Source organism: Nocardia sp. NPDC050793 (genome assembly GCF_040654065.1).
Taxonomy (GTDB): Bacteria; Actinomycetota; Actinomycetes; order Mycobacteriales; family Mycobacteriaceae; genus Nocardia.
Map to the genome: position 1 here is coordinate 115,343 of NZ_JBFAHG010000001.1, position 115,343 is coordinate 230,685.

A 115,343-nucleotide genomic window follows, 5' to 3' on the forward strand; every position below is an offset into this window, starting at 1 on the left:
TGAGCGAAAAGCCCGACGTGACAACGGACATGGAGGTGTCCGACACGAAACCCGGCACCGATGTGTCCGCCGCAGCGACCGGCACCGCGGTGTCCACCGTCAAGTCCGGCACGGCGGTGTCCACCGTCGAGTCCGGCACCGGAGCGTGAGCGCCGCACCTCGGCGCCGCGAGGCGCGTACCGCGCACCGCTGAGGCATCCGCCGATCGAGAACACGATCGGCGGATGCTTCGCGTTCACCGTGAATTCCCCCGCGACCGCGCGGATCTCGCGTCACCACGCCGTCGCGCCGCCGCTCGATTGGCCTCGTACCCGCAGGTCGCACGACATCCCCTGCCGAACAGGCACTTTCGTACCAGATGAAGGCATCCATGAACCTGACATCCCATCTCCCCGCAGGCCGCCGCGCGTACGTCGAAGGCAGACTGCGCGGCAATCTCATCGCGTGGCTGACGACGGTCCGCCCGGATGGCAGGCCCGACAGCGTGCCGGTCTGGTTCCTGCTGCGCGAGGACGAGACGATCCTGGTCTACAGCCAGCGGGGCAAGCGGAAGCTGCGCAATGTGGCGGCCAACCCGCACGTGAGCCTCGGCCTCGACGTCACCGACATCGGCCGCGACATCGTGCGCCTGGAAGGCACCGCCGAGCTCGCCCCCGACCTGCCGCCCGCGGACCAAGAGCCGCGCTACGCGGCGAAGTACGCCGAACGCATCGGCGCAATGTTCGGCACCCCGGCGGAGTTCGCAGCGCTGTTCTCCGCGGCCATGGTCATCACGCCGCGGCGCTTGCACAGCAGCGGGTCGGTGACCGCTCTGGACTAGCCCGAATCCCGTTCCGGCACAGAAAAGTCGGCGGACCTGACACCTACTGTCGCAAGCCTCCGTGCGGCCACAGCGATCCCTCCGGCCTGGGTTCGATCGGCCCGGACCGTCGCTGTCGGTTAGCTCACAGGCTGCGGTATTCATGGGGGCGAAACCCCCGATCCATGGGAGGGTGGACGAGTGAGATCAGGCTTATCGGTGTGATTCGCTTGGCTCATCTACAGAAAAGATGAAGTAAACAAATGGCTCAAGGCAGTGTGAAGTGGTTTAACAGCGAAAAGGGCTTCGGCTTCATCGCGCAAGACGGTGGCGGCCCCGACGTCTTCGTTCATTTCTCCGCCGTGTCCGGCTCGGGATTCAAATCCCTGGAAGAAGGACAGCGCGTGGAGTTCGAGATCGGTCAGGGCCAGAAGGGCCCGCAAGCGCAGGACGTCCGCACGATCTGAGCTACGCAGTAGATGAGCCCCGCATCCTTCGGATGCGGGGCTTCTGCCTTTCCAGCGGCAAGAGCGGCGTTTGCTTGGGTTCGACAGTTGCGCAGTGTTCAATGGCGCCATGGCAATCGAGATCGACAAGGCGGCGGATCCCACCCTCGAGTGGCTGACCGCGCAGCTCGGCGTCGGCGCCCTGTGGCGTCCCGCCGAGCTGCCCGAGCGGCTGGAGCACGCCGAGTCGCGAGCCTTCCTCAGCGAGGTGGGTTTCCCGGCGGTGACAGTCGGCGGGGAGTGGTTCGATTCGGCGGACCTGCCGGCGAAGGGCATGTGGGAGGCCGACCCGGACGAGCTGTTCGGCCGCCGCCGCCCCGACGACGACTCCCCGCCCGCGAAGTACGCCTACGGCCTAGGCGAGTTCAACGGGGATATGACTCTGATGCTGGACGGTCAGACCGGCGTGGTCCAGATCTACGCGCCAGGTGGCTGGGACCACGGCGAAGGCGACCAGGGGGTCGCGTTCGCCTCGGTGCGGGAGGCTGCCGGAGCGATGGCGTTGATGGCGGGTCTCGCCGCGCGGCTGGAAGGTCCCGGCTCGGGCGATGCCGCGCGACAGCTGATTGCCGCGATCGGCGCCCACGAGTGGGCGGCGTCGTCGTATTGGGCTTGGGCGCTCGAGCGACTGCGAGAAGACTACCTGGACTGAGGACTTCACGCTCCGGCTTCGGGTCAGGTCACCAGTGTGCATCCTGGCGACCGTGCCCGCGGCACCACCGATGCTGGTGGTGACCACTTTCGGCTCTGCGTCTTCGACGCGTTGCGCGCAGGTGCCAGCGAATTCCTGTTGAAACGTTGCCGCGCGTATGAATTGATACTTTCCTCACATCTCGGATCCTCACAGATCCGGCTCGTTACCGATCTCTGCCACCGCCTCCGACGGCGCTCCATCCAACAGATCCATCGAAATCGACGCGATATCGAATTCCTTCCCCGGCTGCGGAAGTTCGAAGTAGAACCACACAGCGTTGTCCGGCATTCGAGATCCGTGGGCTCGGATGCGGATGTCCTCTCGATGCCCTTGCATCTCGGCAATGCGTATCGAATACAGCCGCACACCGGGTCGCGGAGCAACAGTCGGAGGTGAAGGAGACGTTATCCCCGCCACGGTCGACGGCTCCGAACCGAATACCGGCCAACCGCCCGGCGACAGCTCGACCACCGCGAGGGGAACTGAACGCGATCAATCCACCTCGACCGCGAACAGGTCCAGTTGCAGCAGCTGCGAGACGGCCACCTCCCTGGTCCGGTTCGACCAGCCGGACTGCACCTTCTGGAACCACAGCGGGATCGCGGGCATGTCCTGCAGGATCCGTCGCTCGGCTTGCTGGTACAGCACCCACCCCTCGCGCTCGGTCGGCGCGGCGTCCGCGCTCGCCAGCAGCGCGTCGACCTCCGGGTTGGAGTACGTGGTGCCGTTCACCGCGGCGCCGGTGCGGAAGATCGGGTTGAGGAAGTTCTCGATGGACGGGTAGTCGGCGACCCAGCCGGAGCGGAAGATCGTCGACATGCGGCGGTCGTTGATCAGCGTCCGGAATTTGTACCGGCCGCCCGCGAGCGCGTCGGCGGGCACGAAATCGAGGTAGTCCAGATCGTTGGCGACCACGTCGGCGTAAGCGTCCTCGAGCGCCTTGTAGAACCGGAATTCGACACCCTCGATGTGCGGCTTGCGCGCGCCGCCGTAGGCGTCGTACCGGCGCACGACGATGTTCTCGCCCGGCGTGTGCGAGACGAACCGGAAGGGCCCGTTGCCGATCGGATGCGCCTCGAAGCCGGCCCGGTCGGCGAAGAAGCTGCGCGGCAGCGGGAAGAACGCGGCGTAGCCGAGCTGGGTCGCGAAGGCGGAAAAAGGAGCCGTCAGGGTGACCTCGAACCGGCGGTCATCGATGACCCGCAAACCCGACAACTGTTGCGCCGAGCCATTTTTCAGCGCCTCCCATCTGGCCAGCTCAGCAGAGCCGGGAATTGATCGGCAGCGGTGTGCCACAGAAACATTCAATCGACTTTCAGGCGGCGTCAATCGGCGAAACGGCCACCGTGTCGACAGGTTGTCGTGCGGATCGGCGCGCGGGTTTCGGTCAACTCGCGCAGCGCATTCACTGGATCGGAGCAAGTGGTAACCATCGAGACTCAGGTGGAAATGTGAGCGATCACGAAGTCGACGTCCTGGCCATCGGCGCCGGTCCCGCCAACCTCGCGCTGGCTGTCGCGCTCGAGGAATCCGACGCGCCGCGGCTGGCCCAGCGGACCCTGCTGCTCGAGCAGCATCCCGACGTGAAATGGCAGCGCAACCTGTTGCTCCCCTGGGCCCGCAGTCAGGTGTCGTTCCTCAAAGACCTGGTGACCCTGCGCAATCCGCGCAGCCGGTACTCCTTCCTGAACTTCCTGTACGAGCGCAGGCGCCTGGACGAGTTCGTCAACCTGTCCACCTTCAACCCCTACCGGTGGGAGCTGTCGGAGTATCAGCAGTGGGTGGCGCACTCGCTGGAGCAGGTCTCGGTGCGCTACGGCGCCCAGGTCACCTCGATCGAGCCCCGCCGCACCGGCGACGGCAGGCTCGTCGGCTGGACCGTCGCACTCGCGGGCGGCGACACCGTCGACTGCCGCGATCTGGTCATCGGCACCGGTCGTGACGCGCACGTTCCCGAGGTCTTCCGGAACCTGCCCGCCGACAAGGTGATTCACAGCACTCAGTACTGCACCCGGGTCGCCGAGCTGCCCGCCGACCGCCCGATCCGTCCGGTCGTGATCGGCGGCGCGCAGAGCGCCGCGGAGATGTTCATGGCGCTGCACACCGATCTGCCGCAGAGCGCGCCGACCATCGTCATGCGCTCCATCGGCCTGCAGAACTACCAGACCAGCAAGTTCGTCAACGAGCTGTTCTTCCCGTCCTTCGTCGACGAGTTCTACCACTCCGAGGCCGACGTGCGCGGCCGCATCCTCGACGAGGTGCACCTCACCAACTACGCCGGCCTGGCCCCGCCGTTCCTGGACGAGATCTACGCCATGATGTACCAGCAGCGCATGCTGGGCCAGGAGCGCTCCACCGTCCGCTCGATGACCGAGGTGGCCGGCGCGCGCATGGACGGCGACGAGGTGGTGCTCGAGCTGCGCGACCGCAAGACCGGCAAGATCGAGCCCCTGCGCTGCGACGTGGTGCTGCTCGGCACCGGCTACGAGCAGCAGATGCCCGCGCTGGTCCGCGATCTCGCCGACCGCCTCGGCCTCGACGAGATCTCGGTGAGCCGTCGCTACCGCCTCGATCTCGGCGAATCCGCCTGGGGCGCGGTGTATCTGCAGGGCGTCAACGAACAGACGCACGGCATCTCCGACACCCTGATCAGCGTGCTCGCGCACCGTTCGCAGGACATCGTCGACGACATCCTCGACCGCCGCCACGTCACCGCGGGCGCCTTCCTGGAAAGCCGGACGGCATGATCGAGATTCGCAGCCTCGACCGGGACGGCCTGACCGAGGCGTACGGCGTCGCCTCCGAGCGTCTGCTGCCGTGGCCCGCGCTCAACGCGCCGTTCGAGGGCGCGTGGTGCGTGCTGCGCCCCGGCGACGTCTCCACCGCGCACGCCCACCACGAGTACGAGCTGTTCATCGCCATGACGGGCCGCGCGGTCCTCGACGTTGACGGCGAGCAGCGCGACTTCGTGGCGGGCGATCTGGTCCACCTCGTCCCCGGCACGACCCATCACGTGCGCAACGCGGGGGCCACCGATTTCGAGTGGTACGCCATCTGGTGGGACACCGACATGTCGGCCGAATTCGTGCGCAGGCACCGGGCCGGCTCGTTGCACGGGGCGAAAGATACCGCTCGACAGGAAGATTCGGTGACGTCGTGAACGGTCCCACCCTCGTCATCTCGGCTGCGCCGACCGCCAACGGAGATTTGCATCTCGGGCACATCGCGGGTCCCTTCCTCGCCGCCGACGTCTACACCCGCTACGCCCGCGCGACCGGGCGGGAGGTGCTGTTCGGCACCGGCGTGCAGGACACCTCCACCTACGTCACCACCACCGCGCACCGGCTCGGCATCGAGCCGCAGGCGCTGGTCGAGCGCTCCGCCAAAGAGGTCGAGGCGACGCTGGCGGCGCTGGGTATCGCCGTCGACGCCTTCACCGGATGGGAGCGGCGGTTCACCTCGTACGTCGCGCGGGTCGTCGCGGAACTGCGCGCCAAAGGCGCACTGCGCCTGCGGCCGATGCCGTTCCCGTACGCGCCGAACACCGGCGAATACCTGGTGGACGGGCACGTCGCGGGCGCCTGCCCGGTCTGCCTGGCCGACAGCTGCGCGGGGCTGTGCGAGAGCTGCGGGCACGCGGTGACCGCGGGTGAGCTGCTCGATCCGCGTTCGACGCGGAACCCGGACGAGCGACTGGAGATTCGCGAGGTCGAGGTGCTCGTCCTCCCACTGGAGGAGTACCGGGAGCGGCTGCGCGCCCACTTCGCCGAGGCCGCCGGACTGCTGCGTCCGCACGCAGCTCAGGTGGTGGCCGAGCTGCTGGACCGGCCGCTGCCGGACTTCCCGGTCACCTACCCGATCTCGTGGGGCATTCCCGCGCCGGATCTGCCAGGACAGGTGGTGAATCCGAACGCCGAGCCGGTCGCGTGGACGATGTATTGCACCATGCTGGCCGCCGAGAACCGCGGCATGGAACCGGATTCGGAGGACGCGCTGTGGCGTCCCGAGGCGGCGGCGCGCATCGTCTACTTCCTCGGCATCGACAACATCCACCCGTTCGGGATCTCCGGGCTGGCGATGCTGCTTGCGCTCGGCGACTACCCGCTGCCGAAACTGTTCCTGACCAACGAGTTCTACGAGTTGCGTCACGAGAAGTTCTCCACCAGCCGGGGACACCTGGTGTGGGGCCGCGATCTGGCGGCACGGGTGCCGCGCGACCTGATCCGCTTCCATCTCGCGGGCAACAGCCCCGAGTTCCAGCGCACCAGTTTCAGTCACGACGAACTGGCGGCGCTCACCGAGACCAGGCTGGTCGCGCCGTGGAACCGGGTGGCCGCCAAGGCCGACGACTGGGTGTGGCGCGGCGGCCTGCCGATCTCGGAGCGGGGCCGGTCCGATGCGCTGCGGATGGTCGAACGCTTCCGCGCGGCCTACGAGCTGCCTGGGTTCAGCCTGAACCGGGTCGCCGAAACGCTGACCCAGCAGCTGGCCCGGCTGGACCGCACGCCGGTCGCCGACGGCGGCGACTTCTGCCACCAAGTGGACGTGCTGGTGCGCTGCGCCGCGCCGCTGCTCGTCGACCTGGCCGAGGCGGCGCTCGCCGGTTCCGACATGCTGCCGGGAACCGATCTGCGAGAAGTGTCCCAACGCGCCGTGATCGAACCGGTCCGGCTGCCTCGGCTGCCCGCGGTAGGGGCGTGACATGACCGACGTCGTCATCGCGGGCGCCGGTGTCACCGGCCTGATCGCGGCCGTGCGCTGCGCGCGGGCCGGCCACCGGGTGACCGTGGTGGACCGGGGCCCGATCCCGAACCCGGCGTCGAGTTCGTTCGATCATCACCGGGCCGTGCGGGCGCTGAGTCCCGGCGACCCGGCCGCCACCGCCGCGGCGGCGGCGCTGCACCGGCGTTGGCTGCGGCTGCAAGCGCTGCTCGGCGGCCACTTCTACCGCCGCATCGGCGTGGTCACCGGCTGGCCTGCCGCGTCGATCGACGCTGCGGTCGACGTGGCCGACCGCAGCGGCTTGCCCGTGACCGTTCTGGAGCCGAAGGTGTTGCCGCACTTCGTGTTTCCCGAAGCACACTGGGGCCTGCTGGAGGCCGATGCGGGCGTGCTGCTCGCCGAACGGGTGCTGCACGCCGCCGCTCGCTGGCTGCGGGCGCAGCCGACGGTCATGCTGCTGCCCTGGCGGCAGGTGGTCGAGGTGGACACCGACGCCGCCCGGCTTCGGTTGCGCGGCGGCGCCCGGCTGTCCGGCGATCTGGTGCTGCTGGCGACCGGGGCGTGGACGGGCGAACTCGTCGACGCGCCGACCGTGCTGCACCGGCAGACCACCGTCTACCTGCGACCGCCCGCCGACCTGGCGGCGTGGTGGGAGCAGGCGCCGAGCGCCGGGCGGATCGGCGCGGACGGCACCGGCTGGCTCATGCCGCCAGGGGCGGGCACCTTGCTCAAGGTCAGCTCGTCGCGGCTGTGCCGGACGGTCGACGATCTCGGCGCGGACGCCGAGAGTGCCTATGCGGCAATGCGATACGTGAACACGGTGCTCACCGATGCGGACCGGTACCGAATCGCCGCGGTCAAGCAGTGCCACTACACCGTCGACGCCGCGACCGGCGGCGCCACCCTCACCAGGCCGGGACCCGCGGTCGTGGCCCGCGCCGCCACCGGCGGCGACGGGTTCCGCACCGCCCCGCTGGTCGCCGACCACCTCGTCGAGCTCGCGGCCGCCCGACCGGCCGCCTGATGCGGAAGGAACAACAATGAACCCCACCAACGACATACTGCTGGTGATCGGCAGCGGACTGCGCCTGTACCGGGAATACCTGGTGCGCTCGGTCACGGCGCGGGCCCGCTCCCGCGGCCTGGACCTGGTGCTGCTCAACAACATCGAACCTACGTGGCAGCACGACTATTTCGACGAGATCGTGGTCGCCAACGTCTTCGATCACGCCGTCCTGGCCGCCGAGGCGCGCGAGATAGCCGCCCGCAGGAGGGTGGTGGGCGTGCTCTGCTGGGACGAGCCGCTGGTCCAGCCCGCCGCCGACATGGCCGACGAGTTCGGCGTGCCCGGGCTGACCGCCACAGGCGTGCGCGGCTGCCGAGACAAGAACCGGACGCGCTCGGTGCTCACCAACGCCGGCCTCGTCCAGCCCCGGTTCGAGCTCACCGGCACGCTCGAGCAGGCGCGGGCGGCCGCGGACCGTATCGGCTACCCGGTGGTGGTGAAGCCGCAGGCGCTCGGCGCGAGCATGGGCGTGGTGCTGGCCGCCGACCGGGTCGAACTCGACGCCGCCTTCGCCACCGCCACCGGCGCGAGCGCCATCGGCGACGAGCCGTTCCGCGGTACCGCGATCGTGGAGGAGTTCGCGGTCGGACCGGAGATCAGCATCGACGCCGCCGTCTACAAAGGCGAGTACCTGCCGATGTTCCTGGCGCGCAAGCGAACCGGGCTGGAACCGTACTTCGAGGAGCTCGGTCACCTGGTCGACGCGGCCGACCCGCTGTTGGAGGACGAGACCCTGATCGGCACGCTGGCCGCCGCGCATCGCGAGCTCGGGGTGGAGAACGGCATCACCCACACGGAGGTGCGGCTGACCGCGCGCGGACCGCTCATCATCGAGGTCAACGGCCGCCTCGGCGGCGACCTCATCCCGTTCCTCGGCAAGATCGCCACCGGCATCGACCCCGGCGAGGTGCTGGTCGACGTCGCCACCGGCCACCGGCCCGCGACCAGGCCCACCCGCAAGGCCGCGGCGGGCATCCGCTTCGGCTACCCCGAACGCGACACGCTCGTGCGCTCCGTGACGGTGCCCGAGCACGCGCCCGGCCTCGTCACCGCGGCCGCGATGGTGGAGCCCGGCGCGGAGCTGCGGCTGCCGCCCGGCGGCTACATCGCCCGGCACTCGTTCGTCGTGTGCGAGGCGGCCGACGCGCCGCGCTGCTCCGAATTGCTCAAGGCGGCAAGCGCTTCGGTCGAGCTGGTCGGCGATCCGCTGGAACCGCCCGCGCCGGGTTCCGCGTTCACCCTGCCCGCCGGACTCCTGGACGCCGACAAATGATCAACTACGACGGCCGCCGGTTCCGCAACCCGGACAGCGACGACGGTGTGGTCGCGCGGTACCACCAGCGCGGCGATCTGGTGTGGGCGTTCTTCGCGGGCGGCAAGGTCCGCCGCGGTGCGCTCAACGGCCTGTGCGACGCCGACGGGGTGCTGCACCTGGCCTACACGATGGTGCTGCACGGCGGCGACATCGTCTCGGGCTTCACACGGTCGGAGCCGGAGGTGACCGACGGCGAACCCCTGCGGCTTCGCGAGGAGTGGGAACGCTACGGGCCCAACGGAACCAGCGGGATCTCCTACCTGGTGGAGATCCGATGAACCGGCTGTTGCGCCGCTTCGGCGCGCGATCGTGGGACGCCGCCCTGCCCACCCGCGCCGACACGGATCAGGCATCGGCATCATCCGGCGCCGAGACCGGCCGGGGTCCGGCTCCGATCGTGCGAGGCACGCCCGATTCGGCAGAGCGCGCACCGTCAGTTGCGCTGTCCGGCAGCGAAATCGACAGCGTACGAGGTAAGCCCTCGGGCGACGCGGCCGATCGTCGCTGGTCTGCGATCGGACGCGGAACACCGGAACTCTCTGTCACGGACCGGTACCGCCGCACAACACCGTCGGAGGCGGGCCGATGACCGATATCGCGAGTCTCGACCGCTTGAACGCGGGAACGGTGCGCTATCCCGGCGACGACGGTTTCGCGGCGGCGAGCGTCCCGTTCAACAAGCGGTACGCCGACATTCGGCCGAGCGCGGTGCTGTCGGTGCGCGACGCCGCCGACGTCGCGCGGGCGGTCCTGTGGGCACGCGAGGCCGAGGTGCCGCTGGTGGCGCGGGGCGGCGGGCACAGCTACGCCGGGCATTCGGTCGGCACCGGGCTGGTGCTCGACCTGCGCGGCCTCGGTGGCATGCGGGTCGACGCGGCGAACGGGCTGGTGACCGTCGGCGGCGGCGCCACCAACGGCGCGGTGTATGCCGCGTTGCAGGAGCACGATCTGGCCGTGCCGCTCGGCAATTCGAATCAGGTCGGGATCGGCGGGCTGGTGCTCGGCGGCGGCGTGGCCGCGGTGTCGCGCGCGTTCGGGCTCACCGCGGACGCGCTGGTGGAGACCGAGATCGTGCTGGCCGACGGCAGCACACTGCGCTGCGACGCGCGCGAGAACGCGGACCTGTTCTGGGCCTGCCGCGGTGGCGGCGGCGGAAACCTCGGGGTGAACACGTCGTTCACGTTCCAGGCTCGCCCCACCGTGTCCAGCTCGACCTGCCTGCTGCTCTGGGAGTGGCGCGACGCGCGGCGCGTGCTCGCGGTCATGCAGGAGATCATGGCCGCGGCGCCCGACGAGTTCGCGGCGCGCATCGGCGCGAGCCGTTCGGGCGACGGCCCCGGCGTGGTCTCGGTGATCGGCCAGCACCTCGGTCCCGCATCGGAATTGCGTGAACTGCTCGAACCGGCGCTCGCGGCCGCCACGCCGCACCGAGTGGACATCGCCGATCGGGACTACTGGCAGGCCAAGGATTTCCTGCATCACGAGACCTCGGGCGACCCCTTCGCGGTGCGCACCCGGTGCACGCCGAAACCACTGACCGAGGCGGGGATCGACGTCGTGATCGACGCCATCGATCGCTGGCCTGGCAGCGCCAATCCGGACGGCGCAGGTGTCGCACTGTTCACCTGGGGCGGCGCGATCAACCGAATCCCCGTCGGCGACACCGCCTTCCCGCACCGCGACACGCTGTTCCTCGTCTCGATGGACACCTCGTGGAGCGAGACCGACTCGGCGCAGACGGTGTGGTGCAACCTCGAATGGCTCGACGGTCTGTACGAGGAGATGGGCAACTACGCCACCGACGCCGCCTACGTGAACTTCACCGACCCCGCTCTCACCGACCTGTCCGCCTACTACGGACCCAATCACGCACGCCTGGCGCGGCTCAAGCACCGGTACGACCCGGATAACTTCTTCCGCTTCCCCCAGGCGATCACCCCGCTCAGCAAGGAGAACCGCGGATGACCCTCGTCGATGAACCCCGCACCAACCCGCTCGGCTCCGGCGCCGAGATCCTGGCCCGCGCGCAGGCGCTGGCGCCGCAGCTGCGCGAGCGCGCCGAGGAGATCGAGGCCGCGCGCAGGCTGCCCGCCGACATCGTCGAACTGCTGCGCGACGCGGGCGTCTTCCGTATGGCGTTCGCGCGCGACTGGGGCGGGCCCGAACTGACCTCCATCGAGCAGACCGAGGTGGTCGAGGCGCTCGCCTACGGCGACGCCTCGGTCGGCTGGTGCGCCATGATCGGCTCCGACACCGGCCTGTACGCCCGGTTCCTGGACGAGGCGGTCGCCAAGGAGATGTTCCCGAGCCTGGACATGGTGACCGCGGGACTGCTGTTCCCGACCGGCCGCGCCGAGCGCGTGCCCGGCGGCTTCCGGCTCAGCGGCCGCTGGCAGTTCGGCAGCGGCATCACCCACGCCGACTGGGTGGTGTCCGGCGCGTTCGTCGTTCGGGACGGCGAGCCCGAACGCGACGCGTCCGGCGCGCCGGATTCGCGGCTGTTCATGGTGCCGCGCGCGCAGGTCGAGGTCATCGACACCTGGCACACCACGGGGCTGGCGGGCAGCGGCAGCTGTGACTACCGCATCGCCGAGGTGTTCGTTCCGGAGGAGCACACGCTCGAGTTCGCTTCCGTGCGACACGGTTTCGGCCCGCTCGGCCAGCCCGAGGTGCACATGCGCAACATGCCGGCGGTCCCGTTGGGCGTCGCGCGCGCCGCGCTGGACCACGCGCGCGCCGAATCCGCAGCCAAGGCCGACGATTACCGCGTCCAGGTGACCATCGCCGAATGCGAGGCCGCACTGCACGCCGCGCGCTCCGGCGTCTACGCGGCGCTGCACCGCCAGTGGGAAATCCTCGGCGCGGGAGGCACACTCGACGAGCTCGCCCCGACCGAGCGGGCAGCGTTGCCGCTCTCCCGCCTGCACGCCTTCCGCACCGCCCGCACCATCGTCGGCCGCCTCTACGACCTGCGCCAGACGGCCGCCATCTACCGGCCCTCGCCGCTGGACCGCTGGCTGCGCGACACCAACACCATGTGCCAGCACATCGTCGCCCAGGACCGCATCCTCCAGTCCGCTGGCGCGTACCTGATGGGCGGCACGCCGTCGTTCAAGCTCTGCCTCGGGCTGGTCGGCTGAGCGCCATCCGGGCGCAGGAGCTCGTCGGTGGCCCCGACGAGCTCCTTACCAGCCGGTGGGCGTCGGCCGAATCGGCTCGCCAGGTGCGGAGCGGAGACTAACGCTTCGGTTCGCAGGCGATGCCGTCGCCGTCGCGATCCAGGTGCTCGGCGTAGCCCGGCTCGCCCTCGTGCAGGGGGGCCTTGCCCGCCGCGCGGACCTCGGCGCAGTTCTTGTAGTACGGCTCCGATTGGGCCGTTCCCGCGGCGGCGGAGCCCAGCGCAACCAGGGCGGCGGCGGCGAAGATCGTGGTGGCGAGGCGTCGGGCGAACTGCACCGGGTCGACCCCCTTCATCCCAGGGCGGACCGCGGAAGCGTCTGCCCGACAGTACTTTTCGTCTCGAATCGGACGACCCGAACATTTTGCCAGGCGGAAGCCGGCGCGCGCAAGGCGCCCACGTCAGACCGCCGGATCGGTGTCCGGCGCGCCCTGGTCGACGATCCGGTCGGCGTCGACCAGCCCGTTCTCGGTGAGCTCGAGCCGCCGGGTCACCCCGATGTCGTCCAGGAAGCGCGGGTCGTGGCTGACCACGATCAGCGCGCCCTCGAAGCCGGCCAGCGCCTGGGTCAGATGGTGCAGGCTGGGCAGATCGAGGTTGTTGGTCGGCTCGTCGAGCAGCAGCAGTCTCGGCGCGGGATCGGCCAGCAGCAGCATGGCCAGCGCGGCGCGCAGCCGCTCACCGCCCGACAGCGCGCCCGCCGCGACGTCGGCGTCGCCGCCGCGAAACAGGAAGCGCGCCAACCGGGAACGCACCTGCAACGGCGTCGCGTGCGGCGCGGCGGCGGACACGTTCTCGAACACCGAGCGACTCTCGTCGAACAGGTCGAGCCGTTGCGGCAGCATCCGCCAGGCCACCGAGGGCGGTGCGTCCGCGATCCGGCGCAGCAGCGTCGATTTGCCGATCCCGTTGCGTCCGGTCAGCGCGATACGCTCCGGCCCGGAGACCCGTAGCGTCACCGTAGGTCCGCAGGCCAGCGTCACCTCGTCCAGCGCGAGCACCTCCTGCCCCGGGTAGACCCGGGTGCCGGGCAGTTCGATGCGGATCTCCTTGTCGTCGCGGACGAGTTCCTCCGCCTGCTGGAGCTGATCCTTGGCGGTGTCCAGCCGTTCGATGTGGGTGTTGCGCAGCTTGCCCGCCGACACCTGCGCCGCGCGCTTGCGCGCTCCGGCGAGGATCTTCGGCATGTTGTCGGCCTGCTTCTTGCCGTAGCGCTGCCTGCGGTCCAGTTTGACGCGGGTATCGGCCAATTCCTGTGCCTGCCTGCGCACGTCGTTGCGCGCCTCGCGCACCGCCGAGCGCGCCGCCTGCTGTTCGGCCTCGACGATGCGCTCGTACTCGCCGAAGTTTCCGCCGAACAACCGCAGTTCGCCCGTGCGCAGCTCCGCGATGGCGGTCATCCGTTCCAGCAGTTCGCGATCGTGGCTGACCGTGAGCACCGTTCCGGAGAACTGCCTGATCACCTCGTAGAGGCGTTCGCGCGCAACGTGATCCAGGTTGTTGGTCGGTTCGTCGAGCAGCAGCACGTCGGGTTCGGCGAGCAATTCGGCCACCAGCCCGAGCAGCACGGTCTCGCCGCCGGACAGGGTGTCCAGGCGGCGGTCGAGCCCCTGCGCGGAGTCCGCCACGTAGTGCAGGCCGAGCCGGTCGAGCAGTGCGACGGCGCGCTCCTCGACATCCCATGCGGCGCCGACGGTCTCGAAGTCGCGCTCGTCGCCGTCACCGGATTCGATGCGGTGCAGAGCCTTTCGCACCCCATCGATGCCGAGCACGGCGTCGACCCGCTGGCCGTCCGCCAGCCCGAGATCCTGGCGGAGATAGCCGAGATGCCCGGACACCGCGACCGACCCGCGGGCGGGCGTCAACTCCCCCGCGACCAGGCGCAGCAAGGTGGATTTCCCGGCGCCGTTGACACCGACCAGGCCGATGTGTCCGGCCGGGAACACCGCGCCGAGTCCTTCGAACACCGGAGTGCCGTCCGGCCAGGAGAACGTGAGATCGGAAAGAGAAAGAAAGGTCATGCGGAACCCCTGAGGTTGCGACGGGAACGCGGCGCGCGTACGCGGGCCGCCCGAAAGCGCTACCTCGAGAAGATCAACGCATACTCCGATCGACGGGGACAAGACCGTTCCAGGTTAAACACACACTGGGCGATCGTGCCAGTGCAATTTCGCTCACAATGTCTGCGTCGGGCGTGGGCCGGGCCGCCCTGGTCGGCGAATCATTCGGCGGCCTCGATGAAATCACCCACCAGCATCGTCCCCTGCCCCCGCCGCGCGCCGGGACCCGGCTGCCAGTACACGGTCTCGGCGGTCAGCGGTTCGCCGCATTCCTCGCACACCACCACACCCGAGGTGCGCTGCCCGCACCCGCGGTGCACGGAGACGACGGGCGGCCCCTCCGGCCCCGCGCTCCACTTGTCGCCCCAGGCGATCAGCGTGGCCAGCACGGGATACAGATCGCGCCCCTTCTCGGTGAGCAGATACTCCCGCCGCACCGGATTCGTCTGGTAGACGCGCGATTCGACGATGCCGTGCGCCCGCAGCGTCTCCAGCCGGGCGGCGAGCACGTTCGAGGCGACGCCGAGATCGCGGCGGATGTCCTCGAAGCGCGTCATCCCGACGAACAGGTCGCGCAGGATCAGCGGCGTCCACCGCTCCCCCACCGCGTCCAGCGTGCGGGCGATCGAGCAGACGATCTCGGACAGGTCAGCCTTGGCCACCGTGCCATTCTAGTCCGTTGCAAAAAACAAGTGACTCGATTACGTTGGCGGCCAGACGACCGAAGGGAAGGGTGCGTGGACATGCCGGATGTGGTGGACCAGTTCTGTACGGCGACCGAGACCGCCGACATCGACGCGCTGATGGAGACGCTCGCCCCGGACGCCGAGCTGCACTCGCCGATCTCGGGCGCCCTCGTCTTCCGCGGGCACGACGACCTGCGCGTCCTGCTCACGGTGGTCTACCGCGGCGTCTCCGGACTGCGCTGGACCGCGCGGCTGGGCGACGGCGCGCGCCGGGTGCTGCTGGCCGAGGCGAAGGTCGGACCGTTCCGGATGACCGAGGCCATGGTCCTCGAACTCGCCGAGGACGGCCGCATACGCAAGCTCGACCCGCACCTGCGCCCCTGGCTCGCACTGAGTTTCCTGGCGGTCAAACTCGGCCCGGGCCTGCTGCGCCACCCCCGGTTGATGCGCCGGGCACGGGCCACCCAGCCGCCCTCCCCGGTCCGCGCGACCGTCTGAGAGAGCAGCCCCCGCGCATGGCCGGAGCGTATGTGAGGAGGTACGCACGACAAGCGCTGCCGGACGTAGTCCGTCCTCAGACCCGCGCATGGCCGGAGCGTATGTGAGGAGGTACGCACGACAAGCGCTGCCGGACGTAGTCCGTCCTCAGATCCGCGCATGGCCGGAGCGTATGCAAGGAGGTACGCACGACAAGCGCTGCCGGACGTAGTCCGTCCTCAGATCCGCGCATGGCCGGAGCGTATGCGGAGGTACGCCTACAGCGGCCGGTTGGTGGGCAGGTTGACGAAGCTGGGCGCGTTCGGATCGATGTTCAGGGACTGCGGTTTGAACTCGGTGTTGTTGAGCATCGGCCGGAACGCGAGTCCTTTCGGCGAGTTGCCCGCGAAGACGTCGACCCGCAGCCGGTGGCCCGGCTGGAGAACCGCCTGGGTGGGAATGACGGCGATGTCGAGCGCGATCGGTTCGCCGGGCACCACTTGGAGCATGCTGTCCAAGGTGATCGGGTTGAACGGCGCGGTGTAGTCACCGGAGGGTGAGCGGGTGCTCTTGGCTTCGTCGACGGCCCGCATCGAGGCGGTCAGCTGGCCGGTGGACAGGACCACCGAGGTGCCGTCGGGCGCGACGTCGTTGATGGTGACGCTCCAGTAGCCGTCGGTGGCGTGGTGCACGGTGTTGAGGTGCACGTTGATCGGGCCGGAGATCACGGTCGGCTCGGCGACCGCCGCGCTGGTGAAGGTGAGCGCGTTGCGTTCGGCGATCCGGGAGTCCTTGGCGCACACGTCCAGGAATGACGTGATGCCGGCCGATGCCTGGGCGGCGTCGCGGGAGCAGATCGTGGTGAGCCCCGGAGCGACGGTGAGCACGGCCGCGTCGGCGGGACGAGTCGACGTCAGCGAGCCGTCGTGCACCACACCCTCGGCGGTGCCGCTGGCCTGCCCCGACAGGTAGACACGGCGATGCACGATGCCCGGCTGCGGGAACCTTCCGAGGGTGATCCAGCTGCCGCCCTGCTCCCACAGCACGATCGGGCCGTATCCGTCGATGCCGTTGTCGATGTCCTTGAGCCACTTGTCGAACCACGCGCGCTGCAGCACGTCCAGCCGGGGCGGGGCGCCGGGCACACCGGTCCCCGCGCCGGGATTGGCGTGGTAGGTGTTGCCGACGACGAGTTTCTTCTGGTCGTCGGGCAGCGGTATCGCGTTGAACAAATTGGTGGCGCTGTTGGCGAAGATGTCGTGCCAGCCGCCGTAGACGAAGGCCGGGACGTTCACCCGATCGGGATGGCCGAGGATGCCCTGCCGGAACGGGCTGTCGGCGTCGAGCGCGTCCGCCAGCGCCGACGGGACACGATCCAGCGACGGCGTCAGCAGCGCCTGAGCTAGCAGGTCGAAGTTGGTATTCGGATCCGACATCCGCTCGTGGAACCACGCCCAGTCGAACGTGCCGCCGAGCATCGAGGACACGTCGGGGATCAGCTTGAGCTGGTTGACGTTGCTGAGCCACAGCGGCAGGAAGGTGATGCCGATGCCGCCGCCGGGAGCCACCACGTCGCGCATGAGGTCGCTGCCCGGCTCCACCGGGAAGATCGCCTTCAACGGCGCGGGCGCGTCCTCGGCGGCCCGCAACTGGTTGATGCCCGCATACGACCCGCCGCTCATCGCGACCTTGCCGTCGGACCAGGGTTGCGTGGCGGCCCAGTCGATCACCTCGCGGGTGTCGAGCTGTTCGCGCGCGCCCAGGGTGTCCCAGGCGCCCTGCGAGAAACCGGTGCCGCGGACGTCGACCACGACGAGGTTGTAGCCGCTGCGGATGAGATTGCGATCGATGCCGAGCACGGTCTGCACGGTCCCGCCGTCCAACGCGTGCAGCAGATCGCCGAATCCGGTGATCTTCGTGCCCGAGACGTTGACCCGGCGCACCAGGTCCACCGCGAGCGGCTGCAGGCCGGGTGCCGCCAGCGCCGAATCGATGAGATTCGTCATGAGCTTGGTGTAGGGCGTCATGTTCACGATCGTCGGCAGCGGCCGCGTCTCCACCGGGCCGCCGGTCTGCGCGGGACGGTAGACGTTGGCCTTCAGGATGACGCCGTCGCTCATCTGGATGGGAACGTCCCACTGGATGTTCACATCGGAGTACGGCTGCGGTCCGTCGTGCAGTTCGGTCCACTGCTCGGTGCGCGAGGCCAGATCCGGCGGCCGTTCCGGGGACGGGTGGTACATCCCGATGGCGACCACCGCCAGCACGATCGCGACCGTACCCACCGAAGTCCTGATCATCGAGCCCGACAGCCCACTCGGCTGCAGTTTCCTGGCCACCCTGCCCTCTCCATCGTCATCAATCACTCGACAGCGACTGGGACGATAGCAATTCGCTACCGGAGGATGCGGGATCTACGGGCCACTCGGCACGTCGAAACATGCCACGTCAACGGCCGGAAGCGGCCGCGGCACAATCAGATCCGGACGATGGAGGTCAGCGGGTAGTCCCCCTGACGACTCCGGCCTTCCAGGAAGCTCAGCTCGAGCACGACCGCGGCCGAGATGATCTCCGCGCCTGCCGACAGGAAGAGGTCCGCGGCGGCGGCCAGCGTGCCGCCGGTGGCGAGCACGTCGTCGAGCAGCAGCACCCGGCGACCCCTCAGGTCCACGCCGTCACCGGGGATCTCCAGGGCGGCGGTGCCGTACTCGAGGCTGTACTCGCGGGTCAGTACGGGTGGCGGCAGCTTGCCCGCCTTGCGGACGGCCAGCACACCGGTGCCGAGGGTGGCGGCGACGCCCGCGCCGAGCAGGAAGCCCCTGGCGTCCACCCCCGCGACCAGGTCCGCGTCCGGCGCGCAGGCGGCGAGGCAATCGATGACCGCGCGGAAGCCCTCGGCATCGGCGAAGACGGGCGTGAGGTCGGCGAAGCGGACACCGGGGGTCGGAAAATCGTCGCGCCAGCGGGTCAGGCGTTCGACCAGCTCGGCCGCCATAGCGGTCCGCTCGGCGACAATCTCGTCGGACTCGATCGCCGCGTGCTTACTCATCGACACCTCTCCATGATCACTCACCCACAAACACCTGTCACCGCCGCAACACCCAGCGGTCCATGTTCCAGCCGGTACCACCCTGGGTGGGTCCGGCCACACCGTTGTGCAGACCGTTGCCGAAGGCGATCGTGCGCGGAGTGGCGAACAACGGAATGCTCGGCACCTCCGACCACAACAGGTTCTCGGCCTCGGTCAGCAGACCCAGCTGCGCGGCCGAGTTGTCGTCGGCCGCAAGCTGATCGGTGATCGCATCGTAGCGGCCGTTTCCGAATCGCCCGAAATTGAGGCCGTTTCCGGTGCGCAATGCGCTGGTCGCCGCCACTCCGGTCAGCGAACCGGCCGGGCCGGGCGCCGTCGCGGTGCTCGCCAGCACGGCGTCGACGCGCCCCTCGCCGAGCTGGCCGGGGCGGAAGTCGGGCGCGCCCGCGTCCACCACGGTGATGCCCGCGGACCGGCATGCCTCGGCGATCATCTGCACGGTCTCGGCGCGCCGCTCGTCGGGGGCGAGATACCCGATGCGGACCGTCGGATTGGCCGCACGCGCGCGGGCGAGCGTGGCGGTGGCCGCGGGAACGTCGGTGCCGCGATACCGTTCGGCGGCGCCGGTCGTCGCCCGGTAGTACAGCGAATCCTGCTGTGTTATAAGGGAATTGAGCGGTCCAGCGCCGAGACCGGTGTTCGGCACGTCGGCGGCCTTGCCCAGCGTGTCGAACAGCGCCTGGCGCGGCACGCACAGCGCGAAGGCGCGGCGCGCGTCCACCGAACCGAACACGCCCGCGGTGGCGAGCACGAGCTGCTCGGCGCCGCGGCCGGGCACGGTCTTCGACGAGAAGCCGCCCAGATCGAGGTCTTTCACCGAGTTCGCGCCGACGTCGATGATGCTCACCGCGTTGTCGGAGACCTTGGCCTTCAGATCGGCGGTCTTGTCGAACACCACGATGCGTCCGGTCTCGGCTTTGTTGCCCCACCAGCGTTCGTTGGCGATCAACACCAAACCGTCCTGCCGGCTGAAGGATTCGATCCGGTACGGGCCCGAGGAGGGGAACCGCGAGAGGTCGAGGTTCTCGGAACCGATGGTCCAGCCGGTGTTCCAGAAATCGGCCAGCCGCTGCACGGCGCCAGGATCACCGGATTGCAAGGCCGACACCACATTCGGCACGTTGGCCACCCGCGCGGCGATGTGCGCGGGCATCACCTCGCCCGCGGAGAACAGGTCACGCCACGGGAGGAACCGCCGGTCCGGCCGGAAGACCACGGTGGCGTCCTTGGATCCCGGCTGGCAGTCGACCCGCTCGATGTCCTCGTAGCCCGCGGTGTCGGCAGCGTCGAAGAGCGGAACGGGGCCGCCCGCACCGGGCACGGTGAATCGCCCGCTGTGCGCGGTCCAGGTCAGCACCAGATCGTCACAGGAAGTGGGCACCCCGTCGGAGTACACGCCGTCGGGGTTGAGCCGGTACTGGATCGTCTGGGACTCGCCCGGCACCTCCTTGGCGGTGCCGAAATCGGTGTCGGCGACCTGCTGCCCATCGGGTCCGGTGTAGAAGAACCCGGTCAGCACTCGTTGGAACACCGCCGCCGAGCCGCTGCTCGCGCCGAGCGTGCTGCCGCCGTTGTAGCTGGCGATCACGGCATCGACGGCGTAACCGATGGAGGGCACCTGGTTCTGCCCGGAGCACCCGGCCACCGATCCGGCGGCGAGGGCGCCCACGGCGACCGCTCCCATCAGACGCACCGCAACGCTGCGTGGCTGTCGCATGGAACGAAACCCCCTACCGTCGGTTGTCAGTGCCTCTTCTTGTTCCGCTTTCCGGACGGCCGGGCGCCCGGCCGCGGGGACTGGTCCGTGTCGCGATGCCGCCGCATCGGCGCGTCGGCCATGTCACGTCGAGCGCTGGCGGCCACCGCACGCTGCTCGGCGGCCACGCCCGCCCGCGCCGCGGCGATGCCGGAGCGCTTGGACTGTACCTTCTTGGTGTGCGCCGCCACGGGACCCCAGCGCTCCTTGATCGAGACCAGGAGCGGGGTGGCGAAGAAGATCGACGAATAAGTGCCGACCAGCAGGCCGACCAGCTGCACCAGCGCCAAGTCCTTCAGGGTGCCGACGCCGAGCATCCACACCGCGATCACCATCAAGCCGACGATGGGCAGAATGCCGATCAGCGCGGTGTTGATCGACCGCATCAGCGTCTGGTTGATCGCCAGATTGGCCTGTTCGCCGTAGGTGCGGCGGCTCAGGTGCAGGATGCCCCTGGTGTTCTCCTCGACCTTGTCGAACACGACGACCGAGTCGTAGAGCGAGAAGCCGAGAATCGTCAGGATGCCGATGACCGTCGCGGGGGTGACCTCGAAACCGACCAGCGAGTACACGCCCGCGGTGACCAGCACGTCGAAGACCAGCGCGGCCAGCGCCGCGATCGCCATGTCGCGTTCGAAGCGGACGGCGATGTAGATCGAGACGATCACCAGGAACACCGCGAGCGCCCGGAGAGCCTTCTCGGTGATCTGGCTGCCCCAGGTCTCGCTGACGTCCGAGGTGCTGATCGCGGCCCGGCTCGGATTGCCGTTCTTGTCCAGGGGCTTGAACTCCGCGAACAACGCGCCGTTGAGCTTGTCGACCTGCTGCACGTCGAGCGCCTCGGAGCGGATCAGCATCGTCGCGGTCGACCCGGTGCCGACGGTCTGCACCGAGACCGGGTCGGTGCCGATCGCCTCGTGATACACGGCCTCCACTTGGGAAGTGGTGGCGTCGCCCGCGGGGAATTGAATGCGGGAGCCGCCCTCGAAGTCGATGCCGAAGTTGAACCCGCGAAACAGGATGCTGGCCAACGCGATCAGCATGATGACGGCGGTGACGCCGTACCACATCCGCCTGCGGCCGATGACATCGATCGCGCCGGTTCCGGTGTAGAGCCGGTTGAAGAAGCCGTGCTGCGGCGCGTTCGGGCCGGGGACGAAATCGTCGAACGGCCGGTCGGCGTCCTTGCGCAGCGAGGCGCTGGTCTGGCTGTTGGTCATCGCGTCCTCACGCCTTCTGCGACTGCGGCTTCTGCGGCCCGGCGCTCACGCGCGACCTCTTGGATCGCGCCGAGCCCGTTGACCGACGGTTTCGACCAGAACGCGCTCCGTGAGGCCAGCAGCACCAGCGGTGCGGTGACCAGGAACACGACCACCACGTCGAGCACGGTGGTCAGGCCGAGCGTGAACGCGAAGCCCTTGACCTGCCCGGCCGCCAGCCCGTACAGCACCGCGGCGGCGATGAAGCTCACCGCGTTACCGGACAGGATGGTGCGGCGGGCCCGCTGCCAGCCGCGCGGCACGGCCGAACGGAAGCTGCGGCCCTCACGGATCTCGTCCTTGATGCGTTCGAAGAACACGACGAACGAGTCGGCGGTCATACCGATACCGATGATCAGACCTGCGATGCCCGCCAGGTCGAGCGTGAAGCCGATCCATCGCCCGAGCAGCACCATGATCCCGTACACGGCCAAGCCGGAGGCGATCAGCGACAGGCCTGTCAGGAAGCCGAGCATGCGGTAGTAGACGAGGCAGTAGAGCAACACCACGGCCAGGCCCACCGCGCCCGCGATCAGGCCCGCGCGCAGCGAGGAGAGGCCGAGGGTCGCCGAGACGGTCTCCGCCTCGGAGGTCTGGAACGACAGCGGCAGCGAACCGTACTTCAGCGTGTTCGCCAGTTCCTTGGCGGACTTGGCGGTGAAGGAGCCGGAGATCTGTGTGCTGCCGCCGAGCTGCGGACCCGCCTGCACCTGCGGCGCGCTGAACACCTTGGAGTCCAGGGTGAACGCGACGCGCTTGTAGAGGTACTCGCGGGTCAGGTCGGCCCACGCGTCGCTGCCTGTCGACTTGAACTGCAGGTCGACCACCCAGCGCGACTGCTGCTGATCGAGATTGGCGACCGCGTTGTCGATCTCCTGGCCGTCGATGCGGCTCTTGTCCAGCAGGAAGACCTCGGTGCCGTCCTGCGAGCAGGTGACCAGCGGCAGGTTCGGGTCGTCGTTGCCGGCGAGCGGGTCGGGCTTGGTGCAGTCCAGCGCGAGCATCGCGGCCTGCTGGGTGGCCTGGTCGGTGCTCTGCCTGGTCGCCTTGGCCGTCGCGATCTCGCGCTGCGTCTCTTCCTGCGGGGTCTCGTTCGGGTCCGCGGGCTGGGTCGGCGCCTGTGCGGGGAAGACCCGCTGCTGCGGCGCGGGCGCCTCCTCGACGGGCGCCTCGTCGACGGGCGCCTCCGGTGCGAGAGCCTCAGGTGCGGGAGCCTCGGCCGGAGCAGGCGCGGGGGCGGGCTGCCCGGTGTCCGGCACGGGCAGCTGCGCGGGCGGCACCTGCGGCACGGTCGCGCCCTTGGGCACGGCCTGCAGCACCGGACGGATGTACAGCTTGGCGGTGGTGGCGAGCGCGCGTGCCTGCTGGCCGTCGTCGCCCGGCACCGTGATCACGATGTTGTCGCCCTCGATGGCCACCTCGGAGCCGGAGACGCCGAGACCGTTGACGCGGTTTTCGATGATCTCCTGCGCCTTCTGCAGGCTGTCCTGGCTCGGCTTGCTGCCGTCCGGCGTGCGGGCGGTCAGCGTGACCCGCGTGCCGCCCTGCAGATCGATGCCGAGCTTGGGGGTCGGGGACTTGTCACCGGTGAAGAACACCAGCGCATAGATCACGGCCAGCAGCGCGGCGTAGACGCCGAGCAACCTGAGCGGATGCGCCGATCCCTGAGAAGGTGGCACAGTTCGTATCTCCTAGGCGGGAAGTCGAGAGTGGATCAGGCGCGCACACGCGTGTGCCGCCGGACGCGAGCGCGTCCGGCGCGCGGTCGTGGCGCAGCCGACGTCAGTCCTTGGTCAGCCGGGTCTCGGTCTGCTCGGGCGATTCCTCGGCGGGCGCCGCCGGGGTCTCGTCGGTACCGGTCTCGTCGGCGGTCGTCTCGTCGACGGTACGGACCTCACGGATCGCCTGCCGCAACCAGGTGGTCACGACGTCTTCCGCGATCTCCAGGTCGACCGTGTCGTCGTCGAGGTCGACAACGGTGCCCCACAGACCCGACGTGGTGATGACCGCGTCGCCGATCTTCAGGTTGTCCTGCATGGCCGTGACCTTCTCGGCCTCCCGCTTCTGGCGGCGGATACCGAGGAACATCGGCACGAGCAGGGCTACCAGTAGCAGCGGAAACAGAAGTTCCATCGTCGAAGTCAGTCCCTGTCTTGTGGGTGGGATGGACAAGTACCACCACAGTCTGCCAGCTGTTGTCGGCACTGCCACACCCGCACACCCTTGACGTGCGCCACTGGAGCCGGCTCGTGCGACGCACGGCACCTCCGATGGCATCCCGAAGCGCGGTCGGCGAGGCGGACAGGCCGCGGCATCCGGCCTAAAAAAAGGCCCCGCGACCAGGTAATTTACGGTCGCGGGGCGGTTGGTTCGGATCAGGCGGGCACGCCGTACAGGTAGTCGTCGAGCGGGAAGCTCACCGCCTGACGGTGCGTGCTGACGGTGCTGTTCGGCCGCAGCAGCGCGGCCTCGCCGTGCTGGTTGAAGTAGTAGCTGCGTGCCGTCGCGCAGTCGCCGCCGTAGAACACCGAGGCGCCGAGCCTGTCGGTGACGGTGTCCAGGAAGCGGGCGTTGGCGGCCTCGGTCACCTCGAAGGTGGTCTCGCCGCGCCGGAACAGCTCGCCGAACAGCCTGCCCATGTGCTTCATCTGGGCCTCGATGGTGGTGAAGTAGGACAGACCGCTGTAGGAGTACGGGCTGTTCAGGCTCAGCAAGTTCGGGAACTTCGGCACCGTGATGCCCTCGTAGGCCTGGAAACGGTTGTCCCGCCAGAACTTTCCGAGGTTCACCCCGTCGCGGCCGATGATCTCCACGGCCGGGAAGTTCACGTCCCACAGGTTGAAGCCGGTGGCGAGGATCAGTGTGTCGATCTCGGTCTTGTGCCCGTCGGCGGTGACGATGCCGTCGGCCTCGACATGGTCGATCGAGTTCGTCTCCAGCCGCACGTGCGGCTGGTTGAAGGTCTTGAAGTAGTGGTTGGAGAAGGTGGGGCGCTTGCAGCCGAAGTCGTAGTGCGGGGTGAGCTGCTCGCGGGTCCGCTTGTCGCGCACCTGTGCGCGCAGGTGCGCCTTGGCGAACAGGCCCGCACCCTTGTTCAACGCCCTGGCCTGCTTGAAGTGCAGCACGCCGACCACCATCAGCGCCTCGAGCATCGAGGTGTTGACCAGGCGCGCGGCCTTCTGGGCGGCGGGCACCCTGGCGAACAGCTTCTGCACCGGCGCCGGGATCGGCGCGTCGATCTTGGGCACGACCCAGATCGGGGTGCGCTGGAAGACGGTGAGCGCGGCGGCCTTCTTCGCCACCTCGGGCACCAGCTGCACCGCGGTGGCGCCCGTTCCGATGATCGCGGCGCGGCGACCGGTCAGGTCGAAGTCGTCCTCCCACGCGGTGGTGTGGATGATCTTGCCCGCGAAGGACTCGATGCCGGGGAACGGCGGCGTGTACGGCTGGGAGAGGAATCCCGTCGCGGTGAGCAGGTAGCGACCCGTGACGGTTTCACCGCCCGCGAGGGAGACCACCCAGTGCTGGCGCTCCTCGTCCCAGCGGGCGCCGTCCACCACGGCGCCGAAGCGCATCCTGCGGCGCAGGCCGTACTTGTCGGCGACGTGCTCGGCGTACTTCTTGAGCTCCTTGCCGGGGGCGAACAACCGCGACCAGTAGGGGTTGGGCTCGAAGGAATACGAGTAGGTCACCGAGGCGATGTCGACCGCGAGGCCGGGATAGCGGTTGACATGCCAGGTGCCGCCGAGATCGTTCTCGCGCTCCAGGATCACGAAGTTGCTCAGACCGAGCCGGTCGAGCTCGATGCCCGCCCCCATGCCACCGAATCCCGCACCGACCACCACGGCGTCGTATTGAGGCGCCACGTCGAACCTCCAGAAATGTGAATCAGTTGTCACGGAATGACACATCATTCCGTTTGTGACGACAGTATCATTGCCAGGGTGACGAAGCCATCCACCCGTGCGCCCCGGTCGGCGGCCGGAAACGCGCTGCAGCGACGCAAGGCCGAATTGCGGCAGGAGATCATCGACACGGCGTTCGTCTGCTTCGCCGAGAAGGGCTATCACGCCACCGGCATCGCCGACATCGCCAGCGAGCTCGGCATCGGCCACGGCACCTTCTACCGATACTTCGCCAACAAGCGCGACATCATCGATCACGTCATCGACGACCTGTCCGCCCGCATCGTCGACGCGCTCGGCACCCAGAACGCCCCGGACGCGGCGGGCTCGCTGGACGAGTACCGGGCCCAGCTCGAGCGGATCGGCACGGCGCTCTCGCGCATCCTCCTCGAGGAGCGGCGCATCCCGCAGCTGCTGCTGTTCCACGCCACCGGCATCGATGACGAACTCACCGCCCGGCTCTACGGCCTGCTCGATACAGCGGACGCGCTCACCGCGGGCTACCTGGAACACGGCGTCGAGCGGGGTTACCTGCGCGCCGACCTGGACACCGCCAACACCGCGCGCGCGGTGACGGGAATGCTGCTCGCCGGCGTCATCCACGGCATGCGCGAGCCGGACGAAGCAGCCATCAGCGGCTTGAACCAGGCGGTCCGGCGGCTGCTCATCGACGGCGTGCGCAAGGACTGACGACCGCCCGCGCGAAAACGCCCACGGCGACTACAGTGTGGGTGCACAAGCCAGTGGTTCGCATGGGGGCGTTCGTGTTTGCAAGAGACGGGTTCGGACGAGACCGCGCAGTACGAGATACCGGTATTCGGCCGGATCCGGTCGGTGACCCTGACACAATGTCGCGGATGATGACCCCCGAGGACGTGTGCCGAATCCATTTCGCCATGCCGTCGGTCGGCCATCGCGGCTATCACGCCGGCGAGGTCGACGCCTTCATGGAATTGGTCGCCGCCACCCTCGACGGTCACGGCTCGCTCACCGCCGACGACATCCGCCACGTCGTCTTCGGCACGCCACGTTTCGGCGGGCGTGGCTACCAGGCCGATCAGGTGGACGAGTTCCTGGACCGGGTGCGCGCGGAGCTCGAACACCGGCAGAACGGCACGCGCCCGCTGCCCGCGGGCAGTAGCACCGGCCCCGGCCCCGCTCCCTTGCTCACTCCCGACGACGTGCACCGGATGCGGTTCACCCAGTCACCAGTCGGCCGCCGTGGCTACCACGAGGAAGAAGTGGACGCCTTCCTGGATCTGGTGGCGGCCACCCTGGCGCACGGCGGGCCCGGCTGCCTCACGGTCGGCGACGTGCGCGCGGTCCGCTTCACCGAGGCGCGCCTCGGCACCCGCGGATACCACCGCGACGAGGTCGACGCCTTCCTCGACCTCGTGGTCACCGCGCTCGAGAAAACGCAGCACTGACGCGCGGGCCGAATCAGCCCTGGATGCTGTGCAATTCGGCCTCGCGCAGGTCGTCCGGGAAGACGAAGCGGCGCAGCGCCCAGAAGCGGAAGGCCATGGCGAGCAGCACGCCGAGGATCTGACCGGTGACGAAGTTGGCCACCGCCTGGGTCACCGGTCCCACGTGCGGCACCCGCAGATCCAGCACATACAGCGAGATCGCCTGCGGAATCATCGTGACGCCGATGCCGAGCGCGCTCACCGCGAAGAACAGCGCGGCCTCGTGGTGGCGCTGCCGCCCGCCCCTGGTGCGAAACGACCACTCGCGGTTGAGGATGTAGGACGCGATGGTGGCGATCAGCACGCCGAGCAGGCGGGCGGTGAGCGGCTTCTCGCCGAGCACCGTCAGTTTGGTGGCGTACACGACGCCCGTGTCGATGAACCACGTGATGGCGCCGACCGTCGCGAACTTGAGCAGTTCCCGGTGCTCGATCGCCTTGCTGCGATACGGCTCGGGGATGCGGTCGAGCACGGATTGAACCACCGTCATGTCCCGACTCTATCGGTGCGGATCAGGGGGCGCCGGTCGCGCGGATCCTGACAGCGGCGGGACAAGGCGTTCACCTGACGTCCGCCGGCGCACGCCGGGACCGTCGATCAGTCGAACAGGTCCAGCGTCGGATGCGGTTCCCTGCCACGGACTTCGATGGAGCCGAACACCAGGTCGGGCGGCGGCACCAAGCCGAGATGCTCCCACGCCGCGGCCGTCGCGACGCGCCCGCGCGGCGTCCGCGCGACCATGCCCGCGCGCACCAGGAACGGTTCGCAGACCTCCTCGACGGTGGCGGCCTCCTCCCCCACCGCGACCGCGAGGGTCGAGACGCCCACCGGGCCGCCGTTGAAGCTGCGGACCAGCGCGCCGAGTACCGCGCGGTCCAGGCGGTCGAGGCCGAGGGAGTCGACGTCGTAGACCTCGAGCGCGGCCTGCGCGATGGGACGGGTGATCAGTCCGTCGGCGCGCACTTCGGCGTAATCGCGGACCCGGCGCAGCAACCGGTTCGCGATGCGCGGCGTGCCGCGGGAGCGGCCCGCGATCTCGGCGGCCGCGTCGGTCTCGATGCCGACGCCGAGGATGTGCGCCGAGCGCTGCAGGATCAGCAGCAGCTCGTCGGGCTCGTAGAAGTCCATGTGACCGGTGAAGCCGAACCGGTCGCGCAGCGGGCCGGTCAGCGCGCCCGAGCGGGTGGTGGCCCCGACCAGGGTGAAGGGGGCGATGTCGAGCGGGATGGAGGTCGCGCCGGGCCCCTTGCCGACCACCACGTCGACGCGGAAGTCCTCCATGGCGAGGTAGAGCATCTCCTCCGCCGGGCGCGCGATGCGGTGGATCTCATCGATGAACAGCACGTCGCCCTCGACCAGATTGCTGAGCATGGCGGCCAGATCGCCCGCCCGCTCCAGCGCCGGGCCGGAGGTGATGCGCAGCGCGGTGCCCAGTTCGGCGGCGATGATCATCGCCATGCTGGTCTTACCCAGCCCCGGCGGGCCCGACAGCAGCACGTGGTCGGGGGTGCCGCCGCGCTGTTTGGCGCCGCGCAGCACCAGGGCGAGCTGTTCGCGGACCCGGGGCTGGCCGATGAAATCGTCGAGCGACTTCGGGCGCAGGCTCGCCTCTATCTCCCCATCGGATGTCAGATAGCGCGGACTGACCGGGGATTCGGCCGAGTCGGTTGCGTCGTGATCCATCGCGGCCTATCGGTTCTTGCCGAGCAGCGCGAGCGCGGCGCGCAGCGCGGTGGAGGTGTCGGCGGCGGGCTGGTCGGCCAGTACGGTGTCCACCGCCTGTTCGGCCTGCTTGGCCGGGAATCCCAGCCCGGTCAGCGCTTCGACGACCTGCTCGCGCACGGGGGTGAGCACCGGAGCGGGAGCGCTGCCCGGCGGGCCCGCCTGCACCGGAACGAGATTCACCTTGTCACGCAGTTCCACCACCATGCGCTCGGCGCCGCGCTTGCCGATGCCGGGCACCCTGGTCAGCGCCGCGACATTGCTCTCGGCCAGCGCCTTGCGCAGCGCCTCCGGCTCGAGCACCGCGAGCACGGCCATGGCCAGGCGCGGCCCGACGCCGGAGACCGTCTGCAGCAGACCGAACAGGTCGCGCGCCTCGGTGTCGGCGAAGCCGTACAGCGTCATCGAGTCCTCGCGGACGATCATCGCGGTGTAGAGGCGGGTTTCCTCGCCGCGGGTCAGCGCGGCCAGCGTCGAGGGGGTCGCGTTGAGCCGGTAGCCGACGCCCGCCGCCTCGACCACCGCGTGGTCGAGTGCGATCTCCAGCACCTCGCCGCGTACCGACGCGATCACCCGCGCACCGCCTTCCGTTGTTCCGCCAGTCGTTCGGTGTAGCGCCGCCGCGCCTCGGCCGCCTTGGCCTCGGCCACAGCCATCCGCTCCAGCAGCGGCGCCCGCCAACAATGACAGATCGCCAACGCCAGCGCATCCGCCGCGTCCGCCGGTTTGGGCGCGACCTGGAGACCGAGGATGCGGGTGACCATCGCGGTCACCTGCGCCTTGTCCGCGGTGCCGTTGCCGGTGACCGCGGCCTTCACCTCGCTCGGCGTGTGGAATGCCACCGGGATCCCGCGCCGCGCCGCCGCCAAGGCGATCACGCCGCCCGCCTGAGCGGTGCCCATCGCGGTGCGCACATTGTGCTGGGCGAACACCCGCTCGATCGCCACCGCCGCGGGCCGGTGGATGTCCATCCACTCCTCGGCGACGTCGGCGACCCGCATCAGCCGCTGCGCCAGCTCCATGTCCGCGGGGGTGCGCACCACATCGACGTCGAGCGCGGTGACTTTGCGGCCGAGCCCACCCTCCACGATGCTGAGGCCGCACCGGGTGAGCCCGGGGTCGACGCCCATCACCCGCACGAATTCCCCTCTCCCAGACACGAACAACTGTTCGAGAGTCTAACGGAGCGCGGCGGTTGCGGTCACCAGCGACACGGTGCGTGACCCTGGACGACGCCCGTCCTGCGCCGTCCTCCGACAAACCGGGCACAGCCGGAGCCACCGGGTCGCGCCGATCGGGCGTGACCGGACGCAGTCCGCGAACAGCCGGAGCGAGGCGGCTGATGAGCGCCGCCGAACGCAGTCCGTCTACAGCCCGCGCATGGCCGGAGCGAAGGCAGAGGTACGCCTATATCTGCGCGGCGAAGGCCGTGTAGGCGCGTTCGTCGAAGAGCACGAAGCGCACGGTCTCGACCGCGGTCTTCGCCGCGCGCACGGTCTCGACCGCGATGCGCGCGCCGTCCTCGATCGGCCAGCCGTAGATGCCGGTGGAGATGGCCGGGAAGGCGACCGTCCGCGCCCCGAGTTCGTCGGCGACTCGCAAGGATTCGCGGTAGCAGGAGGCCAGCAGCTCGGAACGGTCCTCGCCTGCCGACCAGACCGGGCCGACCGTGTGCACGACCCAGCGGGCGGGCAACCGGCCCGCCGTCGTGGCCACAGCCTTGCCGGTGGGCAGGCCCCTGCCGTAGCGCGACGCGCGCAGGTCGCGGCACGCGGCCAGGATGTCGGGACCGCCCTTGCGATGAATGGCGCCGTCGACCCCGCCGCCACCGAGCAACGAGGAATTGGCCGCGTTGACCACCGCGTCGACCGCCTGCTCGGTGATGTCGCCACGCACGAACTCGAGGGAGACCATACGGTGGATTCTCCCGCGCCCCGCGGTCCCGCGAAAATACCGAGGCCGCGGCGCTCCCGGAACTACCATCGGTTGATGAGCAACGGTGCGAAAGCCATCCTCGAAGGCGGGCCCGCGGACTTGCCGGAGCGGATCGTTCCCATCACCCCGCCGGGGATCGAGCTCAAAATCCCCTTCAAGGGCGGTTACGAACACTTCAGGGTCACCCAGCGGCAGGCCGACACCGAATCGGGTCGCCTGACCGTCTACGAGTGGTGCGACCGCACGAAGGTCGCCGAATAGCCAAGGGGCCGGCCTCTCGCGTGGGCGATCCCCGGATCGGTCGCCCACGGATGCCTCGCGGTCACGTCCGGTGCGCGCCGACCCTCGGCGCGCGCCACCGCGTACGGAGAGTTCCCTGCCGCCGTTGACATTCCGCGTGGATCGATGACCTGCGATCTTCCGCTCACCACCCTGTCCCGAATCGCTCCGTGGACAAATGCGTAACCAAGTAGTTACGCTTCTTTCGTGGACGAGGTGGCGGCGGCGATCGCCGACCCGATACGCCGGGAAATCCTGGAGATGCTGCACGGCGCCAGGCTGACCGCCGGTGCGATCGCCGAGCGATTCGAGATCAGCAGGCCCGCGGTCAGCAGGCACCTGCGGGTGCTGCGCGAGAGCGGGCTGGTGCACGACGAACTGGTCGGCAGGCAGCGCTTCTACATACTCGACGCCGAACCGCTCGCCGCCCTTGGCGCCTGGATCGCGCGCTTCGACCGGCCCGTGGGCTGGGCGCATCGCCTCGACGCACTCGACACCGAGATCTACCGGACCCGCCGGGAGCGCAAGCAGCCGCCGGGCGACGGCACCACAAGGGAGAACACGGCATGACCAAACGACCGACCGGGCGCCTGCTGCCCGCCGACCAGGGCCGCGATCTGGTCCTGACCAGGACCTACCGCGCCCCCGTCGAGGACGTGTGGGCGAGCCTCACCGAATCGGACCGCACCGCGCGCTGGTTCGGTGCGTGGACCGGGAAGGCGGGGCCAGGCCGCACCGTGAAGGTGCAGATGGCCTACGAAGAGGACCAGCCGTGGATGGAGATGACCATCGACGCCTGCGAACCTCCGCATCGGCTCGCGCTCTCCGCGATCGACGACGCCGGGTCCTGGTTCCTGGACGTACGGCTGACCGAAACCGATGGCGTCACCGAGCTGCGTTTCACCCAGCATTTGCGCACCGACGCCGAGATCGCGCAGGCGCCGCAGGTCGGACCGGGCTGGGAGTACTACATGGACATGTTCGGCGCCGCGTTGGAGGGCGCCGAAAGACCGAACTTCGACGACTACTACCCGTCGATGGCCGAGTACTACCGCGAGCAGGTCGGCTGACCCGGAAAGACGGCGAGCCCCGGCCGCATCGGGGCCGGGGCTCGCTGTGGTGCCGAATCGTTCGTCCGGACAACCTCAGTCGTCCGGTCGAGCTCAGTCGTCCAGCTGCGCGAGGACCTCGTCGGAGACGTCCACGTTGGTGTAGACGTTCTGCACGTCGTCGCTGTCCTCGAGCGCGTCGACCAGCTTGAACACCTTGCGCGCCGCGTCGGCGTCGACCGCGACCGACACCGAGGGCTGGAAGCCGGACTCGGCGGAGTCGTAGTCGATCCCGGCCGCCTGCAGCGCCTTGCGCACGTCGATCAGATCGCTCGGGTCGCTGATGATCTCGAACGACTCGCCGAGGTCGTTGACCTCCTCGGCGCCCGCGTCCAGCACGGCCATCAGCACGTCGTCCTCGGACAGGCCGTTCTTCTCCAGGGTGATGACGCCCTTGCGGTGGAAAAGGTAGGACACCGAGCCCGGGTCGGCCATGTTGCCGCCGTTGCGGGTCATCGCGACGCGCACCTCGCCGGCGGCGCGGTTGCGGTTGTCGGTGAGGCACTCGACGAGCACCGCGACGCCGTTGGGGCCGTAACCCTCGTACATGATGGTCTGCCAGTCGGCTCCGCCCGCTTCTTCACCGCCGCCGCGCTTGCGGGCGCGCTCGATGTTGTCGTTGGGGACCGACGACTTCTTGGCCTTCTGAATGGCGTCGTACAGCGTCGGGTTGCCATCCGGATCACCGCCACCCGTGCGGGCCGCCACCTCGATGTTCTTGATCAGCTTCGCGAAGAGCTTGCCCCGCTTGGCGTCGATCGCGGCCTTCTTGTGCTTGGTGGTGGCCCATTTGGAGTGGCCGCTCATTCCCTACTTCCTTCGGGTCGGTTGATGGACAACTCCACCAGCCTAATAGACGCCGTCCGCCCGGGCTTGCGCCCCCATTCCCTCGTGCGACCGGGGCAGGACCCGTGAGTCCCGCCCGGCGCGCCGAGAACTCACAGCGAGACCACGTACGCCTCCGGGAAGAACGCGCCACGGACATAGTCCGGCGACGCGTACGCGAAGCCCTTGTCGCCCCAAGCGGTGCCCCAGCTGTTGCGGACGATGAAGTGTCCGCTCGGCAGGTAGCCCACGATGGCGACGGCGTGCCCGCCGCGTTCGGTGCCCGCCGCGAATTCCTCCAGGAAGCCGCCGTTGCCGGTGGCGCTGTCCCAGGTGTCGTCCACCGTGAGGCCCGCGAGGATCGGGCTGCCGCCTGCCAGCACGGAGCGCCACTGGTTGAGGCTCTTGCCGACATTGAAATACGAGGCGATGCGCAGCGTGGCCGCGTGCGCCCAGAAGGTGTTCTCCTGACCGAGGTACATCTTGGTCTGGATGCGGAACGGCAGAAACGCCTCCTCGACGACGCCGTACTTCTTGCAGACCTCGACGGCCGCCTTCAGCTCGGTGCCCGCGCCCTCGATGAAGGTCTCCGGCCGCTGGGAGAACGCGTCGGTCTCCTTGGAGGCCATCCACACGAACCGCGGTGAGACGCGGCGCTCGTCGCTCAATTTGTTCGCGGTCACCAGGTGGTAGCGCATCAGTCCGTCGCCGGTCGCCCAGCCGACACAGGACCCGGTGTCCTCCTGGTCGCCGATGGTCCACCAGTTGCGGCGCAGGTCCACCGAGGAGGGCAGCGCGGCGACCGCGCCGAGCGCGCCGACGGCCAGTGCGTCGGTGAACGTCCAATCCCGCTCGGTATCGCGGGACGGGACCAGGTTGAGGATCCGGGACTCGGCAGGCACCGGTTCCTTCTTGCCCTCAGGGCGGGCGGGAATGACTTCGGTCATGAGCGTGCTTCGTTCGTCGGGTGGTGTCGCCACCACGTCCGGGTCGGTCCGGATCGCCCGGATGGAAGCGATGCTGCACCGCACGCAGCGCCGAAACACGAGTACTCGGTTACCCGATTCACCCGCGCTTCCGGCGCGAACTACGCAGCGCGGACCAGCTCGACGAACATGCGGTGCACCCGCAGGTCACCGGTCACCTCGGGGTGGAAAGAGGTGGCGAGCACCTTGCCCTGGCGCACCGCGACGACGCGGCCTGCGAACGGCCCGGAGGGCACCGTCGCCAGCACCTCGACGCCCTCGCCCGCCCGCTCGACCCACGGCGCGCGAATGAACACCGCCCGTACCGGGCCGTCGTCCAGGCCCGCGAAATCGAGATCGGTCTCGAAGGAGTCGACCTGGCGTCCGAAGGCGTTGCGGCGCACCGTCATATCGATGCCGGAAAGATGCTGGGCGTCCGGACGGGTGTCGAGCACCTCCGAGGCCAGCAGGATCATGCCCGCGCAGGAACCGAAGGCGGGCATGCCGTCGCGCAGCCGCGCGCGCAGCGGTTCGAGCAGCTCGAAGGCCTCGAGCAGCTTGCTGATCGCGGTCGACTCGCCGCCCGGCAGCACCAGTCCGTCCACTGCGGCCAGCTCGGCGGCCCGCCGCACCAGCACCGGCTGCGCACCGCAGTGCTCCAGCGCCGAGACGTGTTCGCGCACATCGCCCTGCAGCGCCAGCACGCCAATGGTGGGCCGGGACGACGTCTGCCGCGCCTCCGCGGCGGGTGCGGCGACCGATGATGCGTTCACCCCGCCGAGCTTACGAGCCCGGGCACTGTGGGCCCGCTCACGGTCGCCGTCAAAGTTGCGTCAACGGCGGGCCCGGATACCAGGAAGCGGGGTGACGCTCACGAATGTGGCTGCTGTTGTGCCGCGCCCCGCCATGCGGAAAATCGAAGACCCTTCCCCGCCGCGGATCGACGGCCTGGTCGCGGCCTCGAGAAATTGCCTGCACAAGGGTCGCGGTTGTGCGCGCGCTGGAGCGTCGCGGGCGAGGGCTCCGGCGAGGACGCCAAGGGCCTAGCTCCGCGGGGTGCGGATCAGTCCTTCCTGCACGACCGCGGCGACCAGTTTGCCCTCGCGGTTGAAGATCTTGCCGCCGGTGAGCGCGCGACCGAAACCGGCCGAGGGCGAGGACTGGTCGTAGAGCAGCCAGTCGTCGGCGCGGAACGGGCGCAGGAACCACATCGCGTGGTCCAGCGACGCGTCCTGGGTCGGCTCGTCGGGATGGGTGACCTTGGAGGAGCCGAGCAGCGTCATGTCGCTCATGTAGGCCAGCGTGCAGACGTGGAACAGCGGGTCATCGGGCAGCGGGTGCCGGTAGCGGAACCACACCTGCTGCTGGGAGACCACGCCGTCGCGGCGCGACACCGAATCCTGCGGCACGGTGCGAATGTCCCAGTGCTCCCATTCGCGCATCGCCCAGAGTCGTTCCGGGCTCATCGAGGTCTGCGCGTCGGGCAGGTTGTCCGGCGCCGCCACCTCGGGCATCACATCCTGATGCTCCGGGCCCTCGTCGCCGACGTGGAACGAAGCCGACATGGTGAAGATCGCCGCGCCGTCCTGCACGCCGGTGACCCGGCGGGTGCAGAAGGACCGGCCGTCCCGGATCCGCTCGACCAGGTACACGGTGGGTTCCTGCGGATTGCCGGGACGCAGGAAGTACCCGTGCAGCGAATGCACCTGGAACCGCGGCTCCACGGTGCGCACCGCCGATACCAGAGCCTGCCCGGCGACCTGACCGCCGAAGGTGCGGGCCAGCTGGGTCTTCGTGGACGCGCCACGGAAGATGTCCCGCTCCAGCCGTTCGATCTCCAATGCCTCTTCGATTGTCGCCATGCGCTGAGGTTAACCCGCAGCGTCCGGTTCCTCTCGCTCGGCCACCGGTCCCCTCGCGTGAGCGGATGCTCGGAATTCGCCAGCAGCGCCGGGAATGTCGCGCCGGTCACACCGCGCAGCGCCTTCGCCGCGGCGACTCCGCGCGATCGTGGCCGCGCGGAGCATCCCGGCGGCGCGTCTGCTGTGATGGAGCGGTGCCGCAGTTCGTGCCGATCACCCAGGACGGCCTCACCGACCTGCTCGTCGACCGGGTCCTGGCGCTCCCTGGCCGCCGCCTGATCGCCGTCGACGGGGCCGACGCCGCACAACCGGCCGCGTTCGCGAGACTCGCCGCGGAACGCCTGCGCGGGACGGGCCGGTCCGCCGATGCGCTCTCACTACACGACTACGTGCGTCCCGCCTCGCTGCGCATGGAGTTCGGCCGCGAGGACGAATACTCCTACCGCACAGCGTGGTTCGATTACGATGCGGTCCACCGCGAGGTCGTCGGCGCGCTGCGCGAGCACGGCCGCTGGCTGCCCGCGCTGTGGGACGAGGCCGCCGACCGCTCGGCCCGCGCCGCCGTCCGCGCCGCACCCGCCGATCTGGTGCTGTTCCTCGCCGGACCCATGCTCCTCGGCCGCGACCTCGCTTTCGACCTGACGGTGCGCCTGGACCTCAGCGAAGCGGCGCTGCGCCGCCTGACACCGCCGGACGAGCACTGGACCATCCCCGCTCTGCTGCGCTACGACCGCGAGAATCCCGAGATCCCAACGTTTTCGGTGCGCTGGGATCATCCCGACCGACCCGCGCTGAGCGGTACCTGAACCCTCCGCCGCGTCATATCCTGTTGCGCCGCACGGCGAACCAGCCGAATCCCCCGCCGCGCCGGTCTGGAAAGCGAAAACCCGGCCGCGATGCGCGACCGGGTGTCATCGACGGCGGTGTTCGACGAGTGGCACACACAGCGGTAGCGGAGCTTCCGCCACCCCCGACGTTGTGTGCCACTCGCCCGCCGAAACGTGTGCGGCACGATCCGCGCTCCGGCGGATCAACGCTGTCAGGCGCAGGCCGTCGACTGCTGACCGAGGTTGGTCAGCATCCCGCAAGCCCACGCCTTCTGGACCTTCCAGGTGCCGTTCTCGGCGACGAACGGCACGTCCGCGATGTTCTCCTGGCCGTTGAGCACGATCTTGGCCTTGGCGTTGATGGTGTCGCCGAAGGCGGTCACCTCGGTCACCACGACACTGGCCCCGGTCTGCTGGTAGGACTCTGCCAGCCGGCCGGGCAGCTCGGGATCGGCCTCGGCGCCCTGGATCATCGCCAGCTTCTCCTGGGTCGGCACCGCCGGGTCGAGTGCCCGCTGCAGCTGCGTGTTCAGCTGCTCCACGGTCGGCACCGGCGGCACGTTCGCCGCGGCACTCGCCCTGACGCTGGTGGTGGTGCGGGCAGGCTTGGCGTCCTCGCTCTTGTCGTCGCTGCCGCACGCCGTCAGGCTCAGCGCGGCCGCGACGGCCAGGCCTGCGATCGCGACTCTTCCGATCTTGCGAAGCTTCAACTCTGATCCTTTGCGTTCGAATCGGTCGGCGGCACCGGCGACCGTGCAGCTCGTCGTGCACCGAAACCTACTCAGCGGCTCTGTGGGAACTCTGAGATCGCGATGTGGCGGGTCGAAGAGTCGAGACGATCGCGAACCGAAACGCCCGGCCCCTGGCTGCGGCCTGGGACCGGGCGTGACGAAACGGGAAGTGCGGCAAGCCCGCGGCCCTGATCAGCGCTGCCGGACGAAGTCCGTCGAATGCCCGCGCATGGCCGGAGCGAAGGCGCAGGTACGCATCACCAGCCGCGTTCGGCGAGCCGGTGCGGCTGCGCGATCTCCTCGACGTTGATGCCGACCATGGCCTCGCCGAGACCGCGCGAGACCTTCGCCAGCACGTCGGGGTCGTCGTAGAAGGTGGTGGCCTTGACGATGGCGGCGGCGCGCTGCGCCGGGTTGCCGGACTTGAAGATGCCCGAGCCGACGAACACGCCCTCGGCGCCGAGCTGCATCATCATCGCGGCGTCGGCCGGGGTGGCGATGCCGCCCGCGGTGAACAGCACGACGGGCAGCTTGCCGGTCTCGGCGACCTCACGGACCAGCTCGTAGGGAGCCTGCAGCTCCTTGGCCGCGACGTAGAGCTCGTCGGCGGGCAGCGCGGCGAGCTTGCGGATCTCCTGGCGGATCTGGCGCATGTGGGTGGTCGCGTTGGACACGTCGCCGGTGCCCGCCTCGCCCTTCGAGCGGATCATGGCCGCGCCCTCGGTGATGCGGCGCAGCGCCTCACCCAGGTTGGTGGCGCCGCAGACGAAGGGAACGGTGAAGTTCCACTTGTCGATGTGGTTGGCGTAGTCGGCGGGGGTGAGCACCTCGGACTCATCGATGTAGTCGACGCCGAGGCTCTGCAGGATCTGCGCCTCCACGAAGTGGCCGATGCGGGCCTTCGCCATGACCGGGATGGAGACGGCGCTGATGATGCCGTCGATCATGTCCGGGTCGCTCATCCGGGACACGCCGCCCTGCGCCCTGATGTCGGCGGGCACCCGCTCCAGCGCCATGACCGCGACCGCGCCCGCGTCCTCGGCGATCTTGGCCTGCTCGGGGGTGACGACGTCCATGATCACCCCGCCCTTGAGCATCTCGGCCATGCCGCGCTTGACGCGGGCGGTGCCGACGGTGTTGGTGGTCTCGGGCGTGGTCACGGCAAACTCCTGAGTCATGTGCGCCTGTCAAGTCGCGCGGAACGAAACGACCTCATTCTAGGTGGGCCGAGAAAGCCACTTGATAGCCAGTCGAGGGCCACTGGACTGGTGCCGAGGTCGACTCGGGAGCCAGCTGGGCGCGACGTGACACACGCCATCAGCGCCGGGAACCCGGCGAACCCTTCGCTATCGAGTGGCCCTGCGCGCTCGCGGAATCGCCGGGTCCACCGGACTCAGAGCGGGGCCACGACCAGCAGCTGCGCCCAGTACTCCGCGGCCGCCGGACCCAGGATCGGCAACAGGAAATCGAACAGCAGATACGACATGAACTAGCTACCTCCAACACCAGACAGGGACTGCTCCGCACCGTCGAGGAGCACCGAATCCGGATACCCGCCGAGGCGCGATCCAGTCACGAAGCTATCACGATCGTGAAGGAGATCACAGCCGCGTCAAGAGGCCTCAGCGGATGGAACGGACCTCGGGGTCGTCGGATCCGGCCGCGATCGTGACGGCCTCCGGGAGCAGTTCGTCCAGGTGGTAGGGGTAGACGGTCTCGCCGGATCGATCGATGGCGGCGATGTCGGCGGGTGCGCACCAGCGGTGCCCGGTGATGGATCGGCGCTCGATCGCGGTGAGGTTGCCCGGATCGGGCGTGAAACCGCGCACCCGCAGCGTGAAGAACAGTTCCTCGGCGCGGATCAGCTGCCCGTCGAACGGGAACACCGCGACGCGTCGCCAGATCGGACCGCGCAGGCTCTCCGGGTCGGCGCGGTATCCGGTCTCCTCCCACAGTTCGCGCACGGCGGCGGCCCGCAGCGTCTCTCCCGGGTCCACCCCGCCGCCGATGGTGAACCAGAACGAGACCCGCGGGGTCTTCGGATCGTTGCCGCGCATCAGCAGCACCCGGTCCTGCTCGTCGAGCAGCACGATCCGCGCCGACGTGCGAATGGTGTCCACCGCGAGACCCGTCGACGCAGCGGGGGTCGCGCGCTCGGTGATCTCGAAATAGGTCGGCAGCGGCGCGGTACCGCCGAGATGGAGCACGCGCACCGACCGGCGGGTGCGCAGCGCGAGCGTGTCGCGGACCGCGTCGTTGTGGAAGCGCCGGGCGATCAGCACCCTGGCCTCCGCGTCGGCGAGTTCGGCGACCAGCTGCGGGCGCAGCAGCGCGATGTCGACGGCCGACAGCGCCGAGGAGAGCTGGTTCTCCACCGTCTCGCGCTCGGCGCGTCCGGCGCGTTCGGCCCGATCGGCCAGGCCGGACAGGTGTTTGGCCTGGCCGGCCAGCGCCGGATCGGAGACCGGACCCGCGATCGCCATCGCGACCGCGCGGGCCACCACCGCCCGCCGCGCCAGCGCCGAGTCCAGTGCCTGCCAGGACTGATCGGAGCGCACGTGCAGCCGGTCCAGCCGGTTCGCCGTCGAGTAGGCCCACACGCCGATCGCGACGACGACGGCCGCGATGAGCGCGAGAACGAGGACCGTTGTGGCGGAGAAGGTGATCATCCGGCGGCCCGCACCCGGGTGTCGCCGATGGTGACGGTCTCGTAGACGCGCAGGATCTGCTCGGCCACCACTGGCCAGTCGTATTCGCCGACCACCTGATTCGCTGTGCGCACCAGCGATTCCCTGCGCACCTCGTCGGTCAGCACGGTATCCAGCGCGGCCGCGAGCCGCACCGAATCGCCGACCGGGACGAGCATGCCCGCGGTTCCGTCGCGCAGCACCCGGCGGAACGCGTCGAGTTCGCTGGCCACCACGGCGGTGCCTGCGGCCATGGCCTCGATGAGGATGATGCCGAAGCTCTCGCCGCCGAGGTTGGGCGCCACGTAGACGTCGGCGCTGCGCATGGCCGAGGCCTTCTCCTCGTCGGAGACCTGGCCGAGGAAGCGCAGGTGCCCGGCGTTCGGTCCGGCCTCGCGGCGCAGGCGTTCCTCGTCACCGCGCCCGACGATCAGGATCTCCAGGCCGGGGTGGCGGCGCACCAGCTCCGGCAGCGCGCCGAGCAGCACGTCCATGCCCTTGCGCGGTTCGTCGTATCGGCCGAGGAAAAGCACCGTGCCGCCGGCGCGGGGATAGCCGGGCAGCATCGGCGCGCGCGCGAAGGCGGTCACGTCGACGCCGTTGGGAATCTCCACCGCGTCGGATCCGAGCGCCTCCACCTGCCAGCGCCTGGCCAGCTCCGACACCGCGATCCGGCCGCTGATCTTCTCGTGGTACGGCCGGAGCACGCCCTGAAAAGTGCTGAGCACCAACGATTTCGTGGTGGAGGTGTGGAATGTCGCGACGATCGGGCCCTCGGCGATCTTGAGCGCGAGCATGGACAGGCTCGGCGCGTTGGGCTCGTGGATGTGCAGCACGTCGAAATCGTTGCCGTCGATCCAGCGGCGAATCCTGGTGTAGGCCATGGGCCCGAAGGAGAGCCTGGCCACCGAGCCGTTGTAAGGAATCGCCACCGCGCGTCCGGCCGAGACCACGAACTCCGGCAGCGCGGTGCCCTCCGAGGCCGGCGCGAGCACGCTCACCCGGTGCCCGCGCTCGATGAGCACCCGGGCCAGGTCCACCACATGCGCCTGCACGCCGCCGGGCACGTCGAACGAATACGGGCAGACCATGCCGATCTTCACGACGCCTCGTCTCTGCCGCTGCGCGCCGCGGGCCCGGCTTGCGCGGCGGCGATCCTGGCTCGGCGTTCCTCGGACAGATCGCTCTCCCACAGCGGTTGCAGCATGTGCCAGTCGGCGGGGTGCTCGGCGATATTGGCGGCGAAACGGTCCGCCAGCAGCTGCGTCGCCGCTCCGACGCCACCCGAGACATCCACCGGCTCTTCGCATTTCAGGCCCCAGGCCTCCACGCCGCCGTCATCGACGGTAAACCAGGCGTGCACCGGCACGAGTGCGGCGCCGGTCTCGATGGCCAGCTTGGCCGCACCCGCGGGCATCCAGGTGCGCTCACCGAAGAAGGTGACCGGCACCCCGCGACCGGTGAGATCGCGCTCGCCCATCAGGCAGACGATCTTGTTCTCGCGCAGGCGATCCGCAAGCAGGCCGAACGGCGGCTGCTCGCCCCCGGTCAGCGGGAACACCTCGAAACCGAGGCTCTCACGGTAGGCGACAAACCGCTCGAACAGCGACTCCGGCTTCAGGCGCTCGGCAATCGTGGTGAGACCGCCGTAGTTCTGGACACACCACATCCCGGCCATATCCCAGTTCCCGGAATGCGGCAGCACCAAGAGAACGCCGCGCCCCTCGGCCAGCGCCGCGTCCAGGTGCCCCAGTCCGTCCACCGGCAGCCGATCCGACTTGCCCAGCGCCGCGTGATCCATCGTCGGCAGCCGGAACGCCTCGCGCCAGTACCGCGCGTAGGAGCGCATGCTCGCCCGGATCAGGTCGTCGGGCACCTGCTCCGGCGGCACGCCGAGCACGCGGGCAAGATTGCGCCGCAACTGGCTCGGGCCGCCGTTGCGCGCCGCGCGCTCGCCGCCCCAGTCGAACAGCCTGCGGGCTGTGCCCTCCGGAAGCGCCCGGACCAGTCGCCAGCCCACCGCGTATCCGGCGTCGCTCAACCGTTCCGCGATACTCACCGCTCCCCCGATCCCACATCACCGACGATACGACCGACAACCAGGAACAATGCGCGGACTTCGAGCGCGCTCACCGCGCCTCCTGCGGCGCGGCGGGCGGGATCACCTCGCGCGCGCCGGGCGAATTGCGCACCGCGAGCACCCGCTGGAACACCGTCACGATGCTGAGCACCGCGAGGATCCACATGGCCACGTGCACCGCCCAGGTGAGCCACTCGATCCCCCAGTGACCGCCGATACCGGTGAGACCCGCGCCGACGAGCACGATGATCAGCCGGTCGGGGCGCTCGATGATGCCGCCGTCGGCGGACAGGCCGCTCGCCTCGGCGCGCGCCTTGGCGTAGGAGATCACCTGCGAGGTCACCAGCACCACCAGGGTGGCGAAGAACAGCCACTTGTTGTGCTCGTGGTACACCGCCCACCAGGCGAGGCCGCCGAAGATCGCGCCGTCGGCGACCCGGTCGCAGGTGGCGTCGAGCACCGCACCGTACTTCGTGCCGCCGCCGCGGGCGCGGGCCATGGCGCCGTCGAGCATGTCGAACATGACGAACAACCAGATCACCATCGTTCCCCAGAACAGGTGACCGGTCGGGAAGAGCGTGACCGCGGCTGTGATCGTGGCGGCCGTGCCGATCAGGGTGACGGCGTCCGGCGTCAGGCCGGTGCGAACCAGCGCTTTGCCCAGCGGAGCGGTGGCCTTGGCGAACGTCTCGCGGCCGAAGAAGCTGAGCACCGGCTACACCCGCGCCCGGTCGATTCGGACGGACGACGCACCGCGACGGTTGCTCACTCCGTTTCCTTCCACGCGGCGGCGAGCAGGTCCCTGGTCTCGCGCAGCAACTGCGGCATCACCTTGACCCCGCCGACCACGGTGATGAAGTTCGCGTCCCCGCCCCAGCGCGGCACGATGTGCTGGTGCAGGTGGTCGGCCAGCGAGCCGCCCGCGATGCCGCCGAGATTGAGCCCGACGTTGAAACCGTGCGGGCGCGAGACGGCCTTCATCACCCGGATGGCCCGCTGCGTGAACGCCATCAACTCGGCGCTCTCGGCCTCGGTGAGGTCCTCCAGGTTGGCCACCCTGCGGTACGGCACCACCATCATGTGCCCCGGGTTGTACGGGTACAGGTTGAGCACCGCGTATACGAGCTCACCGCGGGCGACGATCAGGCCGTCCTCGTCGGACATCTTGGGGATGTCGGTGAACGGGTGCCCGGTGGCGTCGTTCGGGCGGGATCCCGCAGCCTCGGTGATATAGGACATCCGGTACGGCGTCCAGATTCGTTGCAGCCGATCGGGATCACCTGCGCCGATGTCCACGATCTTCCCCTGCTCCGTGTCGTCCAGGCCGTACAGCCCGTCCGCGGTCATGCCGGACCCGCCGACACGATCTCGAACCCGTCGGCGGTGGGCGAAGCGTTCTCGCGGCGCGCGATCCACGCCACGATGGTGGCCACCGCGTCGGCGACCGGCACACCGTTGACCTGGGTGCCGTCCCGGAAACGGAAGCTCACCGCGCCCGCGTTCACGTCGCGCTCGCCCGCGAGCAGCATGAACGGCACCTTCTGCGCGGTGTTGTTGAAGATCTTCTTCTGCATCCGGTCGTCGCTGCGGTCCACCTGGGCGCGGATGCCCTCGGCGTGCAGCAGCTCGATCACCCGATCCAGGTGCGGCGCAAAGGCTTCCGCGACCGGGATGCCGACCGCCTGCACCGGCGAGAGCCAAGCGGGGAAGGCGCCCGCGTAGTGCTCGGTGAGCACGCCGAAGAAGCGCTCGATGGAGCCGAACAGCGCGCGGTGGATCATCACCGGCCGCTGCTTGGTGCCGTCGGAGGCGGTGTATTCCAGGTCGAAGCGCTCCGGCAGGTTGAAATCGAGCTGGATGGTCGACATCTGCCAGGTGCGGCCGAGCGCGTCCTTGGCCTGCACCGAGATCTTCGGACCGTAGAACGCCGCCCCGCCCGGATCGGGCACGAGTTCCAGGCCGGAGGCCGAGCCGACCTCGGACAGGGTCTGGGTGGCCTCCTCCCAGATCTCGTCGGAGCCGACGAACTTCTCCGGGTCCTTGGTGGACAGTTCCAGGTAGAAGTCGTCCAGGCCGTAGTCCTTGAGCAGATCGAGCACGAAGCGCAGCGTGTCGGTCAGCTCCGCGTGCATCTGCTCCTTGGTGCAGTAGATGTGCGCGTCGTCCTGGGTCATGCCGCGCACCCGGGTCAGGCCGTGCACCACGCCGGACTTCTCGTAGCGGTAGACCGAGCCGAACTCGAAGAGCCGCAGCGGCAGTTCCCGATACGACCGGCCACGGGCGCGGAAGATCAGGTTGTGCATCGGGCAGTTCATCGGCTTGACGTAGTAGTCCTGGCCGGGCTTGCGGACGGTGCCGTCCTCGTTGAGCTCGGCGTCCAGGTGCATGGCCGGGAACATGCCGTCGCGGTACCAGTCCAGGTGCCCGGAGACCTCGAACAGATGCCCCTTGGTGATGTGCGGGGTGTTCACGAACTCGTAGCCCGCGGCCACGTGGCGGCGGCGCGAGTACTCCTCGAGCTCCTTGCGGATGATGCCGCCCTTGGGGTGGAACACCGGAAGGCCGGAGCCGAGTTCGTCGGGGAAGCTGAACAGGTCAAGTTCCAGTCCGAGCTTGCGATGGTCGCGGCGCTCGGCCTCGGCGAGCAGGTGCAGGTGTTCGTCCATGGCCTCCTGGGATTCCCAGGCGGTGCCGTAGACGCGCTGCAGGTCCTCGCGGTTCTGGTCGCCGCGCCAGTAGGCGGCCGAGCTACGGGTCAGCTTGAAGGCCGGGATGAACTTGGTGGTGGGGATGTGCGGGCCGCGGCACAGGTCGCCCCAGACCTTCTCACCGGTGCGCGGATCCAGGTTGTCGTAGATGGTCAGCTCTTTGCCGCCGACCTCCATGACCTCGGGATCGTCGATGCCGGACTTGTCGCTGATCAGCTCGAGCTTGAACGGCTCGCCCGCCAGCTCGGCGCGGGCCTCGTCGATCTCCACGACGCGGCGCGAAAAGCGCTGCGCGCCTTTGACGATCTTCTTCATCCGGGATTCCAGCTTGGCCAGATCCTCGGGGGTGAACGGGCGGTCGACCCGGAAGTCGTAGTAGAAGCCGTCCTTGATGGGCGGGCCGATGCCCAGCTTGGCCTCGGGGAACTCCTGCTGCACGGCTTGCGCGAGCACGTGCGCTGCGGAGTGCCTGATCACGCTGCGGCCGTCCTCGGTACTCGCGGCGACCGCCTCGACCTCGACGTCGGTGTCCGGGGTCCAGGAAAGGTCCTTGAGCGCGCCCTCGGCATCCCGCACCACGACGATGGTGTCGGGCCCCTTGGTCGGTAGACCCGCTTCGCGCACCGCGGCGCCCGCCGTAGTCCCGGCCTGCACCCGGACGAGGGTGGCTGGGCTGATCGGGGCTGAGGTGGTCACGGCGGCGCTCTCCTTGGCGTTACGTGGGCGGGCCTGTTCCCGCGGCGTCACCGGGCGGCAATCGCTCCGGCGCGACCAATGCTAGCGGTCCCGCCGCCGTGCGATTCGCGCCGGTCGCGAGCGCCTCTGGCCTGGCCGCACGAGCCGGTGGCCGCGTTGCATGCCGGGTTCTGGGCGTATTGGTGCAGGGGTCGGTGCGCTCGCGAAACCTGGTGTCGCCGTGGGGTAGCTCGTTGTCGGCGTGTCGGCACCCATCTTGCAGCACATCCGGGCGCGCGCAACTCGAATATCGCGGCCGCGAGCGTGCGGATCAGGACTGCGCGGCGAGCTTCGCGAGCAGCGCCTCGCGTTCGGCGGCGGGGCGCTTGGGGCAGCTCGTGCACATCTCGCAGCCCGGGATCTCGAACACCAGGCAGCAGGAGATCCGGCGGACGAAGGTGCGGCCGCCGATCGTCACGAAGCGCGGTTCGGGCAGTCTCCCGCCCACCAGGGCGGCCAGTTCGGCTCCCGCTTCGCCGTCGCCCGCGTCGAGGGCGCGGTTGCCCATCGCGTCGGCGGCGATGGCCCAGAGCGCGGGCACGCCCGCGCCGGAGACTGCGGCCACGGCCGGGATCACCACGGCCAGGGTCTCGCGCAGCACCGCCGCGGACCGCGCGGCATCGGTGGCAACACAGGCCGCGATCCGAACGCGCTCGACGCCGCCGTCGGGCCGGATCTCGCAGTCGATGCGGTCGAGCGCCGGTTCCGGCGGCGGCTGTCCCGCCGCTGCGGCGCGTGCCAGCGGCTCCACCAGCGCGGAGGCGACCATGCACCACCACAGCGTGCCCGCGATCCGCGGCGACGAGGTGCCCCATGACCGGCCCATCTCCGCGATCCGCGCGGTCAGCCATTCCGGCCGCGTGAGCGTCGTGCCGGGGACCGTGCTCACCGCGCCAGGGGACTGCGCAACCATTCCGATTCGACTCCGATCCAGCCGCCGACCAATCCGAACGTGCCGAGAACCCAGAGCGTCGCGACAACCAGCAACACAGTGGCTATTGCCGCGGTCGCCCGCATGGCCGCGCCCCGCGAGGCATACCAGGCCATACCCTGCCGGTACCTGTCCCGCAGCCAGGTCAGCGCCCGGCGCGCCCAGGCGAATTCGGTGGCGAGGATGCCGAGTCCGGCGAACACGATCGCCCAGCCAGGACCGGGGTACGGAATCGCCAGGATGCCGAGAGCCAGCACCAGAAGGCCGATCACCGCCACACCGATCCGGTAGGCGAGATTCAGCGTAGGCCGGTTGGCCACTCCGGTGCGGAAGGCGCGCCACCCGGTCGGCTCGTCGGTCGGTTTCTGGTCCAGCTCGGCACTCACATCAGCCAGCGTACGAGAACATCGGAGCCCGGAATCGCTCTCACACGCTGGCAAACATGGAGAAACCCGCGGGAACCGAGGCGGCTCCCGCGGGTCGTCCCCGCCTATCGATCAGACAAGCACGGGCACGGCGGGCTCGTCCGCGTCGTCGATATGGGCCAGCCCGTCGATCGTCACCTCGATGACCCGCGCGTTGGCGATGTCGAAGAACAGACCCGAGACGCGGACACCGCGCTCGAGCACGGCGCTGCGCACCGCCGGGTGCCGGTGCAGCGTCTCCAGCTGCAGCGCCACGTTCACCATGCTCAGCTGGTCCACCTCGCCGTAGCCCGCGGCGCTGGCCGCGTCGGCCACCGGATGACCGGCACGGAACCTCTCCAGGCTCGGATGCGCGTGCGCCAGCCACGGCCCGATGCCGGGACCGGTGTCGGCGCCCGAGTACAGCGCTTTCATCGCGCCGCAGGACGAGTGGCCGCAGACGACCACCGAGCGCACGTTCAGCTCCTCGAGCGCGAAGACCAGCGCCGCCTCCACCGAGGCGTCACCCGCCTCCGGCACCAGGTTGCCGACGTTGCGGACGGTGAACAGGTCGCCTGGGCCGCTGTTGGTGATGACGTTGGGCACGATGCGGGAGTCGGAGCAGGTCAGGAAGAACGAGTCCGGATCCTGCCGGTCGGCCAGTCCGTCCAGGTGCGGCCGCACCACGTGCGCGTGGCTGCGGTGGAAGGCCGCGACGCCCGCGGCGAGCGGGTTCGGGTGCTCGTCCTCGCGCCGCCACGGTCCGAGGATCTCGTCCCACACCGCGCGACCGAAACCGCGCGCGGGCGGTCCGGCCAGCGCGTCGGCCATCCGCACGGTGCCGATCTCCACGAAGTCGACGCTGCCGCCGCCGTGCTCCTGCTGGCGCACCCACTCCTCGATGGCCTCGAAGGCGGCGTGGTCGAGGAAGTCGACGGTCATCTCGACGGTCACGTCGGCGCCCGCGGGCACCTTGGCCAGCTCGGCGGACAGCTTCGGCAGCGCGAGGAAGGTGCAGGAACCGTCGATGGTGACCAGCCAGCGCTGCGACTGCGGAATCTGCTTGGCGGTGATCGCCACGCGCACCACCCGCCACAGCAGCAGGCCGAAGGCCAGCACGAGACCGATCATCACGCCCTCGAGGAGGTTCAGGAAGACCACGCCGAGGATCGTCGCCGCGTAGACCAGCAGGTCGCCGGTGCGGCGAGCCAGCTTGATGTGGGCGAGCTTGACCAGCTGGATGCCGATCACGATCAGCAGGCCCGCCAGCGCGGCCTTCGGAATCTGCTGCACGACGGCGGCCAGCGCCACCGAGAACAGCAGGACCCAGACGCCGTGCATGATCGCCGAGGCGCGGCTGCGGGCGCCGGCCTGGACGTTGGTGGCGCTGCGCACGATGACGCCGGTGACCGGCAGACCGCCGAGCATGCCGGACAGCACGTTGGCCGAACCCTGGCCGATCAGCTCACGGTCGAAGTTGGTGCGGCGTCCGGTGTGCATCTTGTCGACGGCGACGGCGGAGAGCAGGCTCTCCACGCTGGCGATCAGCGCGATGGTGAGCACCATGATCGCGACCGAGGACCAGCCGCCGTCCGGGATCTGCGGCAAGCCGATGGCGTCGAACAACGAGCCGTCGAGCACGATGCGCTCGACCTCGGTAGGCAGCACCATCGACAGCACTGTGCCGATGAACACCGCGACCAGCGGGCCCGGTACGACCCGGATCTTCTCCGGCGCGTACTTCCAGCCGAGCATCACCGCGATCACCGCGGCGCCGGCCAGCGCGTCACCGCCGTGCAGCGAGATCAGCTGGCCGGGCAGCTCGACGATGTTGTTCCAGGCCGAGCTGTGCGACGAGCCGCCGAGCAGCACGTGGATCTGCTGCAGCGCGATGGTGATACCGATGCCTGCGAGCATCGCGTGCACCACCACGGGCGCGACCGCCAATGCGGCGCGCGCGATGCGGCTGAGCCCGAAGACGATCTGCAGCACGCCCGCGGCGACCACGATGAAACACGTGACCCGCCAGCCGAATTTGTCGATGGACTCGGCGACGACGACGGTCAGGCCCGCGGCCGGGCCGCTGACCTGCAACACCGAGCCGCCGAGGGTGCCAGCGACGATGCCGCCGATCACGGCGGCGATGAGGCCCGCGGCGACGGGCGCGCCGGAGGCAAGCGCGATGCCGAGCGACAGCGGCAGCGCGACCAGGAAGACCACGATCGACGCGGGCAGATCGTGTCGCAAGATGGATGTCAGACGATCGGACAGCGCGCCGGGGCCCGGCGCGGGTGGGGACAGTGGTGGAGCGAGATCGTTCTCGACAGCCATGACTTTCTCCTTCGCCGACTCGACGTCGAAGCGCCGAGGTCGGTTGACGATCAACATGTCCAGCAGGGCAATGGACCGCGAACCGGCATCTCGCGGTGAAGCAGCTCCCGGCACGGCACCGGGCCGAGATGTAAACCCGTTCAAGGCTATTGGTAAAGACTTAGCAAAGCCTGAGAACCGCGGTGGAAGTGTCACTTTCCATAGCGCGTTTTCGGTGTGAAATCGTTCACACCTTCGTCCAAATACGCCGTCGCACAGCCCCTTCCGTTCGCTGTCTCGACGCCGCCGGACACCGCCACCCCCCGCTCCTCGATCCCATGGCGCACGGCGGGATAGGCGCGCAGCGTCTCCAACCGGCCACCACACCCCCGACCACCGCGGCAATCAGGCCCGCCGCACCCGACGCGACCGCGATGCCGAGCGAAAGCGGTAGGGCGACAAGGAAAACCACGAGGGAAGCCGGGACATCGTGGTGCAGAACGCGGGCGCTGCGACGTCCGTGGTGCGGAATCGGTGTCGGTCGACATAGTTCTCCTTCGCCGTCTCGGCGGCAGCCGATCCGGTTCATCGGGGCAACATGCACTGGCATCGAAGGCGAGCGGCGGGCGAAGCTTGGTGGAGCGCGGAGCGGGTTCAGCAGCGCTGCAGGTTCTAGCAATACTCCGGCGAAGCGGCGACCTCATGGCGCACAGGTCGTCCCAATGGTAAAGACTTCGCAAAGCGCATGGAAAGCTATGGGGTGCGAATCAGCCAACTGCTATCAAAACGTGATGCAAGTCACAGTTGGGCGCGAACCTCCCGCGATCTGGCCCGCTCGTCGCTGAGCAAAGCGGGTGTCCGGCAGCAGATTCATCAACTGCAACTGCCGCAGGTCGCCGACGACGATCAAATTTCGACAGCAGGGCCATTCGACTCGGCGACGACGATACCGGCGATCAGATTCAGGATGGTCTGTGTCTTCCCGGTGCCCGGCCGCCCGTCGATCACCGAAATCGGGTAGCGCAGCGCATTGTCGATGGCCGTGCGTCGACTCAGCCGAAAGGGCTTGGGGAGCATGTCTTCTCGGCCCATAGAGCAATGGACCGAAGCGAATATCCGCCGTGCCGCAACGCTCGGCCGCCGACCGACATCTCGGCCGAGCGTGCGGCTGTGCGCGTTACCCGGCGTCGGCCGCGGCCAGCTCGTGAGCGGCGCCGAGCTGGGGGTAGGTCGGATACTCGATGCCCGAGATGTACTGTACCGTCCGCACCACCTGGCACGAGTAGCCGAATTCGTTGTCGTACCAGACGTACAGGATCGCGGTGTCGCCCTCGACGATCGTGGCATTGGCGTCGATGATCGCCGCCGCGCGCGATCCGATGAAGTCGCTGGAAACCACGTCCGTGGCGGCGGTGTAGTCGAGGTTCCGGCTCAACGGACCGGAGAGCGAAACCTGACGCAGGTAGTCGAGCACGTCGCCCTTGGTCGTCTCCCGCTCCAGCTGCAAGTTCAGAATCGCGACCGACACGTCGGGGGTGGGAACGCGGATCGAGTTGCCGGTGATCTTCGCCTTGAAGTCCGGCATCGCCTTCGCGACCGCGGACGCGGCGCCGGTTTCGGTGAGCACGAGGTTGAACGGCGCGGACCGGCCGCGGCGGTCGGCCTTGTGGTAATTGTCCAGCAGGTTCTGGTCGTTGGTGAACGAGTGGACCGTCTCGACGTGACCGCGGACGATGCCGTACTCGTCGTCCATGGCCTTGAGCGGCGGGACGATCGCGTTGGTCGTGCACGAGGCGCAGGAGAAGATCTGCTGCGACAGGTCCTGGTCGCGGTGGTTGACACCGTGCACGATGTTCGGCACGTCGCCCTTACCGGGCGCGGTGAGCACGACCTTCGCGATGCCGGGGCGCAGATGCTGCGACAGGCCGTCGCGATCACGCCACTTGCCGGTGTTGTCGATCAGGATCGCGTTGTCGATGCCGTATTCCGTGTAGTCGATCGTGGTCGGATCATCGCTGTAGATGAACTTGATCACGTTCCCGTTCGCGATGATCGTGTTGTTCTCGGCATCGACCTTGATGGTGCCGTTGAACTGGCCGTGCACCGAATCCCTTCGCAGCAGCGACGCGCGCTTGACCAGATCGCCCTCGCCTCCCCTGCGCACCACCACGGCGCGCACGTTCAGCCCGTTGCCGGATCCGACCTTCTCGATGAGCAGACGAGCGACCAGACGACCGATGCGGCCGAAGCCATAGAGCACGACATCCCTCGGCCCCTGCGACTGGGCCTTGTTGCCATCGGTCACGTCGGCCAGAACCGTTTCGGCGAACTCGCGGATCGACAGTCCGCGATCGTCGCCGCGATACGCCATGACCAGCTGACCGAGATCGATCTTGCACGGCCCCAGGTCCAGCTCGCTGAGCACGCGCAGGAAGGGCAGTGTCTCGTCGACCGACAACTCTTCGCCCTCGATCTGCCGCGCGAACCGGTGCGTCCGCAGGATGCTGATCACCGACTTGTTCACCAGCGAGCGGCTGTGCAGCAGGATCGTCACGCCCTTCGCCCGATACAACGTGCCGATGATGGGGATCATCGCCTCCGCAGCGGCTTCCTGAGCGTTCCAGCGGTCAAGTTGTTCGGTAGTCAACACACGTCCTCGGATTTCTCGGTCTCTTCGCCGCATCGATGCTAGTGAGGGCCTGGAAATCACAGAGGGCGGATCCCCACTCGTGAGGTCGACAGGTGGTTGCGCCGCTCGGGAACCGGTCTGCTCGCCAGCGCGTCGCGGGGATCTCGCAGCGCCAATTGGGTCCTGCCCCATGCAATCCGGGCGGTACGACATCGAACCGGAGCTTGGCCGGTCATCGCCGCGGTTCGAGGCCGCCGCCGCGCCGAACGGCCGAGTAACGATCATCACAGCGACGCACCCCTGATCCCACCGCTGCTGGTCCCGAACCTCAGTGACAGACCCGGCCCGCCGTGCGCGTGCACGGCGAGCCGGGTCGAGGTGCGCCCATCGCATCCAGACCACGGCCCAGCTCGTCGAGACGACCGTCACGTCGACGTCGAGCCGGAACCGGCTGGACAGTGATCAGTATTCGTTCATGAACCTCTCCAGGACCGGGCCGATGACGGCCATGGCATGCGGGTGGCTGAGCTCGAGGTGGCGTGCGTCGACGACCGTGTTGTGAATGTCGCCTGTGACGTACGGGCGCCACGCCTGCACGAGAGCGTCGTGGTCCATGCGGTCTTTGCCCGCGGTGAAGAAGACCATCTCTCCGTCGAAAATTTCTGGCTGGTGATCCACCGCGATTTTGCTCCCGGTCTCGAAACTCTCCATCACTCGGTCCGCCTGTTCGCCGGTGAACAGCCCGGTGCCGACCACCTGGTCACGGATGACCGCCCACGCTTGTTCATGGGTGTCCGCCTGCACCCCGTCACCGAGGTCGAAGAGTTCCCGCCAACCGCCGAGCAGGTCCGCCATCAACTGTCCCGGCGCGGGCTCGTCCACTGCGGTGGTCGTCGAAGCTGCCGGCAGGTCCGATGCGTCGGCGGAGGAATCCAGCAGGGCCAGCGTTCCGACGAGTTCACCATCGCGCTGGAGCTTCACCGCCATCGCATGCGCGATCTGACCGCCCAGCGACCAGCCGAGCAAGTGGTACGGTCCGCTCGGCTGTACCCGGCGAATCTCGGCCACATATCGCTCGGCCAATTCGTTCACCGAATCCGCACGTGGTTCGTCCGCCACTACGTGCGGATCCTGCAAGCCGTATACCGGTCGATCCTTGTCCAAATGTTCGACCACGCCGCCGTAGAACCACGCCAATCCACCGGCGGGGTGCACACCGAATATGGCAGGCTTCGCTCCGCTGGCACGCAGCGGAAGCAGCACCTCCAGACCGGAACCGCCCTCGGCCTCGTCGACCCTGCGCGCCAGCGCCTTCGGTGTCGCATCATCGAACATCCATGGCAATGCGATCGTCACACCGCGAGCGCGCAATTCGGTCACCACCGTCGTGGCCAGCAGCGAATTGCCGCCCAGGTCGAAGAACCCATCCGACATCCCGGCCCGCTTGACGCCCAAGACCTGCGCGTAAACGTCACAGATCGCTTTCTCGGTATGGGTCCGCGGCGCGACGAATTCGTCCACCGATGCATCGAAATCGGGAGCAGGCAATGCGTTTCGATCGAGTTTGCCGTTGACGGTCAACGGCAGATCGGGCAACACCATCACCGTCGACGGCACCATGTAGCTCGTCAGCATCTGGGCAGCGGCCTCCCGGACCTGGCCCGGATCGATCTCTTGGCCGTCGACGCCGACGACGTAACCGATCAACTGATCGACGCCGCTGGCGTGGCGGTGCACCGCCACGGCGGCCCGCGTCACATGCGGGTGCCGGAGCAGCGCCGACTCCACCTCGCCCAGCTCGATGCGGTAACCACGCAACTGCACCTGCCCGTCAGCCCGGCCCGCGTAGTTCAACTCGAGCCCGGTGGCCGTCTTCCTCCACCGACCCACATCCCCGGACCGATACAACCGGGCACCCTGCGGATCGAAGGGATTCGCCACGAATCGTCCCGCCGTCAAGGCCGGGGCTCCGAGGTAGCCCCGCGACAATTGCCCACCGGCCACGTAGATCTCCCCGGCGACGCCGATCGGCACCGGGTGCAGCCGGTCGTCGAGCACGTATACCCGCAACCCCGGAAGCGGTGATCCGATCCCGGCCACGTCCGTCCCATCGATCTCGGTGAACGTGACATGGACCGTCGTCTCGGTGATCCCGTACATGTTGATCAATCGCGGCGATCCCGGCTCGTGCGCCGCAAACCATCCGGTCAATCGGGACGCATCCAGTGCCTCGCCGCCGAATACGACGTAACGCAAAGCGAGTTCGCCAGCGGTACAACCGGATTCGCGATACCCGTGCTCTGCTGCGGCGAACCCGTAGAACGCCGACGGAGTCTGGCTCAACACCGTCACGCGCTCTCGCGCCACGAAATCCACGAACGCCTCCGGCGACCTGGATGTGTGGTAGTCGACGACGACCAGCCTGCCACCGGACAGCAGCGCTCCCCACATCTCCCACACCGCGAAATCGAAGGCGTACGAATGGAACATCGTCCACACGTCGTCCGGGCCGAAGTCGAAACGTTCGGCCGTGTTGGCGAACAACGTGACCGCTTCGCGATGGCTGACCGTCACTCCCTTCGGGCGCCCCGTCGATCCCGAGGTGTAGATCACATAGGCCACGTTGTCCGGCCGCAGGTTCGGCGCCACCGGATCGCAACTGCCCGATGCTGTCGCGTCCGGACCATCCTCGACGAGCAACACCGGCGCGGCATACTCCGGCACCGCCGACGCCAGCTCGGCCGATGTCAACACGGCGGCCGGACGTGCGTCGTCGAGCATGAACCGCAATCGGTCCGGCGGATACGCCACGTCCAGTGGCAGATATCCGGCGCCCGCTCGCATCACCGCGAGCAGACCAACGACCAAATCGATCGAGCGCGGCAACGCCACCGCCACCAGTGATTCCGGCCCGGCTCCCCGCTCGATCAGCCGAGCGGCGACCCGAGTGGCCCGCCGATCCAGCTCCGCATAGGTCAACTGTGACGCACCGTCGGAGACCGCGACCGCATTCGGCTGAGCCAGGACTCGGGCAGCGAACAGGTCCACGAGCGTCACATCGGCGACCACGACGCCGTCTTCGCCCGCCGAGTCGAGCAATTCGCGGCGCTGCATCGGATCGACGATCTCGATATCGCCGACCGCACCCGCCGGATTCGCGGTCACCTCCTCCAGAATTCGGACGTAGGCGTGCGCGAACCGAGTCATCGTCTCTTCGACGAAGAGATCGGTAGCGAAGGTGAGCCGACCCGCCATGCCATCCGGACGGCCTCGATCACCGAACTGCTCGACCAGCTTCACGCTCAAGTCGGCCTGTGCCTGCTCGAAGCCGTTCTCCATCGGCTCGACGCTGAGCTCCGGCAGCTCCAACGCGGCCTTGCTCAGGTTCTGGACGTCGAGCGTCACCTGGTACAGCGGAAGATGCGCGGTCGACCGGGGCGGATTCATCGCTTCCACGACTTGCTCGAAGGGAACATCCGCATGCGCGAACGCCGCCAGGTCCGTGTCACGGGTCGCGGCGAGCAATTCGGCGAACGGCTGTCCGGTCCGCACCCGTGACCGCAAGACCAGCGTATTGACGAACATGCCGATCAGGTCGTCGAGCTCACGCTCGCCACGGCCGGCCACCGGGGTGCCGATCGCGATGTCGCCGACGCCGGCCAACCTGGACAGCAGGACGGTCAACGCGGCGTGCAGGACCATGAAGACCGTCGCGTTCGCAGCGCGCGCGACAGCAACGATCCGTTCGTGCAGTTCGGCGGGAAGCTCGAAATCGACGGCGCGGCCGCGCATGGACGCCACCGGTGGCCGGGGCAGATCGGTCGGCAATTCGAGCAGCTCGGGCAACCCGTCGAGGGTGTCTTTCCAGAATCGCAACTGCCGGGACATGACCGAGTCCGGGTCGTCCGCCGAGCCGAGCACCTCCCGCTGCCACAGCGCGTAATCCGCGTACTGGACCGGAAGGACCGGCCACATCGGTTCTGTCCCTTGCCTACTCGCCTCATACGCCAGTGCCACATCCCGCGCGAGCGGCATCATCGACTGGCCGTCGGCGCAGATGTGGTGCACGCAGATGACCAGAACGTGGTCCCGGTCATCGACCGCGAACAATTCGATACGCAACGGGGGCGCCTGTCGCACATCGAACCCCGTCGAGAGCACGGCGATCGCTCGTTCCATCAAGTGCTTTTCGTCGACCCGGACGGGGGTCGGTACGGGTGCGACCTCGTCGACGGCGACGGCAACCTGGTACGGCTGTCCGTCGGCCGTCGGGAACTTGGTCCGCAGCGACTCGTGCCGGTCGATGACCAGTTCACACGCGTGCCGCAGCGCAGCTATGTCGAGTTCTCCCCGCAGCCGGATCACCAGCGGGATGTTGTACGCACCGACCGTGGGGTCGAACTGATTGAGGAACCACATCCGCTGCTGCGCCGGTGACAGCGGCACGAGCGCGGGCCGGAGTCGCGGCGTCAGCGGCATTCGGGAGTCGCGGTCGAAAGTACCCAGGCGGGAGGCGAGTTCGGCGACCACGGGTGCCTCGAACAGGTCTCGGACCCCGATACGCACTCCCAGTGCCGTGCTCAATTGCGCAGTCACCCGTGTCGCCGACAGCGAATCGCCACCGAGGTCGAAGAAGCTGTCCGTCGCCCCGACGCTGTCGACGCCCAAGACGCTTCCGAACACGTCCGCGATGCGCCGCTCGGCGTCGGTGCGCGGAGCGACCCATTCCCGACCGTCCGCGAATTCCGGGGTGGGAAGCGCGAGGCGGTCGAGTTTGCCGGTCGTTGTGAGGGGAATCTCGGCGAGCACCGTGAACACGTCGGGCACCATGTGCGCGGGCAGTCGCAACCGCGCGGCGGCCCGAACCTCGTTCGGATCCACGTCCTCGTCGGTGACGAGGTAGCCGACGAGTCGATCTACGCCGCGCTGGTCCTTCCGCCGCAGGACGACCGCTTGTTCGATTCCGGGGTACTCGGCCAGAACGGTCTCGATCTCACCGAGTTCGATCCGCTGCCCACGGATCTTCACTTGGAAATCGCGCCGTCCGAGGTATTCCAGGGTGTGCTCCGGTGTCCAGCGGACCAGGTCGCCGGTGCGGTACATGCGCGAACCTGCCGCACCGAACGGATTCGCCACGAACGCGCCGACGGTAGCCGACGCCCGGTTCACATATCCGCGCGCCAGCTGCACACCCGCGAGGTACAGCTCCCCCACCACCCCGACCGGCACCGGCCGTAACCACTGATCCAACACGACAGCCTCGACACCGGGGATCGGCCCGCCGATAGTCACCGCGCCACCTGGGCGCAGCGCAGCACTGATACCCGCCAGGACCGTGGCTTCGGTCGGGCCGTACCCGTTCAACAGGGTCCGGCCCGGCGCCCACATCGCGACCGTTTCCGGTGTCACCGCCTCACCACCGGCCATCAACACTCGCAGCGAATCCATACCGGTCGGCGACATCGTCGCCAGCACACTCGGTGTGATGAACGCATGCGAAATACGCTGTGCGCGAATCAGTTCTGCCAGTTCGTCGCCTCCGAACACCGCTGGCGGCGGCACCACGAGTACGGCACCGACGGTGTGGGCCAGCAGTATTTCGAGGACCATCACATCGAAGCCTGGAGCGGCGGCCTGCAGCACTCGCGAACCAGTGTCCACACCGAACCGGTCCCGCTGTACGGCCGCGAGATTCGCCAGCCCCTCGTGGGTGACCGCGACACCCTTCGGCGTTCCGGTCGAGCCGGAGGTGTAGAGCACGTATGCCACATCCCGGACGCGCGGCGTACGCACGCGATCGGCGTCGGTCACGGCGGCCGCCGATCGCTCGGCGATCGACTTCGCGATGTCCGGATCATCGAGAACCAGCGGGCGCACCGTGCCGGGCAGCAGGTCCCGCAAGGCCTCGACCGTGACCGCCACCCGCACCTCGGCATCGGCCACCATGTGCGCGACGCGCTCGGCCGGATTCCGCGAATCGACGGGCACGAACGCCGCGCCGGCTTTGGTCACCGCCCACAGTCCGACCACGAATTCGACCGACCGCAGCATCGCCAGCGCGACCTGATCCCCCGGGCCTACGCCCCACGCGATCAACTGCCGCGCCACCTGGTTGGACCTGGCATCCAATTCCGCGTACGACACGGTACGGCCACCGGAAACAACGGCCGCCGCATCGGGATCGACCGCGACGCCCGCGGACAGCAGCCCCGCCATGAGGCACGGTGCCACGGCGCTGCCACCTGAACCGGGCACCAGCTCGCACCGCTCGGCCGCGGACAACAGATCGATCGCGCCGAGCCGCGTGGTCGGATCGGTCGTCACCGCACGCAGCACAGCTTCGAAACGGGCCGCGAGACCAGCCGCCGTCACCTCGTCGACGCGGGCCCGCTGGTAGCGGAGTCGGACGTGCAACTCGTCGGTGTGGTGCGCCTGCACGGTGATCGGGTAATGCGCCGCGTCGCGGCCATCCGCCGAGACCACCCGCATACCGTCGATGTCCGCATCGCCCATGCCACTGCTGTCGACGGGATACGACTCGAAGACGACCAGGGTGTCGAACAGTTGGCTGCTGCCCGCCGCCACCATGATCTGGGACAGTTCGAGGTAGTGGTGGTCGAGCAGACGGGTGTTGTCCGCCTGCAGTAGCCGCAGCGCGTCCTCGATGGTCAGATCCCGCCGCACGTCGGCGGCGACCGGAATCGTATTGATGAACAGACCGATCATCGACTCGACGCCCGGCAGTTCGGCGGGACGGCCGGATACCGTGCTGCCGAAGGCCACCCGTTCGACGCCGAGCAGGTTGCCCAGCACCACGGCCCAGGCGAACTGCACGATCGTCGCCATCGTCACCGCTCGAGCCCGCGCGAACTTCACCAACTCTGCCGTCGCGGCACGATCGAGAACGATCGGCAGATCGATGGGGATGTCCGCGGTCGTCGCCGTATGCGGATCAGCGACCAGCGTGGGCTCGCTGATATCTCGCAGCGCGTCCCGCCACACCTCGACGCTGGTGGCGCGATCACGCCGGTCCAGCCATTCCAAGTAGTCGCGGTACGAGGTCGCCGGGGGCAGCAGCTCCGGCTGTGCTGCCACGGCATACAAACCGATCAACTCCCGCCACAGCAGTGGCAACGACCAGCCGTCCAGCAGAAGATGGTGCGCCGTCAACACCAGCCGGAAGTCCTGCGGCCCGGCGGCGACGAACAGGAACCGCAGCAGCGGCGGGTCGGCGGGATCGAACACGATCGCCCGCTCGGCGTCGATCAGCTCATCCAATTCCCTTGTGCTGCCGGAGTGATCGACGCTGAGCCAGTGCACCGTGGTGGCGACCGGAACAACCTGCACGGGAACGCCATCGGCCGTTCGCGTGAACGCGGCCCGCAGGTTGGGATGCCGCTCGAGCAAGGCTTTCGCGGCACGCTCGAGCCGATTCTCGTCGACCGCGCCGGTGAGGGTGAGTACCGATTGCGCCGTGTAGACGTCGATTTCGCCCGCCGCGAATTCGACGTGGAACAGCAGCCCCTCCTGCAGCGGCGCCAGCGACCATACCTCGCTCAGCCGACCGTACCGGTCGGCGAACGTGTCCAGATCGCGTTGCGTGACGTCGACCAGCGGAACATCTGCCCGCGACATTCCCCATTCGTCGTCCGCACGAGCCATGCTCGCGATCTCGGTCACGGCGTCGACCCATCCGCCGACCAGTTCGGCCACCTCGTCGTGTTCGAGCAACCGCGAGGCGTAGCCGACATGTGCCGACAGCTCGGGTCCGGCCTCGGTGTCCACGATGCTCACGTCGATCGTGACCACCGCCGCGGCAGGCATATCCGGATCGAAAGCGGCCCGCCGATCGAACTGCTCGTCGGTCGGAACCCACGCGATATCCGACAGCGATGTGAGGTCGACGCCGGCGCGGCCGAGATTGTTGAAACTGATCTGCGGCTGAGGTGCCGACGCGAGCCGGTCGGCCGTTTCGGTGTTCAGATAGCGCAGCAGGCCGTAACCGATGCCCTTGTCCGGGATCTCGCGCAGCTGGTCTTTGACGGACTTCACTGCCGCGCGCAGGTCCGCGTCATCGATTCCGCTCAGGTCGAGCGCGACCGGGTACGCGTTGGTGAACCAGCCCACGGTGCGCGAGACATCGGCGCCCGCGGCGATCTGCTCTTCACGGCCGTGTCCTTCCAGCAGGACTTTCACGCCCGGGTGCGTGATGCCGCGGCGCCTGCGCCAACCGGCCACCGCCACGGCCAGACCGGCCAGCAGCGCATCGTCGACGCTGCCACGCACGGCTCGCGGCACCGTGTCCAGCAACGCCGAGGTCACTACGGCCGGGATGGACACGGTCAGATGTCGCACCGTCGCCTGGGTGTCGACGGCGGGATCCAATTCCGCACTCCCGAGTAGCGGATCGGGTGCCGCGCTCATCCGCTGCCACAGCTCCAACTCACCGCGGCGGCCCGCTGCGGCGGCGATCGACGCGTGTGCCCACCGCCGCATGGATGTGCCCTGTGCCGGCAACTCGACCGCCCGTCCCTGGCTGATCTGCTGCCAGGCGGTGACGAAGTCGGGCAGCAGGATCCGCCACGACACCCCGTCGACAGCCAGGTGATGAATCACGATGAGGGCACGGGCATCGGCCTCGACGCCCGATTCCGGAAGCAGGCACGCGACTTGCAGCATCCGGCCCTCGGCGGGAGCGAGCCGGTCGGACGCTTCGGTGAGCGCCGCTTCCACCACAGCGGTGAAACCGTCGCTGCCCGGCGCCTCGTGCGCACGGAAGGTTCGGACGAACACCGAGGCAGCCGCATCGGCAGCGCCCACGGGAAGCACCTCCATGCATCGTTCGCGCAGCCGCGAGCGCAGCATGTCGTGCTGTTCGAGCACCGCATGCACGGTCGCGGTCACGTCACCGGCTCGTGCGTCCCGCGGCAAGCGCACCAGCATCGACTGCGCGAACCGATCGGCCGGCCCGATCCGCTCGACGAACCAGGACACGATCGGCGTGAAGGGAATTTCGCCCACGCCACCGCCGGGCAGCTCCGCCAGCGACTCCCGCTCCGCGGCCTCGGCCACCTGTGCGAGCCCCCGAACCGTCTTGCGCTCGAAAATATCGCGAGCCGTGACGATGACACCGGCTGTCTTCAGCCGCGAGGCCAGCTGGATCGACATGATGGAGTCACCGCCGAGCGCGAAGAACGAGGTCGTCGCGCCCACCGACCCGATGCCGAGCACGTCCGCGAAGGCGGCGGCGACGGTGCGTTCCAGGTCGGTCGCCGCGGCGACGATACGTTCGTCATCGACCTCGAAAACGGGTTCCGGCAGCGCTTTTCGGTCCACCTTGCCGGTCGAGGCGAGCGGCATGCGGTCGAGCACGGTGATCGTCGACGGCACCATGTAGGCAGGCAGTACGGCAGCGACGTGATCGAGCACGGCGCTCGGCACGGCGACCGCAGCAGGCTCCGCCACGATGTACGCGGCGAGCATCGGTTGCCCGCCGGGCCTCGTACGCTGAACGGTGACGGCAGCGGCCACCTTCGGATGCGAGAGCAGCGCGGCGTCGATCTCGCCGAGTTCGATGCGCTGGCCACGGATCTTGACCTGGAAGTCGATGCGCCCGATGTATTCCAGCGCGCCCTGCGCGGTCCATCGGACAAGATCGCCGGTGCGATACATCCGGGACCCCAGCTCGCCGTACGGATCCGCCACGAACGCACCCGCTGTCGCGGCAGGGCGATTCAGGTAGCCCCGCGCCAACGCGGCACCGGAAAGATACAGCTCCCCGGTCACCCCGACCGGCACCGGACGCAACCGCGCGTCCAACACCACAGCCTCGACGCCACGGATCGGACCACCGATGGTGATCACATCGGACGGCTGTACCGGATCGCTGATCGTGACAACGATCGTCGTCTCCGTCGGGCCGTAGATGTTGTGCAATTGCCGTTCTGGCGCCCAGGCTGCGATCAGGTCCGCAGGCACCATTTCGCCGCCGACCATGAGGACCCGCACCGATGCGAAGTCCGCAGGTGACACCGTCGCCAGGACGCTGGGTGTCAGGAACGCGTGCGTCACCCGATGCGCGCGGACCAGTGCGGCCAGATCCGGGCCGCCGAACACCTCCGGCGGCGACACGACCAGGCAAGCACAGGCCGCACACGCCATCAATGTTTCGAGCAGCACCGCGTCGAAGGCGGGCGCCGCCACGTGCAGTACACGCGACGTGGCGTCCACGCGGTAACGCGCCCGCTGCTCGGCCGCGAATCCGGCCAATCCCTCGTGCGTCACCACGACACCTTTCGGTGTTCCGGTCGAACCGGACGTGTAGATCACATACGCCGCGTCCCGAATCTGCAGTGCTCGTCCGCGATCCGCATCCGTGACGGCTTTCCCCGGCTGCGCGGCGATCTCGGCGGCCGCGTCCGGGTCGTCGAGCACCACCCATCCGACATCTCCCGGAAGCGACGTGTGCGCGGCCGCAACTGTGATCCCCACGGTGACACCGGAATCGTTCACCATGTGCGCGATCCGCTCCACGGGATATCGCAGATCCACGGGGACGAATGTGGCACCGGTCTTCGCTATCGCCCACATGGCGACGTGGTAGTCGACCGACCTCGGCACGGCCAGCGCCGTGAACACACCCGGTCCGACCCCTCGGGCGAGTAGGTGCTCGGCGAGCTGGTTGGACAGGCGATCGAGCTCGACGTAGGTGAGTGTCTCGGTCTCCCCGATCAGGGCGATCGCCGCAGGGTCTGCTGCCACGGCCGCGGCCAGCAGTTCGGGCAGCAGGCATGGCGACGTGGTCTCACCACCGCGTGCCGGAACCAGCCGCTCGGCCTCCGCGGCACCGAGCAGATCGATGTCGCCCACCGAGCGTGCCGGATCGGCGGCGACCGCTTCGAGCACCCTGACGAACCTCTCGGCGAACGATTCCGCGGTCGATGCGACGAAAAGGTCTGTCGCATACGTGATCTCGCCATCGATTCCGGCCGGCCGCTCGCCGTCGACGCGTTCGGTCATCAGCACGGTGAGGTCGGTTTTGGCCTGCGCAAGGCCGGGGTCGAGCAGTTCGACATCGATGCCAGGAAGCTCGAACCGGGCGGCGCGCATGTTCTGCAACCCGAACATCACCTGATACAGCGGCGTATACGCCGTCGATCGGGGACGGTCGAGGACATCGACGAGCCGTTCGTAGGGGACATCGGCGTGCGCGAGCGCCTCGAGGTCCACCTCGCGCACCTCCGCCAGAAGCTCCAGGAACGACCGGTTCTCGCGGATGCGCGTGCGCAACACCACGGTGTTGACGAACATGCCGACCAGATCGTCCAGCGCCTGGTCGCCTCGACCGGCGACAGGGGTGCCGACCGTGATGTCCTCGCTGTGCGCGGTGCGCGCCAGCAGGATCGCCAATGCCGTGTGCAGCACGACGAATACGGTGACGCCCTCACGGTGTGCCAGCTGCACGATGTCCTCGTGCAGCCGCGCCGGCATCGCGAAGCGAACGCTGCCACCGGCCATCGACATGGTGGCGGGCCGTGGCCGATCGGTCGGCAGGTCGAGCAGTTCCGGGGCCTCACCGAGCACCTCGGTCCAGTAGGCGATCTGCTGCGCGCCCAGCGACGCCGGGTCGTCGTCGGTGCCGAGCATCTCGCGCTGCCACATCGCGTAGTCGGCGTACTGGACTTCCAGTGGTTCCCATTGCGGCGCTTCGCCATTCACCCGCGCCTCGTAGGCGGCGAAGACATCGCGGGCCAGCGGCGCCATCGACGAGCCGTCGGCGGCGATGTGATGGACCACGAGCACGATCACGTGCTCGTCGGCGCCGGTGCGATACAGCCGTGTCCGCACGGGCGCCGATTCCGCGACATCGAAACCCGTCCCGACGGCCTGCCGGATCCGGTCGGTCAGCTCCGCCTCGTCGGCGACCGGCTCCGGATCCGACACCAGATCCCTGGCCACATCCGCAACGTCCTGCACGACCTGGCACGGCTCGCCGTGGACAGCGGGATACACCGTGCGCAGTGGCTCGTGCCGGGACACCACATCGAGTAATGCCGCCCGCAACGCAGCTACGTTCAGCCGGCCCGTCAACCGGGCCGCGAAGCAGATGTTGTAGGCGGCCGAAGCGGTGTCGAACTGGTTGAGGAACCACATCCGGCGTTGCGCCGCCGCCAACGGGATCGCCGCCGGGCGTGGCCGGGCTGTGAGCGGAACCACCGTGGAACCGGTTCGCTCGCCGAGGCATTCGGCCAATCCGGCGATCGTCGGCTGGTCGAAGATGTCGCGGATGCCGACCTCGATACCGAGCGCCGCGACGGCCCGCGCCGCGATGCGGGCGGCGGTAAGCGAGTTGACCCCGATCTCGAAAACGTTCGCCGTCACGCTCACTCGGTCGATATCGGTGATCTCGGCGACGATTTCCGCGAGGGCCGCTTCGTATTCGGTGCGAGGCGGCACGAATTCCTCGACGTCGTCGAATACCGGCTGCGGCAAGGCAGCTCGATCGAGCTTGCCGTTCGGTGTCAGCGGCATCGCATCGAGCACCTGTACAGCGGCCGGAACCAGGTACGACGGCAGTGAGCGGGTGAGCTGGTCGCGAATCGCGCGACCATCGGTCACCGCACCGGATACGAGTGTCACGTATCCGACGATGTGTTCCGCCGTGGCGACAACGACGGCGCGTGCGACATCCGGGAGCGCGGCCAGCGCCGCTTCGACATCACCCGGTTCCACCCGCTGACCGCGGACCTTGACCTGGAAATCACTACGGCCCAGGTACTCCAGCTCGCCGGCTTGCGTCCATCGGACGAGGTCACCGGTGCGATAGAGCCGCTCACCCGCCGCACCGAACGGGTGCGCCACGAAGACACCGCAGGTGAGGTCGGTACGAGCGTGATAGCCGCGCGCCAACTGGACACCCGAGACGTACAGGTCGCCGACCACACCCACCGGCACCGGCCGCAGCCGCGAGTCCAGCACGTAGGCCCGCATGCCGGACACCGGCGTACCGATCGGGACCATCGCACGGGTAGTCACCCCGGGCAAGCAGCGTGCAGCCGTGACGACTTCCGCCTCGGCCGGGCCGTACCAGTTCACCACCTCGGCGTTCGCGAACACGCCCGCCGCGGCGTCGACCGTGCGCTGCGCCAGCGCCTCACCGGCAACGAGCACTCGCCGGATCGACGGCAACGCCACAGCGGTGGTTTCGAGGAGAACGTCGAGCATCGAGGGTACGAAGTGCACGGTACTGACCCGGTGTCGCGCGATGACGTCGGCGAGGTACGCCGGGTCGCGGTGCCCGTCGTGTTCGGCGACCACGATCTGCGCACCGGTCTGCAACGGCCAGAACAACTCCCATACCGCGATGTCGAACGTGATGGGGGTCTTGTACAGGACCGTGTCGGACACATCGTGTGGCCACTGCTGCTGTGCCCACGCCAGCTGGCTCACGGTCGCGGCATGGGTCAGCGCGACGCCCTTGGGAACGCCGGTGGAGCCGGAGGTGAACAGGACGTAGGCCACATTGGCCGGCCGGAGCGGCGCGCGGCGCTCCGAATCGGTGATCGGGGCATCGGGAAGACCGGCCACGTCCACTCGATCGATCCACGCGGTCTCGAACCCATCCGGAAGCTCGTCGCCGTCCGCGGACGTGGTGAGCACCATCAGCGGCCGCGCCGCGTTCAGCACACCGGCGATTCGCGCGCCGGGATGATCCGGATCGATCGGAAGGAACGCGGCCCCCGCCTTCACTACCGCATACAGCGCCGTGATTTGCTCGATAGATCGCCGGATACACACCGCCACAACAGTTTCCGGCCCCGCACCGCGTGCGATGAGCCATCGGGCCACACGGTTGACGCGGGCGTCGAAATCCCGGTAGGTCACCACGGTGCTGTCGGGGACGCAGATCGCCGGAGCATCCGGGGTGCGGGTGACCTGTTGGTCGAAGGCGTCGACCAGTGTCCGTCCCGCCGTGGCGGGAACGGCGGTGCCGTTCCATCGCTCGAGCACCAAGTCCCGCTCCGCGGCATCGAGCAGCTCTATCCCGCCGACCGCCGCATCGGCGTCGGTCGCGACGGCGTCGAGTACGCGCACGAATCGTTCGGCGAAACGCCGTACGGAGTCCTCGTCGAAAAGATCCGTGGCATACGTCAGGCGCAGCGTCATGCCGGTCGGCTCGTTGTGGGTGCCGTGCCCCTCCGTCATCATCAGCAGCAGGTCGTAGATCGCGGCACTGTCACCCGGATCCACGTTCTCGACGGTGAGACCCGGAAGTTCGACACGCGCCTGCACCATGTTCTGGTAAGCGAGCATGACTTGGAACAACGGCGTATGCGCGGTCGACCGCACGGGATTCACCGCCTCCACCACCTGCTCGAACGGGACGGTGGCATGGTCGAATGCCTCGATGTCGGTGCGCCGCACCTGGTTCAGCAGGCTCGAGAACGATTGATCCGTCGTGACCCGGGTGCGCATCACCAAGGTATTGACGAACATCCCGACAAGGTTGTCGAGCGATCGGTGACCGCGGCCCGCATATGGCACACCGATGGTGATCTCGTCGCTGCCCGAGAGCCTCGACAGCAACACCGCCAGCGCCGTGTGCACGACCATGAACGTCGTCGCCCCAGCTCGTCGCGCCAGCGCCTCCAACCGGCCCTGCAGCTCACCGGGGATCGTGACATGATCGACCGCGCCACGTTGCGTCTGCACGATCGGCCGCGGCCGATCGGTCGGCAATTCGATCACATCGGGGATGCCCGCGAGCTGAGTTCGCCAATAGGCGATGTCGCGGGCCAGGTACGAGTCCGGGTCGTCCGCCGAGCCGAGCACCTCGCGCTGCCAGAGGGCGTAATCGGCGAACTGTACGGCCAGCGGAGCCCAGTCCGGCGGGTTACCACCGGACCGCGCACGATAGGCCGTCACGATATCGGCGGCCAGCGGCGCTACCGAAAAGCCGTCGCAACTGATGTGGTGGACGGCCAACGCAACCACCCATGCCTGGTCGGACAGCTGATACAGCGCGATGCGCAGTGGCACGCCCTTCGACACGTCGAATCCGGCACCCGAGAACTCGGCCAACCGGTCCGGCAGCTCGCGCTCGCCGACCGGCTGCGGTGTGGGGTCCCAGGTCCCGACGACGTCGGCCGCATCGAGCACAACCTGTGCCGGCGTGCCGTCGACAGCCGGATACATGGTGCGCAGGCTCTCATGCCGCTCGACGACATCACCGAGGGCCGCCGCGAGCGCGTCGATGTCCAGCACACCGTCGAGCCGGATCGCCAGCGGCACAACGTATCCGGGTGCATCCGGATCGAACTGGTTGAGGAACCACATCCGTGTCTGCGCCTGCGACAGCGGGACGCGGGCCGGGCGCGGCTTCGGAGTCGGCTCGGGCAGGTTCGGTACCGCACGCAGCCGCGAGATACGTTCGGCAAGGTCGGCAACGGTGCTCGCCTCGAATATCACCTGCACCGGTACCGCCACGCCGACGACCTCGCCTATCCGGCTCAGCGCGCGTGTCGCGACGAGCGAATTTCCGCCCAGTTCGAAGAAATTGTCGTCCGCGCCGATCTCCGGGCGATCGAGCAGTTCGGCGAAGATCCCGGCCACCGTCTGCTCGACGAGTCCCTGCGGTGCGCGGTACCCGGATTCCTGGTTTCCCGGATCCGGCACCGGCAACGCTCGGTAGTCGACCTTGCCGTTGGCCGTGAGCGGGATCGCGTCGATCCGGATCAGCGAGGACGGCACCATGTACGCCGGCAGCCGTTCGAGCAGAAAGCCCCTGACCCGCTTGACATCCAACGCCTCTGTGGCCACCAGGTAGGCCACCAAGCGCTGCTCGCCGCGATCGGTGCGCACCTGCACGACGGCCGCGTTCACCTGCTCGTGGGCGACCAACGCCGCTTCGATGTCACCGAGTTCGATCCGCAGACCGCGAATCTTCACCTGGGTGTCGGCGCGGCCGACATAGCGCAGGCTGCCATCCGCGTCCCAGCGGACCAGGTCACCGGTGCGGTACAGCCGAGAACCGCTCGCACCGTGGAAGGGATCGGCGACGAACGTCGCTGCCGTGAGACCCGGACGTTCGTGATAACCGCGAGCCAGCTGGACGCCGCCGAGGTACAGCTCACCGGTCACCCCGATGGGAACGGGACGAAGCCGCGAATCCAAAACGCGCACAACCACATTCGCCTCGGGTCCGCCGATCGGCACCGCGCCGCCGTCGAGCGCGTCGATGCGGTGGTAGGTGACGCTGACCGCGGCCTCCGTCGGCCCGTACAGATTGTCGATGCGCGCTGCGCTGAGCTCCCGGAAGCGACGGACGGTGTCGGCAGGCAGCGCCTCGCCGATGCACAGCACCCGCCGCAGGTCCTGGAACTCGTGCGCGGCAGCATGCTCGAGGAACGCGGAGAGCAAAGACGGCACGAAATCCACAGTCGTGACGCGATATTCGGCCATCAGCCGGGCCACGGCGCCGGGGTCGGCGTGCGCGTCGGGACCCGCGACAACCAACGCCGCGCCACAGGTCGATGCCGAAAACAGCTCCCAGACCGACAGGTCGAAGGTGAACGGCGTGCGCAACAGCATGACGTCGTCGCCGCCGAGGCCGTAGTGATCGCGCAGCCACCGCAGCTGATTCACCACCGCGGCGTGTGTTACCGCCACGCCCTTCGGCACGCCCGTCGAGCCGGAGGTGTAGATGACATACGCCAGATCGTCCGGGAGCAAAGCCCGGGTCCGGTCGGTGTCTGTCACCGTCGACGTATCCGCGTGCTCGGTCCCGAATTGCTCGAACGTCCACACCGGTACGTCATCGGGCAAATTCGCCTTGTCGACCGCTCGGGTGAGGACGGCACTCGGCTTCGCGTCGGTGAGGACCGCGCGCACCCGGTCGACCGGATGATCCGGATCCAGCGGCAAATAGGCCGCGCCCGCCGCATGGATGGCGTACAGCGTGGTCAGCAGATCAACGGAGCGACGCATCGCGACGGCGACAACGCTTCCTGGGCCGACCCCCTGTCCGATCAGCACGCGTGCCAGCGAATTCACCCTCGCCGCGAATTCTCGGTAACTGAGCCGGCCACCACCCTCGGCATCGATTACGGCGGTGTTCTCCGGGGTCGCCGCTGCCTGCGCGGTGAACAGGTGTGCGATCGTCGCGGACGAAGGACGCGTCGTCTCCCCGGTCGACCGCGCGATCAGCTCGCGCGCCTCGTTCGCGGTCAGTAGATCGATATCACCGACAGCGCGGGCGGGATCGGCGACGACCGCCCGCAGCAACTGTAGGTAGCGGTCGAAGATCGCGGTGATCGTCGCCTCGTCGAACAGATCTGTCGCATAGACGAATTCGACTGCCATGTCGCCCGGTTCACCGTCCGGTTCCAGCGCGTCGACGAGATTCAGATGCAGGTCGTACTTGGCCACCCTCGAATCAGCCATCCGGGCCGAAACCGTCAGGCCCTCGAATTCCACGGTCGGGATCTCGATGTTCTGGAACGAGAATCCGACTTGCGTCAACGGCGCATGCGCTGTCGTGCGCGGCGGATTCAGCACTTCGACGAGCCGCTCGAACGGGATGTCGGCGTTCTCGAAGGCGGCCAGATCAGCGGCCCGGACTCGAGCGAGTATCCGCAGGAAGGACGCGGCGGGCTCGATGCGTGTCCGCAATACCAGCGTATTGACGAACATTCCGACCAGAGCATCGAGTCCGGGCTCGCCGCGGCCCGCGATCGGTGTGCCGACCGCGATATCACCGGTTCCCGAAAGCCGCGCCAGCAGCGCGGCGTACGCCGCGTGCATCACCATGAAGACCGTCGCATCGTGGCGGCGGGCCAACGCGATTACCTCACGATGGAGATCCGCGGGCACCGTCGCCGACACCGTCGCACCACGGAACGACTGTTTCGCCGGCCGTGGGCGATCGGCAGGCAGGTCGAGCACCTCGGGCAGATCGGCGAGAGCCGCGCGCCAGTAGTCGATTTGGGCGACGGTCGGGCTGTGCGGGTCGCTCTCGGTGCCGAGCAATTTTCGTTGCCACAGAGCGTAATCCGCGTATTGCACGGGTAACGGCGCCCACTGCGGTGCCTCTTGCCGGACGCGGGCTTTGTACGCGGTCATCAGGTCCGCGGCGAGCGGCGCGAGGGACGACCCGTCGAAGCTGATGTGATGGACGACGAGGACGAGGGTGTGGTCGTCGGGCGCGCTGCGCAACAAGGTGATCCGGAGCGGAACCTCGGCGGTGACATCGAACCCGGCGGTCACCTCCGCGGCGATGCGCGCCTCGACCTCGCTTGCCGCGACCGGCAACGGCGCCAACCGGGGCAGTGCCGCCTCCACCGACACGACCACCTGGTGCGGTCCGCTGTCGCTGTCCGGGTAGACGGTTCGCAGGGATTCGTGGCGGTCGAGCACATCCGCGATCGTCGCGTGCATGGCGGCGACGTCCAGTTCTCCCGACATGTGGACGACCATCGGAATGTTGTACAGCGCCGAGCCGGTGTCGAACTGGTTGAGGAACCACATGCGCGCCTGCGCGGGCGACAGCGGGATTCGGGCCGGGCGCTCTTGCGGCGCAAGAGGTTCCCGAATCGGCGCGTCGCTGGTCCGGAGATTCTCCGCCAAGGCGGCGATGGTCGGCGCATCGAAGACCGCACGCAACGAAACATCGACACCGAACGCGACGCTCAGTTGCGCCGCAACCCGAATGGCCGACAACGAGTTGCCGCCCAGATCGAAGAAGCTGTGGAAGACGCCGACGTGCTCGACCCCCAGCACCGCGGCACACACATCGGCGACGATCTGCTCGGCAGCGTCACGCGGTGCGACGAATTCGATGGCGCTGGCGGCGAATACCGGCTCGGGCAATGCCGCACGGTCGATCTTGCCCACCGACGACAGCGGCAGCGTGTCGAGCACCATCACCGTGTCCGGGACCATGTGCGAGGGCAGGCGTTGCGCCGCGTACCTCAGCAGCTCCGCGGTATCGACGGTGTCGATCGCCGGCACGACGTAGGCGGCCAGTCTCGATCCACCGTCGGTCGTGACGCCCACCGTCACCGCTACCGCCACGGCGGGGTGCGCGGCGAGGACGGCCTCGATTTCGCCGAGTTCGATGCGCTGACCCCGGATCTTGACCTGGAAGTCGGTGCGACCGAGATATTCGAGAGTTTCCTCCGGTGTCCAGCGGGCCAAGTCGCCGGTCCGGTACATACGGGTGCCGGGGGGACCGTACGGATTGGCCACGAACGTGGTGGCCGTAGCGACCGGCCGGTTGAGGTATCCGCGGGCCAGCTGCACTCCGGACACATACAGCTGTCCTGTCACTCCGACCGGGACCGGCTGCAGGCCGGCATCCAGTACCACGGCGTCGACACCACGAATCGGGCCACCGATGGTGACGCGGTCTCCGACACACAACGGGTCGCTGATCGCGACCATGATCGTGGTCTCGGTCGGACCGTACCCATTGAACAGCTGCCGACCGGGTCCCCATACCGCGACCGTCTCCGCAGGCACCGCCTCCCCACCGGCCACCAGCACGCGCAGTGAATCCAAACCGGCCGGCGACATCGTCGCCAGCACAGTCGGTGTCACGAATGCGTGAGACACCCGCTGCGCCCGAATCAATTCCGCCAAGTCGTGCCCCGCGAAGACTTCCGGCGGCGACACCACCAACGCCGCGCCGTTCGCATGAGCCATCAGCAACTCCAGAACAACCGCGTCGAAACCCGGTGCCGCCAACTGCAACACCCGCGAGGAACTGTCGACCCGGTAGCGCTCCCGCTGCTCGGCTGCGAAATTCGCCAATCCCTTGTGGGTGACCGCGACACCCTTCGGCGTCCCCGTCGATCCCGAGGTGTACAGCACGTACGCGGTGTTCGAGATACGACAAGGCCGCACCCGGTCCGCATCGGCCACCGTCGCCGAGGACCGCGACGCGAGGCAGACCGCGGTGTCCGGATCGTCGAGCACCAACCGCCGGACCGAGTCCGGAAGCAGATCCCGCGAAGCCTCGACGGTGATCCCCACCCGCACGTCGGCATCGGCCACCATGAGCGCGACCCGATCGGCCGGATTGCGCGGATCCACCGGAACGAACGCCGCGCCCGCCTTGGCCACCGCCCATATCCCCACCACGAACTCCACCGACCGCGCCATCGCCAACGCGACTTGATCGCCCGGGCCTACACCCCAACCGATCAATTGCCGTGCAAGGCGGTTCGACCAAGCATGCAACTCCCCGTACGACACCGTGCGCTCGCCCGAAACCACCGCCGCCGCGCCCAGGTCCTGTACCGAGAACAACTCCGCCAACACCCGCGGCGGCTCGGCACGGCCACCCGACGCGGGCAGCAACCCCGCCCGCTCGACCCCCGACAGCATGTTCACAGCACCCACCCGGACCTGTGGGTCGGCCACGACCGCCGCGAGGATCCGGTTCAGCCGCGCGGCGAGCTCGTCGACCGTCGCCCGATCGAACAGATCCGTGGCGTAGTCGATCCGCAGTGTGACATCGCCTCCCGCGGCGGTGTTCTCGGCGACGGTGAAGATGATGTCCACCTTCGCCGGTTGCGGCCCGGGATCCAGGATCTCGACCGTGAGGTCGGAGAGCTCCAGGCTCGGACGGTCCATGTTCTCGAAGGCGAGGTACACCTGGCACAGCGGTTCGTGCGCGGTCGACCGCTTGGGATCGATCTCATCCACCACGCGTTCGTAGGGCAGATCGCTGTTGGCGAAGGCATCGACATCGATATCTTTGACCCGCGCCAGAAACGCGGTGAACGATTCGCCGGAACGCACCTCGGTGCGCAGCGGCACCGTGTTCACGAACATGCCGATGAGCGGTTCCAGCGCACGCTCGCCGCGGCCCGCGACCGGCGTCCCGATGGTGATGTCCGCCGAGCCCGACAGCCGGGCCAGCGCAACCGCAAGGGCGGCATGGACGACCATGAAAGTAGTGACGTTGGCGGTGCGAGCCAAACGCTCGATTCCAGCAAAGGTCTCGGCCGGTATCACGGTGTCGGCGACGTCGCCGCGCATGGACTGGTGGGCAGGGCGCGGACGGTCGGTGGGCAGCTCGAGCAACGGCGGCATTCCCGCCAGCTGCGCTGCCCAGAAGCGCAACTCGCGTGCCGCCAAAGACTCCGGATCGTTCTCGTCACCGAGCAAGCTGCGGTGCCAGATGCTGTAGTCGGCATATTGCACCGTCAGGGGCTGCCAGGCCGGCTTCTTTCCTTCCGACCTCGCTTCGTAGGCCGTCACGACATCGGCCGCGAGCGGTCGAAGGGACGATCCGTCGCAGCAGATATGGTGCAAGACGATGACCAGCACGTGCCGACGCCGGTCCGCGGACGCGAGCAGCGTCACCCGGATCGGCGGACTCGTCCGCACGTCGGACCCGATCGATGCCAGGTCACGGAGCCGATGCGCGATGTCGGCGGGGTCGATCGGCTCCGGTGACAGATCGAGACCGGCGACAACCTGCTCGGCAGGCAGAACGACCTGTGTCCCTTCTCCGTTCACGACGGGATAGACGGTGCGCAGGGACTCGTGCCGATCGATCACATCCGTCAGGGCGGTGTGCAGCGCAGCGACGTCGAGCCGGCCGGTCAGCTGTACCACCAGCGGAATGTTGTACGCCGCCGAGGCGGGATCCACCTGATTGATCAGCCACATTCGGTTCTGCGCCGGCGCCAACGGAATCGGCTCGACGCGTGGCTGCGCGCGCAGCGCGAGGCGGCCGGGGCGGTGCTCGGCGTGGATGTGCGCGGCGAGTTCGACGACGGTCGGCTTGCCGAACAGATCCCGGACCGACAGATCGAATCGGGTCAGCTCGGCGATCCGTACGGCGGCGCTGGTCGCGGTGAGCGAATTGCCGCCCAGTTCGAAGAAGCTGTCCAGCACGCCTACCCGCTCCAAGCCCAGCACCTCGGCGAAGACGTCCGCGATCGTCTCCTCCATCACAGTGCTCGGCGCAACGTACGCCGCGGCCGAATCGAAGACGGGCTCAGGCAGCGCCCGATAGTCGACCTTGCCGTTGACGGTCAGCGGCAACTCGGGCAGCGCCACGACGACGGCTGGGACCATGTATTCCGGCAGCATCGTCGCGACATGCGCGCGCAGGGTGTCGGCCTCTCCGGCAATGTCGCCGACGAGCACGACATAGGCGACGAGCCGGGCCGCTTCCGTGCCAGGCAGATGCACGACGACGACCGCCGCTGACACTGCGCTGTGGGTCAGCAGCGCGTTACGTATCTCGTCCAGCTCGATGCGGAACCCGCGCAGCTGCACTTGATGATCGGCACGGCCACGGTATTCCAGCTCGCCCTTGTGATTCCATCGTGCGATATCGCCGCTGCGATAGAGTCGCTCGCCGGGCTTGCCGAAAGGGTTGGCCACGAAACGTCCGGCAGTAAGTGAAGGCCGGTTGAGATAGCCGCGCGCAAGTTGCGTTCCGGCGACGTAGATCTCACCCCAGGCTCCCAGTGGCGCCGGGCGCAATCGTTCGTCCAGGACATACGTGCGAAGCCCCGGCAGCGCTGGGCCGACCGTGCTCGGCGCGCCCGGCGTCGCGATCTGCGGTGTCAGTCCGAGATAGGTAACGAAGACGGTGGTTTCGGTGATGCCGTAGCTGTTGGCCAGCAAAGGCAGCTTCGGGTTGTGCTCGTACCAGTCCACCAGCCCGGCCGGGTCGAGACGTTCGCCCGAAAGAATGACCAGTCGCATCGACAGCTCACCGTCGGGCTCACCGGCGTCCGTGTAACGCTGTCTTGCCGCGGCGAATTGGTGGAACGCCGATGGCGTCTGGTTGAAGACGGTCACCTTCTCCCGTGCCACCAAGCGCACGACATCGTCCGGCGAGCGTGTGGTGAGGCTGTCCACGACGACCACCCGGCCACCGCTGACCAATGCGCCGAAGATCTCCCACACCGAGTAGTCGAACGCGAACGAATGGAACAACGTCCACACGTCTTCGGTCCGGATGCCGATCTCAGCGCACGCGTTCACCAGGTACGTCGAGACGGCGCGATGGGCGATCGCAACGCCTTTCGGCCGGCCTGTCGATCCGGAGGTGTAGATGACGTAGGCGACGTTGTCGGGGCACAGTGGGCTCAGCCGATCGGCGTCCGTGATCGGCGCCGCCGACTCCTCGCCGACCGCGCCGTCGAACAGCACCACACGGCCGGGATCGCCCGGCACGTGCTCGCGCATACCGCGGGTCGTCACGACGGCGATCGGATCGGCGTCGTTCAGCACATATTCCAGCCGATCGGCCGGATGCGCGACGTCCAATGGCAAGTACCCCGCACCCGACTTCAGGACGGCCAGCGCAACGACGATGAGATCGGCGTCGCGTGGCATCGCGATGGCCACCAGTGATTCCGGCCCCGCTCCGAGGGCGATGAGCGTGCGGGCGAACCGGTTGGATCGCTCGTCCAGCTCGCGATAGGTCAGGGTGGTCTCACCCGATCTGACGGCCACCGAGGATGGTGTGGCGGCGGCCTGCCGCGTCAGCAAATCCACGAGCGTCGCCGTGCTCGTCGCGCCGTCACGGCCGGCGAGCTGCTCGACGATGCGCGCCTCTTCGGCGGGGTCCACGAGCGGGATTTCGACCAGCGGGGTCGCGAGGGGCGAATCCAGCAAACGATGCAGGAAGGCAATGAATCGACCCGCGTGCGCATCGATTTCATCCTGGCTGTACAAATTCGCATTCCCGTGCAGTTCGATCAACAGCGGCGCGTCGGCCCCCGAGCGATACAGATTCAGCTGCAGATCATCCAGTGCACCCGAGGTCAGTGCGCGGTAACGGCCGACAGCCGACCCGAGGCGAATCTCCGAATCGAAAAAGAGGATATTGACAATCGGACCGAACGAGTTCGCGAAGGCGTCCAACGCAGTCGAATCGCGACGCAGATCCTCGAACCTATAGAGCTGATGCCGCATCACGGAGACGAGCTCGGACACCGACGCGCGGATCACCTGCTCCACGGTGGTCGTCGCGTCCACGGTGAACCGAATCGGCACCATGTTCGCCAACATCGCGGCGGCGTTGCGCAGGGCTTTCGTCACACGCGCGCTTACCGGCATCGACAACACCACATCGTCGGTACCGGTCATCCGGGCGAGGAACGCGGCGAAGGCTGCGATGACCACTTGCGCGGGCGATGCGTGCAAGTCGTCGGAGAAATGGTCGAGTTTAGCGGACAATTGCGACGAAAGCTGCAGGCCAGCGGCATGATCGACCTTGCTCGACCGGGCTGTGCGACCGGACAGACTTGTCGGCGTCGGAAGGTCGGCGACCTTGTCGAGCCAGTATGCTTTGTCGGTGTCGAACCGCGAGCTGACGCGATAGGCGCGCTCCGCCTCGACGATGTCGCGCAATCCGGCCGCCTCCAACGGTACGGGTGGCCTGCCCTCGAGCAGGGCGTTGTAGTGCTCGGCCATCCGGCTCACGACGTTGAACGCGGCGTAGCCATCGACGATGAGATGATGGGCACGCCCATACCAGAGGTACCGATCTTCGGCGAGCCGGATCAGCCGCATCGCGGTGAGCCGGTCCCGGCTCAAATCGACGGCCTTGGTGTTGTAATCGCGCCGCATCCATTCCATTGCCGCTGCGAACGGATCGTCCGCGCCGCTGAAGTCCAGAACAGACTCGTTGTACGTGATGCTGCGGTCGACGAATTGATAGGGGACACCGTCCGACTCGACCACCCGGACGACGAGAGATTCGGTTTCGTGACCGGCGTCGTTCACCGCCTTGGTGAATACGTCGTGGTCGATCGGCCCCTCGATTTCGATGTAGTGTGCGATGTTCGCCGCGGGCCCACCCGCCAGGCTGTCCGCGAGCCACATGCCGTACTGCGCCCTCGACAGCGGAATCAGATCCGGCTGGTGGTCGGCAGTTTCGGCTGACTTTCGGTTCATCCAAACCCCTCGCTCAGACTCGGAGGCACCGGAACACGGCGGACAACACCCATGCCAGTGCCCGAAATTGCCTGTAGATGCACTAACTTCGTCTATGTCGCGGCAGCGTCCGTGCGTCTTATCCGGAACGCGCCGATCAGCACAACGTGCGGCTCACCTTGTCGGCGCCCAGAATCCCTCGGACGCCGGGACTCTAGTGCTACGAATCCTCGAGCTCCCATTCATCGACATCTCCCAGCATCTCGAAAATCTGAAAAGTCGGACATTTCGAACATCTGGCGAAGCAACGCGGGCTCACATGCAACAGCTATCTGGCACCGTTGTCGGGCAGTCTAGCGACTTCACAGCCCTCACCCCTCGCGGGAGGTGGCGTTTCGGCTCGGCTTCCCGGATAGCGTGCCCCGATGGGGTCGCTCACAACGCTCCTGCCGATACCGGCAAGGCAATCCGAATACATTGATGCTCAGTAGAATTCGGTCCAGCGCAGCATCAATCGAGCACAGTCGCGACAGGCGGGCCCGCTCAGCTCTCGGCCGGGAACGGCGACGCATGAGCAGTAGTTCGACGGGTCGGTTGAAGTCGTTACCCGAGTGCGGTGGCGATGTCGGCGTGGGGCCAGTCGCAGCAATCTGATAGCGATGTCGCGGAGCCTGGCCATGACCCATGGCACCGAGCCGGTGCGGGTACGGGTCGGCGGCTGCGTTCGGTGCAGTCGGCAGCACCGGAATATCGGACCAGGGAGGGGTTTTCAGCGTTTCCGCAAGCTTGGCTGATTGTTCTTCACCGTCAGCAGGTAATGGTCCAGCAACCCCACGGGAGCCACATCCGCCGCCTCGACGGCGCCGGTCCCTTCACTCGATGCGGGGGTAGCCTCGACCACGGCATCGACTACGGACACCCAGCCGCGGCGCATTCTCACTGGTGTTCGCTTACCGGCTGCCCGATCGAGGCAGGACGATGCACCATGCGCCGCCGAACACGGCGGCGCCGGCGCCCAAGTGGTCAGCGCATACGCGATCCTGGCAAATCAGAAGCTGAGGCCGAGCGGTTGAGCTCCGTTGGCGCACGTCGCGTTGATCATGCGAGTAGTGAACGGTTCGAGCATGACGTTGACCGGCAATGCGATCCCGGTCGCGCATACCGCCGTTCCGTTGACGACCTGCGGTGCGGCGGTCGAGTTCGTACAGGTCATCCCGGCGCAGTGCACCCCTGCCGGCGGGATCGCCGCCGCCGCCGTACCAGCGGCAAGCGCGGCAACACAGATCACACCCACCACCGACGTCACAGCAAATGCGACACACTTCATCGCCCTTACCCCTTTCGCCATGTTGAGCAATTCAACAGCAAACACTGCGCCGGTCAGCGTACACGCGGCCATTCGCTCAACCCGCCAGACTCGCCGACCGCTTCGGCGGCTTCGTCGTACTCGCGGTACACCCGGCCCACTACCAGACACGGTTCACAACGAGCCAGCAATATATTGGCAATTAGCACGCCATGCCATACTCTGGATACCTTTCATCCATGCGAAGCGAAGCTGCGGCGCCTCACACCTAACCCGATGTCGACCCGGCTCTGCCGAGGCAAGCCCGACTGTTCAATCGCCGCATTGCGGATCTCCGATCGGGTTGGCGGCGCGTTGCTCCGCAGCCTTTTCCGCCCACTGCTGGTAGTCCAAAATCGCTTGTCTCGCCCTTTCCCGTGAACCCGGCTGCGGATTCGACACCGACACCGCGACAGCGGACATCATATCGTCGAGATGACGCTGGTTTTCCGTCGAGATCGCGGATCGGGCCACCAGGCTCTGCTTGAAGTCGGTGTTGCACTCCGCCTGCCGGGCCGTTTGAACTCCGGCGTACACGGTGCTCGCCAGACTCAGCGCGGCAATAACAATCAGCACATACGCCTGCTGCCTGTCCGTATGTGGCACCGTGGGCGCGGCGAAATGTCTACCACCTATCCTATATTCACGCCATCCCAAACTCAGACCGGCGAAAAAGCCGATTCCCATACAAGCCGCCCCGAACAGGAATTGCAGGATCACGCCGTTCATTGGGATCTACCTTCCTCCGAATGGGCTCCATCGTTGCGTGATACCTGATACCGTGCGGCGCCCAGGAGCCCGATCAGAGCGCCCATTACCCCGTTGGCACCGGTGTTACTCGTGTATCCATCGATTACCAGAGGTGCGAGAAGATTTGTCGCCCAGGCCAGCGCCACGATGTACACCAGCACTGTCAGGGTTCGCTTCGACACGCCATCGTGCCCGGACATTTCCCCTCCTCGTCAACACACCCGGGAGCGCTTGCGGCCGGGCCAACTTCGAGAGGAGCCGCTACTCCGCCTCGTCGGGTTCGGGCGTTGCCGCCCGAGCAGGTGTGACCGCTTGTCGGATCAACACGCCCGCGATAATCGGGCTGATCGCGGCATAGACGGTCACCGCGGACTCGATCCAACCCGTATCGATCTGCTGGCCGACGAACAAGGCGATGACGCCAGTGACGGCAACCAAGATCGACCGGACGAGTGCTGGTTCAGGTATGCGTTTCATTTGGCACCTTCGATCTCCGCCAGTACCGCCTGCGCGCCCGCATCACCCCGTGCGGCTTCCCGCTTCACGAGGTCGACGGCCCAGCCGATACCTTTCAGGGCTTCGCGTTCGACGTGCTCCTCGTGGGTTCGAGCGTCGATGTCGAGGACAAACCCGGCGAGCGTATCGACCAGGTCGTCGTTGGCACGGTATTTCGACCGCGATCCGAACCGCTTGCCGAGTTCTTCATCTGCCAGGGACATGATCGCCTCCGATATCGTTGTGCCGTTGTTGATCTCGAATGCCCGCGCGATCACGAGGTCGTACGGGAAGTTGTCGCCGGGGTCCCAGTGGTCGGACTCGTGGAACGCGGCGGTGATGTCGATGTGGCCGACGATCCCCCGCATTCCGTTGGCCGCATCAGCGGCGCTGATCTTCACGAGCGGGATGCCGTACAGGCGACTCCATTCCGCATACCGCATCGCGGTGCGCTCGAGCAGCTTTCCCTCTTGTTGCCACCGGTCACGCGTCCACTCGGCTCGACCCATCGCGCATACGTGCAGGCCGCGGCGGTTGCCTTGCTCCATCGCTGCCCACGCCTGCTTGTTGTCGGGCACCATGCGAACTTCTTCGCCGTCGAAGTCGATCATCGTCTGGTACGACCCGTTGCCGGTTCGCTCCAGGTAGTCGATGACGGAGGTGTTCCCGCTCTCGCTCTCGGTGGTGTGCTCGACGATCAGCTGCTTGGTGTTGTCGGCGTCGTTCCACAGCCGGTTCATTTGCTCGCGATATGGAACGAGATCGACTCCGAGCGGATGCCCCCTGGCGCTACTTGCGCCTGTCGCTGCGGACCACTGCCCGTAGTCGTCTTCGAGAGTGACGTTCACGTCCACTCCGACGCCGCCGACCGTGCGTTTGTCGATTTCGATCTGGTGAATGTGAGCGGCGGGATGGTCGCCGTTGATCGATGGATCGCCGGACCAGTCGTGCTGCCAGAACCAGCTGGCGACGCCGTCCTGGAGCGCCCAGTCGATGCAGCGCGCGTTGCCGTACATACCGGTCCGCTCCAGACCGATTACCGACGCCCAACCGCGCAGGAACGGCGCGATCTGCGAATTCCACTCTTCGAGGGAAGGATTCGAGTCGACGGGCGCGTAGATCGGCCGGTCGCCGGGCCCGCCCGCCTCGGTGTGGTACTTCAGGGCGATCTCGGCGTGCCGGACGCCGCCATCGAATCCGGCGAGCCAATCCGAAGTAGCATCCTTGCCGTACTGGTAGTTCGAGACGATCTCCAATCCCAATGCGCGCAGACGATCGCAGTAGTCGCGCCGCAGCGGCTTCGCACCGAAGTTCGCGCCGGGCCTCGAGTTCGAGAAGTAGCCGATCACACCGTCGTATCCCGCGTCCTTGATGGCTTGCGGGTCGATCAGACTCGCAGAGAAGTCCAGCAGTTTCACTGCCTCGCCTCCTCGATATCGTGTGGTGAGTGCTGCTGAACCAGCGCCCTGGGCAGAGAATTGGTAGTCCGCCCAGGGCGTGGTTCGGCGTCATCCGGTGCCGGGCGTCAGCCGCCCGGACCGCCCGGTCAGACGTAGGTGAAGGACACCCCGTTGCTGGTACCACCCGCCGTGGTGGCGGTGATCAGCACGGTCCCAACCACACCTGCCGGGGAGACCGCCGTGATCTGCGTGGCAGAGTCCACCGTGAACGAGGTCGCCGGCGTGGCACCGAAGGTGACCGCGGTTGCTCCGGTCAGATCTGTTCCGGTGAGGACCACCGTTGTTCCACCGGCCACCGGGCCGCTGTTCGGAACCGCCGAGGTCAGTGTCGGCACCGCGACGTAGGTGTAGGCGACACCATTACTGGTTCCGCCCGCCGTGGTAGCGGTGACCTGCACCGTCCCAGCCGCACCCGCAGGCGCGACCGCCGTGATCTGCGTAGCCGAGTCCACCGTGAACGACGTTGCCGGAGTCGCACCGAAACTCACCGCCGTGGCCCCGGTCAGATCTGTTCCGGTGAGAACGACCGTTGTGCCGCCGGTCACCGGTCCCTGGTTCGGAACCGCCGTGGTCAGCGCGGGCACCGCGACGTAGGTGTAGGACACCCCGTTGCTGGTACCACCCGCAGTGGTGGTGGTGATCAGCACCGTCCCAGCCGCACCCGCCGGAGCGACCGCCGTGATCTGCGTAGCCGAGTCCACCGTGAACGACGTTGCCGGTGTCGCACCGAAACTCACCGCCGTGGCGCCGGTCAGATTCGTTCCGGTGAGAACCACCGTCGTTCCACCGGTCACCGGTCCCTGGTTCGGAACCGCCGTGGTCAGCGCGGGCACCGCGACGTAGGTGTAGGACACCCCGTTGCTGGTACCACCGGTTGTGGTGGTGGTGATCAGCACCGTGCCAGCCGCACCTGCCGGGGCGACCGCTGTGATCTGCGTGGCAGAGTCCACGGTGAACGAGGTCGCCGGTGTCGCACCGAAACTCACCGCCGTGGCGCCGGTCAGATTCGTTCCGGTCAGGACCACCGTCGTGCCACCGGCCACGGGTCCCACATTCGGAACCGCCGTGACCAGTGTCGGCGCTGCGACATAGGTGTAAGCGACACCGTTGCTGGTTCCACCGGCTGTTGTGGTGGTGATCTGCACCGTTCCGGTTCCAGCGGGCGCGACTGCCGTGATCTGTGTGGCAGAGTCCACTGTGAACGAGGTCGCCGGTGTGGCACCGAAACTGACCGCGGTGGCTCCTGTCAGATCTGTTCCGGTCAGGACCACCGTTGTTCCACCGGTTGCCGGGCCGGTGTTCGGAACCGCCGTAGTCAGCGCGGGCACCGCGACATAGGTGTAAGCGACACCATTACTGGTTCCACCCGCCGTGGTAGCGGTGACCGCAACCGTCCCGGTTCCAGCGGGCGCGACCGCTGTGATCTGTGTGGCAGAGTCCACCGTGAACGAGGTCGCCGGTGTGGCACCGAAACTCACCGCCGTAGCCCCGGTCAGATTCGTTCCGGTCAAGACCACCGCTGTACCACCGGCCACCGGTCCCACGTTCGGAACCGCCGCGACCAGCGTGGGCACCGCGATATAGGTGTAAGCGACACCATTGCTGGTTCCACCCGCCGTAGTAGCGGTGACCTGCACCGTCCCAGCCGCACCCGCAGGCGCGACCGCCGTGATCTGCGTGGCAGAGTCCACGGTGAACGAGGTCGCCGGAGTCGCACCGAAACTCACCGCGGTAGCCCCGGTCAGATTCGTCCCCGTCAAGACCACCGTCGTGCCACCGGCCACCGGTCCCACGTTCGGAACCGCCGCGACCAAGGTGGGGACCGCGACATAGGTGTAGGTAACGCCGTTGCTGGTTCCACCCGCCGTGGTAGCGGTGACCGCAACCGTCCCGGTTCCGGCAGGCGCGACCGCCGTGATCTGCGTGGCAGAGTCCACCGTGAACGAGGTCGCCGGAGTCGCACCGAAACTCACCGCGGTAGCCCCGGTCAGATTCGTCCCCGTCAAGACCACCGTCGTGCCACCGGCCACGGGTCCCACGTTCGGAACCGCCGTGGTCAGCGTGGGCACCGCGACATAGGTGTAGGAGACACCATTACTGGTTCCACCCGCCGTGGTAACGGTGACCGCAACCGTCCCGGTTCCAGCGGGCGCGACCGCGGTGATCTGCGTGGCAGAGTCCACGGTGAACGATATCGCCGGAGTCGCACCGAAACTCACCGCCGTGGCCCCGGTCAGATTCGTTCCGGTCAGAACGACCGTCGTACCACCGGCCACCGGCCCCACATTCGGAACCACCGTGACCAGCGTCGGCACCGCGACATAGGTGAAAATAACGCCGTTGCTGGTTCCACCCGCCGTGGTGACAGTGACCGCAACCGTCCCGGTTCCAGCGGGCGCAACCGCCGTGATCTGCGTGGCAGAGTCCACCGTGAACGAAGTCGCCGGAGTCGCACCGAAACTCACCGCGGTGGCCCCGGTCAAATTCGTTCCGGTGAGGACCACGGTTGTACCGCCGGCCACCGGTCCCACGTTCGGAACCAGGGTGGTCAGTGTGGGCACCGCCACATAGGTGTAGCCGACGCCGTTGCTGGTTCCACCCGCCGTAGTAGCGGTGACCTGGACCGTCCCAGCCGCACCCGCCGGGGCGACCGCTGTGATCTGCGTGGCCGAGTCCACGGTGAACGAAGTCGCCGGAGTCGCACCGAAACTCACCGCCGTAGCCCCGGTCAGGTTCGTACCCGTCAGAACGACCGTCGTACCACCTGCCACCGGCCCAGCATTCGGAACCGCCGTGGTCAGTATCGGCACCGCGACGTAGGTGTAGGCGACACCATTACTGGTTCCACCCGCCGTAGTAGCGGTGATCAGCACCGTCCCAGCCGCACCCGCCGGAGCGACCGCCGTGATCTGCGTAGCCGAGTTCACGGTGAACGAGGTCGCCGGTGTCGCACCGAAACTCACCGCCGTAGCCCCGGTCAGATTCGTTCCGGTCAGGACCACGGTTGTACCGCCGGCCACCGGCCCAACATTCGGAACCACCGTGACCAAGGTGGGGACCGCGACATAGGTGTAGGTGACACCGTTGCTGGTTCCACCGGCAGTGGTAACGGTAACCTGCACCGTCCCGGTTCCAGCGGGCGCGACCGCCGTGATCTGCGTAGCCGAGTCCACCGTGAACGACGTTGCCGGTGTCGCACCGAAACTCACCGCGGTGGCTCCGGTCAGATTCGTTCCGGTCAGGACCACGGTTGTACCGCCGGCCACCGGTCCCACGTTCGGAACCACTGTGGTCAGTGTCGGCACCGCGACGTAGGTGTAGGCGACACCATTACTGGTTCCGCCCGCCGTGGTGACAGTGACCTGCACCGTCCCAGCCGCACCCGCCGGAGCGACCGCCGTGATCTGCGTAGCCGAGTTCACGGTGAACGAGGTCGCCGGTGTCGCACCGAAACTCACCGCCGTGGCCCCGGTCAGATTCGTTCCGGTCAGGACCACGGTTGTACCGCCGGCCACAGGCCCAACATTCGGAACCACCGTGGTCAGCGTCGGCACCGCGACATAGGTGAAAGCGACGCCGTTACTGGTTCCACCCGCCGTGGTGACAGTGACCTGCACCGTCCCGGTTCCAGCGGGCGCGACCGCCGTGATCTGCGTGGCAGAGTTCACAGTGAACGAGATCGCCGGAGTCGCACCGAAACTCACCGCCGTAGCCCCGGTGAAGTTCGTCCCCGTCAGGACCACCGTCGTACCACCGGCCACCGGCCCAACATTCGGAACCACCGTGGTCAGCGTCGGCACCGCGACATAGGTGAAAGCGACGCCGTTACTGGTTCCACCCGCGGTGGTGACAGTGACCTGTACCGTTCCGGTTCCCGCGGGGGTTACGGCCGTGATCTGGGTGTCGGAGTTCACGGTGAACGAAGTCGCCGGTGTGGCACCGAAGTTGACCGCGGAGGCAGTGGACAGCCCCGTCCCGGTGAGGATGACCGTGGTCCCACCGACCACTGGTCCTGTGTTGGGAGTGATGCTGGTCAGAGCGGGAACCCCGGCATAGGTGTAGGACACCCCGTTGCTGGTACCACCCGAGCCCGTGACGGTGACCTGCACCGTGCCCGTCCCCGGGGGAGCGACCGCGGTGATCTGGGTGCTGGAATTCACGGTGAAGGTAGTGGCGGTGGTGCCGAACCGCACAGTGAGGGGGCCGGTGAACCCGGTGCCGGTGATCGTGACGCTGTTACCGCCCGAAGCAGGCCCCGCGGTTGGGGAGATGGACGTGATCGTGGGCACGACGACATAGATGTAGGTCACCCCGTTGCTGGTTCCGCCCGGGGCGGTGACCGTGATCTGCACAATGCCGGTTCCGGCAGGAGCGACAGCAGTGATCTGCGTGTCCGAGACCACCGTGAACGAGGTTGCCGCCGTGCCACCGAAGCTGACTGCGGTGACGCCGGTCAGATTGGTGCCGGTGAGGGTGACCGTGTTCCCGCCAGTGGTTGGCCCCTGAGTGGGACTCACGCTGCTCAGGGAAGGAACCGGGAGATAGGTGTAGGGAACACCGTTGCTGGTTCCCGCCGAGGATGTGGTGACGGTGACCTGCACCGTGCCCGATCCGGGAGGGGCGATGGCGGTGATCTGTGTGGGAGAGTCCACCGTGAAAGTCGTTGCCACCGTACCGAACTTCACGCTGGTGACAATGGGGACGAACCCGGTGCCGGTAATCGTGACGCTGTTGTTCCCCGATGCAGGCCCCGAGCTCGGAGAGAGGGAAGTGATGGTCGGCATGAGTATCTTCCTTCGAGAGTCGATCAGAGCCCCCGGTCCAGCCCTGGGGCAGTGGGCCGGGGCAGATTGTGGCGCTGCCGGGAGCCGGTCCCGGGCAGTGCCACGAGCGCCTGACCGCTGCCATAGCGGTACTGCGGATGACATTGCCAGCAGTCAGTAATGCGGCTCACCGTTGCCGGTGACGCAGGTGCATTTCGAGTAGCAGCGTCGCTTTGTTCGCACTGCCACTTCGTCCATTATCTTGAATTGGCTACATTTCCCCCTTGCAGAAATCGACCGGATATGAAGCCATCCACAAACATACGCCTACAGAATACGGAGCGCAATAATCTATCCTGGATAGAACTCGAGCGTACGAGCAGGTCAGCTACGGTTTCGGTGCATTTCTCACGAATTTCGACGGCGTTTTATCACGAATCCCGACGGCGTTTTATCACGAATTTCGACGGCGCTTCAGGTCGAGTTCTTCACGCATTCCTACGGCATCAATGATGCGTATCTCTTCTGAATTCGGAACGTTTGTTTCTCACAAAGATCCCGCCATCCGATGAATCCGAAGCGGGAGCGCCGACAAGCCATTTGTCGAGCAGGCGCAGCGACCGAACGCCAAGGCATCGGCGGTGCGAGCCGGAGATCGGCAGGTCAGCGTGGTTCGTCGGTGGGTTCGGCTGTCTTGGCACGTGCCCAGCGGTAGCTGTGGGTGCCGGTCTCGATGATGTTGCCGCCGAAGGTAAGCCGGTCGATGATGGCGGCGCGGAGCCCAGCGTCGGTGAATGTCGTCGACCAGTCGGCGAAGCGGCGGTTGGAGACGATCGCGACCGACTTCCGCTCCTCACGTTCGGTCAATACCTGAAACAGCAACTCGGCGCCGCGTCTGTCCAGCTCTGTGTAGCCGAGCTCGTCGATGCAGAGCAGGTCGACGCCGCTGTAGCGGGCGATGGTGTTGGTGAGCCGTCTGTTATCCGCGGCTTCGATCAGCTTGTTGACCAGCGTGGCAGCCAGGGTGTACCTGACGCGGTATCCGGCCTTCGCCGCCTCGGTGCCCAAGGCGATGAGCAGATGGGATTTCCCGGTGCCGGAGTCACCGATCAAGCACAACGGCAGCCCTTCCTTGACCCAGCCGCAGGTAGCGAGAGTACGGATCATGGCGGGGTCGACACTTGGATTGGCACCGAAATCGAAGTCACGCAACGTTTTAGAGCGAGGGAACCCGGCGGCCTTGACGAACCGTTCAGAGCGGCGACGGGCCGTCATCTGTTCCGTCTGCAGCTGTGGTTTGCGTTCGCGGACATAGGCACTGACTCGCTGATACGAGACGTCCCTCATGCCGTGCTCCTCGAGCAAACGGTGATAGATCCGAGTCGCCGTGTGCTGTTGCCTACGAGGCACATCCAGATCGGCGCGCAGAACATCGTCGATGAACGGCTTGTAGGGATCCAGCTTCTGCGGTCGCGGCGGATACTCCTTCCGCGGCTCCGGCCACACGGACTCCGTCGCGTTGGCCACCGTGCGCCACCCGACCTTGTGCTTGCGCTCGATGGCACGCTTGGACAAGCCGGCACGAAGATCCTGGCGGATAGCCGCGTACAGCTCAACTTTCGATATGTCAGACACCAGCAGCCTCCCCTCGCCCCGCAACCAGCAATTCCACTATAACCGCAGGTGTCGCCTGGAATCCGTGACTCCGCAACGCCCTCCGTCAAGATTCGTGAGCAATCGCCGTCATGGTTGATGAACAAGGCACGGGCCCAGGGAACCTCGATCGAACCCTCTTCCGGTAGTCGGTCTTCCCATTCTGATGACTGCGGCCGAAATCGTAGCTGCAGGGCGCGGACTCCGGTATCACCCCGAGGCTGCAGGTGTTCAGCGAGGAGCATGTCGGGGCGACGCGGTCGAGGGTCTCCAGAGGCACGCTGACAGTGCAGATTCCGCGTTCGGATCTGGGTGCGCCCAAGTTTCAGGTGAATTCCGCCGTCCCTTGTCGATCCGGACCGCGCCGGTGCCCGGGTTGCCGTCGCGCACGAGCAGAGCGATCTCACCTGGACGCGCCATGGAGACGAGGCCGAACTCCGCCTGGGGCGCCAGCGTTCGGCCGGCAATTGCTCGAACAGCTCCCACTCGTCGTTGTCGAAGATATCGATCTCGGACTGGGGAGGGCGCGGCAAGCGTGTGCCCGCGCGAAGATGACGGTCGCCGCGAACACCGCGCCTACATCGACAACGACATCAGTGACGACAAACACCGGCCGCAGGAGTTCGCGCACGCTCGCAGGAAGCCGACGAAGGCGCCGCACACGGCGGAGGGGAGAGTCTCGGCGATAGGCTACAGATTGGCTACAGCAATGGAACAAAAGAAGACCCTGCACCAGGAACTCGCTGGTCAGGGCCATCTTTCCGAGTGGTCCCAGCTGGGATCGAACCAGCGACCTTCCGCGTGTGAGGCGGACGCTCTCCCGCTGAGCTATGAGACCGAACTCTCCGTTCGGGTGGCGACTCGATGCCTTCCGAACGAGATGGAACATTAGCACGCCCTACCGGTCAGCCACCAAATCGCCACCTGGACAGCACCGATTCGTCGTGTTGCGGGTGAGTCGTCCTGTTGCGGATGAGTCACCGCGCGATCCTTATCCACCGCGCCCGAACCCAGCGGCGCCAGCTCCAGCCGACCCGGCCGCGCGCCGAGTGCCGAACGCCGAGTCGACCGCCAGAGGGGAATCCCTGGGGCGCCCCGCCGAGACCAAGCGATCCGACGCCGCACCCGCCTCGCCAGTCCCCCACACCCCACCGGCCGCACCGGCCACACTCGCAACTTCGCCGTTTTCAGCCGTTCTACCAGCGGATTTGTACCTTTCACCGGGCGTCGGCTAATGTTCTGTCTCGCACCACGGAGGCCGGAACGAAAGCCCCCGAGATGCAAATGCGGATGTAGCGCAGCTGGTAGCGCATCACCTTGCCAAGGTGAGGGTCGCGGGTTCGAATCCCGTCATCCGCTCGAGAGGTAGGGCCAGGCAGTGTAAACAGCCTTCCCCCTTTGCGCGGTGGAGTGGCCGAGTGGTGAGGCAACGGCCTGCAAAGCCGTGCACACGGGTTCGATTCCCGTCTCCACCTCGCGCGATTAGCTCAGCGGGAGAGCGCTTCCCTGACACGGAAGAGGTCACTGGTTCAATCCCAGTATCGCGCACCACCGTCTCACGAGGTCAGACCCGGTTTTCACCGGGTCTGATTTTGTTTGTGCCGGAGACGTGCCATCTCCAGAGATCCGTTGTCGAGCCGCGTCGAGTGCCGTCAGTTGTCGGGGACCCTCGTTAGGCTGCCGGTTGTGGCTGGTGACTCGGGGGTTGCGGTAGAGGGCGGCGAGGCGGCGTTTCCGGATGACATTCGGGGGGAGGTGTCGTTCGGGCTGGAAGAGGTCAACGAGGTGTTGGCGGGGCTGGTGGGGGTGCATGCGGAGCGGCGGAAGCGGGATGCGGAGATCGTGGGGTATCGGCTGGGGATCGGTGGGGAGGGGCCGGAGACGTTGGCGCGGATCGGGGCGCGGTTCGATTTGGCGCGGGATCGGGTGCGGCAGTTGCACACTCGGGCGGTCGGGCAGATGTTGCGGGAGGCGGCGTCGATCGGGGGCCGGGAGGCGGAGGTATTCGCCGGGCGGTATCCGGTGGACGGGCGGGATTCGGCGCTGGTGCGGGCGCTGCTGGTGGAGACGTACGCGACCGACGCGGATCTGGCGGCCAACGAATTGTCGTATCTGAAACTGCGGCTCGCGGGGCACGCCCCCGAGGACGCGAAACGGATTGCGGGCTACGTCATGCAGCGGATCATGGCGTGGCAGAAGAAGACGAACCGGCAGCTGGCGAAGCTGCGCGACGCCGAGCCCGCGGCCGCGACCGAGATCGGCGAATGGGCGGCACGGGTCGAGTGGCCCGTGAGCTCGCCTGCCGCGCTGCCGACGAACTCCGCCCGCACGGTCGACGGCGACGACGAAGGACGCGGCCGGTTCTACCTGGACAAGGTCGGTCGCGACGTCGGCTTCGACTCCGCGCTGCAAGCCCGGCTGCTGCGCACGCTCAACACGGCCGACACGGTCGAGACGTTTCAGGAACATCCGATCGCGGTGCGCTACGACATCGACGGCTCGGAGCGCGTCCACTACCCGAGCGTCGCCGCGCGTTTCACCGACGGCCGGGTCGCGCTGATCGACGTGCAACCGCTCGGCCACGTCGCCTTCCACGTCAACCGCGCCAAGTCGGCGGCGGCGCGCGACCGGGCGCACGCCGAGGGTTGGGGGTGGCTGGTCTGGACGGGAAGCCGCCTCGGCCTACCGGAACTCACCCGCCGCGAAGTGGACGCCCGCCGTGCGAACGGTCTCGCCGAACTCGTCGAGCGTGGGCCGGTGCCGTGGCGCGAGGTGCGGCGGCTGCGCGAGGAATCCGGTCTCGAACTGCTCGATTTCGCGGCGCTGGTGCTGCGCAACGAATGGCGTTGGGACCGCGGCCCGTTCCGCTTGACCCGCGGCTGACGCTCAGCGCACCACCATGGCCGCCGCGAGAAACGTCACGATCAGCAACATCGCGCAGTAGGTGATCAACTGCCAGTGGCTCACCGTCTGCTGCAGCCCGGCGATGGTGGCGCGCAGACTGTTGTCCACCCGATGGTGGTCGGCCAGCTTGCGGTTCACCTCGGCCAGCGCGTCCGCGTGCGTCTGCGCGTCGTGTTCGGCGCGCTCCAGCCGGGCGGTCAGCTTCATCACCTGTTTCTGCTTGTCCCTGACCGACTTCCGGGACAGCGCGAGGGCGGTGCGCTGATTGACCAGCTCCTGCCGCTGCCGGGCGATCACCGCGGCCTGCGTTCTCGTGTGATGCTCCCAGTCGGTCACGGTTGCCCATCCTCCCGTCATCTCGTCGCGAAAACCCCAGGCGATCTCGCCGGACACCCAGCCGCGCAGGAACTCGCGCAACTCGAACGGCTCGCGCCGCGGCATCGCGACAGCGCTGTGCTCGGCCGCCAACATGCCCATGTCGATCAGGTAATCGCAGGCGGGCGGGGCGAAGTCGGCGATGCCGAGCGCGGGCAGGTGGGCCACCCAGTAGCCGGGCTGGCACAGCCACAGCACGCCGTCGCATCCCGCCGCGCGCAGCCGGGCCGTGTGTTCGTGGGCGAGCGTCCGGTCCAGCGGACCGCTGCGCACCTCGACGGCGTAGGTCCGCTCGCCGATCCGCCACAGAATGTCGACGCGGATGCCGCCGACGCGGCGGTCCACATCGGCCTCGTCGGCGCCGAAGGCCACCAGCCTGCCGCACAACCAGTACTTGAGTCGCTGGATATCCCATTGGGCGTCGGCGCATCCCGGGCAACGGCAGCTGTACCGGGATCGATCACCCACCGCCGTGCGTACCTCGCCCTGCACATCGGCAATGCCCAATTCGGCGAGCATCGCCCGACGTCCGCATGCCTGCTCCACGCGCTGCGTCGTTCTCACGCGATCACTCCCCTGCCCAACACCGCACGGTCTCTCGACCTACTCCATAGATCAAGAGTGCGCTTATCTTCGGCCGCCCGCCAGCCCCCTATACCCCGCGCTCGGGTGCGCCGCCACCGGCGTGACACCTCCCATCAGGCGATGTGCGCTGTGTCACAAGGGATTTCGCAGCGACATACGCGAGAAAGACCACAGAAATTTCGGCCGATCGATTTTTGCCGCCAATTCGGCGACGCGGCCGGGCGCGCCGGATCGTCCGCCCTCCGCCTCAGCCGCGCCGGGCGGTGCTCCCCCCGCGCCTCCGAAGGGCTGTGGATAGAATCGCCAGGCCACGCGCAGTTCGGGCATCTACGGGGAAGAAGGTACGGATGGAGCACGGCCAGCAGGGCGCCGAATCGGTCGGCGCGATCTTGTCGGGCATCGCGGAGCTCCTGCGCGAGGTGAGCGACAAACTCGACAGCGTCGCCGCCCGGGTCGGTGAGGACAACGGCGTCGAGGCGCGCCTGAAGAAGCTGGAGGCCTGGGCCTTCCGTACCGAGCAGAATGTCTCGGCACTGGAGACGCGGGTCGATGACGTGACGTCCGGCGCGTCCGTCGAACGCGCCGGGGCCGCGCCGCTGCCCCGCGCCGCGCGGCGGGCACCCGCCGCGCCGACGGCGCGTCTCGAAGAGCCGCGACCCGAATCCTTACGCGCCGAGAACTCCCGCGCCGAAACCCCGCGCACCGAGACTTCTCGCCCCGAAACCCTGCGCACCGAAACTTCTCGCCCCGAAACTCTGCACACCGAAACCCTGCGCGCCGAAACCTCTCGCCCCGAGACTCCGCGTCCCGAAGCTCCTCGCGCCGAACGCCTCCGACCGTCCGCGCCGCTCCGCCCTGAGCCGGCCCCCGAGCCGTCGCGCACCGACAGTCTCGAGGCCGCCGCCATCGTGGCGCGCGTCGAGCAGCAGACCGCGCCGCCGACCTCGCTGCCTCGCAGGGACACCGTCCCCGTCCCGGCCGCGCTGCACGATTGGGTCGAGCCCAACGTCTCGCGCGGCGCGCCCTACGACGCCGCGCCAGAACCGGTCTCGAACGCGCACGCCGAGCCCGCGGAGATCGCGCCGCGCACCGAAACACCGCAGGAGCGACTGGGCTTCGGCACCGTCGGCACGCCCGTCGTCGATACGTCTGGCGTCAACATGTCTGGCGTCAACACGTCTGTAGTCAACTCAGCGCCGCGGCTGAACGGCCGTCTGGAGGCGCCGACGCTCACCAGTCGCGCCGACACCACCCTGACCGCGCCGCGCGACGAGCCCGCCGCCGGGCCGACCCAGCATCACGCGACCGTCGACGACAATTCGCATGTCGACAAGCTTCAGGCCATGCTCGACGAACTCAAGCGCAACCCGGCGGGCCCGTTCGGCAGGCCGCTCAGCAGTCCGCCGGGCGACCCGTCCGCGCAATAGTCACTCGGTTTCGCTCCGCTCCGGCGGCGCGAGCAGCGCGCGGATCGTTTCGCGCAACCAGCGATGCCCGCTGTCGGCGGTGTTGCGCGGATGCCACGCCATGCCGACCGTCACCTCGGGCAGCGGCAGCGGAATGTCGAAGGCGCGCAGTCCCATGGCGCGCAGCGCGTCGCGGGCCAACCGAGCGGGCGCGGGACAGACGAGTTCGCCGGAGCGCACCGACAGCAGCGCGGTGCTGAGATCGGGGACGATCGCCACCACCCGGCGGGTGCGGCCGTGCAGGGCCAGCCGGTCGTCGATCGGGCCGCGCGAGCGACCCTGCCGGGAGATCGCGAGATGGGCCGCGGCGGCGTAAGCGGCCACGGTGACTCGCTCGGTGATCAGCGGATGGTCCGGCGCGGCGACGCCGACGAGACGATCACCGAGCACCCGTTGCACGGTGATCTCGGGATCGCTGCGCTCCAGGACGCCGACGGCGATGTCGGCGCGCCCTTCGCGCAACCCCGCCGTGCCGTCGTGGCCGTCGGGCAGGAAATGCACGGTGACGCCGGGAGCTCGGCGGCGCACGGCGGCCAGCAGCGGGGCGGCGAGATGGGTACGGACCATATCGTCGGCCTGCACGGTGAAGCCGCGCCGCAGACCGGCCGGGTCGGCCTCGGCGCGGATGTCCAGCAGCGCGCGCCCGCGTTCGACCAACGCGGAGACCTCGTAACGCAATTCGAGGGCGCGCGGTGTCGGGACCAGGTTCCGGCCGGCCCGGACCAGCAGCGGGTCGTCCAGCGTCCGGCGCAACCGCGCGAGCGTCCGGCTCATGGCGGGGGTCGAGGTGCCCAGGCGTTCGGCAGCCTTGGTGACGCTGTTCGTGTCGAGCAGCGCATCCAGGGCTACCAGCAGATTCAGGTCGAGGGCATCCACTCGCGGATTATCACAGACGCAAGATACGGGCGTTGGCGTTGCGTCGGCGACAATCCGCAAACTCCCAGCATCAGGTCTGCGACCGGTACGGGTCGCGCCACGACGATGGATACTGTCCAGCTGGTGCCGGATACGTTTCAGCTGGGGCTGGATACGTTTCAGCTGGTGTCGAATGCATCTCGGCGGGCCGTGGGTGAACTTCGGCTGTCGCCGGACGCATTTCGGCCGTCGGCGGATACATCTCGGCGGTAGCCGGGTGCGCTTCCGCCGGAGCCGGTACCGCCTCGGCGGGCGCCGGTCCGGGTGGAGTCGGCTTCGCCGGGCGCTGCCCGCGCTCCGAGAGCCCGCGGTACGCGGCCGGTTTCACGGGCCGGAACCACTGGGCGAGCCGGGTGCCCGGCGGTAGTCGGAATTTCAGGTCGGCCAGCATCTCGTCGATGTTGTGCAGGGCGAACGGCGTGATGGTCGTGCCGTGCGCGTGGTGGCCGCCGGTGCCCGCCGACATCCACCGCAGGCGCTCGTCGATCTGCTCGCTGCGCTCCTCCGGCGACGGCAGCGCGAGACGGCCGCCGAGCAGCGCGGCGGTCCAGTGCGCGCCGACCTCGGCGCTGAGCGCGCCGAGCAGCGAGGAGTTGTAGCCCGCGAAGGTCAGATTCGGCACCTCGGTCGGCAGAATGTGCCGGTAGAGGCGGAAGTTGCCGTCGTCGTCGGTGAGCCTGCGCTGGATGTACGGCGTCAGGAACGGCACCCGCTGCTGGAAGCCGGTGGCGCACACCACGATGTCGGCGGGGACGACCTGGCCGTCGGAGAGCCACGCGGCGCAACCCGCGGGCGTGCCGGACAGCTCGGTGACGGTCGTGTCCCGCAGGACGGCGATCCGGCCATCGCGGACCTGCTCGAAGAATCCCTCGGTCGCGATGCTCGCGGTGCTTTGGGCGATCTCCTCGAAGCGGCCCTTCGGAACCAGATCCAGGTCGCGCAGGCCCAGCTTCTTGGTGGCGAGTTCCTGGATCACGTCGAAATCGGTGTCGCGGAAGCTGTGCCCCGCACCGTGCAGGAAGCGTTCGAAGCCGCGCGGGCTGTGGTAACGGAAGTGCGCTTCGCCGAGCCGGGTGAGGAACAGCCGCTCGAAGTCCAGACCGGCGCTGAGCCTGCGGGGCATCTTCCACAGCAAACGACGAGCCACCACCGTGGTCGCGGCCGCCACGTGGCTGACCGCCTCGGCGATATCGCAGGCGGACTGGCCGTATCCGACCACCACCACCGACTTCCCGCGCGCCTGCTCGAGATCGAGGAACTCCGAGGAGTGATAGAGCTGCCCGCCGCGCGCGAGATACGTCTCAGCGCCGCGATAGTCGGGCATCTCGGGTTCGCTGAACACACCGTTGGCCACGACCAAGTGATCGCAGGAGGTGCGATGCACGCCCGTCTCGTCGCGGATCTCCAGCAGCCAGCCGCTGTCCACCGGATCGGCGGCCACCACTTCGGTACCCAGTCGCAGGTTCTCGCGCAGCCCGAACTGCTGCACGTATCCCTCCAGGTAGGCCTGCATCTGGGCGCCGTCGGGCAGGCGCGGGTAATCCTCCGGCATGGCGTAGTCCGAGAACCGATAAGTGTGCTTGCTGTTCAGCGTGCGCAACCCGGGATAACGCCGGGTCGCGCTCCAGACACCACCGACATCGGGCGCGCGGTCGAACACCTCGACCGGAAAACCCTCTCGGCTCAACACCTTCGCGGAGGCCAAGCCTGCAATGCCCGCGCCTACGATCGCGATGCGGTTCCCGCTCGTCATGGCCACCGAGATTACCCGCCCGCACCGCGCGGTATAGCTCGCGGGCGCAGATTCATCGGATCTCGCGCGAGGTGACCATGATTCTGGCCTTGCCGTGCGGCACGGTGGTGATGTTGCGCACCCGCCCGCGCTGGGGTCGCGGATCGGCCGGGGCCAGCACAGGACAGCGCGGCCGCCATGGTCTCGTGCCCGGCCAGCAGCAAGGTGACCAGCCGATCGCGCAGTTCCGCGTCCGTCGGCGGCGCTTCGTCGCCGCCGACCTGGAGCAGGCCCGAGAGCACGCGACTCATCGATCCTCCTCCCGAGGTGTCCATGCGGGTGCGCCGAGTTCAGCCTGGCACACCCGCACGGACCTCGGAACCCTCGTCGCCGTTCGCTGTGGAGAACCGGCGGCCTGTGGATGATCCGGCCGGCGAACGGCGGGACGCGAATCAGCGCAGCGCGGGCGCTTTGGTCACTTCGACCGGCAGATCCTGCACGCCGCGGAACAGAACGCTCTCCCGCCACGAGATCTCGTCGGCGTCCACCGCGAGCCGCAGGTCCGGATAGCGATCCAGCAGCCGCGAGATCGCGACGCGCGCCTCCAGCCTGGCCAGACCCGCGCCGAGGCAGAAGTGGATGCCGTGCCCGAAGGCGAGGTGGCCGTTGGTGTTTCGTTCGGCGTCGAAGGTCTCCGGAGCGGCGAAGTGCCGCTCGTCGTGGTTGGCCGAACCCAGCGCCACCAGGACGAGTTCCCCCGCCGGAACCTCGGTCTCGCCGATGACGGTGGGCACCGTCGTGTAGCGCAGCGTCGCCATGTTCACCGGGCCCTCGAAGCGCAACATCTCCTCGACCAATGCGGGCACCCGGTCCAGTTCCGCCCGCAGCGCCGCGTATCGCTGCGGATCGGAGAGCAGGGTGAGCATCGTGTTGCCGATCAGGTTGACCGTGGTCTCGTGGCCGGCGATGAGGATGAGGAAGGCCATGGAGATGATCTCGTCGTCGGTGAGCCGGTCGTCCGCGTCGCCCGCGGTGACGAGGTCCGAGATCAGATCGGCGCCAGGGCCCTCGGCACGGCGGCGGGCGAGCAGGTCCTCGAAGTAGGCCACGATGGCGTCGGTGGCCGAGCGCATCCGCACCGGGTCGGCCAGCGTGATGTCGGAGACCACCGCCGACCATTCCTTGAATTGGGCGCGGTCGGCGGTCGGCACGCCGAGCATCTCGCAGATCACGGTGATGGGCAGCGGGAACGCGAACTCCTCCATCAGATCCACCGGCCCCTCCGCCCGCGCGAGACCGTCGAGCAGCTCGTCGGTGATCGCGGTGATGCGCGGGGTGAGCGCCTCGATGCGGGCGGGGGCGAACGCGGGGGTGACCAGTTTGCGCAGGCGGGCGTGATGCGGCGGGTCCATGTTGAGCAGGTGGTGGCTGAGGCGTTCGTTCACGCCGCCGACACCGCTCTTGCCCGCGCTGTCGCGGCGGGCTTCGGCGCCGGTGTCGGTGTGCGGGTCCTTGCGGATCGTCGGATTGCGCAGCGCTTCGCGCGCCGCGTCGTAGTCGACGATCAGCCAGGCGCGCACCCCCGTGCGCAGTTGGATCTGATGCACCGGGCCCTCGGCCCGGAGCTGTTCATAGAAGGCATACGGCGTACGAAAGAAATCCGGTGGCAGCTGTCTCATCATCGAAAGGCCTTCCCCAGTCGCGAGTTATGTTGCGCCCCTTCGATAGTGGCACGCACCACGAAGTTCGGCCACAATCGCGCCGGATCACAAGGGCCACCGGCTCCGCGGATAATCGCGCGGTGCCGCGACCACCCTCTCGCCGCAGCCGAGCCGAGCGCCACTCGGGGCGGGCCGACGCCACGCGAACGGGTGCACTGCACATGGCTGCACGACCGACCGAACCCGCGCGACCACATCGGATCGCCGGTGCGCCGCGCGCCGCGACCGTGCTCTACTGGACTTATGAGCAACATCCCAGTCATCGTGGACCGGGCCGGTTTGTGGGACGCCGAAGCCCTCAGCGACGTTGCGGCCGCGACCTTTCCGCTCGCCTGCCCGCCCGGCGCCACCGCGGACGACATCGAGATCTACCTGACCGAGGTGCTGTCCGGCGAACGATTCGGCGAATACCTGACCGATCCCGAACGGATCGTTCTCAAGGCGGTCGCGGGCGACGATATCGTCGGCTACGCGATGCTGCACGCGGGCGAACCCGCGGACCCGGAAGTGGCCAGGGCCGTCGACCTGCGCCCCGTCGTCGAGATCAGCAAGATGTACGTGCTACCGGGTCACCACGGCGCCGGGGTGTCGACAGCGCTCATGCACGCCGCGCTCGAGCACGCTCGCGAGGGCGGCTACGCGGGCGTCTGGCTCGGCGTCAACCAGGCGAACACCCGCGCCCACCGCTTCTACGCCAAACACGGCTTCCAGATCGTCGGCACCAAGACCTTCCCCGTCGGCCATCAGCTCCACGACGACTACGTCATGCGCCTGGTCTTCTGACCGCGCGGAGGGTCGATCACCGCACGAAATCGACCAGGGCGGCCTTGAACTCGGCATGCATCACGGCCAGCATGTGATCGCCGGGAACGACGACGGAGCGACCGTCCGGCAACGCCGCCGCGAGGCGCTCTGGTTCGGCGGCGAACGGATCCTCGGAGCCGGCCAGCACGAGCGCGGGCACGGTGATGTCGTCCAGGCCGGTGATCGGGCGTTCGTCCAAACCGACGACCAGCGCCCGGATGGCGGCCAGGTCGGCCCGCACGGCGTCGGCGAGAACGCGGAACATCCTGGCCACCGGGGGCGCGTCCGCACCGTCGCCGTTCATCGCCAGCAGAATCGCCTCGGGCTCGACCACTCGCCGATCGACGCCGCCACAGTCGATCACACCCGAACCGATGCCGCCGACAGCCAATTTCGCGACCCGCTCGTCGGCCGCGGCGACCAGCAGCGAGATCACCCCGCCCATCGAATAGCCCACCTGCGCGACGTCTTCCAGGCCGAGCTCGTCGTAAAGCGCGCGCACATCGCGAGCCATGGCGTCCCACGAATACCGCGCCGGGTCGTGTGGCTTCTCCGAGCGCCCGTGGCCGCGCGCGTCGAGCGAGACGACCCGATGTCCGGCGGCTTGTAGCGCGGCCACCACGCCCATGCTCATCCAGTTGGCGTTGGTGTCGGCGACGACGCCGTGCTGCAACACCACCGTGCGGCCGTCGCCCTCCCACACGCGGTAGCTGAGCTCCAGCCCGTCCCAGGTCTTGAACTTCGACATAACCCGGATCGTAGCCAGGGTCGAACCAGGGGTTGACATGTTCTGGATGTTCAGTCTTTACTGAACACATCAGTTCTTACGGAACATATCGGGACATCGGAACCTCGAAGGAGCATCATGTCCGCCGCGATCCTGGCCGAAGGCCTCACCAAGCACTATGGCAAGCACGTCGCACTCACCGACCTCGACCTGGAGGTCGCCCAGGGCGAGGTGTTCGGTTTCCTCGGCCCCAACGGCGCGGGCAAGTCCACCACCATCCGGATCCTGCTCGACCTGATCCGCCCCACCGCGGGCCGCGTCGAGGTGCTCGGCACGGATCCCCGCGTCGGCGGAGCCGAGCTGCGCGCGCACATCGGCTACCTGCCCGGTGAACTGGAGATCGAGGGCCGCAACACCGCCGCTGATCTGCTCGGCTTCCTCGCCGACCAGCGCGGCACCGTCGAACGGGGCCGGATCGTCGAGCTGGCCGACCTGCTCGACCTCGACCTGTCCAGGAAGGTCGGCGCGATGTCCAAGGGCAACAAGCAGAAGGTCGGCATCATCGCCGCGTTCATGCACCGACCGCGGCTGCTGATCCTGGACGAACCCACCTCCGGCCTGGATCCGCTGCTGCAACAACGCTTTCTGACGTTGGTGAGCGAGGCGAAGGCGAACGGCCAGACGGTCTTCATGTCCTCGCACATCCTGAGCGAGGTGCAGCAGACCGCCGACCGCGCCGTGATCATGCGGGCGGGCAAGCTGCTCGGCACCGAGAACGTCGAGGATCTGCGCCGCCGCTCACCGCGCGCGGTGGAACTGGTCTTCGACGAAGACGTGTTCACCGACGATTTCGCCGGCCTGCCCGGCGTGCACGACCTGTCGGTGACCGACCGGACGGTGCGCTGCACCACCGAGGGCGAGGTCGACGAGCTGTTCAAGAAGGCGGCCAAGTACCGGCTGGTGAGCGTGCTGTCCACCGAACCGGACCTGGAGCAGATCTTCTTCAGCCTCTACGGCCGCTGAGCCACTCAAACGAAACCATCACTCGCACAGGAGAACTCACATGTCACGCTCGGTCTTCACCCAGACGCTGAAGGAACAGCGGCGCGGCCTGATCGGCTGGTCGATCGGCCTGGCCATCGTCCCGATGATGTATCTGCCGTCCTACCGGTCGCTGCGTGACCAGGGCACGCTCGACATCGGGCAGAACACGATGTACGACGCCATGGGGCTCAGCGATTTCGCCAGCGCCACCGGCTATCTGAACTCCACGGTGTTCTCGCTGATGGGGTTGCTGCTCATGGTGATCTTCGCGGTCACCTTCGCCACCCGGTCGGTGACGCAGGAGGAGAACGGCATGCTCGATCTGCTGCTCGCCCAGCCGATCGACCGGAAAAGCCTGCTGGCGCAACGGTTCGCGGCGCTGGCGGTGCAGATCGCGGTGGTCACCTCGGTGCTCACGCTGAGCGTCTTCGCCGGCGCGAACAGCGGCGGACTCGACATCGCCGGCGGGCACATCGTCGCCGCGAGCGCGGGCCTCGGTCTGCTGGCCCTGCTGATCGGGGCGATCACCCTGCTGCTCGGCGCTGCGACCGGAAAGCGGGCGCTGACACTGGGTTTCGCGGCGCTGGTCGCGGTCGCGGGCTACCTGGCCAACAACCTCGGCGGCATGTTCGACGGGGGCGAATGGCTGCGCAGGCTCTCGCCGTTCTACTACGCCAACGGCCACTCGCCGCTGGTGAACGGGGCCGACCTGGGCCACCTCGCGGTGCTCGTGGCGCTGGCGGCCGTGGTCGTCGCCGCCGCGCTGGCCGTCTTCGACCGCCGCGACCTCGCGGTGTAACCGCACCGCACGGGGCGGGCCGACACGGCCCGCCCCGTTTTCCCGTTTCTTCCGCACGAAAGGGATACTCGACCGATGACCAGCACGGAACACGACCAGGCGGCGCCCACTCCCGAACAGTTGGCCTTCGTCGAGGATTTCGCGCTCGTGCTCGAACGCATGGGTCTGGTCCGGATGACCGGTCGCGCGGCGGGCTGGCTGCTGATCTGCGATCCGCCCGAGCAGACCTTCGCCCAGATCGCCGACGCGCTACAGGCGTCCAAGGGCTCGATCTCCAACTCGCTCAAGCAGTTGACCACCATGCGCTGGGTCGACAAGAGCTCCAAACCGGGCGACCGCAAGGACTACTACTCGATCCGGCCGGGCATCATGCCGGAGCTGATCCGCGCGCAGAGCAGCCAGTACACCGACCTGACCGCGATGACCGCACGCGGGCTCGCCCTGTTCGACGATCCGCACGGCGAACAAGCCGCGCGGGTCCTCGACATTCACGAGTTCTTCGTCTGGCTGAGCAAGGAGATGCCCGCCCTGGTCGACCGGTGGTACGCCGAGCACCGGTCGTGAAGCCGCGCCGCCGGATGAACGCTCAGGCGAGCATCTTGGCCTTCAGTGCCGCGAGGTCGGCGTCGGTGCGGCCGAGGCCCTCGCCCGCACCGGCGTCGAATCCGCCGTAGGTCCGGTTCACCTGATCGGACGCGGCGTCCAGTCAGGCCGCGGCGGCCTCGAAGCGGGACAGCGCCAGCAGACGCGAGATGGCGCGCAGGTACTTCTTCCGGTAGCCGCCGTCGAGCATCTCCTGGGAGAAGATCTCGTCCAGTTTGGCGCCCGAGACGGTGACCGGGACGCTGGCGTCGTAGAGGCGGTCGGCCAGCACCACGATGCGCAGCGCGACGGCCTGGTCGGTCACCGGATGCACGCCGGAGATGAACACCGCCGAGAGATCGGAGATCAGCGCGCCGTACTTGGAGGGGTGCAGCGTGCTCAGGTGCTTCAGCAGGTCGTCGAAGTCGTCGAGCGTGGAACCCGATGTGGCGGAAGCTCGTTCGGCGAGCTCCTCGGCCGAGGTCGGCTCCGGCGCCGGCGGCAGGTCGCGGTGGCGGTAGTCGGGGCCGTCGACGCGCACGGCCTCGAAGATCGCGCCGAGCTTCTTGATCTCGCGCATGAAATCCTGTGCGGCGAAACGGCCCTCGCCCAGCTGGCCGGGCAAGGTGTTGGAGGTGGCGGCGATCGAGACGCCGCGGGCGGACAGCTCGGTCAGCAGGCGCGAGACCAGCATGGTGTCGCCCGGATCGTCGAGTTCGAATTCGTCGATGCAGAGCACGCTGTTGCCCGCGAGCCGTTCCACGGCGTTGTTGAAGCCGAGCGCGCCGACCAGGTTGGTCAGCTCGCCGAAGGTGCCGAAGGATTTCGGCGCGGGCGCGCTGTGGAAGATCGAGGCGAGCAGGTGCGTCTTGCCGACGCCGAAGCCGCCGTCGAGGTACAGACCCGCGCCGCTGACCGGCTTCTTCTTGCCGAACAGACCCTTCTTGCTCGCGGCCTTGTGGATCTTGGCCACCTGCCCCGCGAAATCCTCGGCCTTGCGCACGGCCGCGGCCTGGCTCGGCTCTTTGGGATCCGGGATGTAGGAAGCGAAACTGACCTCGTCGAACATGGGCGGCGGCACCATTTGAGCGACGAGCTGGTCCGCCGGAACCTCCGGATGGCGATCGACAAGGCGTTCTTGCATGGACGAAGCCTAATGACGTGGTGTGATCTGACTTCATGCAGCGTATCCACAATGCGATCCAGCTCACAGAGCTCAGCCGAGACGATCTGGCCAAGCTCTACGCCTATCCCCTCCATCTCGACGCGCCCTGGGTGAGGGCGAATTTCGTCGCCAGCATCGACGGCGCCGCGACCAGCGACGATGTGACAGCGGGCCTCGGCACCCCGGCCGACAAGACGGTCTTCATGCTCCTGCGCGAACTCGCCGACGTGGTGCTGGTCGGCGCCGGCACCGTCCGCACCGAGAACTACGGCGGCGCGCGCACCAGCGCCACCCGCCGCAGGGCGCTCTACGACCGCGGGCTCGGCGGGCACCGGGACGGCGCGCCGCCGCCGATCGCGGTGGTCACCGCGAGCGCCGCGCTGGAACCGGGCTGCCGTCTGTTCACCGACACGGCGGTGCCGCCGCTGATCATCACCACCAGCACCGCGCCCGCGGACCGCAAGCAAGCGCTGGCCGAGGCGGGCGGCGTGGTGATCGAGGCGGGCGGCGTCGCGGTGACGCCGAAGGGCCTGCTGGCGGCGCTGGCCGAACGCGGGCTCACCCGCGTGCTGTGCGAGGGCGGCCCGCACCTGTTCGGCGAGCTGCTGGAGGCGGACGCGATCGACGAGCTGTGCCTGACCACCGCGCCGGTGCTGGTCGGCGGCACGGCCCGGCGAATCTCGCTGTCCGCGCACGAGTTCCGGATGCCGATGGAGCGCAGGCACATCCTGCTCGACAAGGACGGCACGGTGCTGACCCGGTGGGCCCGTCGATGAAACCCGCGTCCGAACCTGGCAGGCTGTAACGCATGCGCTGGACTCGAGCCGCCGTGCTGGCCTCGGCACTGTCGATGATGATCGCCGGATGCGGTGCGGGCCCGTCCGATCGTCCCGTCGTCGCGGTCGAGCACCCGGCCGTCGGCCGCGGCGAGCCCTCGACGCCTGCGCCGCCCCCGCCGCCCGTGGCCGAGCCGCCCAAAACCGATCTGAGCTGGCGCGACTGCACCAAGCCGACCCTCGATCTGCTCGGCCTCGGACCCGCGCCCGCCGGTCTGGTGCTCGACTGCGCGGAGTACTCCACGCCGATCGATGCGGGGGGCAACGTGCTCGGCAGCTTCCGCACCGGCGCGATGCGGGCCCGGCTCGCGCAGACGCCTGCCGATGCGGCGCCGCTGGTACTCACCTCGGGCACGGACCGCTCCTCCACCGCGACGCTGGCCGGTCTCGCCGTCGGACCGGCGAGCGCGCTGCTGACCGCGCGCCCGATCGTCGCGGTGGACCGGCGCGGCCTCGGCACCTCGCAGCCGATCGACTGCCTGCCGCCCGACATCCGGCGCGGACTGGCCGACAACGCCCAGTTCGGGCCCGGCGCGGCGGACCCAGTGCAGGCGGTGGCCGCGCTGAGCCGCGAGGCGACCATCTCCTGTCGCGATTTCCTGCAGCCTTACGAGGGCACCTTCGACGCACCGCACGCGGCCGACGACATCGAACAACTGCGCAAGCAGTGGCAGGTCGAGCACATCGACCTGCTCGGCACGGGCAACGGCGCGCGGGTCGCGCTCAGCTACGCGCGCAGGTTCGGCGATCACCTGGCCCGGCTGGCGCTCGACTCCCCCGAGGCAGCGGGAGCCGACGCCGTGACGGCCGAGGAGCAGCGGCTGCAGGGCGCCGAGGCGGCGCTCACCGCGTTCGCCCAACGCTGCGTCGGGCTCGGTTGCTCGCTCGGCCCCGACCCACGCGCGGCGATCACCGACCTGGTGCGCCGGGCGGGCGAGGGCGGGCTCGGCGACGTCTCCGCCAACGCGCTGCTCACCACGATCAGCGGTTTCCTCGGCGGTCCGCGCGCCGACCAGGCCAATCGGGTCGCCGAACTGGCCGACGCGCTCTCGGCGGCCGGTCGCGGCGATCGGGCCGCGCTGGGCAACCTGGTGCTGCGCGAATCGGCGGCAACCGCGAGCGACGGCCAGTTCGTCAATCGCTGCACCGACATCCAGCAGCCGCCGACCCCGACCAAGGCGACCGAGCTGATGGGCACGTGGGGGCAGAAGTACCCGGTGTTCGGCAGAAACGCGGCGATCGCACTGATGGACTGCTCGGCGTGGCCGGTCGCGGGCGCCCCGCCGCTGCCGGAGAAGTTCACCCTCCCGGTGCTGGTGCTCGGCGGCATCGCCGACCCGGTGGTGGGCAACGGCGGACAGGCGTCGGTGACGGGTGCGCTTGGCGCGGCGGGCGCGCGGCACGCGTCGGTGAACTGGCAGGGTTGGGGCCATCCGGTCTTCACCCATTCCGGTTGCGCGCAGCGTCTTTTGCTCGACTACCTGAAAGAGGCGCGGCTTCCGCAGGACGGCAGCGCCTGCCCTGCCTGACCGGGCGCTTCATAGCCGTTTCACATGGGCGGCCCCAGGCACGCCGAGACATATCCCGGCAACCTGCGCGCCGCCCATCCGGTGTACCGTGCCCCAGTGTTACTTCGACAGCTCGAGCCTCGCACCGCTCGCACCACCGCCGAGGTGATCAAGTTCGCACTCTGGCCCCTCGCGGTCATGACGGTGCTGAATAGGGTATTCATCAAGGCTGTCAACGGGTTCATCACCGACGACTACAAGCCGGTCTACAACGCTTCGCTGGCCTTCCTCAACGGCCGCCCCGTGTACACCGCCAACTTCGACTCCGTCGATCCGCACTACCTCTACCCGCCGGGCGGAACGCTGCTCATCGCGCCCCTCGCGCTGATCGACCCCGAGAAATCGCGCTGGTGTTTCATCCTGCTCAACGCGGCCGCCATTCTGCTCGCCTGGTACCTGCTGCTGCGCCTGTTCAAGTACACGCTGAAGTCCGTGGCCGCGCCCGCGCTGCTGCTGGCCATGTTCATGTCCGAGACGGTCATCAACACGCTGGTCTTCACCAACGTCAACGGCTGCATCCTGCTGGCCGAGCTGCTGTTCCTGCACCTGCTGCTGGCACGGCGCGATCTGTGGGCTGGCGCGGTACTCGGATTGAGCATCACGGTGAAACCGACGCTGGCGCCGCTGGTGCTGATCGCGGCGGCGCGCGGACAGTGGAAGGTGTTCCTCACCGCCATCGGCGTGCCGGTGGCGCTCACCGCGGCTGCCTGGCCGCTGCTGAAGGACGCCGATCAGTTCTTCACCAGGACACTCCCCTACCTGCTGGAGACCAGGGACTACTTCAACAGCGCGATCGCGGGCAACGCCGCCTACTACGGCCTGCCGGACGCGCTGACCTGGGGTATCCGCCTGACGATGGCCGCGCTGGTCGCGATCTCGCTGTGGTTGCTCTACCGCTACTACCGCGAGGACGAGCTGTTCTTCGTCACCACGTCGGCGGGCGTGCTGCTCACCGCGTCGTTCCTGCTGCCCGGTCTGGGCCAGATGTACTACTCGATGATGCTGTTCCCGTTCCTGATGACGGTGGTGCTGCGCAATTCCGTGCTGCGCAACTGGCCCGCCTGGCTGGCGATCTTCGGATTCATGTCCTACGACAAGTGGCTGTCGGACCGCTTTCAGAGCCTGGGACGCAACCTCGAGTACCTGCGCATCACGTTCGGCTGGGGCCTGCTGCTCATCGTGGTGTTCTGCGTGCTCGGTGATCGGTACCTGGCCGCCCGGCGGGAGGGCCGCCTGCCGTTCGGCATCGACCCGGTCTGGATGAAGAACGCGCCGGACAGTCGCGACGCCGCAGAGCCCGCCGCGGTCGCGGCCGAACCGCTGCCGGATTCGCCCAGGTCACACTATGGCTCGGAGCCCGTGGAGGAGAAACGTATTAGCGTGGAGCAATGAGTTCCGACGCCGAAACGTCTCTACCCGCGCCGCGGATCCAGCTGACGCCGCAGCAGTGGCGGGGCAAGCTGGATCCCGAGGAGTACGCGGTGCTGCGCGAAGCCGCGACCGAACGTCCCTTCACCGGGGAGTACACCGATACCAAGACCGAGGGCGTGTACAGCTGCCGCGCCTGTGACGCCGAATTGTTCCGCAGCACCGAGAAATTCGAGTCGCACTGCGGCTGGCCCTCGTTCTTCGATCCGGCGAAGTCGGACGCGGTGATCCTGCTCCCCGACGATTCGCTGGGTATGCACCGGGTCGAAGTGCTGTGCGCGAATTGCCACAGCCACCTCGGCCACGTCTTCGAGGGCGAGGGATATCCCACGCCCACCGACCAGCGCTATTGCATCAACTCCATCGCGCTGCGGCTGCACCCCTCGGACAGCGCAGCCGGATAGCCGACCGAACGCTCAGCGCAGAATACGGGTCCGTCGACAAGCCCCGCATGCCCCGAAAACTCGGGGCATGCGGGATGTTCCAGCGATCAGGCCTCTTCTCGATCGGGCCTCTTCCGATCAGGGCGCTTGTCGATCAAGGGGCTTTTCGATCAAGGGGCTTTTCGATCAAGGCAGCGCCGCGATGAGCTTGTCGACATCGACCCGCGGGCCGGTGAAGAACGGCACCTCTTCGCGGACGTGCAGCCGCGCCTCGGTGGCGCGCAGGTCGCGCATGAGATCGACGATCCGGTGCAGTTCCGGCGCCTCGAAGGCGAGAATCCACTCGTAGTCGCCGAGCGCGAACGCGCTCACGGTGTTGGCGCGCACGTCGGGGTAGCCGCGGGCGGCCTTGCCGTGGTCGGCCAGCATCTTGCGCCGCTCCTCGTCGGGCAGCAGGTACCACTCGTAGGACCGCACGAACGGGTAGACGCAGATGTAGTTGCCCGGATCCTCGCCGGCCAGGAAGGCCGGGATGTGGCTCTTGTTGAACTCCGCCGGGCGATGCAGCGCCACGTTGCTCCACACCGGGGCGCTGGCCCGGCCCAGCTCGGTGGTCCTGCGGAAGTCCGCGTACGCGGCCTGCAGGTCCTCGACCCGCTCGGCGTGCGTCCAGATCATGAAGTCGGCGTCGGCGCGCATGCCCGCCACGTCGTAGATGCCGCGCACCACCACGTCGCGCTCGGCCAGTCCGTCGAAGAACGCCCGCGCCTCTTTGACGGCCGCCTCGCGATCCTCGCCGAGCACACCGGGCTCCACCTGGAACACCGAGAACATGAGGTAGCGGATGGTGGAGTTGAGTGCTTGATAGTCGAGTCGCGCCATGATTCCTATCGTGCCACTGCGACCGGGACGACCTGCCGTTCGGGGCGGCCTCGGCCCTGTCTCGAAGTGCGGCCGGATGCCTCCGTGGCTCAGATCGCCGCCTGGCAAGGCGGAGTAGGAGCCGATACCGAGGGTTCGCTGACGGCGACAACGCTGCTGGGCGGCGATCCGGGCCCGCGGAGGCGCCGGATGGGACTTCGAGACAGGGCTCAGGACTTCGCGGGTGCGGACAGTGACTCGGCGATGCGGCGTGCGGCGGTTTCTCCCGACGCGACGCAGGCCGGGACACCGACGCCGTGCAGGTACGCGCCCGCCAGCGCGATGCCGTCGAGTTCGGCTGTGGCGGACTCGATCTCGGCGATGCGGTCGACGTGGCCGACGGCGTACTGGGCCAGGCCGCCCGGCCAGCGCTGCACGATCGCCTCGACCGGGTCGATGACGGCGCCGGTGACGGTGGCCAGGTCTTCGGTGGCGGCGGCGATCAGGTCGGCGTCGGACCAGGACAGCGGGGCGTCGTCGCCGAATTTGCCGAACGAGGCGCGCACCAGCGCGGTCTCGCGCTCGGCGAGATGCGGCCATTTGCGGCTGGAGAGGGTGAAAGCCTTGGCGCGCAAAGACTCTCCGGTGGCGACCAGGATGCCGGAATTGTCCGGCAGCGCGGTGTCCTGCGGCAGCGACAGCGCGACGACGACGGAGGAGGACAGTTCGATCCCGGCGGCCGCGTCCGCCGCTTCGGGCGCGACGTAGCGGAGCAGCCGCGCGGTGACCGGCGCCGGTGTGGCCAGCACCACGGCGTCGACGAGGCCGAGTGGATCGAGCACCCAGCCGCGGGAGGCGCGCGCGAGCCGGGTGGCCGGGGTCGCGGTGACGAACCGGGCGGCCGCCGCGTCGGCCAGCGCGTCGAGCAGCACCCGGTACCCGTCGCGGATGCCGCCGAACACGGGCGCGTCGGACGGCGGCGGCAGCGCGGCCGCGACGGCGTGGGTCAGACTCGGCGCTCCGGCGTCCAGGGCGGCGGCCAGACCGGGCAGTGCGGCGCGCACGCCGATGGACTTGGAGCTGCCCGCGTACACCCCGCCGAGCAGCGGATCCACGCTGCGCTCGGCGACCTGGGCGCCGAAACGATCGGCGACCAGGCTGTACACGTCCTGGTCGGCGTCGGGGTACCAGGTGAGGGCGCGGTCGGGTTCGGCGGCGATGCGGTCGAGCGTGTCGGCGTCGACCAGGCCGCGCATCGTTTCGGCGTCGGAGGGAATGCCCATGAGAGTGCGCGGCGGCAGCGGGTGCGCCGCGCCGCCCGCCCAGACCAGCGGACGTCGTCCGGCGGGCGTCACGAGCTGATCCGTCAGGCCGAGTTCGCCCAGCAGGGCGGGCACCTCGGGCCTTCGCCCGACGAACGCCTCCGCCCCCAGGTCCAGCGGTTCCCCGCCGACGTCACCGGTGTAGAGAATGCCGCCGAGCCGTTCGGCGCGGTCCAGCACCACGATGTCGGCGTCCGCACCCAACCGCGTGCGCAGCCGGTATGCCGCAACGAGACCACTGATTCCACCGCCGACAATCGCGATCCTCATGTCTGCGACGGTATCCCGCCCGCCGATCACCCCCTCCGCCGCCCCGCCGCGCGTTCGCTCCCACAGACGCTCGTACGCCGCACAGCGTTGCCTGCGCTGTGCCGGGTATGAAAGTCGTGTGCCGAGGCAGGACCAGTGCGAGGGGCTGGGTCAGAGTTCGTGGACGAGTTCGACCAAGGCGGTGAGAACGCCCGGGTCGGTGTCCGGGAGGACGCCGTGCCCGAGGTTGAAGATGTGACCCGCCGCGCCCATCGTGACGGCCTCGTCGGCCTCCGCCGCGATGCGGCGGGCCTCGGCCTCGACGGCCACCGGCCCGGCGAAGAGGATGGCCGGATCCAGGTTGCCCTGCAAGGCTTTTCCGGCGCCGACGCGGCGCACCGCCTCGGTCAGCGGAACGCGCCAGTCGACGCCGACCACGTCGGCGCCCGCTTCGCCCATCGCGCCGAGCAGTTCGCCGGTGCCGACGCCGAAGTGGATGCGCGGCACGCCCGCGTCGGCGATCTCGGCGAACACCCGCTCGGAATGCGGCAGCACGAAAGTGCGATAGTCGGCGAGCGAGAGCGCGCCCGCCCAGGAGTCGAACAGCTGCACCGCGTCCACGCCGGCCGCCAGCTGCGCCTGCAAGAACACGATGGTGATATCGGTGAGCGCGCCGAGCAGCTCGTGCCAGGTCTTGGGGTCGGCGTGCATCATCGCCTTGGTGCGCTCGTGATGCTTGCTCGGCCCGCCCTCGACCAGGTACGAGGCGAGGGTGAACGGGGCGCCCGCGAAACCGATCAGCGGCGTCTGGCCCAGTGCGTCGGTGAGCAGTCGCACGCCCTCGGTGACCGCGCCGACTTCCTCCGGCCGCAGCCGGGGTAGCGCGCGCACGTCGTCGTGGGTGCGCACCGGAGCGGCCACCACGGGGCCGACGCCGGGCACGATGTCGAGGTCGATCCCGGCCGCCTTGAGCGGAACGACGATGTCGGAGAACAGGATCGCCGCGTCGACGCCGTGCCTGCGGATCGGCTGCATGGTGATCTCGCACACCAGCTCCGGGTCGAAGCAGGACTCCAGCATGCCGATACCGGCGCGCAGTTCGCGGTACTCGGGCAGCGAACGTCCGGCTTGGCGCATGAACCACACCGGGCGCCTGCTCGGGGCGGCGCCGGTGGCGGCGGCCAGGAACGGGGCGTCGGTCAGGCGGCGGCGAGTGTAGGTGCTCATCACCGCTATCGTATGCGCGCCCGGCGGGGGCTCAGGAGCCGGAGTGCGGCAGCGGCGGACCGGACGAAACAGGCCGTCATGCGGCCGTAGCGGCGCGCCTCCGACCGCGCCGGTGGCTCGAGGACTACCGTCGTTTTCGTGACACCGCTCGACTTCCGCGACGGCGCCGCACCGACCGAAGGCCCCCAAGGCGAGCCAGCTCCGTTTCGCGCCGCGGTCGAGGCGATGGGCACCGCAACCGTGCATCCTCGGATCGAGCTCGCGCCCATCCGGCCGCCGCAACGCCTGGCGCCCTTCTCCTACGCCATCGGCGCCGAAGTCAAACATCCCGAAACCCCGGTAGTTCCAGTCGATTCCGAGGGTGACGCGTTCGGCAGGCTGATCCTGTTGCACGACCCGGACGGCGACGACGCCTGGCACGGTGTGTTCCGTCTGGTCGCCTATATCCAGGCCGACATCGACGCCACGCTGGCCACCGATCCGCTGCTTCCCGAGGTGGCCTGGAGCTGGCTGGTGGACGCGCTGGAGTCGCGGACCGAGCCGTTCACCGCGCTCGGCGGCACCGTCACCTCGACCAGTTCGGTGCGCTACGGCGACATCGCGGGCCCGCCGCGCGCCCACCAGTTGGAGCTGCGCGCCTCGTGGACCGCGCTCACCACGGAGATGCGGCCGCACGTGGAGGCGTTCTGCGAGGTGCTGGCCTATTCGGCGGGTCTGCCGCCCGCCGGGATCACCGATCTGCGCCCACAGTCGTATACCAGCAACGACCACAACTGACCACAACGTAAAGTTCAGGTCTATGCCGGTAGGAGACCAGCCCGAGGATGGGCGCGCGGGAGACAGCACAGCGGAACCTCTGCTCGCCCCCGTCGACGGAGTGCCACCGGTCCTCGCCACGCCGGAGGAGGTCGCCGCGGCGGCCGCGACACTGGCGGGCGGCACCGGCCCGCTCGCCGTCGACGCCGAGCGCGCCTCGGGATTCCGCTACTCCGCGCGCGCCTACCTGATCCAGCTGCGCCGCGCGGGTGCGGGCACCTTCCTGATCGACCCGATCCCGGTGACCGACGGGCTCGCGCCGCTGGCCGAGGCGATCAACGATCTGGAGTGGGTGCTGCATTCGGCCGATCAGGATCTGCCGGGTCTGGCGGAACTGGGGCTGCGTCCCGCGCGACTGTTCGACACCGAGCTCGGCGGTCGGCTGGCCGGATACGAGCGGGTCGGGCTGGCGGCGATGGTCGAGCGGCTGCTGGGCCGGGCGCTGCGCAAGGGCCACGGCGCGGCCGACTGGTCGACCCGCCCGCTGCCCGCCGACTGGCTCAACTACGCGGCCTTGGATGTGGAGCTGCTGCTCGAGCTGCGCGCGACGGTCGCCGCCGACCTCGAGGCGCAGGGCAAGACCGATTGGGCGGCACAGGAATTCGAACACATCAGGACGACGGAGCCGCCCGCGCCCAAGGCCGACCGGTGGCGGCGCACCTCCGGCATCCACACGCTGCGCCGCGCGCGGCAGCTGGCCATCGTGCGCGAGCTCTGGACGACGCGGGACGGGCTGGCCCGCGCCCGCGACGTGGCGCCCGCGCGCATCCTGCCGGACTCGGCCATCGTCTCCGCCGCGACCGCCGACCCGCGCACCATCGCCCAGCTGCGCACCCTCCCGGTATTCGGCGGGCCGCGCCAGCGCCGGTATTCACGCGAGTGGCTCGGCGCCGTCGACCGCGCCCGCGCGCTGCCGGACAGCGAACTGCCCCCGCTCACCCAGCCGTTCGACGGCCCGCCCCCGCCGAACCGCTGGGAACGCCGCGACCCGATCGCCGCGGCCCGCCTCGCCCGCGCCCGCGCCGCGATGGGCGAACTCTCGCTCGAGCACTCCGTCCCGGTCGAGAACCTGCTCTCCCCCGATCTTGTCCGCAGACTCTGCTGGGACGGCCTGCCTGAATACGACCGCACCGACACCGCCGAACTCGCGGCCGCGATCGACGGTTTCCTCAAGTCCGGCGGCGCCCGCCCCTGGCAGCGCGAACTGGCCGTACCGCGCCTGACCGCCGCGCTGACCCCAACACCCGCCTGACCCGACGTCTGCGCACAGACCCAACGCCCGCCCGGCTGCTCGGGCGTCTGCTGGCCGTGCCCGGCACAGGTCACTGGACCCGCTGCCCACCTGACCCGCCATCCCGCCGGACCTGACGTCGTCTCACCAGACACGACATCTATCCGCGGAGGCCGCCGCGCCCGATACCTGCCCGCCAGACCCGGTGCGCGCGCTCGGCGCGACCGACGCGCTCGACGACGCGCGTGCTGTCAGGCCTGAGAACGACACACGCCCCGGCGCTCGGGTGTTCCGAGCCTGCCGGGGCGCGTTGGTCGAGCGGGCCGACTCAGCTCGCGCTGAGCCAGCCGCTGATGCGGCGGGCGATGTCCTCGGGGGTGAGGCCGAGTTCCTCGTGAACCTGGTTGCGGGAGGCGTGGTCGAGGAACTGCTGCGGGACGCCGAGGTCGCGGGTGGGGACGTCGAGTCCGGCGGAGCGCAGACGGGCCGAGACGGTGGAACCGATGCCGCCGTGCAGGCCGCCGTCCTCGAGGGTGACCACCAGGCGGTAATTCTCCGCGAGCTTCACCACGGTGTCCGAGACCGGAAGCACCCAGCGCGGGTCGATGACGGTGACCGAAACGCCTTCCGGCGCCAGCAGATCCGCGACCCCCAGCGCCGTCTCGGCGAACGAGCCGACGGCGACGATCAGCACATCGCCGCGCTGCGCCCGCGCCGAGCCGCCCTCGGCGTCCGGCAGCCGCAGCACGTCCACGCCGTCGAGTCGTTCGACGGCCGGGATGTCCTCGATCACACTGCCTTTCGGGAAGCGCAGCGCGGTCGGCCCGTCGTTCACGGCCAGCGCCTCGCCCAGTTCCTCGCGCAGTGTGGCGGCGTCGCGCGGGGCCGCGACCCGGATGCCGGGGATGATGCCGAGCACCGACAGGTCCCACATGCCGTTGTGGCTGGCGCCGTCGGAGCCCGTGATCCCCGCCCGGTCAAGCACCACGGTGACGGGCTGCTTCAGCAGCGCCACGTCCATCAGCAACTGGTCGAAGGCGCGGTTGAGGAAGGTCGAGTAGATCGCGACCACCGGGTGCAGGCCGCCGAGCGCGAGACCGGCCGCCGACGCCATGGCGTGCTGTTCGGCGATGCCGACGTCGAACATGCGGTTCGGGAACCGTTCGCCGAACGCGGCCAGACCCGTCGGGCCTGGCATCGCCGCGGTGATGGCGACGATGTCGTCGCGCTGTTCGGCGTGCGCGATCAGTTCCTCGGAGAACACCGAGGTCCAGCCGATCGCCTTCGGACCGCCGACGGGCCGGCCGGTCAGCGGGTCGATGGGGTCGCAGGCGTGCATCTGGTCGGCGACGTGGTTCTCCGCGGGCGCGTAGCCGCGGCCCTTCTGGGTGACCGCGTGCACCACCACCGGACCACCGAAGTCCTTGGCGCGACGCAGCGTCGCTTCCATCGCGGCGACGTCGTGGCCGTCCACCGGGCCGACGTACTTGAGCCCGAGGTCGCTGAACAGCTCCTGCGGGTTCACCGCGTCCTTGATGCCCGCCTTCACCGCGTGCACCATCGAGTAGGCCGATTCGCCCACCCGCGGAATGCTCTTCAGGATCCGCTTGCCCGCGTCCAGCGCGTGCTCGTAGAAGGGCTGGGTGCGCAGCGCGGTGAGCCGATCGGCGAGGCCGCCGATGGTCGGCGCGTAGGAGCGGCCGTTGTCGTTGACGACGATCACCACCGAGCGGTCCGGCGCCGCGGCGATGTTGTTCAGCGCCTCCCAGCACATGCCGCCGGTGAGCGCGCCGTCGCCGACGACCGCGACGACGTGCCTGCCCTGCCCGGTGAGCTGGAACGCCTTGGCCAGTCCGTCGGCGTAGGACAGCGCCGCGGAGGCGTGCGAGGACTCCACCCAGTCGTGCGCGCTCTCCGCGCGGCTCGGGTAGCCCGACAGTCCGCCCTGCTTGCGCAGGCTGTCGAACTGGTCCTTACGGCCGGTGAGGATCTTGTGCACGTAGGCCTGATGGCCGGTGTCGAAGATCAACGGATCGGCAGGCGAATCGAAGACCCGATGCAACGCGATGGTCAGCTCCACCACGCCGAGGTTCGGTCCGAGGTGGCCGCCGGTGGCGGCGACCTTCCGCACCAGGAACTCACGGATCTCCTCCGCCAGCTCCCGCAACTCGGCCACGGTCAGCCGGCGCAAGTCTTCGGGCGTGTCGACCCGGGAAAGCACTCCCACCTGAACTCGCTCCCTCCGGATAGCGCTTCTGATCCGATCAGTCTACGGAGCGGTGACAGTGCCGCTTTCCGACAAGTGCCTGTCACCAACCGACTTCGTCGCGGAATGTGAGACTGGACACGCGCGCGGCCGGACGAAAACATCCGGCCACCGGTCCTACGGTACCTGTCGAGCGAACGCGGCCGGACGGAGTCCGGTCGAAGTTCGCGCCCCGGGCGCGGCGAACGACCATAGAGTGGTCGTGTGGCCGAGCCGCAGCACGAGGTTCCCCGACCAGCCGATGCCGGTGTGGTGGCGCGCATCGTCGCCGACGTGTACGCCGGATGCCTGGCCGACCGATCCGGCGAGCCGGCCGACTACATTCCCGAACTGGCTGCGGTGCAACCCGATTCGTTCGGCCTGTGCCTGGCCACCGCGGATGGGCGGGTCTACGGCGCCGGTGACGTGCATGCGGCCTTCACGATCCAGTCGATCTCCAAGCCGTTCACCTACGCGCTCGCGCTGGCCGACCGCGGGCCCGCCGCGGTGGCCGAGCGCATCGACGTGGAACCCTCCGGCGAACCGTTCAACGAGATCAGCCTCGACCCGGTGACCGAACGTCCGCGCAACCCGATGATCAACGCGGGCGCCATCACCGCCGCCTCGTTGATCACCGGCCGCGACGCCGCCGACAAATTCGACCGGGTGCGCCGCTGCTACTCCCGTTTCGCCGGACGCGAGCTGCGGATGAACGAGGCCGTCTACTCCTCCGAGGCGCGCACCGGCTATCGCAACCGCGCCATCGGCTACATGCTGCGCTCGTTCGGCATCATCGACTCCGATCCGGACGAGGCGGTGGACCGCTACTTCCGGCAGTGCTCGATCGACGTCACCTGCCACGACCTCGCCGTGATGGCAGCGACCATGGCCAACAACGGCGTCAACCCGCTGACCGGGGAGCGGGCCCTGTCGAGCGCGCTGACCGAACAGGTGCTGAGTGTGATGACGACCTGCGGGATGTACAACGCGGCGGGCGACTGGGTGAGCACCGTCGGCATGCCCGCGAAGAGCGGTGTGGGCGGCGGCATTCTGGCGGTGCTGCCCGGGCAGATCGGCATCGCGGTGTACTCCCCTCGCCTGGACCGGCAGGGCAACAGCGTGCGCGGGGTCGCCGCGTGCCGGGAGCTCTCGCGGCGGCTGGAATTGCACTTTCTGCACGTCACGCGGTCGGCGCGCACGGCGATCCGCGCCGACTACACGGTGGCGGAGGCGCCGTCCCGGATGCGGCGCAGCGCCGGGGAGA

At 68.3% G+C, this 115,343-nt stretch carries 84 protein-coding genes, 4 tRNA genes and 1 pseudogene (2 of these 89 running past the window's edge); 35 read left to right on the forward strand and 54 right to left on the reverse strand.

What is annotated here, in order from left to right:
• The 4 genes from AB0H50_RS00465 to AB0H50_RS00480 form a co-directional block, all read left to right on the forward strand.
• Window positions 1–149, forward strand: partial view of an MFS transporter gene (locus AB0H50_RS00465; RefSeq protein WP_357444462.1) — the end only. The gene continues 1,231 nt to the left of window position 1, outside the view; the window shows 149 of its 1,380 coding nt (coding positions 1,232–1,380); its start codon lies beyond the left edge, outside the window; its stop codon occupies window positions 147–149.
• A gap of 221 nt (window positions 150–370) precedes the next feature.
• Window positions 371–820: a TIGR03667 family PPOX class F420-dependent oxidoreductase gene (locus tag AB0H50_RS00470; RefSeq protein WP_357444465.1), complete on the forward strand. Its 450-nt coding sequence runs from the start codon at window positions 371–373 to the stop codon at window positions 818–820.
• Between the two features lie 242 nt (window positions 821–1,062).
• Entirely contained in the window at window positions 1,063–1,266 is a 204-nt protein-coding gene (locus AB0H50_RS00475) for a cold-shock protein (protein WP_068067736.1), read from the forward strand.
• A 109-nt stretch (window positions 1,267–1,375) separates the two neighbouring features.
• Window positions 1,376–1,957 carry a hypothetical protein gene (locus AB0H50_RS00480; protein WP_357444468.1) on the forward strand — a complete coding sequence of 194 codons (582 nt, stop codon included), beginning with the start codon at window positions 1,376–1,378 and terminating at the stop codon, window positions 1,955–1,957.
• Between the two features lie 189 nt (window positions 1,958–2,146).
• Here AB0H50_RS00480 and AB0H50_RS00485 read toward each other — a convergent pair whose 3' ends face one another.
• Both AB0H50_RS00485 and AB0H50_RS00490 read right to left on the reverse strand, forming a co-directional pair.
• Complete coding sequence (locus AB0H50_RS00485; protein WP_357444471.1) at window positions 2,147–2,287, reverse strand: hypothetical protein; 141 nt, start codon at window positions 2,285–2,287, stop codon at window positions 2,147–2,149.
• A 204-nt stretch (window positions 2,288–2,491) separates the two neighbouring features.
• Entirely contained in the window at window positions 2,492–3,295 is an 804-nt protein-coding gene (locus AB0H50_RS00490; protein WP_357444474.1) for an ABC transporter substrate-binding protein, read from the reverse strand.
• 155 nt (window positions 3,296–3,450) lie between these two features.
• On the opposite strand from AB0H50_RS00490, the gene AB0H50_RS00495 reads away from it, so the two are divergent.
• The 8 genes from AB0H50_RS00495 to AB0H50_RS00530 all read left to right on the forward strand — a co-directional run bounded on the left by AB0H50_RS00495 (window position 3,451) and on the right by AB0H50_RS00530 (window position 12,242).
• Window positions 3,451–4,746, forward strand: coding sequence for a SidA/IucD/PvdA family monooxygenase (locus AB0H50_RS00495; protein WP_357444477.1), 1,296 nt, complete (start codon window positions 3,451–3,453; stop codon window positions 4,744–4,746).
• Window positions 4,743–5,159 carry a cupin domain-containing protein gene (locus tag AB0H50_RS00500; RefSeq protein ID WP_357444480.1) on the forward strand — a complete coding sequence of 139 codons (417 nt, stop codon included), beginning with the start codon at window positions 4,743–4,745 and terminating at the stop codon, window positions 5,157–5,159. The genes AB0H50_RS00495 and AB0H50_RS00500 overlap by 4 nt, the downstream gene beginning before the upstream one ends.
• Window positions 5,156–6,700: a class I tRNA ligase family protein gene (locus AB0H50_RS00505; protein WP_357444483.1), complete on the forward strand. Its 1,545-nt coding sequence runs from the start codon at window positions 5,156–5,158 to the stop codon at window positions 6,698–6,700. Before AB0H50_RS00500 ends, AB0H50_RS00505 begins: the two co-directional genes overlap by 4 nt.
• Window position 6,701: 1 nt before the next feature.
• Window positions 6,702–7,745, forward strand: coding sequence for an FAD-binding oxidoreductase (locus tag AB0H50_RS00510; RefSeq protein WP_357444486.1), 1,044 nt, complete (start codon window positions 6,702–6,704; stop codon window positions 7,743–7,745).
• Window positions 7,746–7,761: 16 nt separating this feature from the next.
• Complete coding sequence (locus AB0H50_RS00515) at window positions 7,762–9,060, forward strand: ATP-grasp domain-containing protein (RefSeq protein WP_357444489.1); 1,299 nt, start codon at window positions 7,762–7,764, stop codon at window positions 9,058–9,060.
• Entirely contained in the window at window positions 9,057–9,380 is a 324-nt protein-coding gene (locus tag AB0H50_RS00520) for a hypothetical protein (RefSeq protein ID WP_357444492.1), read from the forward strand. Before AB0H50_RS00515 ends, AB0H50_RS00520 begins: the two co-directional genes overlap by 4 nt.
• Window positions 9,381–9,687: 307 nt before the next feature.
• Window positions 9,688–11,067, forward strand: a complete 1,380-nt coding sequence (locus tag AB0H50_RS00525) for an FAD-binding oxidoreductase (protein WP_357444495.1) — start codon at window positions 9,688–9,690, stop codon at window positions 11,065–11,067.
• Window positions 11,064–12,242 carry an acyl-CoA dehydrogenase family protein gene (locus tag AB0H50_RS00530; protein WP_357444498.1) on the forward strand — a complete coding sequence of 393 codons (1,179 nt, stop codon included), beginning with the start codon at window positions 11,064–11,066 and terminating at the stop codon, window positions 12,240–12,242. Before AB0H50_RS00525 ends, AB0H50_RS00530 begins: the two co-directional genes overlap by 4 nt.
• A gap of 97 nt (window positions 12,243–12,339) precedes the next feature.
• On the opposite strand, the gene AB0H50_RS00535 is transcribed toward AB0H50_RS00530, so the two are convergent.
• From AB0H50_RS00535 to AB0H50_RS00545, 3 genes are all read right to left on the reverse strand, one after another.
• Window positions 12,340–12,558: an excalibur calcium-binding domain-containing protein gene (locus AB0H50_RS00535; protein WP_357444501.1), complete on the reverse strand. Its 219-nt coding sequence runs from the start codon at window positions 12,556–12,558 to the stop codon at window positions 12,340–12,342.
• Window positions 12,559–12,681: 123 nt separating this feature from the next.
• Complete coding sequence (locus AB0H50_RS00540; protein WP_357444504.1) at window positions 12,682–14,301, reverse strand: ATP-binding cassette domain-containing protein; 1,620 nt, start codon at window positions 14,299–14,301, stop codon at window positions 12,682–12,684.
• Between the two features lie 200 nt (window positions 14,302–14,501).
• Window positions 14,502–15,002, reverse strand: a complete 501-nt coding sequence (locus AB0H50_RS00545) for a helix-turn-helix domain-containing protein (protein WP_357444507.1) — start codon at window positions 15,000–15,002, stop codon at window positions 14,502–14,504.
• An 81-nt stretch (window positions 15,003–15,083) separates the two neighbouring features.
• Here AB0H50_RS00545 and AB0H50_RS00550 point away from each other — a divergent pair, with 81 nt between their 5' ends.
• Window positions 15,084–15,524, forward strand: coding sequence for a nuclear transport factor 2 family protein (locus AB0H50_RS00550; RefSeq protein WP_357447122.1), 441 nt, complete (start codon window positions 15,084–15,086; stop codon window positions 15,522–15,524).
• A gap of 257 nt (window positions 15,525–15,781) precedes the next feature.
• On the opposite strand, the gene AB0H50_RS00555 is transcribed toward AB0H50_RS00550, so the two are convergent.
• From AB0H50_RS00555 to AB0H50_RS00585, 7 genes are all read right to left on the reverse strand, one after another.
• Window positions 15,782–17,842, reverse strand: a complete 2,061-nt coding sequence (locus tag AB0H50_RS00555; protein WP_357444510.1) for a CocE/NonD family hydrolase — start codon at window positions 17,840–17,842, stop codon at window positions 15,782–15,784.
• A gap of 137 nt (window positions 17,843–17,979) precedes the next feature.
• A complete protein-coding gene (locus tag AB0H50_RS00560; protein WP_357444513.1) occupies window positions 17,980–18,552 on the reverse strand; it encodes an adenine phosphoribosyltransferase in 573 nt (190 codons plus the stop codon).
• A gap of 37 nt (window positions 18,553–18,589) precedes the next feature.
• Entirely contained in the window at window positions 18,590–20,311 is a 1,722-nt protein-coding gene (locus AB0H50_RS00565) for an ABC transporter substrate-binding protein (RefSeq protein WP_357444516.1), read from the reverse strand.
• A gap of 26 nt (window positions 20,312–20,337) precedes the next feature.
• Complete coding sequence (gene secF / locus AB0H50_RS00570) at window positions 20,338–21,570, reverse strand: protein translocase subunit SecF (RefSeq protein ID WP_357444519.1); 1,233 nt, start codon at window positions 21,568–21,570, stop codon at window positions 20,338–20,340.
• On the reverse strand, window positions 21,567–23,288 hold the full coding sequence (secD, locus tag AB0H50_RS00575) for a protein translocase subunit SecD (protein ID WP_357444522.1): 1,722 nt from the start codon (window positions 23,286–23,288) through the stop codon (window positions 21,567–21,569). Before secD ends, secF begins: the two co-directional genes overlap by 4 nt.
• A gap of 103 nt (window positions 23,289–23,391) precedes the next feature.
• Window positions 23,392–23,742, reverse strand: a complete 351-nt coding sequence (yajC, locus tag AB0H50_RS00580) for a preprotein translocase subunit YajC (RefSeq protein WP_357444524.1) — start codon at window positions 23,740–23,742, stop codon at window positions 23,392–23,394.
• A 242-nt stretch (window positions 23,743–23,984) separates the two neighbouring features.
• Window positions 23,985–25,475: an NAD(P)/FAD-dependent oxidoreductase gene (locus AB0H50_RS00585; protein WP_357444527.1), complete on the reverse strand. Its 1,491-nt coding sequence runs from the start codon at window positions 25,473–25,475 to the stop codon at window positions 23,985–23,987.
• A gap of 147 nt (window positions 25,476–25,622) precedes the next feature.
• On the opposite strand from AB0H50_RS00585, the gene AB0H50_RS00590 reads away from it, so the two are divergent.
• Both AB0H50_RS00590 and AB0H50_RS00595 read left to right on the forward strand, forming a co-directional pair.
• Window positions 25,623–26,204 carry a helix-turn-helix domain-containing protein gene (locus AB0H50_RS00590; protein WP_357447125.1) on the forward strand — a complete coding sequence of 194 codons (582 nt, stop codon included), beginning with the start codon at window positions 25,623–25,625 and terminating at the stop codon, window positions 26,202–26,204.
• Between the two features lie 167 nt (window positions 26,205–26,371).
• A complete protein-coding gene (locus AB0H50_RS00595) occupies window positions 26,372–26,941 on the forward strand; it encodes a DivIVA domain-containing protein (protein WP_357444530.1) in 570 nt (189 codons plus the stop codon).
• 13 nt (window positions 26,942–26,954) lie between these two features.
• On the opposite strand, the gene AB0H50_RS00600 is transcribed toward AB0H50_RS00595, so the two are convergent.
• The 5 genes from AB0H50_RS00600 to AB0H50_RS00620 all read right to left on the reverse strand — a co-directional run bounded on the left by AB0H50_RS00600 (window position 26,955) and on the right by AB0H50_RS00620 (window position 30,616).
• The gene (locus AB0H50_RS00600) at window positions 26,955–27,470 is read right to left on the reverse strand and encodes a GtrA family protein (protein WP_357444533.1); all 516 of its coding nucleotides are present in this window, start codon (window positions 27,468–27,470) and stop codon (window positions 26,955–26,957) included.
• Between the two features lie 107 nt (window positions 27,471–27,577).
• Window positions 27,578–28,663, reverse strand: a complete 1,086-nt coding sequence (gene ruvB, locus AB0H50_RS00605) for a Holliday junction branch migration DNA helicase RuvB (RefSeq protein ID WP_357444536.1) — start codon at window positions 28,661–28,663, stop codon at window positions 27,578–27,580.
• Window positions 28,664–28,669: 6 nt separating this feature from the next.
• A complete protein-coding gene (ruvA, locus tag AB0H50_RS00610; RefSeq protein ID WP_357444539.1) occupies window positions 28,670–29,275 on the reverse strand; it encodes a Holliday junction branch migration protein RuvA in 606 nt (201 codons plus the stop codon).
• Window positions 29,272–29,841 carry a crossover junction endodeoxyribonuclease RuvC gene (ruvC, locus tag AB0H50_RS00615; RefSeq protein WP_357447128.1) on the reverse strand — a complete coding sequence of 190 codons (570 nt, stop codon included), beginning with the start codon at window positions 29,839–29,841 and terminating at the stop codon, window positions 29,272–29,274. The genes ruvA and ruvC overlap by 4 nt, the downstream gene beginning before the upstream one ends.
• 268 nt (window positions 29,842–30,109) lie before the next feature.
• Window positions 30,110–30,616 carry an O-acetyl-ADP-ribose deacetylase gene (locus AB0H50_RS00620; protein ID WP_357444542.1) on the reverse strand — a complete coding sequence of 169 codons (507 nt, stop codon included), beginning with the start codon at window positions 30,614–30,616 and terminating at the stop codon, window positions 30,110–30,112.
• 75 nt (window positions 30,617–30,691) lie between these two features.
• Here AB0H50_RS00620 and AB0H50_RS00625 point away from each other — a divergent pair, with 75 nt between their 5' ends.
• From AB0H50_RS00625 to AB0H50_RS00635, 3 genes are all read left to right on the forward strand, one after another.
• Complete coding sequence (locus AB0H50_RS00625; RefSeq protein ID WP_357444545.1) at window positions 30,692–30,898, forward strand: DUF5988 family protein; 207 nt, start codon at window positions 30,692–30,694, stop codon at window positions 30,896–30,898.
• 225 nt (window positions 30,899–31,123) lie between these two features.
• Window positions 31,124–31,486, forward strand: coding sequence for a metalloregulator ArsR/SmtB family transcription factor (locus AB0H50_RS00630; protein ID WP_357444548.1), 363 nt, complete (start codon window positions 31,124–31,126; stop codon window positions 31,484–31,486).
• Complete coding sequence (locus AB0H50_RS00635) at window positions 31,483–31,986, forward strand: SRPBCC family protein (protein WP_357444551.1); 504 nt, start codon at window positions 31,483–31,485, stop codon at window positions 31,984–31,986. The genes AB0H50_RS00630 and AB0H50_RS00635 overlap by 4 nt, the downstream gene beginning before the upstream one ends.
• Before the next feature lie 93 nt (window positions 31,987–32,079).
• Here AB0H50_RS00635 and AB0H50_RS00640 read toward each other — a convergent pair whose 3' ends face one another.
• The 4 genes from AB0H50_RS00640 to AB0H50_RS00655 all read right to left on the reverse strand — a co-directional run bounded on the left by AB0H50_RS00640 (window position 32,080) and on the right by AB0H50_RS00655 (window position 35,677).
• Window positions 32,080–32,832: a YebC/PmpR family DNA-binding transcriptional regulator gene (locus tag AB0H50_RS00640; protein ID WP_357444554.1), complete on the reverse strand. Its 753-nt coding sequence runs from the start codon at window positions 32,830–32,832 to the stop codon at window positions 32,080–32,082.
• 131 nt (window positions 32,833–32,963) lie between these two features.
• On the reverse strand, window positions 32,964–33,797 hold the full coding sequence (locus AB0H50_RS00645) for a C1 family peptidase (protein ID WP_357444557.1): 834 nt from the start codon (window positions 33,795–33,797) through the stop codon (window positions 32,964–32,966).
• Between the two features lie 140 nt (window positions 33,798–33,937).
• Window positions 33,938–34,588 carry a pyridoxal 5'-phosphate synthase glutaminase subunit PdxT gene (gene pdxT, locus AB0H50_RS00650; protein ID WP_357444560.1) on the reverse strand — a complete coding sequence of 217 codons (651 nt, stop codon included), beginning with the start codon at window positions 34,586–34,588 and terminating at the stop codon, window positions 33,938–33,940.
• Window positions 34,589–34,858: 270 nt separating this feature from the next.
• Window positions 34,859–35,677 (reverse strand): acyl-CoA thioesterase II, encoded by an 819-nt coding sequence (locus AB0H50_RS00655; protein WP_357444563.1) that lies wholly within the window; start codon window positions 35,675–35,677, stop codon window positions 34,859–34,861.
• 194 nt (window positions 35,678–35,871) lie between these two features.
• Between AB0H50_RS00655 and AB0H50_RS00660 the strand changes: the two genes are divergently transcribed.
• Complete coding sequence (locus AB0H50_RS00660) at window positions 35,872–36,483, forward strand: hypothetical protein (protein ID WP_357444566.1); 612 nt, start codon at window positions 35,872–35,874, stop codon at window positions 36,481–36,483.
• Window positions 36,484–36,716: 233 nt separating this feature from the next.
• On the opposite strand, the gene AB0H50_RS00665 is transcribed toward AB0H50_RS00660, so the two are convergent.
• The 22 genes from AB0H50_RS00665 to AB0H50_RS00770 form a co-directional block, all read right to left on the reverse strand.
• Entirely contained in the window at window positions 36,717–37,214 is a 498-nt protein-coding gene (locus AB0H50_RS00665; RefSeq protein ID WP_357444569.1) for a hypothetical protein, read from the reverse strand.
• Between the two features lie 278 nt (window positions 37,215–37,492).
• Window positions 37,493–38,413, reverse strand: coding sequence for a pyridoxal 5'-phosphate synthase lyase subunit PdxS (pdxS, locus tag AB0H50_RS00670; RefSeq protein ID WP_357444572.1), 921 nt, complete (start codon window positions 38,411–38,413; stop codon window positions 37,493–37,495).
• Window positions 38,414–38,857: 444 nt separating this feature from the next.
• The gene (locus tag AB0H50_RS00675) at window positions 38,858–39,904 is read right to left on the reverse strand and encodes an NUDIX domain-containing protein (protein ID WP_357444575.1); all 1,047 of its coding nucleotides are present in this window, start codon (window positions 39,902–39,904) and stop codon (window positions 38,858–38,860) included.
• Window positions 39,901–41,025 carry a glycosyltransferase family 4 protein gene (locus AB0H50_RS00680; protein ID WP_357444578.1) on the reverse strand — a complete coding sequence of 375 codons (1,125 nt, stop codon included), beginning with the start codon at window positions 41,023–41,025 and terminating at the stop codon, window positions 39,901–39,903. Before AB0H50_RS00680 ends, AB0H50_RS00675 begins: the two co-directional genes overlap by 4 nt.
• Complete coding sequence (locus AB0H50_RS00685; RefSeq protein ID WP_357444581.1) at window positions 41,022–41,981, reverse strand: phosphatidylinositol mannoside acyltransferase; 960 nt, start codon at window positions 41,979–41,981, stop codon at window positions 41,022–41,024. The genes AB0H50_RS00680 and AB0H50_RS00685 overlap by 4 nt, the downstream gene beginning before the upstream one ends.
• A 70-nt stretch (window positions 41,982–42,051) precedes the next feature.
• On the reverse strand, window positions 42,052–42,714 hold the full coding sequence (gene pgsA, locus AB0H50_RS00690) for a phosphatidylinositol phosphate synthase (RefSeq protein WP_357444584.1): 663 nt from the start codon (window positions 42,712–42,714) through the stop codon (window positions 42,052–42,054).
• A gap of 53 nt (window positions 42,715–42,767) precedes the next feature.
• A complete protein-coding gene (locus AB0H50_RS00695; protein ID WP_357444587.1) occupies window positions 42,768–43,349 on the reverse strand; it encodes an HIT domain-containing protein in 582 nt (193 codons plus the stop codon).
• Window positions 43,346–45,406, reverse strand: a complete 2,061-nt coding sequence (thrS, locus tag AB0H50_RS00700; protein ID WP_357444590.1) for a threonine--tRNA ligase — start codon at window positions 45,404–45,406, stop codon at window positions 43,346–43,348. Before thrS ends, AB0H50_RS00695 begins: the two co-directional genes overlap by 4 nt.
• Window positions 45,407–45,716: 310 nt before the next feature.
• Window positions 45,717–46,334, reverse strand: coding sequence for a (2Fe-2S)-binding protein (locus tag AB0H50_RS00705; protein ID WP_357444593.1), 618 nt, complete (start codon window positions 46,332–46,334; stop codon window positions 45,717–45,719).
• Window positions 46,331–46,762, reverse strand: a complete 432-nt coding sequence (locus AB0H50_RS00710) for a TIGR02611 family protein (RefSeq protein ID WP_357444596.1) — start codon at window positions 46,760–46,762, stop codon at window positions 46,331–46,333. Before AB0H50_RS00710 ends, AB0H50_RS00705 begins: the two co-directional genes overlap by 4 nt.
• Before the next feature lie 111 nt (window positions 46,763–46,873).
• The gene (locus AB0H50_RS00715; protein ID WP_357444599.1) at window positions 46,874–49,111 is read right to left on the reverse strand and encodes a bifunctional SulP family inorganic anion transporter/carbonic anhydrase; all 2,238 of its coding nucleotides are present in this window, start codon (window positions 49,109–49,111) and stop codon (window positions 46,874–46,876) included.
• Between the two features lie 191 nt (window positions 49,112–49,302).
• Window positions 49,303–49,464, reverse strand: coding sequence for a hypothetical protein (locus tag AB0H50_RS00720; protein ID WP_357444602.1), 162 nt, complete (start codon window positions 49,462–49,464; stop codon window positions 49,303–49,305).
• A gap of 532 nt (window positions 49,465–49,996) precedes the next feature.
• Window positions 49,997–50,182, reverse strand: coding sequence for a hypothetical protein (locus AB0H50_RS00725; RefSeq protein WP_357444605.1), 186 nt, complete (start codon window positions 50,180–50,182; stop codon window positions 49,997–49,999).
• A gap of 85 nt (window positions 50,183–50,267) precedes the next feature.
• Window positions 50,268–51,737, reverse strand: coding sequence for a glyceraldehyde-3-phosphate dehydrogenase (locus tag AB0H50_RS00730; RefSeq protein WP_357444608.1), 1,470 nt, complete (start codon window positions 51,735–51,737; stop codon window positions 50,268–50,270).
• A 444-nt stretch (window positions 51,738–52,181) separates the two neighbouring features.
• Complete coding sequence (locus AB0H50_RS00735; protein WP_357444610.1) at window positions 52,182–76,649, reverse strand: non-ribosomal peptide synthase/polyketide synthase; 24,468 nt, start codon at window positions 76,647–76,649, stop codon at window positions 52,182–52,184.
• A 1,027-nt stretch (window positions 76,650–77,676) separates the two neighbouring features.
• Entirely contained in the window at window positions 77,677–78,027 is a 351-nt protein-coding gene (locus AB0H50_RS00740) for a hypothetical protein (RefSeq protein WP_357444613.1), read from the reverse strand.
• Window positions 78,028–78,246: 219 nt separating this feature from the next.
• Window positions 78,247–78,702 (reverse strand): hypothetical protein, encoded by a 456-nt coding sequence (locus AB0H50_RS00745; RefSeq protein ID WP_357444616.1) that lies wholly within the window; start codon window positions 78,700–78,702, stop codon window positions 78,247–78,249.
• A gap of 282 nt (window positions 78,703–78,984) precedes the next feature.
• Window positions 78,985–79,200 carry a hypothetical protein gene (locus tag AB0H50_RS00750; protein ID WP_357444619.1) on the reverse strand — a complete coding sequence of 72 codons (216 nt, stop codon included), beginning with the start codon at window positions 79,198–79,200 and terminating at the stop codon, window positions 78,985–78,987.
• The gene (locus AB0H50_RS00755) at window positions 79,197–80,636 is read right to left on the reverse strand and encodes a glycoside hydrolase domain-containing protein (RefSeq protein ID WP_357444623.1); all 1,440 of its coding nucleotides are present in this window, start codon (window positions 80,634–80,636) and stop codon (window positions 79,197–79,199) included. Before AB0H50_RS00755 ends, AB0H50_RS00750 begins: the two co-directional genes overlap by 4 nt.
• Before the next feature lie 128 nt (window positions 80,637–80,764).
• A complete protein-coding gene (locus AB0H50_RS00760) occupies window positions 80,765–85,462 on the reverse strand; it encodes an IPT/TIG domain-containing protein (protein WP_357444626.1) in 4,698 nt (1,565 codons plus the stop codon).
• Between the two features lie 642 nt (window positions 85,463–86,104).
• Window positions 86,105–87,100, reverse strand: coding sequence for an IS21-like element helper ATPase IstB (gene istB / locus AB0H50_RS00765; RefSeq protein WP_357444629.1), 996 nt, complete (start codon window positions 87,098–87,100; stop codon window positions 86,105–86,107).
• A gap of 760 nt (window positions 87,101–87,860) precedes the next feature.
• Window positions 87,861–87,932, reverse strand: a tRNA-Val gene (locus AB0H50_RS00770).
• A gap of 448 nt (window positions 87,933–88,380) precedes the next feature.
• Between AB0H50_RS00770 and AB0H50_RS00775 the strand changes: the two genes are divergently transcribed.
• From AB0H50_RS00775 to AB0H50_RS00790, 4 genes are all read left to right on the forward strand, one after another.
• Window positions 88,381–88,453: transfer RNA gene (locus AB0H50_RS00775), tRNA-Gly, on the forward strand.
• Between the two features lie 45 nt (window positions 88,454–88,498).
• Window positions 88,499–88,569 (forward strand) — tRNA-Cys (locus AB0H50_RS00780).
• A 1-nt stretch (window position 88,570) separates the two neighbouring features.
• Window positions 88,571–88,645: transfer RNA gene (locus tag AB0H50_RS00785), tRNA-Val, on the forward strand.
• A gap of 135 nt (window positions 88,646–88,780) precedes the next feature.
• On the forward strand, window positions 88,781–89,977 hold the full coding sequence (locus AB0H50_RS00790) for a hypothetical protein (RefSeq protein ID WP_357444632.1): 1,197 nt from the start codon (window positions 88,781–88,783) through the stop codon (window positions 89,975–89,977).
• Window positions 89,978–89,980: 3 nt separating this feature from the next.
• On the opposite strand, the gene AB0H50_RS00795 is transcribed toward AB0H50_RS00790, so the two are convergent.
• The gene (locus AB0H50_RS00795) at window positions 89,981–90,937 is read right to left on the reverse strand and encodes a hypothetical protein (RefSeq protein WP_357444635.1); all 957 of its coding nucleotides are present in this window, start codon (window positions 90,935–90,937) and stop codon (window positions 89,981–89,983) included.
• Window positions 90,938–91,305: 368 nt separating this feature from the next.
• Here AB0H50_RS00795 and AB0H50_RS00800 point away from each other — a divergent pair, with 368 nt between their 5' ends.
• Window positions 91,306–92,385 carry a hypothetical protein gene (locus AB0H50_RS00800; RefSeq protein WP_357444638.1) on the forward strand — a complete coding sequence of 360 codons (1,080 nt, stop codon included), beginning with the start codon at window positions 91,306–91,308 and terminating at the stop codon, window positions 92,383–92,385.
• On the opposite strand, the gene AB0H50_RS00805 is transcribed toward AB0H50_RS00800, so the two are convergent.
• The 4 genes and pseudogenes from AB0H50_RS00805 to AB0H50_RS00820 form a co-directional block, all read right to left on the reverse strand.
• On the reverse strand, window positions 92,386–93,300 hold the full coding sequence (locus tag AB0H50_RS00805) for a LysR family transcriptional regulator (protein ID WP_357444641.1): 915 nt from the start codon (window positions 93,298–93,300) through the stop codon (window positions 92,386–92,388). It abuts the gene before it with no gap.
• A 70-nt stretch (window positions 93,301–93,370) separates the two neighbouring features.
• Window positions 93,371–95,092: an NAD(P)/FAD-dependent oxidoreductase gene (locus AB0H50_RS00810; protein WP_357444644.1), complete on the reverse strand. Its 1,722-nt coding sequence runs from the start codon at window positions 95,090–95,092 to the stop codon at window positions 93,371–93,373.
• A 161-nt stretch (window positions 95,093–95,253) separates the two neighbouring features.
• A pseudogene (locus AB0H50_RS00815) lies at window positions 95,254–95,331 on the reverse strand (hypothetical protein); the annotation flags it as partial.
• 192 nt (window positions 95,332–95,523) lie between these two features.
• A complete protein-coding gene (locus AB0H50_RS00820) occupies window positions 95,524–96,753 on the reverse strand; it encodes a cytochrome P450 (protein ID WP_357444647.1) in 1,230 nt (409 codons plus the stop codon).
• 291 nt (window positions 96,754–97,044) lie between these two features.
• On the opposite strand from AB0H50_RS00820, the gene AB0H50_RS00825 reads away from it, so the two are divergent.
• Window positions 97,045–97,575, forward strand: coding sequence for a GNAT family N-acetyltransferase (locus AB0H50_RS00825; protein WP_357447131.1), 531 nt, complete (start codon window positions 97,045–97,047; stop codon window positions 97,573–97,575).
• Between the two features lie 16 nt (window positions 97,576–97,591).
• Here AB0H50_RS00825 and AB0H50_RS00830 read toward each other — a convergent pair whose 3' ends face one another.
• A complete protein-coding gene (locus AB0H50_RS00830; protein ID WP_357444650.1) occupies window positions 97,592–98,344 on the reverse strand; it encodes an alpha/beta fold hydrolase in 753 nt (250 codons plus the stop codon).
• Window positions 98,345–98,461: 117 nt separating this feature from the next.
• On the opposite strand from AB0H50_RS00830, the gene AB0H50_RS00835 reads away from it, so the two are divergent.
• The 3 genes from AB0H50_RS00835 to AB0H50_RS00845 all read left to right on the forward strand — a co-directional run bounded on the left by AB0H50_RS00835 (window position 98,462) and on the right by AB0H50_RS00845 (window position 100,730).
• Entirely contained in the window at window positions 98,462–99,346 is an 885-nt protein-coding gene (locus tag AB0H50_RS00835) for an ABC transporter ATP-binding protein (protein WP_357444653.1), read from the forward strand.
• A gap of 40 nt (window positions 99,347–99,386) precedes the next feature.
• A complete protein-coding gene (locus AB0H50_RS00840; protein ID WP_357444656.1) occupies window positions 99,387–100,166 on the forward strand; it encodes an ABC transporter permease subunit in 780 nt (259 codons plus the stop codon).
• Between the two features lie 75 nt (window positions 100,167–100,241).
• A complete protein-coding gene (locus tag AB0H50_RS00845; RefSeq protein WP_357444659.1) occupies window positions 100,242–100,730 on the forward strand; it encodes a winged helix DNA-binding protein in 489 nt (162 codons plus the stop codon).
• Window positions 100,731–100,872: 142 nt separating this feature from the next.
• On the opposite strand, the gene zapE is transcribed toward AB0H50_RS00845, so the two are convergent.
• A complete protein-coding gene (zapE, locus tag AB0H50_RS00850; RefSeq protein ID WP_357444662.1) occupies window positions 100,873–101,892 on the reverse strand; it encodes a cell division protein ZapE in 1,020 nt (339 codons plus the stop codon).
• A gap of 35 nt (window positions 101,893–101,927) precedes the next feature.
• On the opposite strand from zapE, the gene AB0H50_RS00855 reads away from it, so the two are divergent.
• From AB0H50_RS00855 to msrB, 4 genes are read left to right on the forward strand one after another with little or no spacing between them, the layout of a single operon-like run.
• Complete coding sequence (locus AB0H50_RS00855; protein ID WP_357444665.1) at window positions 101,928–102,689, forward strand: pyrimidine reductase family protein; 762 nt, start codon at window positions 101,928–101,930, stop codon at window positions 102,687–102,689.
• Between the two features lie 32 nt (window positions 102,690–102,721).
• The gene (locus AB0H50_RS00860) at window positions 102,722–104,278 is read left to right on the forward strand and encodes an alpha/beta hydrolase (RefSeq protein WP_357444668.1); all 1,557 of its coding nucleotides are present in this window, start codon (window positions 102,722–102,724) and stop codon (window positions 104,276–104,278) included.
• Between the two features lie 24 nt (window positions 104,279–104,302).
• Window positions 104,303–105,709: a glycosyltransferase family 87 protein gene (locus AB0H50_RS00865; RefSeq protein WP_357444671.1), complete on the forward strand. Its 1,407-nt coding sequence runs from the start codon at window positions 104,303–104,305 to the stop codon at window positions 105,707–105,709.
• Window positions 105,706–106,149, forward strand: a complete 444-nt coding sequence (gene msrB / locus AB0H50_RS00870) for a peptide-methionine (R)-S-oxide reductase MsrB (RefSeq protein ID WP_357444674.1) — start codon at window positions 105,706–105,708, stop codon at window positions 106,147–106,149. Before AB0H50_RS00865 ends, msrB begins: the two co-directional genes overlap by 4 nt.
• A 165-nt stretch (window positions 106,150–106,314) precedes the next feature.
• Here the strand turns inward: msrB and hemQ are convergent, their stop codons facing one another.
• The 3 genes from hemQ to hemE all read right to left on the reverse strand — a co-directional run bounded on the left by hemQ (window position 106,315) and on the right by hemE (window position 109,796).
• Window positions 106,315–107,010 (reverse strand): hydrogen peroxide-dependent heme synthase, encoded by a 696-nt coding sequence (hemQ, locus tag AB0H50_RS00875; protein WP_357444677.1) that lies wholly within the window; start codon window positions 107,008–107,010, stop codon window positions 106,315–106,317.
• Between the two features lie 209 nt (window positions 107,011–107,219).
• A complete protein-coding gene (locus tag AB0H50_RS00880) occupies window positions 107,220–108,581 on the reverse strand; it encodes a protoporphyrinogen oxidase (RefSeq protein WP_357444678.1) in 1,362 nt (453 codons plus the stop codon).
• A gap of 150 nt (window positions 108,582–108,731) precedes the next feature.
• Complete coding sequence (hemE, locus tag AB0H50_RS00885; protein ID WP_357447134.1) at window positions 108,732–109,796, reverse strand: uroporphyrinogen decarboxylase; 1,065 nt, start codon at window positions 109,794–109,796, stop codon at window positions 108,732–108,734.
• Between the two features lie 216 nt (window positions 109,797–110,012).
• Here hemE and AB0H50_RS00890 point away from each other — a divergent pair, with 216 nt between their 5' ends.
• Window positions 110,013–110,564 carry a DUF3000 domain-containing protein gene (locus AB0H50_RS00890; protein WP_357447137.1) on the forward strand — a complete coding sequence of 184 codons (552 nt, stop codon included), beginning with the start codon at window positions 110,013–110,015 and terminating at the stop codon, window positions 110,562–110,564.
• A gap of 22 nt (window positions 110,565–110,586) precedes the next feature.
• Window positions 110,587–111,855, forward strand: a complete 1,269-nt coding sequence (locus AB0H50_RS00895) for a ribonuclease D (RefSeq protein WP_357444681.1) — start codon at window positions 110,587–110,589, stop codon at window positions 111,853–111,855.
• 307 nt (window positions 111,856–112,162) lie between these two features.
• Here the strand turns inward: AB0H50_RS00895 and dxs are convergent, their stop codons facing one another.
• A complete protein-coding gene (dxs, locus tag AB0H50_RS00900; RefSeq protein ID WP_357444684.1) occupies window positions 112,163–114,061 on the reverse strand; it encodes a 1-deoxy-D-xylulose-5-phosphate synthase in 1,899 nt (632 codons plus the stop codon).
• A gap of 288 nt (window positions 114,062–114,349) precedes the next feature.
• Here dxs and glsA point away from each other — a divergent pair, with 288 nt between their 5' ends.
• Window positions 114,350–115,343, forward strand: the 5' portion of a protein-coding gene (gene glsA, locus AB0H50_RS00905) for a glutaminase A (protein WP_357447140.1). The gene runs 827 nt beyond the window's last position; only the first 994 of its 1,821 coding nucleotides appear in the window; it begins with the start codon at window positions 114,350–114,352; its stop codon lies beyond the right edge, outside the window.

Bases quoted from the DNA above. Each gene is read 5' to 3' on its own strand.
- AB0H50_RS00695 (WP_357444587.1), bottom strand. From the start codon at position 43,349: ATGACCGCGGACGGGCTGTACGGCCTGGACGACACGGAGCAGGGGAAG.
- AB0H50_RS00820 (WP_357444647.1), bottom strand. From the start codon at position 96,753: ATGATGAGACAGCTGCCACCGGATTTCTTTCGTACGCCGTATGCCTTC.
- yajC (WP_357444524.1), bottom strand. From the start codon at position 23,742: ATGGAACTTCTGTTTCCGCTGCTACTGGTAGCCCTGCTCGTGCCGATG.
- AB0H50_RS00475 (WP_068067736.1), top strand. From the start codon at position 1,063: ATGGCTCAAGGCAGTGTGAAGTGGTTTAACAGCGAAAAGGGCTTCGGC.
- AB0H50_RS00895 (WP_357444681.1), top strand. From the start codon at position 110,587: ATGCCGGTAGGAGACCAGCCCGAGGATGGGCGCGCGGGAGACAGCACA.
- AB0H50_RS00830 (WP_357444650.1), bottom strand. From the start codon at position 98,344: ATGTCGAAGTTCAAGACCTGGGACGGGCTGGAGCTCAGCTACCGCGTG.
- pdxS (WP_357444572.1), bottom strand. From the start codon at position 38,413: ATGACTCAGGAGTTTGCCGTGACCACGCCCGAGACCACCAACACCGTC.
- hemQ (WP_357444677.1), bottom strand. From the start codon at position 107,010: ATGGCGCGACTCGACTATCAAGCACTCAACTCCACCATCCGCTACCTC.
- AB0H50_RS00620 (WP_357444542.1), bottom strand. From the start codon at position 30,616: ATGGTCTCCCTCGAGTTCGTGCGTGGCGACATCACCGAGCAGGCGGTC.
- AB0H50_RS00540 (WP_357444504.1), bottom strand. From the start codon at position 14,301: ATGACCTTTCTTTCTCTTTCCGATCTCACGTTCTCCTGGCCGGACGGC.
- AB0H50_RS00530 (WP_357444498.1), top strand. From the start codon at position 11,064: ATGACCCTCGTCGATGAACCCCGCACCAACCCGCTCGGCTCCGGCGCC.
- AB0H50_RS00600 (WP_357444533.1), bottom strand. From the start codon at position 27,470: ATGACGGTGGTTCAATCCGTGCTCGACCGCATCCCCGAGCCGTATCGC.
- AB0H50_RS00740 (WP_357444613.1), bottom strand. From the start codon at position 78,027: ATGGCCGCGTGTACGCTGACCGGCGCAGTGTTTGCTGTTGAATTGCTC.
- AB0H50_RS00655 (WP_357444563.1), bottom strand. From the start codon at position 35,677: ATGGCGACAATCGAAGAGGCATTGGAGATCGAACGGCTGGAGCGGGAC.
- AB0H50_RS00745 (WP_357444616.1), bottom strand. From the start codon at position 78,702: ATGAACGGCGTGATCCTGCAATTCCTGTTCGGGGCGGCTTGTATGGGA.
- AB0H50_RS00565 (WP_357444516.1), bottom strand. From the start codon at position 20,311: ATGCGACAGCCACGCAGCGTTGCGGTGCGTCTGATGGGAGCGGTCGCC.
- AB0H50_RS00750 (WP_357444619.1), bottom strand. From the start codon at position 79,200: ATGAAACGCATACCTGAACCAGCACTCGTCCGGTCGATCTTGGTTGCC.
- AB0H50_RS00865 (WP_357444671.1), top strand. From the start codon at position 104,303: ATGGGCGGCCCCAGGCACGCCGAGACATATCCCGGCAACCTGCGCGCC.
- AB0H50_RS00550 (WP_357447122.1), top strand. From the start codon at position 15,084: ATGCCGGATGTGGTGGACCAGTTCTGTACGGCGACCGAGACCGCCGAC.
- AB0H50_RS00500 (WP_357444480.1), top strand. From the start codon at position 4,743: ATGATCGAGATTCGCAGCCTCGACCGGGACGGCCTGACCGAGGCGTAC.
- AB0H50_RS00480 (WP_357444468.1), top strand. From the start codon at position 1,376: ATGGCAATCGAGATCGACAAGGCGGCGGATCCCACCCTCGAGTGGCTG.
- AB0H50_RS00855 (WP_357444665.1), top strand. From the start codon at position 101,928: ATGCAGCGTATCCACAATGCGATCCAGCTCACAGAGCTCAGCCGAGAC.
- AB0H50_RS00840 (WP_357444656.1), top strand. From the start codon at position 99,387: ATGTCACGCTCGGTCTTCACCCAGACGCTGAAGGAACAGCGGCGCGGC.
- AB0H50_RS00560 (WP_357444513.1), bottom strand. From the start codon at position 18,552: ATGAGTAAGCACGCGGCGATCGAGTCCGACGAGATTGTCGCCGAGCGG.
- AB0H50_RS00595 (WP_357444530.1), top strand. From the start codon at position 26,372: ATGATGACCCCCGAGGACGTGTGCCGAATCCATTTCGCCATGCCGTCG.
- AB0H50_RS00485 (WP_357444471.1), bottom strand. From the start codon at position 2,287: ATGCCGGACAACGCTGTGTGGTTCTACTTCGAACTTCCGCAGCCGGGG.
- AB0H50_RS00515 (WP_357444489.1), top strand. From the start codon at position 7,762: ATGAACCCCACCAACGACATACTGCTGGTGATCGGCAGCGGACTGCGC.
- AB0H50_RS00525 (WP_357444495.1), top strand. From the start codon at position 9,688: ATGACCGATATCGCGAGTCTCGACCGCTTGAACGCGGGAACGGTGCGC.
- AB0H50_RS00725 (WP_357444605.1), bottom strand. From the start codon at position 50,182: ATGGGCCGAGAAGACATGCTCCCCAAGCCCTTTCGGCTGAGTCGACGC.
- AB0H50_RS00800 (WP_357444638.1), top strand. From the start codon at position 91,306: ATGGAGCACGGCCAGCAGGGCGCCGAATCGGTCGGCGCGATCTTGTCG.
- AB0H50_RS00645 (WP_357444557.1), bottom strand. From the start codon at position 33,797: ATGACCGAAGTCATTCCCGCCCGCCCTGAGGGCAAGAAGGAACCGGTG.
- ruvB (WP_357444536.1), bottom strand. From the start codon at position 28,663: ATGGATCACGACGCAACCGACTCGGCCGAATCCCCGGTCAGTCCGCGC.
- secF (WP_357444519.1), bottom strand. From the start codon at position 21,570: ATGACCAACAGCCAGACCAGCGCCTCGCTGCGCAAGGACGCCGACCGG.
- AB0H50_RS00510 (WP_357444486.1), top strand. From the start codon at position 6,702: ATGACCGACGTCGTCATCGCGGGCGCCGGTGTCACCGGCCTGATCGCG.
- AB0H50_RS00810 (WP_357444644.1), bottom strand. From the start codon at position 95,092: ATGACGAGCGGGAACCGCATCGCGATCGTAGGCGCGGGCATTGCAGGC.
- AB0H50_RS00625 (WP_357444545.1), top strand. From the start codon at position 30,692: ATGAGCAACGGTGCGAAAGCCATCCTCGAAGGCGGGCCCGCGGACTTG.
- AB0H50_RS00715 (WP_357444599.1), bottom strand. From the start codon at position 49,111: ATGGCTGTCGAGAACGATCTCGCTCCACCACTGTCCCCACCCGCGCCG.
- AB0H50_RS00880 (WP_357444678.1), bottom strand. From the start codon at position 108,581: ATGAGGATCGCGATTGTCGGCGGTGGAATCAGTGGTCTCGTTGCGGCA.
- AB0H50_RS00890 (WP_357447137.1), top strand. From the start codon at position 110,013: ATGGGCACCGCAACCGTGCATCCTCGGATCGAGCTCGCGCCCATCCGG.
- AB0H50_RS00675 (WP_357444575.1), bottom strand. From the start codon at position 39,904: ATGATCACCTTCTCCGCCACAACGGTCCTCGTTCTCGCGCTCATCGCG.
- AB0H50_RS00735 (WP_357444610.1), bottom strand. From the start codon at position 76,649: ATGAACCGAAAGTCAGCCGAAACTGCCGACCACCAGCCGGATCTGATT.
- AB0H50_RS00845 (WP_357444659.1), top strand. From the start codon at position 100,242: ATGACCAGCACGGAACACGACCAGGCGGCGCCCACTCCCGAACAGTTG.
- AB0H50_RS00860 (WP_357444668.1), top strand. From the start codon at position 102,722: ATGCGCTGGACTCGAGCCGCCGTGCTGGCCTCGGCACTGTCGATGATG.
- zapE (WP_357444662.1), bottom strand. From the start codon at position 101,892: ATGCAAGAACGCCTTGTCGATCGCCATCCGGAGGTTCCGGCGGACCAG.
- AB0H50_RS00760 (WP_357444626.1), bottom strand. From the start codon at position 85,462: ATGCCGACCATCACTTCCCTCTCTCCGAGCTCGGGGCCTGCATCGGGG.
- msrB (WP_357444674.1), top strand. From the start codon at position 105,706: ATGAGTTCCGACGCCGAAACGTCTCTACCCGCGCCGCGGATCCAGCTG.
- AB0H50_RS00635 (WP_357444551.1), top strand. From the start codon at position 31,483: ATGACCAAACGACCGACCGGGCGCCTGCTGCCCGCCGACCAGGGCCGC.
- AB0H50_RS00520 (WP_357444492.1), top strand. From the start codon at position 9,057: ATGATCAACTACGACGGCCGCCGGTTCCGCAACCCGGACAGCGACGAC.
- AB0H50_RS00835 (WP_357444653.1), top strand. From the start codon at position 98,462: ATGTCCGCCGCGATCCTGGCCGAAGGCCTCACCAAGCACTATGGCAAG.
- AB0H50_RS00640 (WP_357444554.1), bottom strand. From the start codon at position 32,832: ATGAGCGGCCACTCCAAATGGGCCACCACCAAGCACAAGAAGGCCGCG.
- AB0H50_RS00470 (WP_357444465.1), top strand. From the start codon at position 371: ATGAACCTGACATCCCATCTCCCCGCAGGCCGCCGCGCGTACGTCGAA.